This is a genomic window from Flavobacterium sp., assembly GCF_031409475.1.
Classification (GTDB): Bacteria; Bacteroidota; Bacteroidia; order Flavobacteriales; family Flavobacteriaceae; genus Flavobacterium.
Genome location: NZ_JANNXH010000066.1, coordinates 57,672 through 173,014, shown reverse-complemented (window position 1 = coordinate 173,014; position 115,343 = coordinate 57,672). Strand labels below are relative to the sequence as shown.

Below are 115,343 nucleotides of genomic sequence, written 5' to 3'. Positions count from 1 at the left end.
TATTTTTATTCTAATATAAAAAAAATCACCCGAAACATAAATTTAGGCAAAGCAATCAATCGCAAGGACAATTCCAAATCCAGATGGAAAAACATGGCAATGATTGCACTTGGACAATCTAAAATGATTAAAAGACCTATTGCTGGAGTACTTCACATTATAGTTTATGTAGGCTTTGTTATTATCAATATTGAGTTATTAGAAATTATAATCGACGGTTTATTTGGTACTCATAGGATTTTTGCTTTTCTCGGAACTACGTATAATGTATTAATCGCGTCCTTCGAAATTTTAGCATTACTAGTTTTAATCGCGGTTTTTGCCTTTTGGACAAGAAGAAATATCATAAAGCTAAAACGTTTTACAAGCAAAGATTTAAACGGTTCTCCAAAAAAAGATGCCAATTATATTCTATATTTCGAAGTGGTTTTAATGACGTTGTTTTTATTCATGAATGCATCGGATTTGCATTTACAAAATGTTCCTGGCGGTTTTTCTCATTTTATAAAAGCAGGTTCATTTCCCGTAAGCCAGTTTATTGAACCCTTATTTAATGGCGTTTCAAATGAACTAGTCATGCTGATTTCTGAATTGGTTTGGTGGTTGCACATCACAGGGATTTTGATTTTTATGAACTATTTGTATTTTTCAAAACACTTGCACATACTATTGGCTTTTCCAAACACCTATTTTGCTGATTTAAATCCAAAAGGACAATTTGATAACTTAGCATCGGTTACAAACGAAGTAAAACTCATGATGGATCCAAACGCTGATCCTTATGCAGCAACTCCAGCTTCGGATGTGCCGAGTAAATTTGGCGCAAGCGACATTCAAGATTTAAATTGGGTACAATTATTAAATGCATACACCTGTACTGAATGTGGTCGTTGTACATCAGCTTGCCCAGCAAATCAAACCGGTAAAAAACTATCTCCTCGAAAAATCATGATGGACACAAGAGATAGGATAGAAGAAGTAGGCAAAAATATCGATGCTAATAAAGGGGTTTTTGTTCCAGATAACAAAGCTTTATTGAATGATTACATTACACCCGAAGAGCTTTGGGCTTGTACATCGTGCAATGCTTGTGTCGAAGAATGTCCCGTAAATATTAGCCCGATTTCAATTATAATGGATATGCGACGCTATCTGGTAATGGAACAAAGTGCTGCGCCAATGCCGATAAATGCTATGATGACCAATATCGAAAATAATGGTGCACCATGGCAATACAATCAGCAAGATCGATTGAATTGGAAAAACGAGTAGATTGATTTTGGCGTGACCCTTCGTGAAAAACTTCGGGTCGAGCTATACGTTCCCGCTTTTTTTTTTCGGCAAAAAAGCCTCACAAAAAAGAGCTCCACTACTATCTCTCACGCAGAGAAGTATAAATTATTAAATTAATAATACAAAACGGTTTCAGATTTCAGTTTTTCAAAACTTTTAACCCTTAAACCTTTAAATTTTTTTATATGTCAGAAGTTTTAATAGTGCCCACAATGGCCGAAATGCTAGCTCAAGGAAAACAACCCGAAGTCTTATTTTGGGTAGGTTGCGCAGGAAGTTTTGACGATAGAGCAAAAAAAATTACAAAAGCATTTGTACGAATTCTAAATCGTGCCCATGTTCCTTTTGCAGTTCTTGGCACCGAAGAAAGTTGCACAGGTGATCCAGCTAAACGAGCTGGAAACGAGTTTTTGTTTCAAATGCAAGCCATGATGAACATTGAAGTTCTAAATGCCTACGAAGCAAAAAAAATTGTAACCGCTTGTCCGCATTGTTTCAATACTTTAAAAAATGAATATCCAGAATTAGGTGGAAAATACGAAGTGGTGCATCACACTGAATTTCTAAAATCATTGTTAGACGATGGAAGATTAACCATCGAAGGCGGACAATTCAAAGGCAAGCGAATCACATTTCACGATCCGTGTTATCTTGGAAGAGCCAATAATGTGTATGAAGCACCAAGAGATTTAATCCAAAAACTCGATGCTGAATTAGTCGAAATGAAACGTTCTCGAGCTAACGGATTATGTTGTGGCGCTGGTGGAGCACAAATGTTCAAAGATGCAGAACCAGGAAATAAAGAAATCAATATCGAAAGAACCGAAGATGCACTCGAAACTACACCAGATATTATTGCTGCAGGTTGTCCTTTTTGCAATACCATGATGACGGACGGAATCAAAAATAAAGAAAAAGAAGGTGAAGTAAAAGTAATGGATATCGCTGAACTAATTGCCAATGCTCAGGATTTGTAAAATTTTGTCAGATGAAAAAAGTTCAAATTAAATATTTAATTTTATTATCATTAGTTTACTCGTATTCATTTGGTCAGCATATAAACGACAGTATTATTAACAACTCAAATTTAATAATTCACAATCAGTTGTCTTTTAAATACAAACAATTAATAATCCCAACGATTCTTATTGGTTACGGAGTTTGGGCTACTGATAATGACCAATTAGAGTTTTTTAATCTTGAAATTAAAGAAGAAGTTTCAGAGCATATTGATGATAGAATTACAATGGATGATTTTACGCAATACGCACCGTTGGTAACAGTTTTCGCTTTAGATTTTGGAGGCATAAAAGGAAAAAATAATTTAAAAGATAAATCAATAATTGCTACAACTTCAGCATTAATAATGGGAACAACAGTTGCTGTAATAAAAAAAGTTTCCCATGTACAAAGACCAGACGAAACCGGTGTTAATTCATTTCCTTCCGGTCACACAGCAACAGCATTTATGGGTGCTGAACTTTTATTTCAAGAATATAAAGAGGTTTCGCTTTGGTATGGAATTTCAGGATATATTGTTGCCAGCGCAACAGGAATTTTTAGAATGCTTAACAATAGACATTGGTTATCGGATATAGTGACTGGTGCTGGAATTGGAATTTTGAGTGCTAAAGCTGGCTATTGGTTGTATCCAGCAATAAATAAACTATTTACAAATAATAAATCTACTACAAAGAAAACGGTATTCGTTCCTTATTATGATGGAAAAACTACAGGTTTTGGGTTAGTATCAATTTTTTAATAAAAAAAATATTATGTTAGTTCCTTTTGAAAATTTACCCGAAGAATCTAAAATCTGGATTTATCAATCGAATCGAAAATTTTCGGATGATGAATTCTCAGAAATCGAAACTGCTCTACAATCGTTTCTCGAAAGTTGGGCAGCTCATGGAACTAGTTTAGAATCATCTTATTTATTAAAATACAATAGGTTTATAATACTTGCGGTAAACCAAGATGTTCAAGCTGCAACGGGTTGTTCTATTGATGCATCGGTATTATTTATTCAAGGTTTGGAACAAAAATACAGTGTAGATCTTTTGGACAAAATGAACGTAACTTTCAAGAACGGAGAGCACATTGCTCACAAAAGTTTAATTGATTTCAAAAAAATGGCAAAAGAAAAAGCCGTTACAGAAAACACCATCGTTTTTAATAATCTAGTGAATACTATCGAAGAGTTTAATGAATCATGGGAAGTTCCAGCCTTGGACAGCTGGCACAGTAGGTTCTTTTGAATAAAATGAAAACTTACTTAAATATTGCTAATGATTAAAAAGTTCCTTTTATATTTTTTATTGTTTTTTGTGTCAAATTTGTTTTCGCAAAACTTTGATATAAATACGTTACGTTCGATAAATTTAAATCGAAATCAAAATTTAGACCCAACATTTAAAAACATTACTAATAGTTATGCGGTTATCAGCATTGGAACACCATTAACACTTTTTGCGATTGGAATTATAAATAAAGATCCTCAATTAAAAAAAGAAGCGCTATTCATTGGCGAAACTGTAGCTGCATCTGTTTTAATAACATTTGCATTAAAACGAATTATAAAAAGAGACCGTCCATTTGAAACTTATCCTGAAATCGAAAAATTGACCTCTGGTGGTGGTTATTCCTTGCCTTCGGGACATACCTCAATTACTTTTGCAACCGCAACTTCTTTGAGTATAGCTTATCCTAAATGGTATGTAATTGCTCCGTCATTTGTTTGGGCAACAGCTGTGGGTTATTCTCGAATACATTTAGGAGTGCATTATCCTTCTGATGTTTTAGCAGGAGCATTAGTTGGGAGTGGTTCAGCTTATCTTACCTACAAAATCAATAAATGGATGAACAAAAAAATTAAAAATGAGCATTTATAGTATATGTTTTAACCGCATTCATTTCATTAAAAAATGAATCAGCAAAAAAAATAACAGTAACTATTTTTCTTCGGATTGATAAATAAAATACTAAAATAAAACCAGCGTGTTTTTTTTAAACTTTCCTTAACTTTTGATTGCTCATTTTTGAGTAAATTTGTTTTCCTTATTTATATACATGAAAATAGCAATTGTTTGTTATCCAACCTTTGGTGGAAGTGGCGTTGTAGCAACAGAACTTGGTCTTGAATTGGCGCGTCGTGGTCACGAAATTCATTTTATAACCTACAGTCAACCTGTGAGACTAGCTCTTTTGAACCCTAATGTCCATTATCACGAAGTCAACGTTCCAGAATATCCATTGTTTCATTTTCAACCCTATGAATTGGCTTTATCGAGCAAATTGGTCGATATGGTCAAACTCTATAAAATTGAATTAATGCATGTTCATTATGCCATTCCGCATGCATATGCTGGTTATATGGCTCAACAAATGCTCAAAGACGAAGGTATTAATATTCCAATGATTACAACACTTCACGGAACAGATATTACCTTGGTGGGGAATCATCCGTTTTATAAACCGGCAGTAACATTTAGCATCAATAAATCTGATTATGTGACTTCGGTTTCCCAAAGTTTGAAAGACGAAACGCTTAAATTATTTAATATAAAAAACGAAATTGTAGTTATTCCAAATTTTATTGAATTGGATAAAAACATTAATGATATAAATATTCCTTGCCGTCGCTCTGTGATGGCAACAGAACAGGAACGCATTATTACACACATTAGTAATTTTAGAAAAGTAAAACGAATTCCTGATGTGATTAAAATATTTTATAATATCCAAAAGGAAATACCCGCAAAATTAATGATGGTAGGCGATGGTCCCGAAAAAGAAAAAGCAGAATATTTGTGTAGAGAATTAGGGATTCAAGACAAAGTAATTTTTTTTGGTAATAGCAACGAGATTGACAAAATATTGAGTTTAACCGATTTGTTTTTGTTACCATCAGAAACCGAAAGTTTTGGACTTGCAGCGCTCGAAGCTATGGCGTGGAGTGTTCCCGTGATTTCGAGTAATTCTGGGGGTTTACCCGAAGTTAATTTTGATGGAGTTTCAGGATATTTAAGCGAGGTGGGCAATACAGTTGAAATGGCTGAAAATGCTTTGAAAATATTAAAAAATACAGCAATTTTAAAACAATTTAAGGATAATGCACTATCAGTTGCAAAACAATTTGACATAAAAAATATTTTACCTCTTTATGAAGAATTGTATGAAACTGCACTAAAAAAAAATATCCCGTCTGTTTAACACACGGGATATTTTTATAAATTATTGATTGTAAATTAGAATTTGTAGCGAATACCTAACGCAATGTCAAATCCTAGATCATCGTTATAATCGCTAAACCCAAACTCTGGTCTTGCGTCTAATGAAAGCATGATTGGAGCTTCACTAAAATTGTACTCAATTCCAACATCTCCGGCAGCAAAAACAAAAGTACCATCATTATTGAGATCATTATTGCTCCAGCTTCCTATACCACCACCAACTCCAGCATACCAATTGAATCCACCGTCAATATTCCAAACCCATTGATAAATACCAGTAAGTTTAAAAGCATCAGTATTCTTGCTGTTTCTCCAACCTAAATCTAGTTCTAATCGATTGTTGTCTGACAAACCACGTTGGTAGGATAGTTCTCCTCCAAAACCGTCACTGTCACCTAATCGTAATCCTAATGCATTTTTCGAAATGTCTTGTGCCTGTGTGGTAAATGCTAATCCTGTTAGCAAAATAGCCGATAAAATGATTTTTTTCATAAGTTTTATTTTTTTTTACAAACATATAACTAAAAACGTGCCAAAAAATTATATAATAATTACAAAAAGTTACATAATTCGCTCTTTTTTTATCCTAAAATATTCGATTACTGGGATTAATCTAAAATATTTTGTTTTGAAAAAAGCAGGTGTGGCGTTAGTTGATTGCTCAAAATATCTTCCATTTCAAAGAGGTTTTCTTCTTCAGCGTAATTTGCTGCGGCATAATGAAATAATTTCCATCGTTTTTTATTGTATTCCAAAGCAGTTAAATTTTCGACCCAATCACCTGAATTTAAATATAATGTTTCTCCGTTTTTATTTACGGTATGAACTATTTTAGGCTCGTGAATGTGCCCACAAATAACATAATCATAATTGTTTTCTATGGCTAAATCTGTGGCCGTCAATTCAAAATCAGAAATATGTTTGACTGCTTTTTTTACACTTGCTTTTATTTTTTTAGAAAATGAGTACGGTTCTTTGCCAATTTTAGTCAAAAACCAATTTACAAAACGATTCAGTAGAATAAGATAATCATAACCCAAACCACCCAGTTTTGCAATCCATTTTGCATGATTTACAGAAGCATCGAAAACATCACCATGAAAAATCCAAGCCTTTTTATCGTCTAAAGTAAGTACTAGTTTATCAACAAGAGCAAAATTTCCCATGCTCATTTCGCTGAATTTGCGCAGCATTTCATCATGGTTTCCTGTAACATAATATACTTTTGTCCCTTTAGAAACAAAGCTAATAATTTTTTGAATTACTTTCAAATGCGACTTTGGGAAATACGATTTTCTAAATTGCCAAATGTCTATAATATCGCCATTGAGCACTAAAACCTTTGGTTTTATAGAGGATAGATAATTGTATAATTCTTTGGCATGACTTCCATAAGTTCCAAGATGTACATCCGAAATCACGACCAGTTCAACCTTTCTTTTTTTCAATTTTAATAAATTTGAAGTTTCACAAAATAAAGCCTCTACTATTAATTAAAACCAAATTCAATGTTAAGAAATTAGTTGCGATTTTTAAAGCTTTTAAAATTTTGAACTTTAAACTAAAACCTTATATTTGTTGAAAACTAACTACAATGGCAGGAAATAGCTACGGAACACTCTTTAGAATTACAACTTTTGGAGAATCTCATGGAGAAGCTTTAGGCGGAATAATAGATGGTTGCCCATCAGGAATTACATTAGATTTAGAAGCAATTCAACTCGAAATGTCTCGAAGAAAACCAGGTCAATCTGCTATAGTAACCCAACGAAAAGAGCCAGATGATGTGCAATTTCTTTCTGGAATTTTCGAAGGCAAAACTACTGGAACATCCATAGGATTTATTATACCCAATACGAATCAAAAATCAGACGACTATTCGCATATAAAAGACAATTATCGACCAAGTCATGCTGATTATGTTTACGAAAAAAAATACGGTTTCCGTGACTATCGCGGTGGCGGTCGAAGTTCTGCTCGTGAAACTGCCAGTAGAGTTGTGGCAGGAGCAATTGCAAAACAAATATTGCCCGAGATAAAAATAAATGCGTACGTTTCTTCTGTTGGCCCAATTTTTCTAGAAAAACCATACCAAGATTTAGACTTTTCGAAAACCGAGAACAATCCTGTTCGCTGTCCAGATGAAGCTTCGGCTGTGATTATGGAAGAATATATCAGGGAAATTCGTAAGCAAGGCGATACAGTAGGAGGAACGGTAACTTGTGTCATTCAGAATGTACCTATAGGTTTGGGCGAACCTGTTTTTGATAAATTGCATGCCGAATTAGGAAAAGCAATGCTTTCGATAAATGCGGTAAAAGGGTTTGAGTTTGGTAGCGGTTTTTGTGGCTCAAAAATGAAAGGAAGCGAACACAACGATTTATACAATTCAGATGGAACCACAAGAACCAATCTTTCGGGAGGAATTCAAGGCGGAATTAGCAACGGAATGGATATTTATTTTAGAGTAGCTTTTAAACCTGTGGCTACCATTATGCAAAAGCAAGAATCATTAGACAATAAAGGAAATATCACTGAAATGACAGGAAAAGGACGTCATGATCCTTGTGTTGTGCCACGTGCAGTTCCTATTGTTGAAGCCATGGCAGCAATTGTTCTCGCAGATTTTTATTTGATAAATAAAACCTATTTATAATTGAAAAGCATACTTACTATTTTGACGAGCTAAATAGTGAGTTTAACCAAAACCAATAACCAAATAAATGACTACCGTAACAACCAAAAAAACCTCTTTTTTTTCTAGTCTAACAGGACAAATCCTAATAGCGATGCTTCTTGGAGCAGTTTTAGGAATTATTATTCACAATACTATTTCAGCAGAGTCAGCACAAGAATTCAGCAAAAAAATAAAAATGCTGGCTACTATTTTTATTCGATTAGTTCAAATGATTATTTCACCATTAGTATTCACAACACTCGTTGTAGGAATTGCAAAATTAGGTGACATAAATGCAGTAGGAAGAATTGGTGGGAAAGCTTTGGGTTGGTTTTTTACAGCTTCATTTATATCATTGTTAATAGGTATGTTTTATGTAAACCTACTTGAACCTGGTGTAGGTCTTAATTTATCAAATATCGATATGACTACTGCATCTGAAGTTACTGCAAAAACGCAGAGTTTGTCTTTCGAGAATTTCATAGAACATATCGTTCCTAAAAGTATCGTCGAAGCAATGGCTACAAATGAAATTTTGCAAATAGTAATTTTCTCCATTTTCTTTGGTTTGGCTGCAGCTTCATTGGGAGATTATGTAAAACCGGTAATTAGTGCTTTAGATAAAACATCCCACATTGTACTAAAAATGGTGAATTATGTGATGAAGTTTGCACCAATAGGTGTTTTTGGCGCAATTGCAGGGGTTTTTGCAGTAAGGGATTTTCAAGAATTAGCATTGACTTATTTTAAATTCTTTGGATCTTTTTTAGTAGGTATTGGAACACTTTGGATTGTACTTATAATTGTTGGTTATATTTTTCTTCACAAAAAAATGAAATCATTACTAAGGCATATAGTTAGCCCGTTAATTATTGCTTTTGGGACAACGAGTTCCGAAGCCGTTTTCCCTAAACTTACTGAGGAGTTAGAACGTTTTGGAGTAAAAGACAAAATAGTTTCGTTTATGTTACCATTGGGTTATTCATTCAATTTAGATGGAAGCATGATGTACATGACATTTGCTAGTATTTTTATTGCTCAAGCATACGGAATTCATCTTGATTACCCTACACAATTCACAATGTTATTCGTGTTGATGCTTACCAGTAAAGGAATTGCTGGTGTGCCAAGAGCAAGTTTAGTAGTTGTTGCTGCTACTTGTGGCATGTTTGACATTCCTATTGAAGGAATCGCTTTGATTCTTCCTATAGATCACTTTTGTGATATGTTTCGCAGTGCAACAAATGTTTTAGGAAATGCATTGGCAACATCAGTTGTTGGAAAATGGGAAGATGGCAATGAAAATGGTATTGCCTAATAAATTTAGAAATCATAAATAAAACCTGTTTTAGATATAGAACAGGTTTTAATGTTTTTAAAAACGTTGAATAAACCGTGTTAACTTTAGTAATAAACTGTATATTTGAATATACTAGAATATTTTATGATCAAAATAAGATATAATTTCACATTACTTTTTTCGCTAATTATTTTTAGTGGTAATTGTCTAGCTCAAACTAAGACACCTACTAAAAAAGATATTTCAAAATTAGCCAAACAAGCAACGCAGTATATGCGTGATTCTAATTTTGAAAAATCTTTAATTCTATCAAGACAAGTGCTGCGTGAAGCCACAATTACGAATGACAACAGTCTTATTGCTGGGTCATACAATACAATTGGGGCAAATTATAATTATTTAGGAGAATTTGACAAAGCAATATCATTCTATAAAAAAGGAATATTCTACGCTGATAAAACGGATAATGATACCATAAAATTCAGACTAAATAATAATTTAGGTAATCTATATTGTTTTGAAAAGAAACAAAATAAAATTGGGATTAGTTACTTTAAAAAATCAATTGATTATAGTTTAAAAATAGGTGATATTTCTCAAATATTATTTACGAAAATAAATGTTGCCTGGGTTTATTTTGACATTGGACAATTTGACAAAGGTTTTCCCTATTTAGAATTTATCACTAAAAACAATTTAAAATACGGCGAACCATCAAATCTTATAGTCATAAACATGCTCAGCGGTATGTATTATAGCTATAAAAAGGAAAATGAAAAAGCGGAGTCCTATTTTAAAAACGCAATACTATTTGGAAATAAATTTAAAATAAAATCAGACTTATCTTTTTCACATCAAGAATATTCAAAATTTTTATTAAAAAATAAACGTTATGAAGAAGCCTATATTAATAGCGAACTTTTTCATGAGATTACAAACAAAATTTATAATTCGAATAAAATCAAAAATGCTAAAAAGGTAGGTATCAACCTGGAATTAGACGAATATAAACGTGAGATAGACAAAATAGAAATTGAGAACAGCTTGCAAGCACAAATTATAAAAAAATCTAAAATTATTGTGCTTTTACTTGTTATTGCTTTCGTGGTTTTATTATTATTACTGTATTCAACTTACAAAAATTATAATTTTAAAAAGAAAGCTAATAATCAACTCATTATTGCAAATGAAGAATTATTAATTGCAAAAGAAAAAGCCGAAGAAGCATCAAAACTCAAAACTCAATTTGTCTCAACTATAAGTCACGAGTTAAGAACTCCTTTATATGGAGTTATTGGCATAACAAATATGTTATTAGACGAACACAAAGAATTAGCGAATAGCCCACACTTAAATTCTCTAAAATTTTCGGCCCGATACTTATTGTCGCTTGTAAATGATGTTTTGCAGATAAATAAAATTGAAGAAAGTAGAATTGTGTTCGAAAGATTGGCTTTTAATATTCCTGATGAATTAAACTTGATCAAAAATTCATTATCCTTTATCGCGAAGAATAATAAAAATAATTTGATTTTAAATATCGATAAAAAAATACCAGAATATTTAATTGGAGATAAATTAAGGCTGTCTCAAATAATAATAAACCTGACTAGTAATGCATTAAAATTCACTAAAAACGGTGAGGTAAGTATTATAGCAAATTTATCTAAAATTGAAGGAAAATTACATTATGTTGCTTTTCAAATTAAAGATAATGGAGTAGGAATTGCAGAAGAAGATCAAGCAAAAATATTTGATAAATTTATCCAAATAGGGAGAAATGAAGAAGATTATCAAGGAACTGGACTTGGATTAACTATAGTGAAACAATTACTAGAATTATTTGGAAGTAAGATTGAAATTGATAGTAAAATAGGAGTGGGCACAACGTTTTCTTTCACCATCGCATTTGATTTTGATCCTGACAAAACAATTGAAATTATTAATAATATCGTCGTGGATTTATCTCCTAATCAGTCATTTAAAATTTTAATTGTTGAGGACAACAAAATTAACCAACTCGTTACATTGAAAATTCTTAAAAAAGCAAATTATCTATGTACCATCGTTGATGATGGTTTTCAGGCATTAAATATTCTAGAGAAAGAAAGTTTTGATGCTATTTTAATGGACATCAATATGCCTATTATGAATGGTTTCGAAACAACTAGAAAAATAAGATGGAGTGGTATTAATACACCAATTATTGCATTAACTGCTTTTTCAAAAACCGAAATCACAGAAGAAGCAATTTCGGCAGGAATGAATGATATAATAATCAAACCTTTTGAACCTCAAAAATTATTTCAAATTATCAACAGTCAGATTAGCAAATTTAATAAAACAGTTTAATACCAGCGTTTTTTATTTTGTTTTGAAACTTCAGATTTTCTAGATTTATGAGCGCCACCACTACGATTAGAGTTTTTTTGTGATGCAGAAGGTGCAGTTTCTGGGCTTCCAGAGTGCCACGGATAAGGATGATCGTTGACTGTTTTTACATCCACTTTTATTAGTTTTTGAATGTCTTTCCAATATTGATGTTCGTCTTTGCTACAAAAAGAAATCGCGATACCTTCGTTTCCGGCACGACCAGTTCTACCTATTCTATGAACATAAGTTTCGGGAATGTTAGGCAAATCAAAATTAATTACAAACGGTAATTGGTCGATATCTATACCACGAGCAGCTATATCTGTGGCTACAAGAACTCCAATTTCCTTATTTTTGAAAGCATCTAAAACGCGTTGTCTTGCATTTTGTGATTTGTCACCATGAATGGCTTCGGCTGCGATGCTGTTTTTCCTCAATGCTTTTACTACATTATCTGCACCGTGTTTTGTTCTAGAAAAAACCAATACATCTGATAAATTTTCATTTTTTATCAAATGATATAATAAATTTCTTTTTTCGGTTTTTTCAACAAAATAAATTCTTTGCTCTACATTTTCTGCTGTAGATGAAACTGGCGAAACTTCTACTTTTGCAGGATCTTTCAAAAACATTTCTGCCAATTCTCTGATTGCTATTGGCATTGTAGCCGAGAATAATAATGTCTGCCTGTTTTTTGGCGTAAGCTTTACAATTTTTTTGACATCATTAATAAATCCCATGTCCAGCATTTGATCTGCTTCGTCTAGAACTAATGTATGTAAATGATCTAAATCAATAAATCCTTGTTTGTGTAAATCTAGCAATCGTCCCGGAGTAGCAACAAGTATATCGACACCTTTGCGCAGTGTATCAACTTGTGGAACTTGTGATACGCCACCAAAAATGGTAAGCTGAGTTAGGTTTGTATATTTTCCGTAAGTGTCAAAACTTTGACCAATTTGTACTGCCAATTCTCGTGTTGGAGTTACAATAAGCGCACGAATTTCTTTTGCTTTTTTTGATGATCCAACAATTCTGTGCAATTGATGTATAATTGGTATAGCAAATGCAGCTGTTTTTCCTGTTCCAGTTTGTGCACAACCTATTAAATCCCGTCCTGATAAAACAAGTGGAATTGATTGTTCTTGAATGGGTGTTGGAGTTGTATAGCCTTGTTCATATACGGCTTTTTGAATACTTTTTGAAAGTGATAAATCTTCGAATAACATATTTTTTGTATTAATTATCTACCAATTTTCACAAGATAGTTGTGTAAAGATATGCTTATTATTTTTGACTGAAATTCAAGAAGTTGATTTAAGCCTCTAAATAAAGTATTTTAGATTTACAATTGTTCAATACAATTTTTAGCTTTTATAAAATCAGTTACCAGATATCCTATAAGTTTTCCTATAAGATGATTGTTTTTATCGTAACACAATTCTGGTGCACCTTCACAAATATGTATGTAGGAGGCGTTTTTGTTTTTTGCAAAAAAAGTTATAAATAAACGAAGTTGCTCTATTGAAAAACCACTTGGTGTCATTGCACTACTAGCAATATTAGGTATCGCATCGAGATCAATTTCAATTCCAAAAGGATCGGTTTCTATAAATTCCAAGGCCAAAGTCATTTCTTGATTGAACTCCTTTTCTTTTCTAATATTTATGCTTTCATAAGTATTATAGCGCACTCTATCGTCAGTTTTTTTAAGAATATCTAATACACTTTTTGATGTATAATTTTCGTGTAAACCAAAAATAAAATACTTTTTTAAGAATCCTTCTTCATATACGTACGAAAATCCATTACCGCTATGTCTTCCCTCTAGAATTCTAAAATCAGAATGTGCATCAAAGTTTATGGAATTAATAGATTTGCCTTTGGCAAGTGCAGTACCTTTAATATTCCCGTACGCATTATTGTGACCACCACCAATAATAATTGGAATCTTACCCGATTTAATTATATTAAAAATAATATGCGAAACTTCTTTGTCAATTTTTTCGACAAGCTGACTTAATTTAGTTCGATCATCTACCTTATTGAAATTTAAATGTGCCACTTTTTTCATATCCTGAATCACATCTAATTGTCCTAAAACGAGTATTTGACTTCCTTTGCAAAATCGATTGTGTTGAATGTTTGCAATACTTTTTATAGCACATTCCCATGCAGTTGCAGTTCCTGGACGACCATAATTTGCTCGAACACCTATGTCTTCTGGGATTCCAAATAATACATACTTTGCATCACAAGAGTTTAAAAACAAAATTGGATCTTCATCGATTGGCATAGTCAACATTTTTTCTCCAAATTTTATTTCACCACTTCTGTGGTTAGTAATTTTTGAAAGATCAGTGACAGTAAATGGTATCAGGTTTTCCATATAAATATAATAGCCAAATATAATATATTTGTTTAAATTACGTTTAAAGGCAGTATAAATTATTAAATTTGTAATTAAAAATATAAAAAATGGAAGAACAACAAAACAATTCTAGTTCAAGCCTAAAAGCCATCATAGCGGTTTTAGCAATTTTATTAGTAGGAAGTCTGGTGTATATTTATAAATTAACGACAGACGCAAAGGAAGTTAAAACGGAATTAGTAAAAACTGTAACCGAAAAAGAATTGGTTATGAAGGACTTAGAAAGTTTAAAAACTACTTATGATGCTGCAATTGCAGAAAACACTTCAATGTCTGAAGAATTAATTATTGAGCGAGACAAAGTTGTAGCGTTAATGGGTGATTTAAAAAAATCAAAAGGAGATAACGCATCGCTGGCAAAATATAAAACGCAATACATCAAGCTAGAGTCTGACATGAAAGGGTTATTAGCAGAAAACGAAGGCTTAAAAAAGCAAAATACTACTTTAACAACTCAACGAGATAGTACAGTAGTGGTGTTAGGAGAATCTAAAAAATTCAATGAAGTTCTTGTAGGTCAAAACGAAGAATTGACAAAAACTGTCGAAAAAGGCTCGAAATTAACAGTTTTAAATATGAAAACTTCGGCTTATAAATTAAGAAGTTCAGGCAAACAAATTGAAACTGACAAAGCTGGTAGAGCTGATGTTTTGAAAATTAGTTTTACGATTGCTGAAAATCAAATTGCAAAATCTGGAGATAAAACGTATTATGTTCAAGTAATTGATAGTAAAAGTAATGTGCTTGGAGACAAGAAAACAGAAACTTTTGGGGATAGATCGCTAACTTACAGTTTTACTTCTAATGTTAAATACGAAAATAAGACAGTAAATGTTTCAGAAGATTTGCCGGGTAAAAGTTTTGAAAAAGGAACTTATTTTGTAAATGTATTTGATAAGGACGAACTGGTTTCTAAAACAAGTTTTACTTTGAAATAAAATTTTGGCTTAGTCCCAAAATGCATAAATTATTTTACCACGAATAACACTAATTTACACTAATTTTTAATTTGTATAAACTTGTGTTATTCGTGGTTTCTTTTTTATCTAGGTTAAAATTTATTTTACACTATAATTTTACCTTCAATCATAACCGTATCAATTAAATTGCTACCAAACGCATACGGTAATTGATAATAGGAAGAAATAGGTTTTGTAATAATTAGGTTCGCTTTTTTACCAATAGTTATACTGCCGTGAGTATTTGCAATTTCCATAGCAAAAGCTCCATTTATTGTAGCTGCGTTTATAGCTTCTTCTGGAGTCATTTTCATTTTGATACAAGCTGTTGCCACCACAAAATTCATATTTCCAGAAGGTGATGAACCTGGATTAAAGTCAGTTGCAAGAGCTATTGGTAAACCTGCGCTAATCATTTCTCTTGCTGGTGTATATGGAATGCTCAAAAAATAGGAGCATGAAGGCAAAGCAACAGGCATTGTATCGGTGTTTTTCAAACTTTTAATATCTTGGGATGTCATTACCTCAAGATGATCCACAGAAAGTGCATTGTATTTTATTCCAGCCTGAATTCCGCCTATGGAGTTGAATTGATTCACGTGAATTTTTGGCTTTAAGCCAAAACGGATTCCAGCTTCTATAATTTCTTCGGTTTCAGCGACTGTGAAATAACCCGTTTCGCAGAATACATCGATAAAATGTGCTAGTTTGTTTTTTGCAATTTCAGGAAGCATTTCATCAATTATTAAATCAATATACCCTTTTCTATTGTCTTTAAATTCTGTTGGTAAAGCGTGAGCACCCAGAAAAGTAGCTTTTATCGTTATAGGATAATCATTTGACAAACGTTGAATCACCCGAAGCATTTTTAATTCTCCAGCGACAGTTAATCCATAACCTGATTTAATTTCGATTGCTCCAGTTCCTAATTGTATGACTTCTTCGAGACGGAGTTTAGATTGAGTATAGATTTCATCCTCTGTGGATTCATTCAGTTTTTTTACCGAATTTAAAATACCACCACCACGATTGGCAATTTCTTCATAACTCAAACCATTAATTCTATCTACGAATTCATGTTCCCGATTTCCAGCAAAAACAATATGAGAATGACTGTCACACCAAGTAGGAAGTATCATTTTGCCCTTAACATCAATACATTTTTCTGGATTTAAATCCTCTGCTAAATCTTCCATCGAGCCAAAATCGGCAATCAAATCATTTTCAATTATCAAATAAGCATTTTTGATGGTGGGAAGAACTGCCATTTCAGAACCAGAAACTTTCAAAATCGAGGCATCTCGAACTTGAAGTAATTCCTTGATGTTGATGATGAGTGTTTTCATTTATTGGTCGCAGTTATAGTTTAAATGTTTTACTTTAATACATTTACCTTTCAGGTTCTAAAAAATTTTACCGCAGATTTGCAGATTATTTATTCAGATTGTATTTTTAATCTGCGAATCTGCGGTTGATTTATTTTACTCTTACAACTTTGCAGACTTATAGACTGCTAAATTAAAACTTATTGACCTTCAGTCAATAGTGGTTTATTTTATATTACTCCGAAACTTTGATTTCGAACATTTTATCCCAGTTTTTACCCGTTACAAAAATGGTTTTTGTTTTTGGATTGTATGCAATTCCGTTTAAGACATTGGTATCTTCTAGTTTAGTGATTTTCTTTTCTAATTCAGCAAGATTAATAATTCCCTCTACAGCTCCAGTTTTAGGATTAATGATGGCAATAGCATTTTTTAGATATACATTTCCATAAATTTTTCCATCAATCCATTCTAATTCGTTGACTGCTTCTATTTTGTTTATTAAAGAGTACACATTTATATGGTCTAATTCTTTAAACGTTTCAGGATCCAATAGGTGTATGGTTTCAGAGCTATCGGTCATATATAGAACTTTTCCATCACTCGTTAATCCCCAGCCTTGCATTTGTTTAGGATATTGAAAAGTTTTTTCTTTTTTGAAAGTATCTGCATTATAAACATAACCTTCATTGTTTTTGTAGGTCAATTGATAAACTTTATTATTAAGAATGGTAATCCCTTCGCCAAAAAATTGCTCTGCTAATTCAACTTTTTTATATACATTTCCTGTTTTATAATCCGTTTTTCGTAGACTTGAAATCCCTCTTTTCCCCGATGGTCCTTCGCCATTTCCAGTTCCTTCATAAAGAGTGTCACGGTAAAATTCTAATCCTTGAGTATAGGCTTTAGTATCATGCGGAAACGTATTTACAATTTTATATTTTAATAATTTTGGAACTACACTTGAAACTAATTCTATTCTTGCAGTTGCTTGGGCATTTTCACCATTATAATAGACTATGGCTTTTAAGTTTTGATAGCCTAATTTTTGGTTTTTTAATTCAAAATTAATTTTTTCGGTTCCTTTAATTGTTCCAATTTTTTTGTCGTTGACTAAGTAAATAATACTATCAACTGTTTTTGAATTTGGATTTAAAACACTTAATTCAACTGCATCTTGAAACTGATATTGTGCTTTAAATTTTGATTCATCAAAGTTAAATAGTGTATTATCGTTAATTTTTTTATCACCACAACTGATAAATACTATTCCTAATAAAATGATAGATAGGAAGTTATAATTTTTCATAATTTAAATATTTAATAGGACAATATACAACGTTATTTTATAGCTACAAAGCTCTTGCAAAAATACAAAAAGATTGTATATTTGCACTGGCAAGTCCTACACGATCTGCTCCTGCAAAATCCCCCAGGATGGGAACATAGCAAGGGTAAGTGGTTGAGCGATGCGATGTAGGTCGCTTGCCTTTTTTTAAATCTGTCCCGAAGCGTCGGGATATTTCAGATTCTATTTCAAATTCATTCAAATAAGTAGTCTTCCATTGGGAAGATTTTTTTATTTTTACCTAAATCTAAAATTGAAAAATGAGCAAAGTAGTTCTAATCACAGGCGGTTCTTCGGGAATAGGAAAATCTATTGGCGAATTTTTGCATCAGAAAGGCTTTGTTGTTTATGGAACCAGCAGGAATCCTGAACGCGTTTTGAACTCGATTTTTCCATTGGTAACTCTTGATGTTCGTAATATCGAATCAATACATTTGGCTGTAGCCAAAATCATTGCCATTTCAGGAGGACTTGATATTGTGATTAACAACGCTGGTGTTGGGATTACCGGACCTTTGGAAGAAATTCCAATGGTAGAAATCAAGAATAATTTTGAAACCAATTTTTTTGGACCAATCGAAGTAATGAGAGCAGTTTTGCCACAAATGCGAAAACAAAATTCGGGTTTGATTATAAATATAACTTCGATTGCGGGATATATGGGTTTGCCATATCGTGGCGTTTACTCCGCTTCAAAAGGAGCTTTGGAACTCATAACCGAAGCCTTGAGAATGGAAGTAAAATCTTTTGGAATTAATATTACTAATGTTGCGCCGGGAGATTTTGCCACCAATATAGCTTCGGGACGTTTTCATGCACCATTAATAAAGGATTCAGCTTATGAAGTTCCTTATGGTAATACACTCAAGTTGATGGACGAACACGTGGATAGCGGCAGTAATCCTAATGAAATGGCGGAAGCTGTGTATAAAATAATCCAAAATCCAAACCCCAAAATTCATTATAAAGTGGGTGCTTTTATGCAGAAATTCTCTATTGTTTTAAAACGTATTTTGCCTGATAAAGTATACGAAAAAATGCTAATGAATCATTATAAATTGTAATTTTGCACTGGATTTTGCGTGAGGGATTGAAGCGACATCCTTTTTTTCTCTTTTTAGAGAAAAAAAGATATAGCGCAAAGCCCGACTCCCGTTGTAGTAAAATGAAGTGAGGCACGAGTAATATTATACACGAACGGGATGGCACGCCCAAAAATAATTATACACACAATTAAATATAAACTATGAAATTTTTTATTGATACTGCAAATTTAGCTCAAATTAAAGAAGCGCAAGCATTAGGCGTTCTTGATGGTGTTACCACAAATCCATCGTTGATGGCGAAGGAAGGAATTACCGGAAAAAACAGCATTTTAAAACACTATGTTGACATTTGCAATTTAGTTGACGGAGACGTAAGTGCCGAAGTGAATGCTCTTGATTTTGCAGGTATGGTGAAAGAAGGAGAAGAATTAGCCGATTTGCACGAACAAATTGTAGTGAAGTTGCCCATGACAAAAGAAGGTGTTATGGCTGCAAAATACTTTTCGGATAAAGGAATTAAAACCAATGTTACATTAGTGTTTTCGGCTGGTCAAGCTTTATTAGCTGCGAAAGCTGGTGCAACTTATGTATCTCCATTTATAGGACGATTGGACGATGTATCAACTGATGGATTGGCACTTATTGAAGAAATTCGTTTGATTTATGACAACTATGGTTATGAAACACAAATTCTTGCTGCATCAGTTCGTCACACGATGCACATCGTAAATTGCGCAAAAATTGGTGCCGATGTCATGACTGGACCACTTTCTGCAATCTACGGATTATTGAAACATCCATTGACTGATATAGGATTGGCACAGTTTGTAGCCGATTTCGAAAAAGGAAATAAGTAAATCTCAATTCCAATAAAAAAGTCCCATTTGCTCCTGCAAATGGGACTTTTTCGTTAAATGACTGTTGGGAATTAATGACCTCCGCCAACTTCTATTTCGTGTCCGATTCCTTGTTTTTGTAATATCCCAATGACTTTCCAACCATAGAATGCTATAAAAGCAAAACACAAAACAGGAATAAAATAAGAAGCATGAATACCTATAATATCAGCTAACTTTCCTTGTAATGGTGGGATAATTCCACCACCTAAAATCATCATTACCAAGAAAGCTGAACCTTGCGAAGTATATTTTCCTAAACCAGCAATTGCTAATGAGAAAATTGAAGGCCACATAATACTTAAGAATAATCCACCACTCATGAAAGCAAAAATTGCTATTGTTCCAGTTGTGAATAAACCTATTAGCATTGCAATCATTCCCATAAGTCCAAAAATCATAAGTGTTCTTGAAGGCTGATCTTTTCCTAAAAAGAATCCTGCAACTTGAAACACAACTACAAATGCATAAGCATATAACGGTGTAATATCTTGTCCAGAAATTGCATTAACTATTAAAACCACCGCAAATGCTATATAAGGTACAACAATGAGTAAAATTTTCTTTAATTGAGATGACGGATTAAAAACTGATATTGCTCCAGCCCAACGTCCAATCATTAAACTTCCCCAATACATAGACATATATGGTGCTAATCCTGGACCATCAATAGATCCAAAATCAGCAGTTTTTAATAATTCGCCCAAGTTACTGCCTATAGTTACTTCTACACCTACATAGGTGAACAGGGCTAACATTCCCAATACTAATTGAGGATATTTCATTGCTCCCCAACCTTCAGAATTTTTTTGTGCTGAGGTATTGGCAAACAATAATCCGACAACTACTACTATTAATGTTGAAACGGTCAATGATAATCCTAAATAATCTTTCTCTTTATTTTCTAAAAATCGAGTTATAAATTCTGGATCTTCATAGCGAGAAAATATATAAGCAAAAATGGCTACTAAAATTACTGTAATTGCGATTAAGGTTTTCATCGCTTTGCTTGCTGTTTCAAAAGTAGAGTCGCTTTTGCCTGCTGGTAATTTTTTAGAAAATTGAAATAAGGCTGCTGCCAATAAAAATAAGCCACCCACAAATACATATAGAATTTTCATGGCATCCAATGAATTTTCTTTTTGAGCAAATTCCTCGATACTCACTCCTGAAATAACGCCAAATAATGCTATCGATACTACTATTGGACCTATTGTTGTTCCAAACGAATTGATTCCGCCAGCAAGATTTAATCTACTCGAAGCACTGTGCGGCTCACCTAATGAAGCCGCAAACGGTTGTGCCGAGGTTTGTTGCAATGAAAAACCAAGAGCAACTATAAACAACGCTCCGAGTATAAATAAATAACTACCTTGAGTTACAGCTAATATCATTAATACAGCACCAAAAGTACTAATCAATAATCCATAAATAATTCCTTTTTTGAATCCCCAATCGTTAAGAATATCTTTTTTTGCAATACTGCTAAATATGAAAAGAAGTAAGGCTCCAATATAATAAGCACCGTAAAAAGCAAAATCGATAAGCTGGCTTTGAAATTGGTCTAATCCAAATTTTGCCTTACAGAAAGGAATAAAAACACCATTTGAGGCGCCAATAAATCCCCAAAAGAAAAAAACGGATATTAAGGTGTACAGCGCTGAATTATTAGACTTTGTTTGTTCTGTATTCATAATTTTTTATTTAGTTATGGTTTTAGGTTACTACTTTTACTGGTTTGTATTACAGTAAATATATTGTATTACCTAACAAAAAAAAATTTATTGGAATAAATAGCGTCAAATCAATAACGAAAACGTTATTTTTTTGAATTAAGCATAAATATTTTTATAGGATAACAGTTGATTCTTAAGTATATTCTAAATTTACTTAAATTTTATTTATTAAAAATACTTCAATTAGTAAATTTGTTTGAACAATTTTGGATACTTTTTCAATGTACAAATTTGACTTCATCAAAATTAATAAATAAGATAAATCTAGATATTGGTTGCTAGATTTTTTATAATGTATTATGAAGACTATTTAAGACCCGTTGGGTGCAATTAATAAAAACAAGTAAAAAATAATTTTACCACATAGAAACATAGAAAAAAAGAGTTAGATAGCCCACTTCATGAGTTCAGATAGCTATGATTTTCTTAAAATAAGTGAAACGCCTTTTAAAATTCACAAAATCTATGTTTCTATGTGGTAAAAAAAAACGAATTACACCCAACGGGTTATTTAAGGTATTTTTCAAAGTTTGCTTCAAATAAGTTAGTGAAGGCATTGTTTATTTTACCATTTTTATCTAGAATTATAGTCCTATGTATTTTTGTAATTGCCCATTTTGTTTTTAAGTCTTCAAAATCATCACACCGATATTCCTCGATACCATCAAATTTATATTTTGACAATAGTTCAAACCATTTAGATTGTTTTTCATCAAGATTTATTGCTATAAATTGATAATCAGGATGACGAGATTTAAACGCGATTGCTTTTTTGTGTGCAGAAGCCATGTGAGTTTCTGCGTTTTCAGTATAGAAAAATAAAATTGTTTTTTTAGCTAAAATGTTTTTTGATGAAATTTTTTGCCCTTTCAAATTAATTAAATTTACTTCTGGAATTGAATTACCAGGCTTTAATAATTGAATTGCTTTGCCTATTTTTATGATTTCATTTTCAGCACTTTTATCTGTTGAGTATTTATGATAAGTATCTAAAAAAGTTTGATTGTTTAGCATATTTTGATCTTCTAAAAAATAAGTGAAAGCAATATTATTTAGAATCATATTTTTTACTTTTTCATTTTTAATTAATGTATCAGCAATATTGAGTTTGTTCACATTAATTTTTAACGATAAGTCGACCTCTGAAAAATGATTATGATAATTAATAGATCCTAAATTATTAAGCAAATGGGAAAGGTACATCACAAACGGAAGATAGCCTGTTAATTCTACATTATTAAAATTTATATTTTTTCTAAAACTATAAAAATCTTTTGGCAGTTTTTTTCTAATGTCATTTCCCGTTCTCATTTTATGAATTACTGGATACAACTCTTTTTTTGAATAATTATGAAAATCCAAAGATGCTTTGGCAAACAAATCAAAGTCGTTACTCCATTTGATTTCACTTTTTCTAAAATCATAAAACTTTTTGTTAGAACTGTATGTTGAATCTATATTCTTTGAAAATTGAGAAACATCATAATCGTAAATATCGAATGACTGTTCTCTATTGGATTCATTACGAAGGTATAAATCCATCAAAAAATTATTTTTTTCATCCCCTTTTCCACAAAAAACGATAGACTCATCAAAATCATTTGAGTTGATATGAACCATTATACTGTCATTTTTATCAAAAAAAACATATTGATATTCAGGTTCATGCTTAAAATTATACAACCCTGAAGCTAAGGAATCAAATTTTATAAAAAAAGTATTATCCTCTTTCAGCGGAATGGTATCTAAAACTTGAGAATCTTTACAAAACAGCACATAACGGTGCGTAGGATTTACAATTTCTCCACCAAAATAAGCAGTATAATCGCTAGCCTTAAGTTCTTTATTACAAGAACATAATGATGTTAAGCAAACAATTAAAATTAAAAAACGATTAAATACTTTGGGGGTATTCATAATTACAGCAGATAAGTATACAAAAATATTCAGACCAATCTAATTTTACTGTTAATACATAGTTAAATGTAGCTAATTTAAATGTAAGAGTAAGGCAAATTAAATCCACTATTTTTTACTATTTTTGCAAAAATTTTATAAAGTACGCTCCATGTTATCAATAAATAATTTATCAGTTCAGTTCGGAAAAAGAATCTTGTTCGACGAAGTAAACACAGTCTTTTCACACGGCAATATTTACGGAGTTATTGGAGCAAATGGTGCTGGAAAATCTACTTTTTTGAAAATAATTGCTGGTGAAATGGATCCTACTTCAGGACATGTACACTTGGAACCTGGCAAACGAATGTCGGTTTTGAATCAAAATCACAATATGTTTGACGAATTTACGGTTCTAGAAACCGTGATGATGGGAAACAAGGTTTTGTATGCTGTAAAAAAAGAAATGGATGCACTCTATTTAGATTATAATGATAAAAATGCTGATAGAATAGGAGAGTTGCAAGTTCGATTTGAGGAAATGAATGGTTGGAATGCAGATTCTGATGCCGCAGCAATGCTTTCAAATCTAGGCATTACCGAAGAACACCATTATACCTTAATGGGAGATTTAGAAGGTAAAATTAAAGTTCGAGTACTTCTAGCCCAAGCACTTTTTGGAAATCCAGATTTATTAATTATGGATGAACCAACTAATGATTTGGATTTTGAAACCATTGCATGGCTCGAAAATTTCTTAGCTAATTATGAAAATACAGTTATTGTAGTCTCGCACGATCGTCACTTTCTTGATGCGGTTTGTACTCATATTTCTGATATTGATTTTAGTAAAATAAACCATTATTCTGGTAATTACACTTTCTGGTATGAATCCAGCCAATTAGCAGCAAAACAACGTGCACAACAAAACAAAAAAGCCGAAGAGAAGAAACAAGAATTAGAAGAATTTATTCGACGTTTTAGTGCCAATGTAGCCAAATCAAAACAGGCGACTTCTCGTAAAAAGATGATTTCAAAATTGAATATTTCCGAGATCAAACCATCAAGTCGGCGTTATCCCGCCATTATTTTTGATCAAGAACGTGAAGCTGGTGACCAAATTTTAAATGTGCAAAATTTGAGTGCTTCTGTAGATGGTGACGTTTTGTTTAAAGGAGTCGATTTGAATATGGCCAAAGGAGATAAAATTGTACTTTTTTCTAAAGATTCTCGAGCCACAACGGCATTCTATGAAATACTTAACGGAAATCAAAAAGCAGATTCAGGAAAATACGATTGGGGTGTTACTACAATTCAGGCGTATTTACCAGTCGAAAACCATTCCTTTTTTGAAAGCGATTATTCTCTAGTAGATTGGTTGCGTCAATGGGTAAAAACCGAAGAAGAGCGCGACGAAGTTAATATTCGTAGTTTTTTGGGGAAAATGATTTTTTCTGGTGAAGAAGCCTTGAAAACCTGTAGAGTTTTGTCTGGTGGCGAAAAAGTAAGATGCATGTTGTCGCGAATGATGATGCAACGTGCTAATGTTTTAATGCTTGATGAACCAACCAATCACTTGGATTTAGAGTCTATTACGGCATTTAATAATTCTCTAAAAAATTTCAAAGGTTCTGTGATTTTCACCACACACGATCACGAGTTTTCGCAAACTGTCGCCAATAGAGTAATTGAATTAACGCCAAAAGGTGCCATTGATCGTTACATGACATTCGACGATTATCTTGATGACGAGAAAGTTCAGGAATTAAGAACAAAGATGTATTCTCAAGAATAAAAACTAGTAAAAATTGATTTTTTTACTCCTATTTTAAAAAAAATTACCAAAAACTAATTGCTTCCTTGTGAGATTTTATAAATTTATTTAAAAAAGTTAAAACTGATTTATCATTTATATTTACTAAATTTCTTTTTTCAATGGTTTCTAATCCTTTTATTCTTCGCAGTTTTTCATAGGTAGAAGAGTGAAATCCCATAGTCCAATCCGGAAATTGTCTTTTTGAAATTTTCTGTTCAAAAATTGTAATTATTAATTGGTGTCTTGAATCTTTCTTAATTTTATCAAATAAAATAACTACATCAGCTTTTTTTCCCTCTAATACTTGTAAAAAATCACCTTCAAGATACAATAAAACTCCAGTAATGCCTTTTTCAAAATTATAATGATGTGCCTTAACTAAAAGGGAATTTATTTCAACTTCATCGAGCAATTTTGTAGCCGAACTAAAATAAATAATTTTGTACATGTGATTTTTTTTTAAATTTAGTAAATAGAAATAGAATAATATCATTTTTTAGGCCATTATTTAAGAATATGATAAAACTATTATTAGTTTTCAGGTTGCAATTTCAAAATTTGCAAGTCTAATAAAATTCAATTGGGTCTTTATATAAAAAATTATATCTTTGTAACCCAAACAAAATATAGTTATGAGTCAAAAAGTATTGCTCACTTCAAAAGAAGTCAATATCATTCTGCATCGTTTGGCTTGTCAGTTAATCGAAAAACACCTTGATTTTTCGGATACAATTTTAGTAGGAATCCAGCCTCGAGGTACTTTCTTGGCAGAGCGATTAAAAGATTTGCTGGAAAAAGAATATTCTATTTCAAAAATTTCACTTGGTTATCTTGATATCACTTTTTTTAGAGACGATTTTCGCAGAACTAATAAACCACTAGAAGCAAATAAAACCGAAATAGATTTTATTGTCGAAAATAAAAAAGTGGTTTTTATAGACGATGTTTTGTTTACTGGACGAAGTATTAGATCGGCATTAACTGCGATTCAATCCTTTGGAAGACCATCTGAAATAGAATTACTAGTTCTTATTGACCGTCGTTTTAGTCGTCATTTACCTATTCAACCTGATTATCGAGGTCGTCAAGTAGATGCCATAAACAATGAGAAAGTTAAGGTTTGCTGGAAAGATAATGACGGTGAAGATGCTGTATATTTAATTAATAATAATTAACAAAATGAGCGAATTAAGTGTAAATCATTTATTAGGAATAAAATATATCAACAAAAAAGATATTGACCTCATTTTTGAAACCGCAGATCATTTTAAAGAAGTCATCAATCGTCCCATAAAAAAAGTACCTTCATTACGAGATATTACCATTGCCAACATATTTTTTGAAAACAGCACACGAACTAAACTTTCCTTTGAATTAGCCCAGAAACGATTGTCTGCCGATGTAATTAGCTTTTCCGCAGCACAGTCTTCGGTAAAAAAAGGCGAGACTTTGATTGATACAGTCAACAATATACTTTCAATGAAAGTGGATATGGTCGTAATGCGACATGCAAATCCTGGTTCGGCTCATTTCTTGTCCCAAAATGTTAAAGCAAGTATCATAAATGCCGGTGATGGCGCACACGAGCATCCAACTCAAGCCTTACTAGACAGTTATTCAATTAGAGAAAAACTAGGCGATATAGCCGGAAAAAAAGTAGTAATTGTTGGTGATATTTTACACTCCAGAGTAGCACTTTCGAACCTATACGCACTTCAAATGCAAGGCGCCGAAGTCAAAGTTTGTGGACCAAAAACACTTATTCCAAAGTATATAGAATCACTTGGAGTTACGGTAGAACCCAATTTACGAAAAGCATTAGAATGGTGCGATGCAGCCAATATGTTGCGTGTTCAAAACGAACGAATGGATGTCAATTATTTTCCTTCAACTCGCGAATATGCTCAACAGTATGGTCTTGATAAAGTCTTATTGGATTCACTAAACAAGGAAATCATTATCATGCATCCCGGACCAATTAATCGTGGTGTCGAAATTACGAGCGATGTTGCAGATTCAAAACAATCGATAATTTTAAACCAAGTAGAAAACGGAGTTGCAATTCGAATGGCTGTAATTTATTTATTAGCATCGAAAATTCATTAAATATTCTATTGCAGTAATTTGAAATAACCCAAATTTTCTTTTTAAATTAGCATAACTATAATTTTATTAAAATGAAAGTTGAACAAAAAGGACATACGGTTTGTATAAAAGATACGCAAGGAGATTTAATGTCGTTCCTAATGAAGGTGACGCATGAGTATAAATCCTTTGAAAAGTATAATATTATAATTGATATAAGACTGCATAAAAACCTTCCTTTGGCAACCATTAATAGTTTTTTGCCGCTTTCCAAAATTCATGTTAATTCCAAAAAATCTTTTATAATAGTGACTTCTGATTTAGATTATAATGCCGTTTCTGATAGACTTGCAGTTGTTAGATCACTTCAAGAAGCCCATGATGTCATTGAGATGGAAGAAATTGAAAGAGATTTGGGCTTCTAGAAAAAAAAATAAAGTTATGAGTTAAGAGTTAGATGTTTAACCCATAATTCACAACCTTTAAATAAAAAATGAACCTAACCATACTCGGTTGTTATGCAGCCACACCGCGCACTTTTACCAATCCCACTTCGCAAGTTTTAGAAATCAGAAATAGACTTTTTCTAATTGATTGTGGCGAAGGTACTCAAGTGCAGTTGCGCAAAAACAAAATCAGGTTTTCAAAAATCAATCAAGTTTTTATCTCTCATTTGCATGGAGATCATTTTTTTGGGTTGATAGGTTTAATTTCCACTTTTGCATTGCTCAATCGTACTAAAGATTTACATGTTTATGGTCCAAAAGGAATTAAAGAAATTATAAATCTCCAATTGCGATTGTCTAATTCTTGGACAAATTTCGGTTTGTATTTTCATGAATTAGAATCTAATGAAAGTGAAATTATATTTGAAGATGAAAAAGTAATAGTTAGGACAATCCCTTTAAAACACAGGGTTTATACCAATGGATTTTTGTTTCAAGAAAAAGTTGGTGATAGAAAATTAGATTTAAATGCTGTACAAAACTACGAAATTGATACCTGTTATTATCAAAAAATAAAAAACGGAAAAGACATAACTTTAGACGACGGTCGCGTTATTGAAAACAGCAAATTAACATTTGATCCTATTGCAGTTAAGAGTTATGCATTTTGCTCTGATACCATTTATAATGAAAATATGATTCCTATAATTGAGCGTGTCGACGTTTTGTATCATGAATCTACCTTTCTAGATTCCGAGGAAAGTTTGGCAAAAAAAACGATGCATTCTACAGCAAAAGAAGCTGCAACTATCGCTTTAAAAGCGAATGTCAAGCAATTAGTTCTAGGACATTATTCCACTCGATATGAAAATATCAAACTTTTTAAGCAACAAGCAGAGACTATTTTTCCAAATATTTTATTAGCTGATGATGGAAAAAGCTTTGAATTTTAAATATTAATTAACTTACAAGCCATAATTTTACACCACTTTTAAGTAACTACAAATAAAATGAGTGATTTAAGCAACTACAGAAAATCTTATGATAAAAGTGAACTTTTGGAAACCACAATTCCTGAAGATCCAATCAATTTATTCGATAAATGGTTTCACGAAGTTGAGGATTTCGATAGCCCCGAAACTTCGGGAGTAGAGGTAAACGCTATGACAATTTCGACAATTGGATTGGATGGTTTTCCAAAATCACGAGTGGTACTTTTAAAACAATTCAATTTTGAAGGCTTTATATTTTACACCAATTACAATTCCGAAAAAGGGAAAGCTATTGCTAATAATCCAAATGTTTGCCTCTCATTCTTTTGGCATACACTTGAAAGACAAGTCATTATCAAAGGAATTGCCGAGAAAACTTCTTCAAATATTTCTGATGGATATTTCGCATCAAGACCAACAGGTAGTAAATTAGGAGCTATCGCTTCTAATCAAAGTGATGTCATTTCGTCTCGAACTGTTTTAGAAGAAAATTTGAAAGAACTCGAAAAAGATTTTGTAGGATTAGAAATTCCAAGACCCGATTATTGGGGAGGATATATTGTAAAACCTGTTGAGGTTGAGTTTTGGCAAGGCAGACCAAATAGGCTGCATGATAGGATAAGATACCAACTACAAAGTGACTTTTCTTGGAAAATAGAAAGATTATCGTCTTAAAATATAAGATTAAACTTATTTTTTAATAATTTTTGTGTATTTAATCGATTAAATTTGTATTTTAGTCGATTAAAATTATATATTTGACTCAAGAATTAATAAAGAAAATCTCGATAAAAAAAAATTTAAAAAGTTTGCCCCACAATCTACTTAAAAATATATAATTGAGATTTTTTGGTTTATTGATTAGTTAGAAAAACCATCATCCCTGAAATGATGGTTTTTTTGTACCACAAACTATTATTTTTTGATAATATCATTTAAAACCGCTTTGTCTTCATAATTTATGATTTTAAGCGTAATATCTTGGTTTTTTATTGTTTTCCCATCAATAACATAAAGTTTTCCACTACCAAATTTAATATTACTTAGATCAAAATCTACATCGCCTAATTTTAAAGTGTTTTTAATATCCGCAGTATCAATCCATTTTTCGGTTAATATTTTTGTTGCTTTTTCGGAATAATGAAAAGGTTTATTCCTTAAATCATTCAAAACTCGAGCATTTGGAAAATAATTACAACGAGTATCTTTGCCGCTAAAAACAGCAGCTACAAAGAAAGAACCCATTATTAGCCCAATTAAATAGTAGGCAAATCGATGTGTAAATTTCATAAATTTATTTTTTTTGCAAAGGTAGAAGAAAGTTTCCTTAAAATACGATTAAATTGATATCGTTATTTGGCAAATCAAACCAGTCACCAATAGATACGTTCGTTACAATTCCATGATATAGATAAACACCATTTTTGAGCCCTTTGTTGCATCTAATCGAGCTTTCAATTCCGCCATCTTCGGCTATTTGTAATAAATACGGAGTTATAATATTGCTTATAGAAAGTGAAGCTGTTTTAGAATATCTTGAGGGAATATTTGGGACGCAGTAATGCAATACATTATTTTTTACAAAAGTTGGTTTTTCGTGGGTTGTAACTTCCGAAGTTTCAAAACATCCACCAGTATCAATACTAATATCAACAATTACAGCACCATTTTTCATGTGCTCTACCATAGTTTCGGTAACAATTACTGGGCAACGCTCTTTTCCTCGCATTGCGCCAATAGCGACATCACATCTTCTGAGTGCTTTCAATAATGATTTGGGATGTATTGTTGAGGTAAATATGCGTTGGTTTAAATTGTTTTGTAACCTCCTTAATTTAGTAATCGAATTATCAAAAACTTTTACATTTGCTCCTAAACCAATGGCGGTTTTTGCTGCAAATTCGCCAGCAGTTCCGGCTCCGAGTATGACAACATCAGTGGGAGGAACTCCGGTTATGTTTCCAAATAAAAGTCCTTTGCCTAATTCATTAGTAATCATTAACTCAGCAGCGATAAGTATTGAGGCTGTTCCGGCAATTTCGCTCAGGGATTTAACTGCAGGATAAGTACCGTCTTCATCTTTGATATATTCAAAAGCGAGTGCAGTAATTTTTTTCTTTGTTAATGATTCGAAATACGATTTTTTTCTAGTTTTTAGTTGAATAGCCGATATTAGAATTGTTTCTGAATTCATCATACCAATTTCCGTAGTTGTAGGTGGTTCAACTTTAAGAATCATCGGGCAGCTAAAAACTTTTTTCGTATCATTAGTAATTTCTGCTCCAGCACTTGCATATTCTTTGTCAGAATAACTAGAACTTTCACCAGCTCCAGCTTCTATCATTACTCGATGTCCTTGATAAGTTAACGAATTCACAGCATCAGGAGTGAGACAAATACGTCGTTCCTGATAACTTGTCTCCTTTGGAATACCAATAAATAGTTCGCTTTTGTGTCTCGCTATTTCAAGTTTTTCTTCTTGTGGTAACAGCTGTTGTCTAGTAAAAGGAGTTAATGACATTTGTATAAAAAATTAGGGTACAATTTAGGAAAAAAAATAGATTTAAGCCAAAAAATAGTTCCTAAATCACTTTTTCCATTTTAATATCAGCTCTTTCATAGATTCCATCTTCGAGTGGGATTTCTATAAAACCAACTTTTTTATATAAATAAATTGCAGGCAATAATTTTTTGTTGGAATATAAAATAATTTTTTTGATTCCCTTTTGTTCGGCAATTAACAGACAATGTTCCATGAGTTTTTGACCAATTCCCAAACCTTGTACGCCATCTGTAACAGCCATTTTACTGAGTTCAAATGTAGTTTCGTCAATTTTTAATAACGACACCGTTCCTACAATTTTGTGGTCATATTTTGCATAAAAAATCATTCCTCCTTTGTCAATAATTTCCCCTTGAGGATCAGAAAGCATTATTTCATCTTTATCTTCTACTCTAAAATATTTTTTTAACCATTCGAAATTTAATGTTTTTATGGGCTCTTTTAAATCAGCAGAATAAGGTATAATTGTTACTTTATTATTTATTTCCATAATTTTTAAATTAGCTTAATTTTAAAAATCTTTTTCCATCAGAAAGCAATTTAATTGTGATACTAGAATGTTTTTCAGGTATAAGATTTGGGATTTTCTCTGCCCATTCTATAAAACACCAATTTCTAGAATATAAATATTCATCAACTCCCATGTCTAATGCTTCCGACTCTGTTTTAATTCTATAAAAATCAAAATGATAAACTAATTGATTATCAATAATTTGATATTCATTAACTAATGAAAAAGTTGGACTACTTGTATTTCCCTCAACACCAAGTTTTTTGGCTAAAGCATTTATTAATGTGGTCTTACCAACACCCATTTCGCCATGAAAAAGTATCACTTTATTTGGGTTTTGAGCTACTATTTTTTGTGCAACTTCATTTATCTCTTCTAAAGAAAAAGTAATTTCCATAAATGTTGTAATCTGAATTTATTTTGGATTAAAAATCAAAAAAGGTATAATCATTTCTTCAAGAGAAATACCTCCATGTTGATATGTATTTTTGTAATAACTTACGTAATGATTGTAGTTATTAACATAAGCCAAAAATAAATCATTTTTTGCAAAAATATAAGAACTACTCATATTAATTGATGGTAAACCTATATTTTTAGGGTCTTTGACGGCATAAACATCTTTGTATTCATAGGTCAAACTACGTCCTGTTTTATATCTCAAATTGAGGCTTGTGTTTTTATCCCCAACCACTTTTGATGGGTTTTTTACATTTATTGTTCCGTGATCTGTTGTCAAAATTAATTTAAAACCTAATTTTTGTGCTTGTTGAATAATATCTAATAAAGGTGAATTCTTGAACCAACTCAAAGTCAACGATCGATAAGCTTTATCGTCTGACGCGAGTTCTTTTACTACGTCCATTTCGGTTTTCGCATGGGAAAGCATGTCTACGAAATTATAGACTACGGTAACTAAATCATTGTTTTTTAATGATTTAAAATTTTCTACTAGTTTTTTTCCACCAGCAAGGTTGGTGATTTTAAAATAATCTTGTTTTATATTTAAGCCCAATTTTTTTAATTGCGCTGTTAAAAACTCGGCTTCAAATAAATTTTTTCCACCTTCTTCTGGATCGTTTTTCCAATATTGAGGAAATTGTTTTTCCATTTCAAGTGGGGTTAAACCCGAAAAAATAGCATTTCTAGCATATTGTGTTGCGGTGGGTAAAATGGCATAATACGGAACTTCTTTTTCTAGTTTATAGTGATTTGCAACCACATTTTCAAAAACTTTCCATTGGTCATATCTCAAATTATCTATGACAACAAATAATATTGGTTTATCCTTTTTAACAATTTCTGGTACTACTAATTCCTTAAATAAAGTATGAGATTGAATTGGTTTGTCTGCTTTTGGAATAAACCAATCTTCATAATTACGCTCTATAAATTTCCCGAATTGAGAATTAGCTTCTGTTTTTTGTGATTCAAGTATTTGAATCATGCCGTGATCATTGATGCCTTCGAGTTCTAATTCCCAAAAAATTAATTTCTTATACAATTCGATCCATTCCTCATAGGAATTAACCATAGCCATTTCCATCGAAATTTTACGAAATTCTTTCTGGTAATCTAATGTTGTTTTTTGCGAAACCAATCGGGAATGATCCAAGTTCTTCTTCAAACTCAACAAAATTTGGTTTGGATTCACAGGCTTAATCAAATAATCTGCAATTTTTGAGCCAATGGCTTCTTCCATAATATACTCTTCCTCACTTTTGGTAATCATAATCATTGGAACCGAAGATTTTTTTTCTTTCATTTCTGAAAGCGTTTCCAATCCACTCATTCCAGGCATGTTCTCGTCTAGAAAAACAATGTCAAAATTAGTAGAGTCAAAAATATCGATAGCGTCACGACCGTTGTTGCAAGTGGTAACACTATAGTTTTTCTTTTCAAGAAATATAATGTGTGGTTTTAAATAGTCAATTTCATCATCGACCCAAAGTATTTTTATTGTATCCATATTTTAAAGTAGTATTGGCGAATATTTAGGTTAGGAGCACAAATTACTATTTTTAATAACGGTTAATTGCTAATTTTATGCTAATTTATTTTTTAAATTTTTTATCTAAAAGTAAAACAATCTTCAAATAATATTTATTAACCTGAGTTATTAAGGTATTTTTTTTTAACTATAATAAATGAACTCTAATAAATACTGATTTTACCTATATTTGTTAACACAAACACCATATCAAAGTGACCGAAATCAATAAGCTAAAAATATTTAACGATCCTATTTATGGATTTATCACCATTCCGAATGCCCTTATTTATGATTTAATTCAGCATCCTTATTTTCAGCGTTTGCGCCGTATTTCTCAAATGGGTTTATCTTATTTAGTATATCCTGGCGCAAATCACACTCGTTTTCACCATGCTTTGGGCTGTATGCATATCATGCAAAAAGCCGTAGAAACACTTCGTTTTAAAGGTGTTACTATATCTACGGATGAAGAAAATGCCTTGTATATAGCTATTTTATTGCATGACATTGGACATGGACCATTTTCGCATGCTATGGAAAAAAGCATTGTTGAAGACGTACATCACGAAGCTATATCATTATTATTTATGAATCAATTGAATGTTGAATTTGAGGGTAAATTGAGTTTAGCAATACAAGTTTTTAAGGAAGATTATCCTAGAAAATTTATGCTTCAGCTCATTTCAAGTCAACTCGATATGGATCGAATGGATTACTTAAAACGAGATAGTTTTTATTCAGGAGTTGCCGAAGGAAACGTTAATTCTGAACGATTAATTCAAATGATGAATGTAGTTGATGATGTTTTGGTTATTGAAGAAAAAGGAATTTACTCTGTCGAAAAATTCTTGATGTCCAGACGACTCATGTACTGGCAAGTTTATTTACACAAAACAAGTTTAGTAGCAGAAATAATATTGACTAAAATATTAAAACGGGCAAAAATATTGACTCAAAACGGTATAGTTTTGCCCTGTAGCGAGCCTTTATTATTTTTTATGAAAAACAAAATTATTTTTGAAACCTTCAACAGTAAAAATTTAGAGTTGTTTTCACAACTTGATGATTTTGATATTATTAGCGCTTTAAAATCTTGGCAAAACCATGACGATTATATATTATCGACTTTGAGTAAAATGATAATAAATAGAGATTTATTAAAAATAAAAGTAAGTAACGAAAAAATATCAAAAGACGAATTGCAACTCTTAAAAGAGCGTTTTTCTCTTGAAAACAACATTACAATTCCAGAAACAAATTATTTTATATTTAAAGGTAAAATTAAAACACAAGCCTACAGTAAAGAGGCCGAACCTATTCGAATATTACGAAAAGACAAATCAATCGAGGACATTGTTGATGTTTCTGATCAATTGAATTTAAAGTCATTGTCCAGATTGGTTACCAAATATTATATTTGTTTCCCAAAACAACTTGTGTAAAATCAATATTTAAAAGTTAATTTTTTATATTTTTGTCGAGATGAAACCAACCACCACCTTTTTTTTGAATACAAGCAGCACCTTTTACAGCGCGTTCCATCTTATTTTTATGAAAAACATAATCCAATAAGATGAAATTTACGGCAGAGCAAATAGCAGGAATTTTAGAAGGCGAAGTAATTGGTAATCCCAATGCCGAAGTCTATAAATTATCTAAAATTGAAGAAGGTACAGAAGGTTCGCTTACTTTTTTGGCGAATCCAAAATATCAGAACTACATTTATACCACCCAAGCAACCATAACTATTGTAAATACCTCTTTCATACCCGAAGGAAAATTGTCAACTACATTAATAAAAGTAGAAGATGCTTATTTGTCATTTTCCAAGTTATTAGAATTTTACGATCAATCAAAAAAACAAGGCAAATCAGGAATAGAACAACCTTCGTATCTTTCGGAAACTGTTAAATATGGAGAAGGTTTATATCTAGGAAGTTTCAGTTACATTGGCGATAACACCATTTTAGGCACAAACGTAAAGATTTATCCAAACAGTTTTATCGGAGAGAATGCAATCATTGGTAATGATGTTACTATATTTGCAGGTGCCAAAATATATTCTGAATCAGAGATTGGCAATAATTGTACAATCCATTCTGGAGCTATTATTGGAGCAGATGGTTTTGGTTTTGCACCAAATACTGACGGAACATTCTCAAAAATACCTCAAATAGGAAATGTAATTATTGAAGATGATGTAGAAATAGGAGCAAACACAACAATCGATAGAGCAACAATGGGTTCAACTATTATTCGAAAAGGAGTGAAGCTAGACAATCAAATCCAGATTGCACATAATGTTGAGATTGATGAAAACACAGTAATTGCAGCTCAAACTGGAATCGCGGGATCAACCAAAATTGGAAAAAATTGCATGATTGGCGGTCAAGTAGGAATAGCAGGGCATTTAACAATAGGTAATAATGTTCGAATTCAAGCACAATCAGGTGTTGGAAAAAACATAAAAGACGGCGAAATTTTACAAGGAAGCCCAACATTTGGATATAATGATTTCTTTAAATCTTATGTTCATTTCAAGAGTTTGCCAAAAATTGTTGCAGAAATAGAAGATTTAAAAAAACAAGTATTAAACCAAAAAAACGAAAATAATGGTTAAACAAAAAACCATCCAATCCGAGATCTCACTAACTGGAGTTGGCTTACATACAGGAAAGGAAGTAAAAATGACTTTCAAACCTGCTCTTGTAAATTCTGGGTTTTCATTTGTCAGAGTAGATCTAGAAGGCGAACCCATAATAGAAGCGGATGCAAATTATGTTGTGAACACGCAAAGAGGAACAAATCTAGAAAAGCTGGGTGTAAAAATTCAAACACCAGAACATGTTTTGGCAGCTTTAATAGGGTGCGATTTAGATAATGTTATTATAGAATTAGACGCTTCGGAATTGCCTATTATGGATGGTTCATCCAAATATTTTGTAGAAGCAATTGAAAAAGCAGGAATCATCGAGCAAGATGCGATAAGAAAATTCTATGTAGTAAAAGAAGTGATCTCTTTCCTAGATGAAACTACCGGCAGCGAAATTATTGTTATGCCAAATGAAGATTATCAAATAACAACGATGGTTGATTTTGGAACTAAAGTTCTTGGTACTCAAAATGCAACTTTAAAAAACATTGCGGACTTTAAAACCGAAATAGCAGATTCTAGAACCTTTAGTTTCCTTCACGAACTAGAAAACTTACTAGACGAAGGTTTAATAAAAGGTGGCGACTTGAATAATGCAATCGTTTATGTTGATAAAGAAATTTCAGAAAAAACCATGAACAATCTTAAAATTGCTTTTGGTAAAGACGAAATTACAGTAAAACCAAATGGAATTTTAGACAATCTTACACTTCATTATCCTAACGAAGCGGCACGTCATAAATTACTCGATGTCATAGGCGATCTAGCTTTAATAGGAATGCGGATCAAAGGGAAAGTTATTGCAAATAAACCAGGCCACTTTGTAAACACTCAGTTTGCAAAAAAGATGGCTAAAATTATAAAAATAGAACAACGCAATCACATACCTGTTTTTGATTTGAATCAGGAACCATTAATGGACATTCACAAAATCATGTCAGTGCTTCCACACAGACCACCATTTTTGTTTATTGATAGAATTATTGAAATGTCCGAAAATCACATTGTAGGATTGAAAAACGTTACAATGAATGAAAATTTCTTTATAGGTCATTTTCCCGGAGCACCCGTAATGCCGGGCGTTATAATTGTTGAGGCAATGGCACAAACTGGTGGAATATTAGTTTTGAGTACGGTTCCAGATCCAGAAAATTACTTGACTTATTTCATGAAAATTGATAAAGTAAAATTTAAACATAAAGTACTTCCAGGAGATACATTGATTTTTAAATGTGATTTAATTACTTCAATTAGAAGAGGAATATGTCACATGCAGGCAAATGCTTACGCAAATGGTAAACTGGTTGCTGAAGCAGAATTAATGGCACAGATTTCTAGAAAACAATAATTTTTTTGTTGATTTGATTAATCATTCATTCAATTAATCGATTTAACAGTTAAACATTTAAATAAAAAATATGAATCAACCTTTAGCTTATGTTCATCCCGGTGCTAAAATCGCCAAAAACGTGGTTATTGAACCATTTACAACCATCCATAATAATGTTATCATTGGTGATGGAACATGGATTGGTTCAAATGTAACTATTATGGAAGGTGCAAGAATTGGCAAGAATTGCAATATTTTTCCAGGTGCTGTTATTGCTGCAATACCTCAAGATTTAAAGTTTGGTGGTGAAGATTCTCTAGCAATTATTGGTGATAATTGCACCATTCGAGAATGTGTGACCATAAATAGAGGTACGATCGCTTCGGGTCAAACAACTTTAGGAAACAATTGTTTAGTTATGGCAACGGCTCATATTGCCCACGATTGTCACATTGGAGATAATGCTATTATTGTTAACGGAGTTGCTTTGGCAGGTCATGTAACCATTGGTAAATTTGCAATTATTGGAGGATTAGCTGCCATACACCAATTTATTCATGTTGGAGATCATGCTATGGTTTCGGGCGGTTCACTGGTAAGAAAAGATGTTCCACCATTTACAAAAGCTGCAAAAGAACCATTATCGTATGTAGGAATTAATTCTGTTGGGTTAAGAAGAAGAGGTTTTACCACAGAAAAAATCAGAGAAATACAAGATATTTATAGAATTTTATACCAAAAAAATTACAATACCACTCAAGCTCTTGGAATAATCGAAGCCGAAATGGAAGCAACAACAGAGCGAGATGAAATAATAGATTTTATCAGAAACTCTTCACGAGGAGTGATGAAAGGTTATTCTGGAAATTACTAGATTTAAATATTAAAATTTTAGTATTAAGTATTAAAACTAGGAGTTTAGGTTTATACCCAACTCGATTTATGAGTCAAACTTTAAACAACCTCAAACAATTTTAAACAAAATTAAACAATAAACACATAAAATGGCATCTACATCAGATATTAAAAACGGATTGTGCATCAAATACAACAACGACATTTACAAAATTATTGAATTCCTACATGTAAAACCCGGAAAAGGTCCCGCTTTTGTTCGAACTAAATTACGAAGTTTGACAAACGGAAAAGTATTAGACAATACTTTTTCTGCTGGACATAAAATTGAAGAAGTTCGAGTTGAAAATCATAAATTTCAATATTTATATCCAGAAGGAGATTTATTTCATTTTATGAATACCGAAACTTTTGAACAAATTTCTTTAAATAAAAATATATTAGATTCCCCAGATTTATTAAAAGAAGGTGAAAATGTAATGGTAAGTATCAATACCGAAACTGATTTGCCACTTTCAGTAGACATGCCAGCATCGGTGGTTCTTGAAGTAACTTATGCAGAACCTGGAATTAAAGGAAACACAGCTACAAATGCTACAAAATCAGCTACTGTAGAAACTGGAGCTACAGTAAATGTACCTTTGTTCATTAACGAAGGCGACAAAATCAAAATTGATACCACTTCCGGAAACTATATGGAACGAGTAAAAGAATAGTATTCAGTACTCAGGAATTGACCACTGACCACTGATTACTGACCACTGAATACTAATTTATGAAATTCAATAAAATACAAACATTACAAGAAATTGCCACAATATTGAATTGTGAGTTTGTTGGCGATGTAAACTTTCCTGTTACAGGAATGAATGAAATTCATGTGGTCGAAAGGGGTGATATTGTTTTTGTAGATCATCCTAAATATTATGACAAAGCATTAAACTCAGCAGCAACAACCATTTTGATAAACAAAAATGTTGATTGCCCTCAAGGGAAATCCTTGTTGATTTCTGATGATCCGTTTAGGGATTTCAATACCTTGACGAATCATTTCAAGCCTTTTCAATTTTCTAATGTTGCTATTTCGGCTTCCGCCAAAATTGGAGCTGGGACAATAATTCAACCCAATTCTTTCATTGGCAACCATGTAGTCATCGGAAATAATTGCTTGATACATTCTAATGTTTCTATTTATGATTACACCACAATTGGCGATAATGTGATTATTCACGCGGGAACCATTCTTGGAGCAGATGCTTTTTATTATAAAAAACGTCCCGAAGGGTATGATCAATTAATTTCTGGAGGAAGAGTGGTTATAAAAAATAATGTTGGTATTGGAGCGCTTTGTACTATTGACAAAGGTGTTACAGGAGACACAACCATTGGCGAAGGCACAAAAATTGACAATCAAGTCCATGTAGGGCATGATACTGTTATTGGTAAAAAATGCTTGATTGCTTCCCAAACGGGTATTGCAGGTTGTGTAATTATCGAAGATGAAGTTACGATTTGGGGACAAGTAGGAACCACAAGCGGAATAACCATTGGTGAAAAAGCGGTCATTTTAGGACAAACCGGAGTTACAAAATCTATAGAAGGTGGTAAAACTTATTTTGGTACTCCAATAGAAGAATCTCGTGAAAAATTAAAACAGCTAGCAAATATTAAAAAAATACCTGAAATACTTCAAAAATTAAAATAATTAATCATGAGATCAAAAGATATAGTTCTTGAGTTCTATAAAGCTGATGCTTTATTAGACAAGAAAATAGTAAGTGAGTTATTGCATCCTGAAGTTAGTATTGATTGGAATAGTAGCAAAGGTTTTATACAAATGAATTATGATGGTGTATTAGCCTTTACTGATGAATTAAGCAAGTCATACATACGATCAAAAATCAGAATTAGTCATATTCTTCAAGAAAACAATCTAGTTTCACTGCGTTATTCCCACTTTGTAAAAACAATCGAAAACCCTCGCGAAGACATGTTGCTAGGTACTTTTTTCGTGATTTGGGAACTAAAAGACGATAAATTATATAGAGGTTTTCAGATGAGCCAAATATCCTAAGTATTTAGATTAGAAAAAGCTTTAAAATAATTTTCAAAATTGTATTTTTGCACCACAATAAAAAAAATAATATAAAAAATAGATCATGAGTGTTTTAGTCAATAAAGATTCCAAAATAATTGTTCAAGGATTTACAGGTAGCGAAGGTACGTTTCACGCCTCACAAATGATTGAATATGGTACAAATGTTGTTGGTGGTGTTACTCCTGGAAAAGGAGGAACAAATCATTTAGATCGTCCTGTTTTTAATACCGTAAAAGATGCCGTTGAACAGGCAGGAGCAGATACAACGATAATTTTTGTGCCACCAGCTTTTGCTGCGGATGCTATAATGGAAGCTGCAGATGCAGGAATAAAAGTCATTATCGCCATCACCGAAGGAATTCCAGTTGCTGATATGATAAAAGCAAATAATTATATAAAAAGCAGAAATTGTAGATTAATAGGTCCAAATTGCCCAGGTGTAATTACTCCGGGAGAAGCAAAAGTAGGTATTATGCCCGGTTTTGTTTTCAAAAAAGGAACCGTAGGAATAGTTTCAAAATCTGGAACTTTGACTTATGAAGCAGCTGACCAAGTTGTAAAACAAGGATTAGGAATCACGACAGCAATTGGTATTGGTGGTGATCCAATCATTGGAACTACTACAAAAGAAGCAGTTGAATTATTTATGAATGACCCAGAAACCGAGTGCATCGTAATGATTGGTGAAATTGGTGGTCAATTAGAAGCTGATGCAGCCAAATGGATTAAAGCAGATGGAAACCGTAAACCCGTAATTGGCTTTATTGCTGGCGAAACTGCTCCAAAAGGGAGAACAATGGGTCATGCAGGAGCAATTGTTGGTGGAGATGATGATACAGCCGAAGCAAAAAAACGCATCATGAGAGAATGTGGAATTCACGTTGTAGATTCTCCTGCTGAAATTGGAAAAAAAGTAAAAGAAGTTTTAGGATAAACTAAAACAGAAGATAATATATGATACCTCACGGTTTTCGTGGGGTATTTTATTTAATAATATTAAAAAAAATGTACAAAGAATTAAAGAAATTCAAAATCAAAAATCAGTTTAGTTTTTCAACTGATGATAGTTTAGACGAAGTTTGTAACGCAACAGAAAATGGAAGTGGAATTTTCCTAGTCTATGCGGTTGATGGAGAAGAGAAAGAATTGATTATGGTTAGTTCTACAGGAACAATTCAAAATGATGGGACTTTAAAAAGCAAAAATGGCGGATTGTTTGACAAAATCGTAAACGGCCACCAATTTGCAAAAACGGGCAGAAAATATTCTTGGCCGGCACAAATGAAACTCGAAAAAATAGAAAGATTGGAAGTGTATTGGTACGAAACTTTCAACGAAAAAAATAAAGTAATTCCAACTTTCATCGAAGGTCAAATTTTACAAAATTTCTTGGATGAAAATGCGAAGTTGCCAAGATGGAATGTGGCTTTTTAAACTTTAAAATAACGAAAACAATATTGCCCACGTAATTCGTTGGGCATTTTTTTTGGCACGACCCACATTATTCCTATATTTGAATCTCAATTAAATATTAAACTTATACCAGAAATATGAAATTACTCGAAGGAAAGGTTGCCATCATCACAGGCGCAAGTCGCGGAATAGGGAAAGGAATTGCCGAAGTTTTTGCAAAACATGGAGCAAATGTTGCGTTTACCTATAGTTCGTCTGTAGAATCTGCAATGGTTCTGGAAAATGAATTGAATGCTTTAGGAATTAAAGCCAAAGGATATCAGTCAAATGCTGCTGATTTCAATGAAGCCCAAACTTTTGTTGATGCTGTTTTAGCCGAATTTGGAACAGTTGACATATTAATAAACAATGCTGGAATTACCAAAGATAATTTATTAATGCGAATGTCCGAAGCTGATTTTGATCAAGTAATCGATGTCAACTTAAAATCTGTTTTTAATATGACCAAAGCGATTCAAAGAACTTTTTTGAAACAACGATCGGGTTCTATAATCAATATGAGTTCCGTAGTAGGTGTGAAGGGCAATGCGGGTCAAACTAATTATGCCGCCTCGAAAGCTGGTGTTATTGGGTTTACAAAATCGGTAGCGCTTGAATTAGGTTCTCGTAATATTCGTTGCAACGCGATTGCTCCGGGGTTTATTGAAACTGAAATGACAGCAAAATTAAGCGACGAAGTAGTTCAAGGGTGGAGAGACGGAATTCCGTTAAAACGTGGCGGAACTACCGATGATGTTGCTAATGCATGCCTTTTCTTGGCCTCAGATATGAGTGCATATGTTACTGGACAAGTTTTGAATGTTTGCGGAGGAATGCTAACTTAAAGAATATTCAGTGTTCAGTCCTGAAGCTTCGGGATTAGTATTCAGTCAATACTGAAAAAGGAATGCTAACTAATCTGACCACTAAAAAACTGACGACTGATTATTATATATAAATGACAACAAACACGATTCTATTATTACTACTTTCTATATTAATAGCCGGTGGTTTGTCCTATTTTCAATATTATTATAAAGCCAAAACCAAGTCTAGAGTGAACTTGGTTTTGGTTTTTTTGCGGTTTTTATCCATTTTCGGGATTTTGTTATTGATGATTAATCCAATAATGAGTCGTAAAATACTAGAAACCATTAAAACGCCTTTGCCAATCGTGGTTGATAATTCGAGTTCTATTATTGATTTGAATGCCAAAGAAACTGCGTTAGAATTGTTTAAAAAACTTTATCAAAACAAGGATTTACAGGAAAAGTTTGATTTGCAATCCTATCAATTCGATAGTGATTTTCAACAATCAGAGCTATTTGATTTCAAAGGAACTCAAACTAATTTGGATGAAGTTGCCAAAAACCTCAAAAGTACTTATAAAAACAGCACCTTTCCAACGGTTTTGATTACGGACGGTAACCAAACTTCTGGGAATGATTATGTGTACTCATTTGATCCTAATAATAAAGTTTATCCATTAATTGTTGGTGACACAACAAAATTTTTAGATTTAAAAATAAGTCAATTGAACGCCAATAAATACGCTTTTCACAAGAATAAATTTCCTGTGGAAGTGTTTTTAAGTTACTCGGGCAACAAAAACGTAAATGCTGATTTAAGTATTTCGCAAGGAAATTCGATTTTGAGTAAGCAAACTGTTTCGTTTTCTCCGTCAAAAAAATCAGAAATTATCAGCGTTCTACTTCCTGCTGATAAAGTAGGATTGCAAGTTTTTAAAGCGAAAATTACTTCTAACCAAAAAGAGAAAAACACCTATAATAATTCCAAAAATTTTGCCGTTGAAGTGATAGACCAAAAAACGAATATAGGGATTGTTTCGACTTTAAATCATCCCGATATTGGAGCCTTAAAACGAGCAATTGAAGCTAATGCACAACGAAAAGTAACAATAGTTAAACCAAATTCAATCAATTTGTTACAAGATTATAACGTTCTAATTTTATATCAACCGACAACTGAATTCAAGTCGATTTTTGAGAAAAATAAATTGGCTGGAATCAACACTTTTATTGTCACTGGAAATAGCACTGATTTTAATTTTTTAAACCAACAGCAAAGCGGTTTAACATTCAAAATGAGCAGTCAAAAAGAAGATTATTTAGCTGAATTCAATTCTCAGTTTAATCTCTTTGCAATTGACAATTTAGGTTTCGAAAATTTTCCGCCTTTGCAAAATGCTTTTGGAACCATAACCACAAACGGAACCGTTTCGACATTGCTATCCTCCAAAATTAGAAACATTGAAACCAATGCTCCTTTATTGACTTTTGTTGAAAATCAGGGCAAGCGTTCTGCTTTTCTTTTGGGAGAAAACCTCTGGAAATGGCGTATGCAAAGTCATATCGACAAACAATCTTTCGAGAATTTTGATGTTTTTGTAGATAAAATAATTCAATTTCTAGCTTCGAATAACTCGAAAAAATCGTTAGTAGTCAACCACGAAAATTTTTATAATTCAGGCGAGTCTATCGAGATTTCTGCTCAGTTTTTCAATAAAAACTACGAATTCGATGAGAAAGCTCGTTTGACAATTTCTGTTACCAATGTTAAATCGAAACAAAACAAAAATTACGATTTATTAAAAGGCAATAATTCCTTTAAGGCAAATCTTGATGGTCTTTTGGCTGGAGCATATAATTTTTCGGTTCAAGAATTAAATTCAAAAACACGTTATTCTGGTCAATTTGAAATTTTAGATTTTGACATTGAAAAGCAATTTGTAAATCCAGATTTGGAGAAATTGAATCAATTGGCAACTCAAACTCAAGGAAAAGTTCATTATCCAAACCAAGTTGATGCTTTGATCAAAACACTTTTGGATGACGAAAATTACAAAGTAGTCCAGAAAGAAATTATTGCCAAAACTCCATTGATTGATTGGGTTTTGTTATTGATTTTAATTCTTATTTTACTAGCTTCGGAGTGGTTTTTGAGGAAATATAACGGAATGCTTTAATAAACGTTTTCAATCTAATAATTCAAAAAATAATTAAAATTAAAAAAAAATGAACGACGCACATTTACACCTTTTGGTGAATCATTTTCCAATTATTGGAACAATTGTAGGACTGGGAATTTTAATTTCAGGAATGATTTTAAAAAATAATTCCCTTAAAAACACGGCTTATGTTTTGTTTATTGTAGCAGCAATTTTTGCATTTTTCAGCATGGCAACTGGAGAAGGAGCAGAGAAATTGGTGGAAGACATGCCAAATATTGGCAAAAAAATTATCCACGAACACGAAGAAATTGCCGAAAAATTTATTTTAGTAATGTATGCAACGGCACTTTTTTCTTTATTATCATTAATCGCGGTTTTCAAAAAACACAAATTTACTAAAACACTAGAGATTGTAACACTAATTTTGGCTTTAGGAGCAGTGTTTTTAGCTGCAAATGTTGGAACATCTGGCGGTGAAATTCGCCATACCGAGATTAGAGAAGCCAGCAACAATGCTGTAGAAAGAACAGATTAAACACTTTAACTTTATTAATACATATTTACAAATAAAAAACCCGTCGAAATCAGTTTAATCTTTGGCAAAAAAACAAATTGAAACAGCACTTCGAGGAATTGAACCAAAGAGATTAAAAAGTGATATTTAACAAAAAATAAAAAGTAAGTTATATAAAAAATTGTTTTCTAAATATTTTATCACTTATATTTGCAATCAAATTACAATAGTATAATTATGTTATCAAATCAATTGCATCACCATCATTTTCATTATTGCTCTCAAGCGATGTGTTAATGATATGTGTGTAAAAATCATATTCTAAAACCCGTTTGAGTACTTCAAACGGGTTTTTTATTTAAAATCTATCTGTACTCAAACAAATAATAATCAACAAAACAACAAACTAACCTATGAGTACTCTAAAAATTGCAATTCAAAAATCAGGTCGTTTAAACGAAGACAGCATTCAAATTCTAAAAGATTGTGGCATCTCGATAGACAATGGTAACGACCAACTCAAAGCCGAAGCGTCAAATTTTCCTTTGGAAGTTTTATTCTTGAGAAATTCGGATATTCCACAATATTTAATCGATGGTGTTGTAGATGCAGCCATTGTTGGAGATAATCTTCTAATCGAAAAAGGGAAAGGAATCAAAATTGCCCAAAAATTAGGGTTTTCTAAATGCAAAGTATCGGTTGCAGTACCCAAAACTTTCGAGTACAATTCGATAAAAGATTTAGACGGTTTGCGAATCGCGACATCCTATCCAAACACGGTAACAGACTATTTTAATTCTTTTGGTTTAACCGTTGACATACACCAAATCTCAGGTTCTGTAGAAATTGCGCCAAATATTGGTCTTGCTGATGCAATTGTAGATATCGTTTCCAGCGGAAGTACTTTATTCAAAAACAACCTCAAAGAAGTTGAAGTAATTCTAAAAAGCGAAGCTGTTTTAGCGGTTTCTCCAAAAATTAATTCAGAAAATCAAAAACTAATTGACACCTTACAATTTAGAATTGAATCGGTTTTAAGAGCCAGAAAATCAAAATATATTTTAATGAACGTTCCTAATAATAAAATAGACGAAATAGGCAAAATATTACCTGTTTTAAGAAGTTTAACCGTATTACCTTTGGCAGAAGAAGGTTGGAGTAGTGTACATTCGGTTATCGACAAAGACACTTTTTGGGATGTAATTGACCAACTCAAAGAAGCTGGCGCCGAAGGAATTCTAGTTTGCCCAATCGAAAAAATGGTGCTTTAATTAAGAAAGCACATTTAAAAAAATTAAACACATAGATACAAAGGAAAAAAGAGTTAGATAGCCGATTTATCGGTACACATAGCTATGATTTCTTTAATAAAGTAAAACGACTTTAAAGTTAATAAAAACTATCTTTCTATGTGTTTAAAAAAAAATAAGTTGAATTACGCCTAACGGTTTAATAATAAAATAATGAAAAAAATATACAATCCAAAACCCGAAACTTGGTCTGAAATTCTAAAACGACCAACTCAAACCATAGAAGATATTGAACTTACCGTAAAAGAAATTTTTAAAGAAGTTCAGAAGAAAGGTGATGCTGCGGTTGCAAAATATACTTCTATTTTTGATGGAATTGCTCCAGAAAATTTAGAAGTTTCTAAAGTAGAAATTAACCAAGCAATTGCATCTATTTCTGCGGAATTAAAAAGCGCTATTCAACTGGCAAAATCGAATATAGAGAAATTTCACACCGCCCAAAAAACAGATAAAGTTTTTGTCGAAACCACAGAAGGTGTGAATTGTTGGCAAGAAAAAAGACCAATCCAAAAAGTGGGTTTATACATTCCTGGAGGAACTGCACCATTATTTTCAACGGTTTTGATGCTTGCAGTTCCTGCAAATATTGCTGGTTGCAACGAAATTGTTTTGTGTTCACCACCAGATAAAAGCGGAAACATCAATCCAGCGATTTTATATGCTGCTAATTTATGTGGAGTAACCAAAATCTTAAAAGTGGGCGGAATTCAGGCCATTGCAGGAATGACTTTTGGAACAAAATCAATTCCAAAAGTGTATAAAATCTTTGGACCAGGAAACCAGTTTGTGACTGTAGCCAAACAACTCGCAACCCAATTTGGCGTAGCAATCGATATGCCAGCTGGACCAAGCGAATTGCTAATAGTTGCTGATGATTCTGCCATTCCAGCCTTTGTAGCTTCCGATTTATTATCACAAGCGGAACACGGAACCGACAGTCAAGTGATTTTAGTTTCAACTTCAAAAACATTGATTGACGAAGTGGAAGCAGCAATTCAATCTCAAATTAAAGCGTTACCAAGAAAAGCCATTGCCGAAAAAGCCATTGCCAATTCCAAATTGATTTTTGTCGAAAATGACAAAATCGCTTTGAAACTAATCGACGAATATGGACCAGAACATTTTATTATTTGCACCAAAGATGAAGATTTTTATGTACAAAATATCCAGAATGCAGGTTCGGTTTTCATTGGCAATTATACACCAGAAAGTGCTGGAGATTATGCTTCGGGAACTAATCATACCTTGCCAACCAATGGATATGCCAAGAATTACAGTGGCGTAAATTTGGATAGTTTTTTGAAATCTATGACCTTTCAAAAAATATCCGAAAAAGGAATTCAAAATATTGGCAACGCTATAGAAATTATGGCAGAAGCCGAAGGATTGCAAGCCCACAAAAATGCAGTTACTTTGCGATTAGCATCCTGCAAGGTTTCTAAAACCTTGTAGGTATTTATAATAATCACACCTACAAGGTTTTAGAAACCTTGCAGGTGTAAAATTGAATAAAAATGAATTTCGATATAAATAATTTAGTTCGAGAAAACGTAAAGTCAATGAAACCTTATTCGTCAGCACGGGACGAATTTGAGGATTTTGATACAGCAGATATGATTTTCTTGGATGCCAATGAAAATCCATTCCAAAATGGCGTGAATCGTTATCCAGATCCGCAACAAAGCAGTGTAAAAGTAGTTTTGGCAAAACAAAGAAATGTAAACCCTAACCAAATTTTACTCGGAAACGGAAGCGACGAAGTATTGGATTTAATTTTCAGGGCTTTTTGCGAACCAAAGATAGACAATGTAATTACGTTACCACCAACCTACGGAATGTATGGCGTTTTGGCAAATATTAATGCTGTAGAAAATAGAGAAGTGTTGCTTTCGGAAAATTTTCAACCACAAGTCGAAAAGATTCTTAATGCTGTTGACGAGAATACCAAAATAATCTTTTTGTGTTCGCCAAATAATCCAACAGGGAATTCTTTTTCGGATGAAAGTGTGGTAAAATTACTGGAGAATTTTAAAGGTTTGGTAGTAATTGACGAAGCCTATATCGACTTTTCTGACAAGCAAAGTTGGTTGGCTAAAATGGACGAATATCCCAATTTGGTTATCACGCAAACGCTTTCAAAAGCATACGGTTTGGCAGGAATTCGTTTGGGAATTTGTTATGGTTCAGCGGCAGTAATTTCGGTTTTAAACAAAATAAAACCGCCTTACAACGTCAATGAATTAACACAATTGAGAGCTTTAGAAAGATTGGCAAATCCAGAAAAAATTAAGTCAGAAATAATATCGATTATAGCGCAAAGAGAGAAATTACTTAAAGTATTGGTTGATGTAAAATTTGTTGAAAAAATCTATCCAACAGAAGCCAATTTTATTTTGATAAAAGTGGATGATGTCAACAAAAGATACAATGAATTGATTGCCAAAGGAATTGTAATTCGAAACAGAACAACCCAACCTTTATGTGAAAACACCTTGCGTTTGACGATTGGAACGGAAGAGGAGAATAAAAAATTAATAGAATCACTAGCCCTGTTAGAGTTTTAAACCCTAACAGGGTTAAATACTTAAATGAAAATGAAAAAAATACTTTTTATAGATCGCGACGGAACAATGGTTTTAGAACCAAATGATTATCAATTAGACAGTTTCGAAAAATTGGAATTCTATCCAAAAGCCTTTCAATATCTAGGAAAAATTGCTTCCGAGTTGGATTTCGAATTGGTGATGGTGACCAATCAAGACGGTTTGGGAACGGATTCACATCCAGAAGCTAACTTTTGGCCTGTACATAATTTGGTGATGAAAGCTTTCGAAAATGAAGGAGTTGTTTTCAGCGAAGTGTTGATTGACAAATCTTTTCCTTACGAAAATTTACTAACCCGTAAGCCCGGAACTGCAATGTTGACGAAATACATTAATAATCCAGCTTATGATTTAGAAAATTCATTCGTGATTGGAGACAGAATAACCGATGTGGAATTGGCAAAAAATCTAGGTTCAAAAGCTATTTTCATCAGCACGAATGAAGAATTGGGAAGTGATGAGATTTCTTCAAAAAGACACGAATTGGATACTGTTATTGCTTTGCAAACCACAGAATGGAAAACCATTTATGAGTTTTTGAAATTGGAGGAACGTTCGGCTTCGATAATCAGAAAAACGAATGAAACTGATATTTATATCAACCTAAATTTGGACGGAACAGGAAAAAGCAAAATCGAAACCGGAATTGCTTTTTTCGATCACATGCTAGACCAAATCGCGCGTCACGGACAAATGGATTTAGAAATCATCGTAAAAGGCGATTTAGAAGTGGATGAACACCACACAATTGAAGACACAGCAATTGCCTTGGGAGAAGTTTTTGCCAAAGCATTAGGAAATAAATTAGGAATAGAAAGATATGGTTTTTGTTTGCCAATGGATGATTGTTTGTCTCAAGTGGCGATTGATTTTGGAGGTAGAAACTGGTTGGTTTGGGAAACCGAATTCAAACGCGAAATGGTGGGCAAAATGCCAACGGAAATGTTCTATCATTTCTTCAAATCTTTTTCAGACGGAGCCAAAGCCAACATCAACATCAAAGCCGAAGGAACCAACGAACACCACAAAATCGAAGCCATTTTCAAGGCTTTCGCCAAAGCGATAAAAGTAGCTGTAAAACGCGATACGGAAAAAATGATTTTGCCAAGTACGAAAGGGATGCTTTAGGTTTAGAATTTCCTGCAAGGTTTTTTCAAACCTTGTAGGTATTCAAAATACTTTATAATTACACCTACAAGGTTTGAAAAAACCTTGCAGGAGAAACACAAGAATAAATGAAAATAGTAATCATAAATTACGGAGCAGGAAATATTCAAAGCATTCTATTTGCTATCGAAAGATTGGGATTTAAAGCCGTTTTGAGTAACAATCGGAACGAAATAAAGTCGGCAGACAAAGTGATTTTTCCAGGAGTAGGAGAAGCGAGTTATGCTATGAAAATGCTTCAAGAAAGCGGATTGGATACTTTGATTCCTACATTGAAACAACCCGTTTTAGGAATTTGTTTGGGAATGCAATTGATGTGCAATTCATCTGAAGAAGGTAATACCAAAGGTTTGGGAGTTTTTGATGTGGATGTTATAAAATTTTCTTCCAAAGTTAAAGTGCCACAAATGGGATGGAACAACATTTACGATTTGAAATCGGATTTATTCAGCGGCATTGCCGAAAATGAATATATGTATTTAGTTCACAGTTTTTATGCTCCAATTTGTGCTGAAACGATTGCTACAACGAATTACGAAATGGAGTATTCATCTGCATTAGAAAATGATAATTTCTATGGAACTCAATTTCATCCCGAAAAAAGTGGCGATGTAGGAGAGCAAATCCTTGGAAACTTTTTGAAGCTATAAATTTCAATGGCAAAAATCAATATTTAAAAATTAATGGAATGAGATTGCTTCGTTCCTCGCAATGACAAATAAAATGAGAATAATACCTGCAATAGACATCATCGAAGGAAAATGTGTTCGCTTATCGAAAGGCGATTACAATACTAAAATCATATACAACGAAAATCCGCTTGAAGTAGCCAAATCATTCGAAGCGCACGGAATCGAATATTTGCATTTGGTAGATTTGGATGGCGCAAAATCGAGCAAAATTGTTAATTATAAAATATTGGAGCAAATCGCTTCGCAAACTAAATTGAAAATTGATTTTGGTGGAGGATTAAAGTCAGATGCCGATTTAAAAATTGCATTCGAAAGTGGTGCAAACCAAATCACGGGAGGAAGCATCGCAGTGAAAAACAGAGCTATTTTCGAAAAGTGGATTTCAGAATACGGTTCTGATAAAATCATTTTGGGTGCAGATGCCAATAACGAAAAAGTGGCTGTTTCTGGATGGTTAGAAGATTCAAATGAAGACTTGGTTCCGTTTATTCAAGAGTATCAAAAGAAAGGAATTGAGTATGTAATTTGCACTGATATTGCCAAAGACGGTATGCTTGAAGGACCAAGTTTTGATTTGTATGCTAAAATTTTGGCTGAAGCCAAAGGAATCAAATTAATTGCTTCGGGAGGAATTTCTACTTTTGACGAATTACCAAAATTAGCCGAATTGGGTTGCGAAGGAACGATAATTGGCAAAGCGATTTACGAAGGAAGAATTTCTTTGAAACAATTAGAAAATTATATAATGTAAAGACGCGATTAATCGCGTCTCTACCGTAACAACAAAAATAATGTTAACAAAAAGAATAATCCCTTGCCTCGACATCAAAAACGGAAGAACCGTGAAAGGCGTTAATTTCGTAGATTTGCGAGATGCCGGTGATCCTGTGGAACTGGCGAAAATCTATTCGGATGAAGGTGCGGACGAATTGGTTTTCCTGGATATTTCGGCAACGGAAGAACGCAGAAGAACATTGGTTGATTTGGTACGAAAAGTAGCAGCAACCATTAATATTCCGTTTACTGTTGGTGGTGGAATTTCTGCAGTTTCAGATGTGGAAGTATTGTTGCAAAACGGTGCTGATAAGGTTTCTATCAATTCATCGGCAGTAAAAAATCCGCAATTGATTAATGATTTGGCGCAGAAATTTGGTAGCCAATGTATTGTTGTGGCAATTGATGCCAAGCAAATTGATGGAGAATGGATTGTGCATTTGGTAGGAGGAAAGATTCCAACTGAAATTAGACTATTTGATTGGGCACAAGAAGTAGAACAGCGTGGAGCGGGAGAAATCCTTTTCACTTCGATGAATCACGATGGAACCAAAGCTGGTTTTGCTAACGAAGCTTTGGCAAAATTGTCCGAATTAGTAAATATTCCGATAATTGCTTCTGGTGGAGCTGGAACTATCCAACATTTTGTGGATACCTTTGTTGAAGGAAAAGCAGATGCAGCCTTGGCGGCAAGCGTGTTTCATTTTAAGGAAATTGAAATCAAAACATTGAAAAGAGAACTTAAAAATAATAATATTGAGGTTAGAATTTAGTCCGTGGTATAATTCCGACCGACTATAACTAAGTAAAAACAATACGATTTATGAATATCCGAATAGCAGACGAGCAAAAAGATTACGACAAAATTTGGAAAATATTCTCAAATGTTATTTTGACAGCCGATACCTATGTTTTTGACCCAAAAACACCAAAAGAAGCATTGCATAAAAATTGGTTTGCCAATTATATGGACACTTTTGTTGCAGTAGACGACAATGACGAGATATTAGGAACTTACATTATCAAGCCTAATCAAATTGACTTAGGCAACCACATTGCTAATTGCAGTTATATGGTAAACCCAAAATATCAAGGACAAGGAATAGGAAGAAAATTATGTGAACATTCCATAAAATTTGCAAAGGACAAAGGGTATTTAGGAATACAGTTTAATATTGTAGTAAGCACAAATACTAATGCTGTAGCGCTTTGGAAAAAATATGGATTTAAAATTATAGGAACAACACCAAAAGGTTTTAGACATAAAAACATAGGATTTGTAGACACTTATATAATGTTTAAAGACTTACAGGACAACTAATAGAATTAAAAAATATTAAATTAGATAATTTTAAAATAAAAAAATGAATATAGATTTTTCAAAAAACGCTGACGGATTAATTCCTGTAATCATCCAAGACTGTGAAACAAAAACCGTTTTGATGCTCGGTTATATGAATGTTGAAGCTTATCAAAAAACAATCGAAACTCAAAAAGTAACTTTTTACAGCCGTTCCAAACAAAGACTTTGGACAAAAGGAGAGGAAAGTGGTAACTTTTTAAATTTGGTTTCCATCAAAAATGATTGTGATAATGACACGTTTTTGGTACAAGTAAAACCAGAAGGACCAACTTGTCATACAGGTTTAGATACGTGCTGGCAAGAAGCTAACAATCAGGAATATGGTTTTATTTCTAAACTTGAAGAAACGATAAAAGCTAGACGAGAAGATTCTGATTCAGGGAAAAGTTATGTAGCATCGTTATTCAAATTAGGGATTAATAAAATTGCTCAAAAAGTAGGAGAGGAAGCGATTGAAGTTGTCATTGAAGCCAAAGATGATAACAAGGATTTGTTTTTGAGCGAAAGCGCCGATTTGCTTTTTCATTTCCTGATTTTATTGCAAGCCAAAGGATTTCTATTGAATGATGTTGTTGATGTTTTAAAAGGACGCCAAAAATAAGTCATCCTTTTCAGTTAATTTTCACACACAAAAACCCAATAGTTTATTCATTTACTATTGGGTTTTATTTTTTTCTTTTATATCCAATAGCAATCCACTATATTTACTTTTTATTAGAAATTACAACACATTTAATGCAAGAGATGAATTCAGAGAATACTACAATTACGCAAGAATTAAATAATCCAAAAACAAAAAACGGGCTCCAAATCCTTTTGAAAACAGATGAAGATGATGCCAGACCAGTATATATTTCAGGTAATTTTAATAATTGGAGAACACAGGACAAGGATTTTATGATGCAAAAAATTGGGACTGATTCCTATCGTTTTGAATTTGCGCCGAATTTTGATTATCCAAAAGAGCTTTTATATAAATTTACAAAAGGGGATTGGAGTGAAGTTGAAATAGACACACTTGGAAACCGAACTGAGAATCGTACAACCACAAAAAATTCGGGAATTTTAAACGAATACGTGGCGCGATGGAGAAAAAATTGGTTGCCTTTCAAACAATCTTTTTTACCTCAAGTGTTACTAATTTCAGACGAATTTGAAATTCCGCAACTCAATAAAACCAGAAAAATTTGGGCGTTACTTCCGCACGATTATGATTCGTCTAGCGAAAGTTATCCTGTAATGTATTTGCAGGATGCACAAAATTTATTCAATGAAAAAGCGCCTTACGGCAATTGGGAAATTGATAAAAAACTCGCAGTTATGGCTGAGTATAAAATTGGAAAAATCATCATTATTGCCATAGAACATGCTGAAAAAGACCGTATCAAGGAATACAATGTTGGCAAAACAGTACTCGGAAAAGGGCAAGGCAAACAATATATAAAATTTGTTACCGAAACTTTGAAACCTTTTGTTGATAGCAATTTCAGAACTAAAAAAGAACGAGAATTTACAGGAATTGGTGGAAGTTCTATGGGTGGTTTAATCAGTGTTTTTAGTGGATTAATGTATCCTGAAATCTACGGGAAATTGATGATTTTTTCGCCTTCACTTTGGGTTGTTCCAAAATTAACGATTGATTCCGAAAAAACTGAAGACACCAAGATATATTTGTACGCTGGTGGTCACGAAAGTGAAACGATGATTGAACACGTGAAAACTTTTAGAAAAAATATAATTGCAAGCGAATTTGTCAAAGACAAAATGAAAATCAATTTGAGTATCAATTTAGAAGGAAAGCACAACGAAACCTATTGGAGCGACGAATTTCCAAAGGCAATTGAATGGCTATTTTTTAATTCAAAAGCATAAACGCATGAAAACAAATACAATTCAAAACCTTGAAGGATTTTCAGGAACTATCTTAATTCCTGTATTCGAAACATATGCAAAAAGTTTGGTTCCCATTGAATTCCATGGAATTTCAGTTCATTCAAAAGTTTTCTACGGAAAAAAAGACACTCATTATGTGGTCGAAAAATACGATTGTACTCATATATTTATTGGTTTAGGTGCAGCCATAGATTATAAATCACTGAAAACTACTTTCCGAAGAATTTCCGCCAAACAAAAAGATTTATTAGGAACAACAGTGGCTTTGGTTCTACCAGAACAATTCACGGTTGAACAGGTTGAAGCTACTATTTCTGGACTATTGTTAGGAACCTATGATTTAGGACATTTCAAAAAAACAGATAAACATCCGTTTTTAAATGACGATTTTGAATTGTCAATTCTGTCCAAAAATGATTTTATTGAAACAACAAACAAAGCATTAAAAATTGCTAAAGCACAACTCGAAATTCTAAATCTGGTGGATTTGCCTCCCAATGTTGTTACGCCAAAATACCTGTCTAATTGGGCAAACGAAACTGGAAAAAAGTTCGGTTTTGAGGTGGAGACTTTAGGTTTCGAAGCATCAAAAAAAGCAGGGTTAGGCGCATTTTTATCCGTTGGAAAAGGAAGCGAAAACGAGCCACAATTTGTTATTATGAATTATTATCCCAAAAATGCAAATGCTAAAACAAAGCATGTAGGTTTAGTAGGAAAAGGAATCACTTTTGACACCGGTGGATTGAATATTAAAACTGCAGGAATGGTACACATGAAATGCGATATGGCTGGCGGTGCAGCAGTTTTTGGAGCAATGCAATTAATTTCGGATTTAAAATTACCTGTAAAAGTTACGGCAATTGTGCCTTGTGCCGAAAACTCGGTGGATTCTAAATCGTTTTTACCAAGTGATGTCATTCATTCTTATGCAGGTCATTCGATAGAAATTATTGATACGGATGCCGAAGGTCGATTGATTTTAGCTGATGGATTGTCGTATTTAATCAAAAATTTTAAACCCGAGTATATTGTTGATATTGCCACCTTAACAGGAAGTGCAGTTGGAACTTTTGGTTACGAATGTGCCGCTTTGTTTACTAATAATGAAGCTATTTCAAAGAAATTGCAAGAATCTGGAGACGCTATCGGGGAAAGACTTTGGCAATTGCCACTTTGGGATTCTTACAAATCAGATATCGAAAGTGACATTGCCGATGTGAAAAATTACAGCGGAAAACCTTTTGCTGGAGCTATTTCGGCAGCAAAATTTTTGGAATATTTTACTGAAGAACACAAAGCCTGGGCGCATCTTGACATAGCAGGAGTTGCTTTTGGCGATGATGAATTTGCAAAAAGCAAACACGCAACAGCTTATGGTGTTCATTTATTAACTAAATTCATTGAAAATTTATAACTATGGAAAACTCTAAAACTTTCATCTGCATTTCGAATTATTTTAAAGGGTCTGATTTTTTAATTCATTTAAAAAGTCTTGGCAACAAAGTCTATTTAATCACCAGCGAAAAATTACGAGATAAACCTTGGCCTTTTGATCACATTGACGAAGTTTTCTATATGGCTGGACAAGATACGGATTGGAATTTAGAGCATTTGTTACTTGGAGTTGGCAATTTGATGAAAACCAATAAAATTGATGCCATTGTAGCCTTGGATGACTTCGATGTTGAGAAAGCAACTTATCTGCGTGAAAACATAAGAATTGAAGGAATGGGACAAACCACAGGTCGCTATTTTAGAGATAAATTGGCGATGCGAATGAGAGCCAAAAGTTGCGGAATTTCGAATCCCAATTTTTGTTCCTTATTTAATGATCACGACATCAATACATTCGCAGACACAATTTTGCCACCGTGGGTTCTGAAACCACGTTCCGAAGCATCCGCATCTGGGATAATCAAAGTTTATGACAAGGAAAGTTTGTGGATTCACATTAACGAAATGGGGAATAATCGCTTCAAATATTTGCTGGAACAATTTCGTCCTGGCGATGTGTATCATTGTGATAGTTTGGTTTTGAATGGCAAAGTCCTGTTCAGTATTACATCAAAATACTTGACAACGCCAATGGAGATTTCGCAAGGTGGAGGAATTTTTCGTTCTGCTAATATTCTCTATGATTCTGAGGATGATGTTGCTATAAAAGCTGTAAATGAGCAGGTTATCAAAGGTTTTGGATTAAAACACGGAGCCGCACATTCAGAATATATTAAATGCAACGATAACGGGAAAATCTATTTTCTGGAAACATCTTCCCGAGTTGGTGGCGCACATCTTGCCGAAATGGTTGCCGAAGCTTCGAATATCAACCTTTGGGCAGCATGGGCAGCTATTGAAGATTCTTTGGCAAAAGGAACTAAATATACTTTGCCAAAAGTAAAAAAAGGTTATGCCGGAATTGTGTTGACTTTGTCGAAATTTCAACATCCAGATTTGTCTTCGTTTTCGGATCCTGAAGTTTGTTTCAGAGTACCTTTAGATTATCACGCTGGTTTAATCGTAAAATCCGATTCGAGTGAACGTGTTTTAGAATTATTGGACGATTATGCCAAACGTTTAACCTCTGATTTTGCTACTGTAGTGGAGCAAAAGAAAGTAGATAAGTTGCATTAATAGGCTGTGTTTTGTCATTCTGACGAAGGAAGAATCTCTACAAACGTGAGCATCAAGATGAGATTCTTCCTTCGTCAGTGTTGCAAATTGCCTACTATTATTTTGTCGATAAATTAAAAAATATTTCATGAACAAATATCTAAGCATTGTTTTTATTGCATTTCTTATTTCCAATAGCTCGAATGCACAAGGACTTCTTGGAGATAAACAAGAAGTTTTCACCAGACAAGACACTCTTCGCGGAAGTATTACCAAGGAAAGAGCTTGGTGGGACGTGAAATATTACCATCTTGAAATCAAGGTAAATCCTGCCGACAGCACGATTACGGGTTCAAATACCATTCGTTATCAAGTTTTGACTAAATCTAATCGAATGCAAATTGATCTTCAAGAACCCTTGAAAATCTCCAAAGTAATTCAGGACGGAAAGGAACTAAAATATCAAAGAGACGCTAGTGTGTTTTATATTGATTTAGTTGTACCACAAAATCCGGGAGAAATAAAAGAACTCATCGTTTTTTATGGTGGAAAACCTAAAATTGCAGTGAATCCGCCTTGGGACGGAGGAATTACTTGGAAAAAAGACGCCAATGGAAAACCTTTTATTGCTTCGAGTTGTCAAGGATTAGGCGCCAGTGTTTGGTGGCCAAACAAAGATCATATGTACGATGAAGTAGACGATATGCTCATCAGTGTGAATGTTCCCAAGAATTTAACGGATGTATCCAACGGTCGTTTGCAAAGCGTAATTGATTTAAAGGATGGAACTAGAACGTTCAATTGGTACATATCAAATCCTATCAATAATTATGGTGTAAACATTAACATAGGCGATTATGTTTCCTTTTCCGAAGTTTATAAAGGCGAAAATGGCGATTTGGATTGCGATTATTATGTATTGAGAGACAATTTGGAAAAAGCAAAAATACAATTTAAAGAAGTTCCACGAATGTTGAAAGCTTTCGAAAATTGGTTTGGACCCTATCCTTTTTATGATGACGGTTACAAATTAGTCGAAGCTCCGTATTTAGGAATGGAACACCAAAGCAGTGTTACGTATGGTAACGGCTATCAAAACGGCTATTTAGGAAAAGATAGAAGCGGTTCTGGTTGGGGATCAAAATTCGATTATATTATTATTCACGAATCAGGACACGAATGGTTTGCGAATAATATTACCTACAAAGACATCGCTGATATGTGGATTCACGAGAGTTTCACTACCTATTCCGAAAATCTTTTTGTGGAATATTATTTTGGAAAAGAAGCTGGAGCTGAATATGTACGTGGACAGCGAAAGGGAATCCAGAATAAAAAACAGATGATTGGAAAATATGATGTCAATAGGGAAGGTGCGGATTTGTATAATAAAGGTGCCAATATGCTGCATACATTACGCCAAATCGTGAATGATGACGAGAAATGGAGAACGATTTTAAGAGGTTTGAACAGCACTTTTTACCACCAAACCGTTACCACTAAACAAATTGAAGATTATATAAGTCAAAAGGTTGGACTTGATTTAGCCCCGTTTTTTGGACAATATTTAAGAGACATTAGAATTCCAACTTTCGAATATAAATTCAAGGGCAATACGCTTTGGTATCGCTGGACAAATTGTGTTCCTGGTTTTACGATTCCTGTAAAAGTTACGCTGAACGGAAAAGAACAATGGCTGAAACCTCAAGCAGAATGGACTAATTTACCACAATCTGCAAAAGATTTAAAAGTAGAAGTAGACAATAATTTTTATGTTAATGTGATTAATAACAACTAAACATTGAATTAAAACTACTTTTTCTTAAACTGAATCGGGTTTTTGCCCACCACTTTTTTGAAAACTCTATTAAAGTAGGACAAACTTTCAAAACCACAATCGTAGCAAGTTTCGGTTACATTTTTATCACTTTTCAAAAGTCTTTTAGCTTGCTCAATACGGTATTGATTCAAGAATTCCGTAAAAGTTAATCGTGTCATTTTCTTGAAATAGCGACAAAAAGCAGCCATGGATAAATTTGTTAGTTTTGAAATTTCCTCAATAGAAATCGCTCTTTGATAGTTGTTTTCGATAAATTTATAAACCACTTTTAATCGCAATTGCTCTTTGTTATTGTATAAGTTTTCAAATGGTTCATCGTGCAAAAGTGTCATTTCTGCTGTGGTTGCCAAAATCTGGAATAAAGACAATACTTCTATAAATTGCTCAAAGTGAGTTAACAAATGTATTGCTTGAAGTCTTTTTCCAACTTTTTCTTTAATCTCACCCTGAAAACAAACTACCCTTTTTGAGTTTTCAAATAGTTCATAAATTGAAGCTAATTCTGGTGTTGCAATAAAATCATTTTTGAAAAAATCTTCCTTTATCTGCAAAACTACTTTTTCATACTCGGTTTTAATACCATAATCAAAATTCAAATGTGGAATATTGGAACCTATAAAAACCAAATCACTTCCTTCAAAATTGCCAACATAATTTCCTATTCTCAATGTTCCGATTGGTGCAACTATAAAAGTCAATTCAAATTCAGGATGAAAATGCCAATAATAAAAATCATTCAGTTTTGGATTTACCAATATTCTAAAGGAACTTCCCGCTAATCGTTTTATATCTTCAAAAACTATTTTCACATCAATATTAATTTTGGAATTGTTCAAAAATGTACATAAACATATTTAAAAGTACTAAAAAAATCAATATTGTACAAATTATAGTAATTTTTGTGGAAGTTTAGCATTTTACCTTTTTCTAATTTTGAATTATTAATAACACTAAATATTTAAATAATGGAAATGAATAAATCTATGACACCTACAATGACTCCAACAATGGTTGCAAATAATGTCCATAAGGATATTCCTGGAAATCCATCAACATCAACATCGAGCATCTCAAAATTAAACGATCGTTCTAACGGAAAACCGTTGCGTTTGCTTACCGAGGAAGACTGGAAATTTTGGATTGAGAATGGATATATTGTAATAAAAAATGCGGTACCAAAAGCAAATGCTAAAAAAATGGCTGACTTTTTATGGGAATTTGAAGAAAAAGATCAAGATGATTCGGCAACTTGGTATGCACCACCAAGAGCCGAAATGCAAATGAAAGAGCTAACTAACAGCGGCATGGTTGAAGTTTACAACCATCAATACCAGTGGGATAATCGCCAAATGCAAAAAGTATATGATGCGTTTGTAGATATTTGGGGAACCGAAAAATTATGGGTAACCATTGACAGAGCCAACCTCAATTTACCCATTAGACCTGATTATGATTTCAAAGGATTCATTCATTGGGATTATGACCCAGAAACGAAACCACAAAACGTGCAAGGTGTTCTTGCTCTCGCTGACCAAACAGATCCAAATATGGGTGGTTTTCAATGTATTCCTGATTTGTATCGTAATTATGATACTTGGAAAATAACACAACCCGAAGACAGAAACCGCTTTAAACCTGATGTAACTGGTCTTGAAGATAAATTTGTAAAAGTAAAAATGAACGCTGGTGATTTATTGATTTTCAATAGTACGCAACCGCACGGCATTCGCCCCAATATTACAAAAGACAAAGTAAGAATGGCGCAATACATATCAATGATGCCTGCGGAAGAAGATAACGAAGCACTACGCCAATGGCGAGTAAATTCATGGAGAAACCGCATCGCGCCCGAAGGTTATGCATTTCCTGGTGACCCAAGAAATTGGGAACAAACTAAATATAAAACAGCTGAGTTGACCACACTTGGAGAAAAATTATTAGGACTTACTCATTGGTAATGAAAAAGGGGATGTTTAGGATTCCTTTTTTTATATAACCCAATTTCCTAGAATATTATAGCAAGTTATTTTTGATGTACTTGTAACTTAGCGCTGCAGATTCAATTGGATTGGGTTTGTAATTAGATTCATGTTCTAAAAAGAAACGTTTCATTCCAGAAAGTTTAGCTTGATTAAAAATAGTTTTAAAATCAATCGAACCAGTTCCAATTTCAGCATTAAAATCTGGATTTAATTTATCCATATCTTTCACATGCCACATAGTGAAACGTCCAGGATGTTCCTTAAATAATTGTAATGGATTATATCCCGCACGAACTACCCAATATAAATCCATTTCAAAATCCACTACGTTTTTATCGGTTTCATTTAATAAAATCTCGTATCCATTTGTTGATCCAAACTTGGTGAATTCAAAAGCATGATTGTGATACGCTAATTTTAAACCTTGAGCTTTACAGAGTTCACCCATTTTATTTATTTGTAGCGCTAGTTTTTTGTAATCATCTCCACTTGTTCCTCTTAATTCTGAAACTATATAAGGTATTGTTACATATTCGCTTTCGAGATGCTTCGCTGTTTCTATGTATGATTTTATAAGATCTGTATTGCCATCTTTGATTATAGAATTAAAATCGAAATGATTACTCGTAGCTTTTAAACCATTGTCGTCAAGCATTGATTTAAAATCATGAACCGAAGTACCAAAAAATCCATTCTTTAGAGAAAACCCAAAAGTTTCTACTTCTGAAAATCCAGCTTTACTAATCTGTTCCAAAACTCCTTTGACATCTTTTGGTAAAGTTTCACGTAGTGTCCACAATTGAATTCCGATAGCATTCTTTTTTGAGTTAAAAGCAAAGGAAGGAGCAATGGTTAGTGCACCTAATGCTAAACCAGTATTAATTAAAAAATCTCTTCTTTTTATCATGGTTTATTTTTTAATTAGTTAAATATCACAAATTGCAATTGCTTGTTTCAATGAAGTTAGTTTGTCTGGATTTTTTGGAATAAATTCTTGCCCAACAAAACCTTTGAAACCAGTTTTTGCAATTGATTTCATTATTGCTACATAATTTAATTCCTGTGTACTATCAATTTCATTACGTCCTGGAACACCTGCCGTATGAAAATGTGCAATATATTGATGGTTATCTCTAATATTTCTAATTACATCTCCTTCGTCAATTTGCATGTGATAAATATCATAAAGAAGTTTAAAATTTTCGGAGTTCAAACGTTTTGCTAATTCTACTCCCCAAGATGTTCTGTCACATTGATAATCTTTATGGTCTATTTTACTGTTTAGCAATTCCATCACTAATATTACATTGTGTTTTTCAGCCAAAGGAATTAGTTTTTGTAAACCAATGACACAATTATCCCAACCTTCTTCATCTGTTTTTCCTCTTCGGCTGCCGCTAAAACAAATTAGATTTTTGTAACCAGCTTCGGCCACCATTGGAATCATTTCAGTATACTTATTTAGCAGTGTTTCATGAAATTTAATATCATTGAAACCATCGACTAGATTTATTTCTGCACCGTTACACATTGTAGAAACTAAATCATATTTTTTCAATGTAGGCCAAGATTCTGGGCCTACTAAATCTATACCAGTAATCCCCATTTTTTTTGCTTCAATGCACAGTGTTTCTATATCAATACTACTAAAACACCAGCGTGAAACGGAGTGATTTATGTTCCCTTTTAATTTACCCAATTGTGTTTCTGTTTCATTTTTTGGCATAGCCAAAGCAGAAAATCCAGAAGGAATTCCTATCGCTGCTGTTCCAGCTAGTATTCCTTTTATTGCAGATCTTCTATTTAGATTAATACTCATTTTTTATAGTTTTATACAGCAGAAGATGTTTCTTCTGATTTGTTTTTTTCATTGAATAAAAGTGCAAAAATCAGTAGTACTGACAAGGCAATTCCGGCTGGAATTCCCCAAACCATTTCCCAATTTATAGTGCCATCTAATAATTTATAATTATCCGTTATCCAACCTGCAACAGCAAAACCTATCAACATACCAACTCCATAAGTAGCTAATGTGATTAGACCTTGAGCAGCACTTTTATATTTTTCTCCTGCTTTTGAGTTGGTATAAATTTGACCCGAAACAAAAAAGAAATCATAACAAATACCGTGTAATGCAATCCCTAGAATAAGCATAAAACTTAAATCATCTCCATTACCATAAGCAAATAAAACATAACGAATTACCCATGCAAACATTCCAACCAAGATTGTTTTCTTGAAACCAAAACAGGTAAAAAATACAGGAATCAATAATAAAAATAAGGCTTCGGATATTTGACCAATTGCCATTTTTCCTGTAGGATTTTCTACTCCGGCTTCTGTTAAAAATGGATGTGCGTTTTGATAATAAAAAGCAAGAGGAATACAAATAAGAATAGAGGATATAAAAAATATAGCAAAGTTTTTATCTTTCAAAAGCATTAAAGCATCAAGACCTAAAATATCTCCAATTTTAATTTTTTCGTCAGTTACTTTTGGTAGTGTTTTAGGCAATGTAAAACTAAATATTCCTAAAATCAAAGCTCCTGTTCCTGCTAAAAGGAAGGTGTTTTTAAGCAATCCTTCGGAAACAGCCTCGGCAGCATCCCAATGGAAAATGAAACTAATAGACAATCCTGCTAAAATCCAGCCAATTGTGCCCCAAACTCTAATTTTGGCAAACTCTTTTTCGGGATTTTTCATTTGATTAAAAGAAACTGAATTTACTAATGCTAATGTTGGCATATATAAAATCATATAACTTAAAGCATAGGTGTAGAATATTCCAACCTCTTCCGACTGGTACATTTGGTACATTAAAAAGGCGCCAATTAAATGTAACATTCCTAAAATTTTTTCCGCATTAAAATAACGATCTGCAATCAAACCAACTATAAAAGGTGCAATAATAGCACCCCAAGATTGAGTCGAAAAAATAGCTGCAGTTTCCGAGCCAGAAGCTTTGAGGTTATTTCCCAGAAAAGTTCCGAGGGTGACAAACCAAGCACCCCAAATAAAAAACTCCAGGAACATCATTATGGATAATTTAATTCGGATAGTTGTATTCATATTTATATTTGGTTTATTATTTTTTTGGTTAATTGTTATTTCTATAATTACATCCCGGCTTCACAACCTGTTGTAATTTTCATAGTATTCCATTCTTTTATCATAATGTTTCTGTACGAAACTTTATCTCCATGATCTTGTAGAGCTATTTTCCCTTTTTTGAATGCTGCGAAACCTGACCAAGTTGCAAATTTACTTCCTGCCACCAAATTTTTAAAATTTGCATCCCAAAGTGTTGTTTCTACAACTTTCACCCCGTTGAGTAACATTGTAAGTTTTCCGAATTTACATACTAAATCTACTGAATTCCATTCTCCAACTGGCTTGACAGGTTCAGATGTGCTTTTTATTAAATCATATAAATCACCTGCTCTGTGTTTTTCAATTTTTCCATCTGGGTGACCATCATTGTCTAATACTTGCATTTCCAATCCAGTTTCATAGGTGTTTTTGAATTTTGTCAAATCCTCATTTATATAAAAAATAATACCACTGTTTGAATTTGGTGCTACTTTCCATTCCAATTTTAAATGAAAATTCTGATATTCAACATCAGTTACAAGATCTCCGCCCTGACCGTTTTGAGCAGCAACAGGATCAAAATGCAATACACCATCTTCTACTTTCCAACCAGAACCGGCAGTTGTTTTTCCGTAAGTATGCCATCCAGATGTACTTTTTCCATCAAATATTGATTTAAACCCTTTGGGTATCGTTTGGGAATGTACGAATTGAATCATTGATATTATTAGAATTAATGAGGTAAAAATATTTTTAATCATCTTTAGTGTTTTTATTATTTATATTTTTTATTTTACAAAGTCAATGCTCTCCAACCTTGACGATACTCTCTCTTTACAAACTGATTTACTTCATCAAAATTTGTAATTTTCATTGTGTTGTTATCCCACAATAATTTCACAGAACGTCCAGGATAGACTTCTTCTCCAAGTTCTTCCTTTTTTATATCATACCCTCTAATGGCGAGATTAGCGATTAATAAAGCTTCGGTTAAAGGACCCGCTATTTCGAAAGAGGAACTTAATTGTTTTTTTCCATAACCTGCAATTGCAGCCTCAATCCATTGTTTGTAATGACCTTCTGAACCGTCGATTACTCTTTCATATTTTTGAGCAATATTGATATTTTCATTTTTGCTAAGGGGAAGCAAGCGAGGATTTAAACCATAGGTGTCACACATCATTTTCCCTTTTGTCCCAGTAAATAATGTACCGTTTCCGCCATCTCCAAAGATTTCATTCGGACCTAATTCTGTTGGTCTTTCAGGTTGAATTCCTCCATCCATCCAATGTACTTTGACATCTCCGTTTGTTTTTTCCGTTTTAGGAAATGTTAAAGTCACATGACTTGAAGGAGGACAACTCTCAGGGAAATAACCTCTTTGAAATTCATCTACATAAACAGAACCAACACTACATTGTACATCTTTGGCATATTGTAAGTTTAATACACTAAAGGGAGTCTCAAGTAAATGACAACCCATATCACCTAGAGCACCTGTTCCAAAATCCCACCATCCGCGCCAGTTAAAGGGCACTAGTTTATTTACATAGTCTTTATGAGGCGCAGTTCCTAACCATAAATCCCAATCTAATTCTTTTGGAATTTCGGCTTTATTGGTATACCAAGGAATCCCTTGAGGCCAAACTGGACGATCTGTCCAAGCGTGAATAGTATGAACGTCTCCAATTAAACCCGCTTCATACCATTCTTTCATTATTCGGGTACCATCATTTGAGGCACCTTGATTTCCCATTTGGGTTACTACTTTATATTTTTTGGCGGCTTCGGTCAAAATTCGAGCTTCATAAATATCATGAGCAATTGGTTTTTGAACATACACATGTTTTCCTAATTGCATTGCAGAAAGTGCTTGAATAGCGTGATTATGATCTGGTGTAGAAACTGAAACGGCATCGAAGTTTTTATGTTCTTTTTCCAACATTTCTCGCCAATCCTTATAAAATTTTGCTTTTGGAAATGCATTTACACTTGTGGCTGCTCTTCTAGTGTCAACATCGCATAAAAATGAAATATCGGCTTTTCCGCTTTTAGCAAACATTGCAATATCAGATTTTCCTTTTCCGCCAATGCCTATGCTGGCAATTGACAAGCGATCACTGGGTGCAACAAAACCTCTGCCCAAAACATGGCGAGGAATAATCATAAATGCCGCTGCAGCAGCAGTTGTTGTTTTTATAAAATCACGACGGTTATTCGTAATTTTATCAACTTCTTCTTTTTTCATTTAAGGTTAATTGAATTAATAAATTAAAACTATAAATAAATAAGCATCTTTAACTATTTGATAAATATATACTTTTTTATCATTTTTTTAATGATAAGATATATTTTGCAATAGATTTAGCATCATCTTTTTTTAACGAAGCATGCGCTGCCATAGGAATATTACCCCAAACACCGGAACCACCTTTCATTATTTTATTAGTTAGATAATTAATGTTTTTTTCATTCAATGGATATTTTTTTGCAATATCTAAATAAGATGGACCAATTAATTTTTTGTCTAATTTATGGCAGCCAACACAATCCATTTTTGAAATTAATTTTTCTCCATCCGAAGTTTGTTCGGTTGGAGTCATTTTTTTTTCGTAATTTACATTAAAGTTTTCTCTAGTAAAAGAAGTTAAAGCAATCAACGTAACGCCTAAAATTAAGTATGTAATTTTCATTTTTTTTATATTTATAATCCTAAATTTTTTCTGTTAAATTCTGTATTTGTTGCTACAGCTGCAAAATCATCAAAAGCTTTATCGGTCACTTTAATGATGTGTTTTTTAATAAATTCTGAACCTTCACGGGCTCCATCTTCTTGATTTTTAAGACAACATTCCCATTCCATAACCGCCCAGCCGTTAAAATCATATTGTGCCAATTTGCTGAAAATCGTTTTAAAATCAATTTGACCATCTCCAAGAGAGCGATAGCGTCCCGCACGGTTTATCCAACTTTGATATCCTCCAAAAGTTCCTTGCTTTCCCGTTGGATTAAACTCGGCATCCTTTACATGAAAGGCTTTGATTCGTTCGTGATAAAAATCAATATATTGTATGTAGTCTAATTGTTGCAATACAAAATGGGATGGATCATATAAAATACAGGCTCTAGAATGATTATTTACAGCTTTCAAGAACATTTCATAAGTTTCTCCGTCAAATAAATCTTCTCCTGGGTGAATTTCATAGCAAAGATTGATTCCATTTTGATCAAACTCATTTAAAATAGGAAGCCAACGTTTAGCCAATTCTGCAAAACCGTCTTCTACTAAACCCGCTGGTCTTTGAGGCCAAGGATGAAAATATTGCCAAAGTAAAGAACCACTAAATGTTGCATGTGCATTTAATCCTAAATTTTGAGAGGCTTTTGCAGCATATTTCAATTGTTGCACAGCCCATTCCTGTCTTGCTTTTGAATTTCCATGAACGTTAACAGGAGCAAATGCATCAAAAAAATCATCATAGGCTGGATGAACCGCAACCAACTGACCTTGTAAATGTGTTGATAATTCCGTTATTTCTAAACCGTATGAAGCAATTTTACCTTTCAGTTCATCTGTATATGTTTTACTTTCTGCAGCTTTTTGTAAATCGATGAATCGAGTATCTAATGTCGGCATTTGAATACCTTTAAAACCTAAATCTGCAGCCCATTTACAAATACCTTCTAAGGAATTAAAAGGGGCTTTATCGCTAATAAACTGTGCTAAAAATACTGCAGGTCCTTGTATTGTTGTCATATTATATTTTGTCTAAAAAATTTTATGAAATCCTAGTTTTGTTACAAAACATAAGGAGTCCATTTTTTATCAGATTGGGATGATGCAACTACGTTATCAATAAATGCCATTCCACGAATTCCATCTTCGACGGTTGGGAAATCTAACATTTCTGGAGTGGGTACTGTACCATCTAATTTACATCCTAGTGTTAGGGCAAAATTGCGGTAAATATTAGCAAATGCTTCTAAATAGCCTTCTGGATGTCCGCCAGGAGTTCTGCAATTGTGTGTTGCAAAAGTAGATAAATTTGCATAATTAGTTCCTGCTCTTAAAATCTGAGTGGGTTCATCTAACCATCTAACCATTAATGTGTTTGGATCATGTTGTAACCATTCGATTCCGCCTTTTTCGCCATAAACTCTTAATTTTAATGCATTTTCTTCGCCAGCAGCTACTTGAGAAGCCATTAAAACCCCTTTCGAACCATTATCAAATTTCAATAATACCGCTCCATCATCATCCATGATTCTACCTTCGACTAAGGTGTTTAATTCGGCACAAACATCCGTAATTTTAGCTCCAGTAATATACTCGGCTAAATGTGCTGCATGGGTACCAATGTCACCCATAACAGAACTCTTTCCTGATTTTTTAGGGTCAGTTCTCCAAGCTGCTTGTGCATTACCTTCTCTTTCGGAGAGTTTACTCAGCCATCCTTGAGGATATTCAACCCAAACTTTTTTAATTTTTCCCAATCTTCCATCTCTAACCATTGCTTTGGCTTGTTTGACCATTGGATAACCAGAGTAGGTATACGTTAAACAAAGGATTAATCCTTTTTCGGCTACTTTTTGTTGCAAAAGTTTTGCTTCTTCCAATGAAAAAGTCATCGGTTTTTCGATCACAACGTTAAAACCATAATCCAAAGCCATCATGGCAGGTGCAAAATGTGCAAAATTTGGTGTAACAATAGTAACAAAATCGATTCTTTCGTCAGCAGGCAATGCAGCTTCAGCTTTAATCATTTCCTGATAAGTCAAATAAGTTCTTGATTCTGAAAGGAACAAGGCTTTACCTGATGCAATAGCTATTTCAGGTTTTATGCTTAATGCACCACAACTTATTTCAATCAGTCCATCCATATTGGCAGCTAAGCGGTGAATTGCGCCTATAAAAGCATCTTGGCCACCGCCTACCATTCCCATTCTTAATTTTCTCATAATGATGAACCTAAATATTTCCTTTTTTTAATTCTTTTACTGCATAATCACAGGCTCTAGCCGTCAAAGCCATAAATGTTAATGATGGATTTTGACAAGCTACAGAAGGCATACAGGAACCATCAGTAACAAATACATTATTCACTTCGTGCATTTGATTCCATTTATTTAATACAGAATCTTTGGGGTCGTTACCCATTCTCGCTGTACCCATTTCGTGAATTGCCATACCTGGATAACAGTCATTATCATAGGTTTTTACATTTTTTATTCCTGAAGCTTCGAGCATTTCTGCTGCATCATTCATCATGTCCTCCCTCATTTTTGCTTCATTCTCTTTGTACTCACAATCAATAGCCAATACAGGTTGTCCCCATTTGTCTTTTTTATTATGATCAATGTAAACCTTGTTTTCATAATAAGGCAACATTTCTCCAAAACCACCTAATCCCATATTCCAGGAATCAGCGGGTAACGACATGGTATCTTTAAAATCACCACCAAAAGCCAATTCCGCAACTTCTTTGTGCCATAATCCTCGGCTTGCTCCGCCTTGATAACCAAAACCTCTTAAGTAATCCCTTTTGTCATTACCTACATTCTGATATCTTGGAATATAAATTCCGTTGGCTCGTCTTCCGTATGTATATTTATCCTCAAATCCTTCAGCGGTTCCTTCTGCACCACAACGAAAATGGTGGTCCATCAAATTATGTCCTAATTGCCCGCTGGCATTTCCCATTCCATTTGGATGTGCATCTGAAGTTGAATTTAACAAAATAAAAGTTGATCCTAAAGTGGACCCATTTACAAAGACAATTTTGGCATAAAACTCCATAGTTTCATTTGTTTCGGCATCAATAACCATTACTCCTTTTGCTTTTTTAGTGTCTTTGTCATAAATGATATGATTTACAATTGAGTAGGGTCGTACTGTCAATCTATTGGTTGCCATTGCAGCAGGCAGTGTAGAAGATTGGGTGCTGAAATATGCTCCAAACGGACAACCACGACTGCATGAATTTCTATATTGACAACTGCCACGACCATTATGAGGTACGGTTAAGTTTGCTGTACGACCAATTGTTAGAATACGGGTTTTGTTATAATGTTTTTCTAATCTTTCTTTGACTGATTTTTCTACACAATTTAAATCCATAGGTGGTAAAAACTTACCATCTGGTAAAAGAGGCCATTTTTCGGCTTGCCCACTGATTCCTGCAAATTTTTCTACATAATCGTACCATTTTGTAATATCTTTATAGCGAATAGGCCAATCATTTCCATACCCATCTTTTAAATTATCTTCAAAATTAGGATCGCTGAAACGGTAACTTTGACGACCCCACATTAAAGATTTACCACCAACATGAAATCCTCTATACCAGTCAAAACGTTTGTCTTCGGTATATGGGCATTCCAGATCATTAACCCACCATTTTTCAGTAGCTTCATTGTATGGATAATCTCTTGTTTGAATTGGATGCGTGGCAATTTGCGCTTGTGTCAGTTTTCCTGCGTGTTCAAATTCCCATGGTGCTTTCATCGCCGATTCATAGTCTTTAACGTGCTCAATGTTCATCCCTCTCTCTAGCATCAAAACTTTTAATCCTTTTTCGGTAAGTTCTTTTGCAGCCCAACCGCCACTAATTCCTGATCCTATTACAATAGCATCATAGGTGTTTTCCTCTTTTAAATTGGTATTTATATTCACTTGTAGTTTTTTTTATAAATAGGTTTAACAAAAGATTCCAAAATCAATTAGTTGGTAGCCCAAGCTTTTTGTCCGGGTTTGTATTCTGCACTTCCATCATATCGTCCAGGAACAGGAAGGTATTCACGAGCTTGTGTACAACCTATTTCTGAAGAATAATATCCCAAAAGAGTTAAATCTCTTGCAATCAAAAAGAAAGAAGGTTCTTTATTTGTGGCGATTGCCTCATCTCTTAAATTAGACATTAGTTTTTGACGTTCCGCAACAGACATATTTAAGAAATCTTTATTGAAATCTTTAACACATTTATCTTGCATCGCTTTTAGCCCAGTTGCAAAAATTTCTTGCATATTTTCAGGATAACAATCTCGAATCATCATTGGGATAAAAGGACCAAGACCCGCAGCTTTTGCTCCTGGTGATGAAGCTGTTGTAGGTATAATAATATCGGCGAATTCAGCTAAAATATCTTCATCAGAACCCGAAAACGAGACTTTATTTTTTTCATTGTCAGGCAAAGTAAAACTTTCAAACAAAACGCCCATTGTAGTTGCTGATATTGCGCTTCCAATCAAAAACGCAACGCTTTTAAGTGCTTCTCTTCTATCCATTTGTCAAATTGTTAGATATGTCTATTGTTTTAAATTAAATGTGTAATTATTAAAACAACTCAATATTACTAAATTTACTATTATAATCGCAATTTTTATATCGAAGCATATGAAAATTATCATATTATTATTATAATTTAATATTTTAATATTTTTATATATGATTTTTGATAATAAACAATTTTATATTGCTATAAAATCAATAAAAAAAAATATTAAATTTTTTAATGTAATAAAAAACGACCTCGAAGCTAAAATATAATAAATTTTTTCTTGTTAATTAATTTGTAAATAGACGAAACACAAACTCATTGCTTAAATATGAAACAATAAGAATTGTATTTTTATGAAAATGGAGTAATGCTGCTATAAGTATTTATTAAAATAGTTCCGGATAAAAAAGCATAAGAAATAGAGTCTTAATTTATTAGAATGTTTAGAAAGTATTGAAATGGAATATTCTAATTAAAGCATTTGTGATTGTATTAAACCAGCGCCTTTATCTCTCAAACAAACCAACAGTTCCACCAACCCAATCCTTGTCTTTATTGAATTTTACACCTACCATTTCGCCGCGACTCAAACGAACTAAATTGGTAACTAGAGTAGGAGCTGAGGCGTTTTTTTTCCAAACGGCTAGAATACGAACTTCGGCTTTTACTTTTCCGTCTGGTGATTGAACAACAGGAAGGTAATTTACTTTTTTTTGCAAAATGTACAAATCTTTTTCTTTGACGGCTTCGATGTCTCCTTTTTGGATATTAAAAATTACTCCAATTCCTGAAAACGAAAACAGCGGTTTGAGTACATAATTTTCTAAATCCTTTGGAATATCAACTAAATCACTCACTAAAGTTGTTTCTATAAAATATTTTCCTTTTAGATAAGGCAAAATAAATTTACTAATTCTAAAAAACCAGGTGGGATGTCCTGCCCATTCTACATCTAAATCCGAAGAAAAATCAAAATTCAGTTTCAAATCTGTTCGCAAATCTAATTCGTCAAAAATAACCCGATTGTAAATGCGTTTTACTAGAATTTCTTCTCCTTTTTTGTTTGTGTAAAATAATTGATTCCCTTTTTGGTGCAATTCGGTTACACAAACAATTGGAATTCCTATGTCGCGATTGCAGTAGTAAAAATCAATTTTTGTGTTTTGTTTTTCGGGCTCAATTTCTAGTAAAATTACATTTTCTTTTGGATAATCATTACAGATCACTTCCTCAATAAGTTGGAGGTATTCTTGGGGAGTTAATCCGTTTAGAAAAGGAGTTAACTCTGATAAAAACGGATATTGATTCTGGAATTTTTCGAATAAATTATTCTGAAAATTATACAAAGAAGGAAATCCTTGTACTTCGATAAGCTTTGGGACTACCTTACCATCTTCTTCGCAAATTCCAAAATCTATTGCTAAAAAAGTAGTATGATTATCTTCGTTAGGTACTTTCCTGTTTAATTCTAAAGCTTTGTTTGTGAGTTTTTTAAAATCATCTTTCTGAATAAAAGATATAACATCTTGACAACCTTCGAGCAATTGTACTTTTAGACTATTTGGAATAAAAAAAGGGGTTTCTCCAATTCTAAAAGTAGGTTTATAATCAAAATCTGAAGCAATAGCATCCAATAGATTGTTATATTTTTCTACCGTGAATTCTTGGTTAAAAAGTTGTCTGTGTTTGTCAATCATTTCAAAAGTATTAAGATGAATGTATTAAGTATTAAGATAAATGAATTTGTCTAATATGAGCTAGTCTTAATACTTAATACTTAATACTTAATACTCAATACTTAATACTAATTTAATTCGAAAGTGTTTTCTTAGTTTTCAACAAATCATTAATGGCCAATCTGATAAAATTAGGAATCAATGTTTCGTTAGTTCGGTATATTTTATCATCGTCTAACAAATCTTCGAGCATGTTTCTGAACTTTCTTTTTCCTTTCATGTTCCTGATTTTTTCTTTAGACTCTTTATTTCTCAAGTGCGAGACAAAGCTTATTGGATCCGCTTCGGGGTGAAATTGTGTGCCAACAAAATACTCATTAAAACGCACTGCCATTATTGCTCGTTCGTACTGAACGTGGTCTCTTATTTTTTCTAAGGAAATAATTTTGGCTCCTTTTTTGGCAAAAACACTTAATTTGGGTTGTACCACTTGGTAATCTCTTGAATCGATGGCATAAAACGGATCTGCTAACCCTTCGAAAATGGGATCATTGCTTCCTTCTTTGGTTTTATGAATAGTCATCACACCAAAAGAAGTGTCGTTTCGTTTAGTGATTTCGGCTAAGCCAAAGTGTTTGCAAGCCATTTGAAACGAATGACAGATAAACAAAACATGTTTTTTTACTGCATTTTCATTGTTCCACAAAATAAGATTATTTATAAAATCATAGTATTTCAAATCCCAATTTCCGTCACCTTCTAGTGGATTTCCGGGACCACCAGTCGATATATAGATGTCAAATTTTTTAATATCCGGCAATTCTGATTTTCCTCTTACATCAAAAACTTGAAAACTAACGATTTGATTGAATCTATTTATAATTTCGATAATGCAACGCATTCCCTGATTGGGTTCGCCATTGTACATATCTAAGACGGCAATTTTTATTTGGTTACTCATTATTTTAATTTTGACAATTTAATGATGCAAAGATAACTTTTTCAATGTCAATGTCAATGGCAATGGCAATATCAATGGCAATATCAATGACAAAATCAATTTCAAATACAATTTCAATTTCAAACTGAACGCTAATCCCGAAGCTTCGGGACTGATTACTGAACACTTTATCAAAGCCCTTTAGTAAATTCGCCTGTAATAAAATCTACTACTTTTGATAAATCGTTTGTTTTTTCAAATACTGCTAATTGTTTGTCTGCTCCAGTTCCTTCTCGCATGATGGTGTGCACGTAGTTTATTTGTTCGCGACTGCCTAATTCATCAACAACATCGTCAACAAAATCGAGTAATTCGCCAATAAGCATTTTAGTTTCTACTTCTTTTTGGAGACCAAAATCGATCATATTTCCTTCGATTCCGTAACGTGCAGCCCGAAATTTATTTTCTTTAATCAATGCCAATCTATAGATGTTAAAACTTGTATTGTATAAGGTTAGTTTATATAATTTAGCCACAATGGCTTGAATTATAGCTACAATACACATGGTTTCGTCAACTGTTAAACTCATGTCACAAATTCGAAATTCGATGGTATCATAAAACGGATGCAAACGTAAATCCCACCAAATTTTCTTTGGATTATCGATACAATTGGTTTTTACCAAAGTATCTAAATAATTGTCATAGGAAGCAACACTATCAAAATATTCTGGCAAACCAGTTCTTGGAAATTTATCAAAAACTTTGGTTCTAAAGGATTTATAACCCGTTTGTCTTCCTTCCCAAAAAGGAGAATTGGTAGAAAGCGCAAAAATATGGGGTAAAAAATAGGTGGCTTGATTCATTAATTGCAATCCAATTTCACGATTTTCAATTCCTACATGACAATGCATTCCAAAAATTAAATTAGAACGCGCTGCATCTTGCAATTCATTTACAATTGTGTGATAACGTGGGTCATCTGTGATAGGTTGGTCTTGCCATTTTGAAAACGGATGTGTTCCAGCACCACCTACTATTAGCCCTTGCTTATGAGCTAAATCGACAATATGTCCTCTTAAGGAACTAATTTCGGCTTTTGCTTCTTGAACATTTTGACAAATATTTGTACCCACTTCAACCACAGATTGATGCATTTCGGCTTTTACCTGTTCGTTCAAAATCATTTTTGCACCATCAACAATTTTAGACAAATGCGAGCGTAAATCTCTTGTTTCAGGATCAATAATTTGGTATTCTTCTTCAACTCCAAGAGTAAAAACAGGTAGTTTTTTCATTTTATTTTATTTGAAGCTAATCCAGCTATTTGTTTCAATCTTTTGTTTATTCTACTTCGACAAGCTCAGTATGAAAAACAAAAGGATTTTCACTACTATCTGGGCTAGGGTATTTCGTTTATAATTGACTTTATTTTGCAGTAGCAGCATCTTTTATAAAAGTGCCCCAAGTCAAATTCATTTTTCCTGGTTTTTGTTTTTTGGCGGCAGTAATTGCCATTTTTGCGGCAGCTTCGACTACCCATTCAAAATTTTCAGCACCTACAGAAGTTAGTTCTGCATCTGGTGCAGGATTTCCAAAATCAATTGCATACGGAATACCATCACGTACAGCGAATTCTACGGTATTAAAATCATAGCCCAAACCTTTGCAAAGCCTTAGAGTATAATCTTTTACAGTGGCTAATAGTTTTTTATCTGTTGGTGGTCCATCAATAACATATCTTAAATGATGTGGATTTCTTGGTTCGTATTGCATGATTTTCACGTCTTTGCAACCAAGGCAATACACTCTGAAATATTCTGTGAAAACAATTTCTTCTTGCAACATCATGACAAGTTGCCCAGTTTCTTGGTGTTTTTCCCAAAATTCTTCTTTATTTTCTAATCGGTACACACTTTTCCAACCTCCACCTGCGTAGGGTTTCATAAAGGCTGGAAATCCAATGTAATCGAAAATTCCTTCCCAATCCATTGGATATTTCAAATTTCTAAAAGATTTACCTGTTGTATCTGTAGGATGTTCTGCCGAGGGAAGAATTACTGTGTTAGGTAAAGGAACGCCTAAAGTATCTGCCAATGCATTATTGAAAAACTTATCATCTGCACTCCACCAAAAAGGGTTGTTGATGACATTCGTTCCTGTTAATGCAGCGTTTTTGAGATAGGCTCTGTAAAAGGGAACGTCTTGCGAAATTCTGTCGATAATTACAGCATAATCGCCGTCTTTATTTTGAACTACTTTGTCGATAGAAACGGCTTCGGCTATAATTCCCGGCTCGTTTTTAGAGTTTACTCTGTCAATAAATGCTTGTGGAAAAGTATCTTCCATCCCGAATAATATTCCAATTTTTTTCATTTTATTTTTAGTTTTTAAACTATGTCAAAGTTTAGAACTTTGACATAGTTATAATGATTATTAAAAAAACTTAATTCTTGATAAATAGTGCGAAAACATTTCTTTCCAAACGGGCCAATCGTGTTCTCGGTCTTGCCTCACATCGAACCAATGGGGAATTTCGCGATCGTTTAACACTTTATGCAATTTTAAATTTGCATCATAACAAATGTCCCAATTTGAAGTTCCCAAACAAATATCCATATTCCAAAGTTCATGGTCATTTAGTCCGTACAGATAATCTTCGGGACTGTTATAAAAAACATTTTCATCGTGGTAGCCGTCCATAAAACTTTTAATGTTAAATGCGCCACCCATCGAAAAAATATGGCTTACATATCCTGGATGTCGAAAAGCAAAATTAGCAGCATGATAACCACCAAAACTGCAACCTGCAAGGGCAACTTTTCCTGAACCAGTATTGTTTTTTATTTTTTCTACAAGTTCATGGCAAATCATTTTATCGTACCAAGTATGATTTTCAATACGGTGATACGGATGAATATTTTTATTATAAAAACTATCTTTATCTATACTCGAAGGACAAAAAATTTGAATTAACCCTTGTTCTATAAACCATTTTGCAGAGTCTATCAATCCCATATCTTTGTTTTCATGAAAGCTACCCATAGAAGTTGGAAATAGAATTACAGGATATCCTGAATGTCCAAAAACTAACATTTCGACATCTCTGTTTAAATTTGGTGAATACCATTTGAAATACTCTTCTTTCATTGTATTAATTTTTCTAACAATTATAATTAAAATATTCAATATTTATATCAATTCAATACTGTTTTTATAAACTATTACTGTAATGCTTATAATAAGTGTTGTTTATTAACAAAACGATAAAATAAACGATAAAAGCGAGCTGAGATTTGATTTATTGTGATAAACACTAAAAATAAATAATCAGAAAAAAGTTCTAATCTACTCTTTCAAAAAGTTGTACTTGACTTTTTAATCTTTCTATTAGCATACCCATCATTCTTTTGTTAAGACTAGAGGAATTTTTTATATAAAGCTCATATTCTTCGACGGTGAATAATCCAATAATCATTCCTTTTAAAGAGTTTCTGAACTTGATATCTTTTTGAATCGAGTTTTCGATAATATTTAATTTTTTTTCGACCGAATGGGAGTAAAAATCAGCTTTATTTTTACTCAAATAATTTATAAATGAGGATACAAATAAGTCGTTTTGTAATTTTAAAATGGGTCTAAGTATTTCATTTTGAAATAGTTCATCTGTAGAGGATTGATTTGAAATTGTCCCTATTGTTTCTCCTCTAAATTCTTTTAAAAAAACATCTCGTTGGCTCATCTTTTTTTTCTTTAAAAATAAAAAAAAATACAATAAGAATAACTTAATTTTACTTTATTAAATTAAAAATTATGCGATTTCATACTAGAAAATGGGTAAAACCCGAAGATTTGAATCCTAACGGTACATTATTTGGCGGAAAATTATTAGCTTGGATTGATGAAGAATTGGCCTTGTATACTATTATTCAACTTGAAAATTCTAAAATAGTAACCAAGCACATGTCTGAAATTAATTTTAGAAGTTCTGCCAAACAAGGTGATATTATTGAAATAGGTATTGATGTGGTAAAATTTGGTAACTCGTCAATCGTTTTAAAATGTGAAGCACGCAACATGATGACCCAAGAAACTATACTCACGATAGACTCCGTCACTATGGTAAGTTTAGGTGCAGATGGGAAACCAAAAGCGCATGGAAAAACTAAAATAGAATTTATTAGCGATCGATTAGATACTTTTTAATCCTCAACAAATACACCTTTTCCTTGAGATGGTAACTCAAAAAGTTCTAAATCAAAATAAGAAATTGAGGCAATAATATGATCAAAAATATCTGACATGATATACTCATAATTTTCCCATTGCTTGTCCTTTGAAAAAACATAAATTTCTAAAGGAATTCCTTGAGAAGTAGGCTGTAATTGCCTACAAACTAATAGCATGTCCTTATTTAAGCCTGCGTGATTTTCAAGATATTTAGTAATATACTTTCTAAACAGTCCAAGATTTGTTAAATGCCGCCCGTTGAGAGATAAATTTTTATCTATATTATTTTGCAAATTATATTTCTCGATTTCAGTTTTCTTTTTAATAATATAATCGGTGATGAGTTGTATTTTCATTAAATCTTCTAACTCTTCATTTTTTATAAAACGAACACTACTAGATTTTATTAACACATGACGTTTTATTCGTCGTCCATCGGATATTTGCATCCCGCGCCAGTTTTTGAATGAATCTGAGATTAAGCTATAAGTTGGAATTGTAGTTGTTGTGTAGTCAAAATTTCGAACTTTAACTGTGGCTAAATTTATTTCAATTACATCACCATCTGCTCCAAACTTGTCCATTGTGATCCAATCACCAATTCGAACCATATCATTTACAGATACTTGAATACTTGCAACAAACCCAAGTATTGTATCTCTAAAAATTAATAGTATAATGGCAGATATTGCTCCTAAAGTAGCAAATAGTTTTTCTATTTTTATTTCAAAAACTTCCGAAAATATGACCGTAACGCCAACCATCCAGAGAATTATCATTATAACCTGAATGTAGCTGTCGATGGGCTTGTCACTATATTCTGGCATACATTTTAAATGATCACGCAGTGCATTAAAAATGGTTCTTACGATCCACAATAATAACAAGATGATGTATATACCAATTAATTTTCCAAAAACACCTTCCCAATAATTGTATTCTTTTAATATTATAGGTACTGATTTATAAATAAATAACAAAGGTATAAGATGCGAAATATACATTACCGTTTTATTCGAAATCAATAAATCGTCAAACTTAGTGTGTGTTCTTTTAGCCACTATTTCCATGATTCTGGATAATAAAAATCTAAAAAAAAGAAAAATAAAATAGACTAATACACTTAAAATGAGAATGTTAATAATCAAACTAAGATAAGCAGAAATCGTATCTCCAAAACCCCATTTTCTAAATAAAGGATAGCACCAACTGAATATTTTTTCGATTAATTTAAACATCCTTCAAATATTTTTTTTCGACATAAAAAGTCCCACAAGGAATTATAGAACAAATAAAAACAATAAATCCTTTTTTAAAATCCCATTTTTCCTTTAATGCAAAATATAATGCAATTATTATAAAAAATGTGAATAATACGCCATGTGCCATCCCTATGGGACGCATATACTCCTTATTATTGAATAAATATTTTAATGGCATTGCTACAAAGAACAATAATATAGAAGATATTCCTTCCAAGACAGCAATAATTCGAAACAATTTGAGCATTATTTATTTTATAAATTTAAGATTACAAAATTAAGTATTATCATTGATTATTAAAGTAAATATTCAAAAGTAATTTACTTTTGCACTAATAATTGAAAATAATGAGTAAACGAGATTTAAAAAAATATTTATCAGAACTTGATAAAAATCAACTTGAAGAACAGGTTATTGATTTATATGAAAAATTTAGTGTTGTAAAAACTTTCTATGATTTTGTTTTTAATCCAAAAGAAGAATCGCTCTTGAAGGAATGTAAAATTAAAATTTCGAATGAATATTTTCCTCAAAAAACATCTGGCAGAAATAGTAAACCAAAAATGCGGCGTTCGGTTGCCCAAAAATACATCAAGCATTTTATACTTTTAGGCGTGGATCCTTTTATAATTGCTGATGTAATGCTTTATAATATTGAGATTGCCCAAACGTTTTCAGCCGATCGAATCGTAAAACAACAATTGTTTTATAAAAGCATTTTCAATTCATTTGAACAAGCCGTAGTTTTCTTGATAAGTAATGGAATAGTAAATGAATTTAAGGAAAGGATAATAAAAATACACCAGCAAACACTGATACAAAACTGGGAAAATGAACCCGAATTTAACGGAATCATAGAAAGATTTGAGTACTGAGAAATTAACTAGCATTTTTTTATTTAAGTAGTACTGATTAATAGTAACAAAATTTGATGAATTAACTGTTTTTTAGACGTATTTTTGCAAAAACCTATCAAAAAGCAATGTCGCAAAATACTTTAGAAATAGAAATCGAAGAAAAAAAAGAACTTTATGCCTACCAAAAAGGGGATATAGATACCATTTTCGAGAGATTAGATAATGCACCTTCAAAACATCATTTACTTTATCAATTGCCTACTGGCGGTGGTAAAACTGTCGTGTTTTCAGAAATCGTAAGACGCTATTTATCTAAACACGATAAAAAAGTAGTCGTTTTAACCCATAGAATAGAACTTTGCAAGCAAACTTCAAAAATGCTAAAAGGTTTTGACGTTAGTAATAAAATCATCAATAGTAAAGTAAAAGAACTCCCAGATCAAAACGAATATTCTTGTTTTGTAGCCATGGTCGAAACTTTAAAAAATAGAATCAATGACGAAAAATTACATCTTGACAATATAGGTTTAGTAATTATTGATGAAGCACATTATAATTCGTTCCGTAAATTATTGAGTTCTTTTAAAAGTGCTTTTATTCTTGGAGTTACAGCAACACCTTTGAGTTCGAATATTAAATTACCAATGCACGAAAACTATGACGAACTCGTTGTTGGAGATAATATAAGTTCACTTATTGATAAAGGATTTTTAGCAAAGGCAATTACATACAGTTACGATGTAGGTTTAACTTCATTAAAAGTAGGTATAAATGGAGATTACACCGTAAAATCATCCGATGATTTATATACCAATATGGCCATGCAAGAAAAATTATTGCATGCTTATACAGAAAAATCATTAGGCAAAAAAACCCTTATTTTTAATAACGGTATCAACACTTCCTTATATGTTTATGAAACTTTTAAGGAAGCCGGATTTCCTATTCGACACTTAGACAATACAAGCAGCAACCAGGAACGAAAAGATATTTTGCACTGGTTCAAGAAAACTCCAGATGCCATTCTAACATCCGTTGGGATTCTTACAACTGGATTTGATGAACCTACGGTTGAGACCATTATTTTAAATAGAGCTACTAAATCTTTGACTTTATATTTTCAAATGATAGGTCGTGGTTCTAGAAAATTACCCAATAAAAATACTTTTAATGTAATCGATTTAGGAAACAACGCAGCTCGTTTTGGGCTTTGGAGCGAACCCGTAAATTGGCAACATATATTTAAATCACCTGAATTTTATCTCGAAAATTTACGAGACGATACTGAAATTGAATTGTATTTTAAATACACAATGCCACCAGAATTACGTGAAAAATTTATCAAAACCCAAGTCGTTACGATGGATATTGATGAGGAACACAAGTTGGCAATTGCACAAAATTTACGCTCAAAAGTCGTATTAGACAAATCAATTGACCAGCATGCAGCCATGTGTGTCGATAATACCCAAGAACTCCAGCAAGCAAAATCATTATCTCGTGAACTAGAACCAGACATTGAATGTCGGGTAAAACGCTATTCAAAATGTTTAAGTCAATGCAGTAAAAACTACCGAGAATGGCTTATGGACGATTATAAATTAAAATTAACGTTGTTAATAGGGAAGAAGTACCGTGAAAAAATAATGAATGAAGAGGATTAGTACTCGATGATTTAAAACCATTAATACAGCTTTTTTAGTAGCAATTTCCCGCTATTCGCTTTATCTTTTTATTGCTTTTAAGCTCAGTTCAATCTAACAAAATTTTAGTAAAGCAATAAAAAGGATACCGCTACTATCGGGGCTAAAAATTGTGATTTCCAAACACCTCTTTATAAAATATAAATCCAATAAATGACTAAACAATTCTCCGATTTAGGAATTTCAGCACCAATTCTTAGAGCTTTAACAGAGTTAAAGTTTGTTAAACCCACCGAAATTCAACAAGAAATAATTCCGTTATTTCTATCAAATACTCATGACATTGTTGGGCTTGCAAAAACGGGAACTGGAAAAACTGCTGCTTTTGGATTACCATTATTGCAATTAATAGACACCACAAATACAACAATACAAGCCGTAATACTCGTTCCAACACGTGAATTAGGACATCAAATTTTTAGTAATTTAGAATCCTTTGCAAAATACCTTCCCGAAGTTTCCATCGCTGCAACCTGCGGGGGAATTCCAATAAAACCACAAATTGAACGATTAAGTTCACCAACACATATTGTTGTGGCAACTCCGGGACGATTAATTGATTTGATACAACGCAAAGCCATTAGATTAAACGAAACTAAATTTCTAGTTTTGGATGAAGCGGACGAAATGGTGACAATTTTGAAAGAAGGTTTAGACGAAATCATCGCCGAATTGCCAAAAAATCGCAAGACTTTTTTGTTTTCGGCAACCATGCCTGGAACCATAAAGCAACTGATTCAGAATTACTTAAACAAAAATGTAGTTCAAGTCAGTGCCAACATGGAAACTATAGGTAATCAAGAAATAGATCATCAGTATATTGTAGTCGATCCTATTGAAAAACTGAATGTATTGATGCATTTTCTAACATCTAAAGAAGGAGAGCGAGGAATTATTTTTTGTAAAACCAAAGCCGCAGTCAATAAATTAGCTAAAAATTTAGCCATAAATCGATTTTCGTCTGGAGCATTGCATGGTAGTTTGTCGCAAGGTATTCGAGATCGAATTATGGAGCAATTCCGTGAAGGACACATCAATATATTGGTTGCAACCGATTTAGCAGCAAGAGGAATCGATGTGGCAGTCATTTCTTATGTGGTAAATTATCACTTACCCGATGTTTATGAAGTGTATGTTCATCGCAGCGGTAGAACTGCTCGAGCTGGAGCCAAAGGACTTTCGCTAACTGTTTTACAGCAAGAAGAAGTTGCAGAAATTGCAGATTTCGAGCGAGAACTTGGAATCAAATTCAGCAAGTTTCAAAAACCATCATCTGAAAATATTGAAGAAAACAATATTTTATTGTGGGCAAAACAAATTTTTAAGACAAAACCCAATCACGATATTTCATTGGACTTAAAAACCAAAATCAAAACTGTTTTTCATCATCTTACCAAAGACGAATTGATAGATAAACTATTGGCAAATTATTTACAACAAATTAAAACCGAAAAATCATCAAAAACGGAACTCGTTCAAACGAATCAAAAAAGATAATAGTCGTAATACTTATGACTTATTTAAACGTCATATTTATGCACTATAATTTATATTATGTAAAATAGAATATTTGATTAATACAACTTAAAGCCTTTATTATTAAAGAAAAAACATTACCTATTGCTAAGTAATGTTGATAATGAATTTATTAAATACTATTCTACATTGAAAGCGATATTCCATTTTTCCCAACTCAAAACGATGTCTTTATTATTGATAGAATAAATCAATTTTTCAATACTTGAATCAGAAGCTTTTTGTTTTACGGATACACGAATTTGATCATTGGATTCTTTGTACTTATACGAACCCCATTGTTTTGCATCTTTATTAAAAATCAATACACATTCAGTAGCACTCGGAATAACAAAGAACGAATATTTACCCGCAGGTAATTTTGAACCTTGTATGGTAAGATCTTTATCTGTTTCAAATGTTGTAGCATCGTTTGCACCTGCGCGCCAAACTTGATTGAAAGCCACTAATCCACCCCAAATTTCTCTTCCTCTAACAGATGGACTACCGTATTTAATTGTAATATTAGCGCCATTTATCTTCCCAGATACTGATTCTGCTGAACTTGTGGGCTTTTCTTGTGCATTAGAATAAAATGTGATGAATAAAGTCATCAAAAGTAAACTCAATTTTTTTTGAAATCTCATGATATAAAATGTTTTAGTTATACATCATAAAAGTAAATAATCGAAATTAATTATATAAAAAAGGCTCTAATTTTATGAAAAAATTAGGAATTACATAAATAATTAGCTTTCGTCTTAGAATGAGCACAATATAATTTATTAATTTATTATTTTTACAAAACTATACCTATTTAAACCTATTTATGAATACAATTGCAGAACACATAGCCGATTTTTTAAAGGAATATCCGCCATTTGACAACTTGACATTTCAGGAATTATCGGAGATTGCTACAAATATTCGGGTAGTTAATTTAGAAAAGCACAAAACGTTGTTTCAAATTAACGATGTTTTGCACGATAGTTTTTATGTAGTTGCATCTGGAGTTATTAATTTATCCGTAATTGCTGACGCGGAAGAGGCTTTATTGAATAAATGTGTCGAAGGTGATGTTTTTGGTTTACGCCCGTTTTTTGCTAAAAATAATTATATGATGACGGCAAAAGCACGCGAAGAAAGCATAATTTATGCCATTCCTATTGCGACTTTCAGACCTTTTGTTGCAAATAATTCAGAAGTTTTAGACTTTCTTTTGCATAGTTTCGCTTTAAATACGAGCAATCCTAATGATAAAGAAAACAGGAGAGGAAAATTAATTTCTGACAATGTGTTTTACTCGGATCAAAAATCTGAAATGCAATACTTTCAGTCATTAACTTACAGTAATTCTCCATTAATAACTCAAGCAACAAGTATAATCAAAGATGTTGCTCAACTTATGACCGAAGCAAGTTCAAATAGTGTTCTTGTTTGTGAAAACAAAATCCCTATTGGTATTGTTACCAATACCGATATGTGTTCTAAAATTGCAACTGGACGTTTTCCAATTTCTGAGAGTATTGATAAAATTATGGCTTCACCTGTGATTACAGTTGTCGAAAATGTCTCCTTAGCCGAAGCTCAGCTGCTTATTTTAAAACATAACGTCACTCATTTATGCGTTACTCAAGATGGAACAGATAAATCAGCAGTAAAAGGAATTATTTCTGAACACGATTTAATAGTAGCTCAAGCTAGTAACCCTGGTGTTTTAATAAAAGAAATTAAACGGTCACAGTCTCCAAAAGATTTAAAATTAATTAGAGAGCGATTGTCGGATCTAATTCAAAAATCATTGCACAAAAACATCCCTCTTTCTCATGTAAGCAATATTGCTAGCGAAATTAATTTAGCCATAATAAAGCGATCCGTTGAATTATCAATTTTAGATTTAGGCTCACCTCCTGCTCGTTTTGCTTGGTTAAGTATTGGTAGTCAAGGTCGAAAAGAACAATTATTGCAAACCGATCAAGACAGTATTTTAATTTTTGAAGATGTTACAGTAGAAAAATATAGAGAAGTCAAGGATTATTTTCTAAAGTTAGCCAAAAGAACCACTGCTATATTAGAAAAAGTGGGTTACACTTTATGCGAAAATGGTCATATGGCGAGTAATATGTTGTGGTGTAAATCATTGACTGATTGGACAAAACAATACAATAGCTGGATGAATACTCCAGGTGAAAACAGCAATGACATAAGCAGCGTTTTCTTTGATTTTGAAATTGCATTTGGCGAGCAAAAGATAGAAGAAGCCATTGAAAATATCATTTATAATAACTCTAAAAACAATACTTTATTTTTTGATTTTCTAGGTAATGATGCCCTTAGAAATAATGCACCTTTAAGCTTCTTTAAAAATTTTAATGTTGTAGAAACTGGACCAAACAAAGATAAATTTGATATAAAAACGCTTGCTATATTGCCACTTGTCGATGGTGCACGGCTTTTTTCGTTAAGTAATAATCTAAAAGGAATTAACAATACTTACTTAAGATTCAAACAATTAGCGATTGTTGATTCTAGAAATAAGGAAGTTTATTTAAATTGCGCCGAAGCATTTATAATTTTATCAAAATTTAGAGTAACCGAAGGTTTAAAGAATGACAATTCAGGTCAATACATTAGCTTAAACGAATTATCAAAAATCGATAAAGAAAATCTAAAAAATGCTTTAGCACCAATGAAAGAATTGGAAGAACTAATTAAAAACAAGTTTAAACTTACCCAATTTTCATAAATTATGATAGACTGGCTAAAAAATATAAATAGAGAATATCCCGAATTTTGGAATAACTACCTTAAAAAATTTGAAAATAAGTCAAAAAGATTTGTTGTTTTAAGCACCGAAACTTCAGGATTAAATATCGATAAAGATGTTATTTTATCAATTGGCTCCTTTTCTATCATAGATAATAGTATTATTATTGGTGATAGCTTTGAAGTTGTTTTATTGCAATATAAGTTTTTGTATGAAAATGGTCTTTCAAACGAATTTATTGTTGAAAGCAAAATTAAAAAAATGGGAGAACCAGATGCAATTCAATTTTTAATTGAATATATTGGAAACTCAGTATTAGTAGGCCATCGAATTCATTTTGATGTTGAAATGATAAATGCAGCATTAGATAAATTAAACTGCGGCAAATTAAAAAACGAGGCTTTAGATATTGATGTAATGCATCGAAAACTTAATGATATCAACGATAAACAATTCTCTCTAGACGAATTAAGCACCATTTATAAAATACCTATGAGTGATAGAAATTCTTCTTCAGAAGATGCCTATAAAATTGGATTACTGTTTTTAAAATTAAAATCAAGATTGGGAATAAAGTAATTTTTAAATAGTAATAATTTCACTAAATCTTCCGTGATGACTTATAGAAACGGGTCTTAAAATCGATTTTTGACTGTTAAACCTATTCGGAATACCATCAATTTTTATAAATTCATTTGTGTTTTTAATCGATTGAATAGCCTCAAAATCTTCCCTATTTACTGCAGCAACAGAATATATAAATTCGCTTGAAAAAATTGTTTTTGTATAATAAATATTTTTATTACAGAGTACTTTTCCAAAAATTATTCCATCTAAAATTTCCAAATCATAACATTCTAATTGCAAAGAAATAAAGGCTCTAGTTCCGGTCTGTCGATTATAAATTTTATAAGCAGCTTCCTTCCTACTCCATAAATTCCATACCATAATTTCAGAATTTATAGCCGTATTAATAAGTATTTGTTCCCTTTTCGTAAAAATTTTATCCAAAAAACCTTTGCGTTTCCAATTGCTTTCTTTTTGGGCTAAATCCAAATCTACAATATCGTTTCCTATCATTTTTGGGATAATTTAGTTTCAATAATTTCCAAAGTTGATTTTACATCAAGCATTCGTTCCATAGATTGATTGTCTATTACAATATCAAAAACCTCCTCTATATCTAAAATCACATCCACTAAGTTAGCTGAATTTATTTGTAAATCTGTAATAAAATCGGTGCTTTCAGTTAGGTTGTCATAAGCTTCTTGATTCTTGACATAAGGTTTTACTATAGTTTTTAACTGACTTATTATTTCTTGCTTATTCATATTTATATTTGATATTTTTTAAAAATAACACAGCCGTTTACATCGCCAAAACCAAAACTTGCTTTTGCAATAATATGCAATTCTTTTTCAATTAATTTTTGCGTTATTCTAGTTTCATCAATTATAGCAGTTATTTCAGGATTTAAATCTTCACAATTTATATTCGGGAAAATAAATCCATGATGCAATTGCAAAACCGAAGCCACACTTTCGATACTTCCCGCTGCAGACAAACAATGTCCAACCATTGATTTTAGAGAATTTATGTAAGGAAAATCAATTCCTTTTCTGTTCAATGCTACACTCCAATTCTGAATTTCCAAACTATCTTTTGAAGTTGCCGTTAAATGCCCATTAATAGTGTCAATATCTTTTGCATTTATTCCTGCGTTATCAAGTGCATTTCTAATACATTTTTGTACCGCAGTTGGATTTGGTGCGGTCATTGTTCCCAAACCGCGTTGTCCACCTGAATTTATATTTCCGCCTAAAACTTCGCAATAAATTTTGGCTCCACGTTCTAATGCAGTTTCTAAATCTTCTAACAATAATGCTCCAGCACCACTTCCTGGCACAAATCCAGAAGCACTTGCTGACATTGGTCTTGAACCTTTTTCTGGTGCTGCATTATGTTTAAAAGTACAGACTTTCATAGCGTCAAATCCACCCCAAATATAAGGTCCAGAATCACTCGTACTTCCTGCCAAAATACGTTTTGCTTGTCCTGATTTGATGCGCTCAAATGCCATCAAAATACTTTCAGTTCCTGTTGTACAAGCAGAGGAATTAGTTGTTACTTGATTACCTAATCCTAATTTTCCGCCTAAGTAAGCACTAACGCCACTATTCATAGTTTGCGCCACAGCGGTACTTCCTAATTTTCGGGTTTGAAAATCATCTATTTTATAAATACTTTCTCTAAATTTATCAATTCCAGAAGTTCCAGTTCCAAAAATGGTTCCGCTATCCCAATCGGGTTCATCGTTGATTTCTATTGACAATCCTGCATCTTTCCAGGCATCAATTCCCGCAATAACCCCGTATAATATTCCCGTAGAATTAAAATTTCGCAATTCTAATTCCGTAAAATAGTGCAATGACAAATCAGTTGAAACTTCCGGTTTTCCAGCAATTTGACAAGAGAATTGCAATCGTTCTAATTCTGGATCGTGTTTTATTCCTGAAATTCCGTTTTTTATGGCAGTTGTAAACGCATTAAGTCCTACTCCATTTGGAGCAACTACACCAAGACCCGTTATTACAACACGTTTACTCATTTTGTCATTGCGAGGAACGAAGACACCCGAGCACAGCGAACTGAGCGCAGCTAATCTCATCCTCCTAATTAAATTATCATTCCAGAAATAAATCCGCTACACACTACTTCACCTTGTTCATTTTTCATCATGACGTTGCACTTTAATTTTCCAAATCTAAAATAGATTTTTTCTGAAATTACAGTTACTTTTTCATTTGGAAAAACAACTTTTAAAAATTCTATTTCATTTGATGTTAAAGCTATTAAAGTATTTTTATTAAATGTATCATTCATCAAAAATATTCCCAGACACACGACGCCAATTTGCGCCATTACTTCGATTAAAATGACTCCTGGCGTTACAGGATTATCTTTGAAATGACCTTTGTAGAAATCTAAAGTTGGTTCAAAAGTATAGGTTCCTTCTACTCCATTTTCGTTTATTGAAATGATTTCATCTACAAACAAAAAGGGTTTGGAGTACGGTAATTTCGATAAAATATTTTCGTTAGCCATATTTTTTTAAAACTCTAATAAAACCCGTTGCGCCGAAAATCCTGGACCAAAACTCAACATCAAACCAATAAAGCCTTTCTCTGGTTTCTTGTCCATAATTCGTTCTAAAACATACAAAACAGTAGCACTTGACATGTTTCCGTACAAACGCAAAACTTCTTTGGTTTCATCTATATTTTTTCCTAAAGGAGAAAATAAATCTTCAACTGTTTGTACAATTTTCTTGCCTCCAGGATGAAAGATTAAATAATCAATTGCTTCAATATTTAAATTATTTTTTGCTAAAAAAGGGTGAATAATAGCTGGAAAATGGGTTGATATTGTTTCTGGAACTTCAATATCTAAAACCATTTGCAACCCTGAATTCGTGAGTTTAAAACCCATCATGTGAATGTTGTCATAAAAATGATACATGTCTTCGGCTAGAATTTTTGGTCCTTCATCATCATCGTGAGACGATAGCAAAACACAAGCTGCACCATCACCAAAAATAGCTGCACTAACAATGTTTGCCATAGAAAAATCATCAAGCTGAAATGTAGCTGTTGGGCTTTCAATAGCAATTACTGCTGCTCGCTTTCCAGGATTGGCTTGCAAGAAATTTTTGGCATAAATTATTCCTGAAATTCCTGCAGCACAACCCATTTCGGTTACAGGCAAACGAACAATATCCTGCCGCAATTGCAATTTGTTGATCAAATACGCATCTACAGACGGAATCATAATCCCGGTGCAACTTACGGTGATGATGTAATCTAAATCCTGCGGTTTCCAATTGGCTTTTAGCAGCGCTTTTTCAATGACTTTTTCGCCTAAATCAATTACTTCTCGTATATAAATATCATTTCTTTCTTCGAAAGAAGTTTTGGTAAAAACTTCGATTGGATCCATGATAGAATAGCGTTTATCAACCGCTGCGCCTTCAAATATTTTTTTTACTTTTCTAATAAAACGAGGTTCTTGTCCCAAAAGCCATGCATCAAGAAAAGGCAAAATTTCTTGAGTAGTTCTAGAATATTTAGGCAATTGCTTGGAAACACATTTAATTTTTACACTCATATTTAATTCTAATAACAATGTCAATTTCAATGACAATTTTAAAAATTTAATTCTATTTTCTTTTGCTTAATGCTATTTTCTAATAATCCATTGATAGCGAAATGCCCATTTCCATTGAATGCTATATTTTTTTAACTTTAATTTTTCTGAAAACTGTTTCAATTCGGCTTTTTTAAAACCTCGTAAAATAGAAGTCAAACCATCTTCACGCGACATTGCATTTAATCTAAAAACGAAACAGACTACTTGAAACAAACGATAAGAAACGGAACTTCGATGCAAATCATTTATTACAATTCCTATAGCTGCATTTGCATTAAAAACGGATACTATTTTCATAATTTCGTTGTCTTTAAAATGATGTAAAGTCAACGTACACAAAACTATATCATATTTTAATTTTGCAAAAGTTTCATCAAAAACATCTATACAACGGTAACTAATATTAGGATATTGAATTGATAATTCACAAGCTACATTTACGGTAAATTTGTTAGCGTCAATCCCAATTAATTGCAAATTATAATTATTTTTAATTCCAAAATCAGCTAGATTTCTAAGCATATCCCCATTGCCACAACCCACATCAACAATCGTAATTTGTTGTTTTTTAGCACTATTTGAAAGTAAAAATTGAACGCCTTGTAAAGTTAGTTTGTTTCCTCCTAAAAGCTGATTTATTTTGGCAATTTTAACTAAAGCATCACGCAAAAGATCTCCTTCCATAGAAAAATCATCCATGATTTCTGGTTTGTTCGTTCTATATTTTGTGCTTACAAACATCTATAATTTATTGCGGTTAAAATTGTAATTAAATAGTTTTTCCGTGTGTGTTTTTTATAATTAATTGCAGCAAAAATGGAACTCTGACTAATATGCGCAGCAATGCTTCAGAGCGTTTTGGTTTTTGCAAAATACATGACAGAAATCGTCCGGTTTGCAATCTTTTTTTGAAATTAAAATTCCATTCCTTTTCAAACTGTTTTTCTAAATCGGCTCTAGATTTGATTTCATTAGTATAAAATTTAGCTATTAATTCACTTGCAATTTTAGCACTATGGATTGCCATAGCCATTCCGTTGCCGCAAAGAGGATGTATTAATCCCGCTGAATCGCCAATCATCAATAGGTGATTTTCTATCGCTTTTTTTTTCTCAAAAGAGATTTGGCTAATGGTTAATGGATTTTCAAAAAGCAAAGTACAATTTTCGAAAATTGCTTTTAAATGAGGGTTTTTAGAGACTATTTCTTTTTGATATTCGTCTATATTTTTAAACTGCTTGAAAGTTTTATAATCTGCTAAATAGCAAATATTAATTGCATTATTCTCCACTTTGGAAACACCACAATAACCTCCCTTGAAATTATGCAACCCTACCAAGTCATTGGGGAAATCTCCAGAGTAATGTGCTTTTACAGCTAGCCAAGGGGATTTATTTTGAATAAAATCTCTATTCATTTTTTGATCAATGTTAGAACGTTTCCCAAAAGCTCCAATTACGATTTTTGAATTTACAATCAAATTATCAGAGGTTGTAATTGCAAAATTATCGGCTGTGAAATTAATATTTTCAACTGTTTCATGTATGATTTCACAACCATTCTCCAATGCTTTTTTATATAAAAATTCATCTAAAACATAACGACTAATTCCAAATCCACCAAGCGGAAGATTGCAATTTATGTTTGTACCAGTTAAAGTTGAGAATTGAAGCTTTGTTATATTAGTTGGTTCTAATTGATTTATATTTAAACCCAACCAATTCAAATATGGAAGCACTTCATTAGAAATATATTCGCCGCAGACTTTGTGTTTAGGGAAACTATTTTTTTCTATTAATACAACCTGAATTCCAATTTTTGACAAATGTATTGCTGCAGTTAATCCTGCTAAACCACCACCAAGTATTGCAACAGCAGAGTTTGTTTCCATATTGAGACAAATTTAGGTAATTTCTCTCAAAAAATATTCATTTGAACTTAATTGAATATTAAAAAATAAAGGCAAGATAGTGAACTACCTCGCCTTTTTAATAATATATCCAAACAATAATAGTATAGGAAATCCAATAATTCATTGTTGAAATTATAAATAAAAAATATTAGGGATTACTTCACTTAACCTTAACTTCGTCGAACGTTAAGTGAATGTAATATGCATTTATTCATTTTATTTTTGCAATAAGTTTTAACTAATTCAAATATTATGAAACCAAATGATATTATGCAAATTACAGCACACTCTCGCCGTGTGGTAATTCCTAATTTTTAAACTTATCCTATTTTTTTCATTGCCGTCATTGATTCTCTCAACCAAGCTCCAACTTCTTCTATTGGATGTTGACGAATACTACTATTTACTGCAATAAGAACTGCATTATCAACTCCGTTTGAAGTAGAAAAAGGTTTTCCAATTACGTTTGTATCAACAGTTTTCATGAAATCTGCTAACAAAGGTTTGCAGGCATGATCAAATAAATAACAACCGTATTCTGCAGTGTCAGAAATGATTCTGTTCATTTCATATAATTTTTTTCTTGCTACAGTATTGGCAATCAAAGGCAACTCGTGTAATGATTCGTAGTACGCAGATTCTTCGATAATTCCAGATTCAGTCATGGTTTCAAAAGCTAACTCTACACCTGCTTTTACCATTGCAATCATCAAAACACCGTTGTCAAAATATTCTTGCTCTGAAATATGTGCAGCAGTTGGCGCTGTTTTTTCGAAATTAGTTTCAGCAGTTGCTGCTCTCCAAGTCAACAAATTAATATCATCATTTGCCCAATCAATCATCATGTTTTTAGAGAATTCTCCAGAAATAATATCATCCATGTGTTTTTGAAACAACGGACGCATAATATCTTTCAACTCGTCTGCTAATTCATACGCTTCGATTTTTGCAGGATTCGAAAGTCTATCCATCATATTGGTAATTCCGCCATGTTTCAAGGCTTCGGTTACTGTTTCCCAACCGTATTGAATTAATTTAGAAGCATAAGCGGGTTCGATTCCTTTTTCGACCATTTTATCAAAACACAGGATAGAACCGGTTTGCAACATGCCACAAAGTATGGTTTGTTCTCCCATTAAATCAGATTTTACTTCGGCTACAAACGATGAGTTTAAAACTCCTGCTTTATGTCCTCCAGTTGCAACAGCATACGCTTTTGCTTGAGCAAAACCTTCTCCATTTGGATTATTTTCTGGGTGAACAGCAATTAGTGTTGGTACGCCAAAACCTCTTTTGTATTCTTCACGAACTTCTGATCCTGGACATTTTGGAGCACACATAATAACGGTAATGTCTTTACGAATTTGCATTCCTTCTTCAACAATATTAAAACCGTGAGAATAGGCCAAAGTAGATCCATTTTTCATCAAAGGCATGATTGCTGTTACGACTGAAGTGTGCTGTTTGTCTGGTGTAAGGTTACAAACTAAATCAGCTGTTGGGATTAATTCCTCATAAGTTCCAACTTTGAAACCATTGTCAGCAGCATTCATAAATGATGCTCTTTTTTGAGCAATCGCATCGGCACGCAACGCATACGAAATATCTAAACCTGAATCTCTCATGTTCAAACCTTGGTTTAAACCTTGTGCTCCACAACCTACGATAACTACTTTTTTTCCTGCAAGTGCTGCTATTCCGTCAGCAAATTCAGATTGATCCATGAATTCGCAAACGCCTAATTGTTCTAATTGTAATCTTAAAGGTAATGTGTTGAAATAATTTGCCATTTTTTTATGTTTAATGAATGTAAAATTTAATAATTTGTGTTTAAAACTAGCTTAAATCCTCTAGTAATGTTGAGATTTCCATTTTTTCTTTGGAAACCGATATTCTTCCTGAACGCACAAACTGCATGATTCCGAAGGGTTTTAATTTTGCATGCAATTCGTCTATTTCAGCACGTTTTCCTGATTTTGAAATCACAAAAAAATCTCTCGAAACCGTTACCATATCTGAATTGCTATCTTTAATAATATTCTGAATTTGACGTTCGTCAAACAACAAGTTGGATTGTATTTTAAATAATGCGCTTTCCAGAAAAATTGTCTCTTCGTCTACGTGATAAAATGCCTTGATGACTTCGATTTGTTTTTCGATTTGACCTACAATATTTTGTACCCATTTTTCGGTTGTATCAACGACAATGATGAATCTTGAAACGTGTTCTATTTCGGATTCGGATACATTTAAACTCAATATATTGATGTGGCGTTTCAAGAATATTCCTGATATTCTGTTGAGTAAACCCACGTTGTTTTCTGAATAAACAGAAATGGTGAATGTTTTATTTTCCATAATATTAACTTAATCTAATATCTGCAACAGATGCACCTGTTGGAATCATAGGGAATACATTGTTTTCTTTTTCTACCATTACTTCAAGAAAATAAGAATCTTTTGAAGCCATCATTTCGGCAACAGCTGCATCTAAATCTTCTCGTTTGGTTACTTTTTTTGCTTTTATATAATAGCCTTCGGCAATAGCTACAAAATTTGGATTGATCATTTCGGTAGAAGCATATCTATTATCGAAAAATAATTCTTGCCATTGACGCACCATTCCTAGAAATTCATTATTCAAAACCACAATTTTCACTGGAACTTTGGTCTGAAAAATAGTTCCTAATTCTTGTATTGTCATTTGAAAACCACCATCACCAATAATAGCAACTACTTCACGATTTGGCATTCCCATTTTAGCACCAATTGCGGCTGGTAAAGCAAATCCCATAGTTCCTAAACCGCCTGAATTAATCATGCTCTTGGTTGAATTGAATTTGGCATAACGGCAAGCAAACATTTGGTGTTGCCCAACATCAGGTACAATTATCGCATCTCCTTTAGAATATTTGTTAATCATTTCGATAGTTTCACCCATTGAGATTCCTTTGTTGTTTGTTGGGTTTAACTCTTCGATGATTACTTTATCGAGTTCAATTTGGTATTTTTCTTTGAATTCGTTGTGCCAAGATTCGTGAGTTTTATTTTCGATAAACGGAAGTAATGCGGTCAGAGATTCTTTGACATCTGCGAGAACAGCAACGGTTGTTTTTACATTTTTATCGACTTCGGCAGGATCAATTTCAAAGTGAATTACCTTGGCTTGTTTTGCGTAAGTTGCTAAATTTCCGGTAACGCGATCGTCAAAACGCATTCCGAGTGCAATGAGAACATCACATTCGTTTGTTAAAACATTTGGTCCGTAATTTCCGTGCATTCCTAACATTCCCACATTTAGTGGATGGTCTGTTGGTAAAGCCGAAAGTCCTAAAATGGTCCAAGCTGCAGGAATTCCTGATTTTTCTACCAAGGCTTTTAGCTCGGCTTCGGCTTGACCAAGAATAATTCCTTGTCCAAAAATGATATATGGTTTTTTGGCATTATTAATTAATTCCGCCGCTTCCTTTACTTTTTCAAGGTTTAAAGTTGGTTTTGGATTATAACTTCTAATTGAAGTACATTTTTTATAACTGAATTCGAATTCATCAAATTGTGCATTTTTTGTAATATCAATTAATACTGGACCAGGACGACCAGATTTAGCAATATAAAATGCTTTGGCGATGATTTCTGGAATTTCGGCAGCATCGGTAATTTGATAATTCCACTTCGTTACTGGAGTTGAAATTCCGATAATATCCGTTTCCTGAAAAGCATCTGAGCCTAGCAAATGTTTACCAACTTGACCCGTGATGCAAACCATTGGAGTAGAATCGATTTGAGCATCGGCAATTCCGGTAACAAGATTTGTTGCTCCTGGACCAGAAGTAGCAATTGCCACACCTACTTTTCCTGTTGCTCTAGCAAAACCTTGTGCTGCATGAGTTGCGCCTTGCTCGTGTCGTACTAAAACGTGTTGTAATTGGTCTTTATACTTGTATAATTCGTCGTAAACTGGCATAATAGCTCCACCAGGATAACCATAAACCAAGTCAACTCCTTCTTCTAATAAGCATCTAATAACGGCTTCAGCGCCTGATATTTTGTTGTTTTTCATTATATTTATTTTTATTACAATTGATTTTTTATAGCAATTGTAATTGATTTTTTAAACTTATTTATCCGTTACGCATCCTGTTGAAGCACTCGAAACGGATCGTATGTATTTAAGCAAAACGCCTTTATTTACTTTTAAAGCAGGTTGTACCCAATTTGATTTTCGTTCTGCGTATTCCGCATCCGAAATTTTTAAATTTATCGTGTTTTTTACAGCATCAATTGTGATAACATCTCCATTTTTGACAAGTGCAATTCCACCACCATCAAAAGCTTCGGGAGTGATATGCCCAACTACAAATCCGTGAGAGCCACCAGAAAAACGACCGTCGGTAATCAAAGCGACACTTTTTCCTAATCCTGCACCCATTATGGCTGAGGTTGGTTTTAGCATTTCTGGCATTCCAGGTCCGCCTTTTGGTCCACAATATCGAATGACGACGACATTTCCTGGTCTGACTTCACCGCCGCGAACTCCTGTGATTACATCATGTTCATTTTCATAAACAATAGCTGTTCCTTCAAAATACTCGCCTTCGTTACCACTAATTTTTGCAACACAACCTTCTGAAGCTAGATTTCCATATAAAATTTGAATATTTCCTGTTGCTTTTAGTGCTTTTTGAATTTCATGAATCACTTCCTGTCCATCATTTAAATCAGGAACATTAGCTAAATTTTCGGCTAAAGTTTTTCCGGTTACGGTCAAACAATTTCCGTGTAATAATCCTTCTTTTAATAAATATTTCATGACCGCTGGAACACCACCAACTTCGTGTAAATCTTCCATTAAGTATTTACCGCTTGGTTTCAAGTCAGCAAGAAGTGGAGTTTTATCGCTTATAGCTTGAAAATCTTCTAATGTAATTTCGATATCAACTGCATGTGCCATTGCAATTAAATGCATAACCGCATTCGTAGAACCTCCTAAAACAGCAACAATTGTAATTGCATTTTCAAAAGCTTCTCTGGTCATGATATCTTTTGGTTTTATATCTTTTTCCAATAGTATTCTGATGGCTTTACCAGCATCGATACATTCTTGTTTTTTTTCTTCGCTCAAAGCAGGATTTGATGAACTGTATGGCAAACTCATTCCTAATGCTTCGATTGCCGATGACATGGTGTTTGCTGTATACATTCCGCCACATGCACCAGCGCCAGGGCAAGCATTTTTTATAACGCCTTTAAAATCTTCAGGGCTAATTGTGTTACTAAATTTTTTTCCTAATGCTTCAAAAGCCGAAACAATATTCAAAGATTCTCCTTTCCATTTACCAGAATGAATCGAACCTCCATAAACCATAATTGCAGGACGATTTAATCTACCCATTGCCATTACGGAACCTGGCATATTTTTGTCGCAACCTGGAATGGCAATCAAGGCGTCATACCATTGTGCTCCCATTACAGTCTCGATAGAATCGGCAATTACATCACGAGAAACTAGCGAATAACGCATACCGTCCGTTCCGTTCGAAATTCCGTCGCTTACACCTATTGTATTGAAAATTAATCCTACTAAATCTTCCTTCCAAACGCCTTTTTTAACCTCTTTGGCCAAATCATTCAAATGCATATTGCAAGTGTTCCCTTCGTAACCCATGCTAACAATTCCGACTTGTGCTTTTTTTAAATCTTCTTCAGTTAAACCAATTCCGTACAACATGGCTTGTGCTGCAGGTTGCGTTTCGTCTTGCGTGATGGTTTTGCTGTATTTATTTAATTCCATTATTTTAATTTAATTTTTTATCAAAATTATTTAGACGTACTGTATTACGTCTCTACACTATTGTTGATTGTCCTATTTGAACAAAATCTTTTTTGAAATAGGAATCACCTTCGTTTAATATATAATTTGCCACAAAATCTCCTACTTCATTAGTCCCAAATTGCGAATCTACTTTCAAATCTAAAGTAACAACATTACTGACGATTGCTTTTTCTACTGCCGCAATGACTTTTTTAGATTCTGTTGAAAGTCCAAAATGTTCTAATAATAAGGCTGCAGAAAGTATAGAAGCGATTGGATTGGCAATGTTTTTATCTTTTGCTTCGGTATAACAACCGTGAATGGGTTCAAAAAGCGAATGTTTTTCGCCCAAAGATGCCGAAGACATTAATCCTTTAGAACCTGAAATAACACTGGCTTCATCTGATAAAATATCACCAAATAGATTATCAGTTAGCAAAATATCAAACTGTCTTGGATTCAATATAATTTGCATGGCCGCATTGTCTACATACAAACATTCCAAAGTTACCTCTGGGTATTCATTAGCAATTTTCGAAACTACTTTTCTCCATAATCTGGAGGTTTCCATAACATTTGCTTTGTCTACCAAAGTTACTTTGTTGCGTCTGGTTTGTGCAGCTTTGAATGCTAAATGGGTTATTTTTGAAATTTCCTCTTTATTATATTCACACAAATCAGAAGCATAAGTTCCAGATTCATTTAATGTTTTTTCTCCAAAATACATTCCACCGTTCAATTCTCTATACACTATAAAATCGGTTCCTTTTAATACTTCCTTTTTTATAGGAGAAGAATCCATCAATTTTGGATAAGCTTTTATAGGTCTTATGTTTGCGAACAAACCCAATTCTTTTCGGAGTTTGAGCAATCCTTGTTCGGGACGTATTTTTGAATATGGGTCGTTATCATATTTTGGATCTCCAATTGCTCCAAACAAAATAGAATCTGTATTTCTACATAAATTCAAGGTTTGGTCTGGAAGTGGTTTTCCCGTTTTTTCGATTGCAATTGCTCCAATGTATGCGTCTTCAAAAACAAATTCGTGATTATAAACCACACCAATAGCGTACAAAGCTTTTTTTGCTTGAAGTGTTACCTCTGGACCAATTCCATCTCCTGAAAGTACGGCTATTTTTAAATTCATTATTTTAATACTTATTAATTTCTAACCAACTCGCTTTCAATTTTACAAGCTTCAATTATTTGATGAATATCTCCGTCTAAAACTTCTTTTTTGATGTCGGCAAATTTTAGAAACTCAACATATACAATGTCTAATTGTACTTTGGTCAATTCGTAACCCACTTTTTTTGCTCTGTAAGCCAGTGCTGCTCTACCGCTTCTGGCAGTTAATATAATTGAAGATTCATTGACACCAACATCTAAAGGATCCATGATTTCATAAGTAGCACGGTTTTTTATCACACCATCTTGATGAATTCCAGAACTGTGCGCGAAAGCATTTGCGCCAACAATGGCTTTGTTGGGTTGCACCATCATTCCCATACTTTCAGAAACCAAACGACTCATTTCGTTTAGTTGTCGTGTATTTATATTCGTGTCTAAATTCAAATATGGATGTTGTTTGAATATCATCACCACTTCTTCGAGTGCTGTGTTTCCTGCTCTTTCTCCTATTCCATTTATGGTACATTCTATTTGTCTTGCACCGTTTATTGCTCCTGCAATGGAGTTTGCGGTTGCCATTCCTAAATCGTTATGACAATGACAAGAAAGAATTACACCTTCGATACCTTTTACGTTTTCTTTTAAATATTTTATTTTTGCACCGTATTCTTCGGGCAAACAATATCCTGTTGTGTCTGGAATATTAAGCACTGTAGCACCTGATTTTATTACTTCTTCGCATACTTTGGCAAGAAAAGCATTATCAGTTCTACCAGCATCTTCGGCATAAAACTCTACATCTTCGACATACGATTTAGCATGTGAAACTGCCTGTTTTGCTCTTGCAATAATATCTTCTCGGGTTGTTTGTAATTTGTGGATGATGTGGGAATCCGAAGTTCCAATTCCGGTATGAATTCTAGGTTTTTTGGCATATTTCAAAGCTGCAGCTGCAACATCAATATCATTTTTAACGGCTCTTGTAAGTCCACAAACAGTCGCATTTTTTACAATTTTACAAATTTCCGAAACGGATAAAAAATCTCCTGGACTAGAAACAGGAAAACCTGCTTCGATAATATCAACACCCATTTCATCGAGTCGATTAGCAATAACAAGTTTTTGGTTGGTGTCTAATTTACATCCTGGGACTTGTTCGCCATCTCGCAATGTGGTGTCAAAAATTTGGACTTTTTCTCTATTCATTTTTTAATATATTTAATGTAATTTCACATCTTGTAACAAAAATAGATTTCATTACTTTAATATAAAACCAATTTCGGTAGAATATACTATTTATAAAGCAACTAAAATCTTTGTAAGTAATTACAAATCAAAATATTACATCACTATATATTACAATGGCTAACCATCAAAAAGATTTCTTATTTGTACTAATAAAATCCCTTTCAAAATCCGAAAAAAGGCAGTTTAAGATTTTTGCAAGTAGATTAGAAACGAGCTCAAATACAAAATTTATCGAGTTATTTAATATTTTGGATAAATCCGAAGGCTATGACGAGAAAATTATTCTAAAGAACGGGAACATCAAGAAAGTGCAATTATCGAATCTAAAATCGTATTTGTACAAACAAATTCTGGTGAGTATTCGGTTGAATATTCCAAATCAAAACATTCGTTATCAGCTTCGGGAACAAATAGATTTTGCCACTATTTTATACAATAAAGGGTTGTACAAACAAAGTCTTAAAATATTGGATAAAACCAAGCAACAAGCATTAGAAAATGACGAAAAATACATGGCTTATGAAATTGTAGAATTCGAAAAACTAATAGAATCACAATACATAACACGCAGTATTCAAGGTCGCGCCGATGAATTAGTAATTCAAGCCAAAGAATTAAATTACAAAAATACTATTTCGAGTAAATTATCAAATTTATCCTTGCAATTGTATGGAATTATGCTCAAAACGGGCTATGTAAAAACGGATGAAGAATACAAATACATTAACGATTATTTCAAAAAACATATTACAAAAATAGACGAGAGAAAATTTGGATTTCGAGAACGATACTGGTTTTATAACGCCAAACTTTGGCGTAGTTTTTTAGTTCAAGATTTTCTATCTTGTTATAAATATTCGCACAAATGGGTTACGCTCTTTTATGATAATGAAAACATGATTTTCCAAAATCCTGTGTTTTTCTTGAAAGGAAATCATTATTTGTTGGAATCTTTATTTATGCTTAAATACAAATCAAATTTCAAAAAATATTTAGCATTATTAGAAGAAACTACTCTTGATTCTCGATTTCCGGTCAATGATAATGTGGCTTCGTTGTCCTTCTTGTATATTTATAATAACAAATTGAATTATCACATACTCGAAGGTACTTTTGCCGAAAGCGAATACTTAATTCCAATAGTTTTAGACAAAATGACACTTCATAGTGAACATCTTGACGAGCATCACGAGATGTTGTTTTACTATAAAATTGCTTGTATTTATTTTGGAAACGAAAAACACAATGAGTGTATTTTTTATTTAGAAAAAATCATCAATAACAAAAACTTATATGTTCGAGAAGATTTAGCCTGTTTTGCTCGAATTTTGTGTTTGATTGCGCATTATGAATCTGGAAAGGATTTTAACTTGGAAAATCAGTTAAAAAGCACCTATAAATTTTTGATAAAAATGAATGATTTGCACGAAGTGCAAAAAGAAATGATTCGTTTCTTGAAAAACCTGAATTCTATTTATCCGAGTGATATCAAGAAAGAGTTTGTAAAAATGAAAGAACGCTTCATCGAATTAGATAAAAACACCTACGAAAAACGTGCTTTCCTCTATCTTGACATCATTTCTTGGCTCGAAAGCAAAATCGAAAATCGAAAAATCAGCGATATCATTCGAGAAAAAGCTAGGTTGAATAATCGATAGTATTTTAATAATTCAACAATTTTAATAACTCGTTTTCAAACCTTCCTTTGGGTAAATACTGATCTTCTAAGGCTTTTGTAAACGGAATTGGACTGTCTAAACTCGCCACCCGTTTTACGGGCGCATCGAGATATTCAAAACATTCTTCCATAATCATTGCCGAAATATCGCTAGCAATTCCTCCAAAAAGAGAATCTTCTTGGTAAATAATAACCCTTCCTGTTTTTTTAACCGAAGCAAAAATAGCTTCTGTGTCCAAAGGTTGTAAGGTTCTCAAATCCAATAAATCTGCTGCGATTGTTGGATTTTTTTCTAAAGTTTCTAATGCCCAATGCACAGCTGCTCCAAAAGCAATAATGGTTACCTGACTTCCTTCTTTCAACAAAGCTGCTTTTCCTAGTGGAATCGTGTAATAATCTTTAGGAACTTCTTGATAGACGCTTCGGTATAATTGTTTGTGTTCAAAAAATAACACCGGATTGGGATCGTTTATGGATTCATTCAACAACCCTTTAGCATCATAAGGAAAAGCAGGATAAACTACTTTTAAACCAGGCGTTTTGGTAAACCAAGCTTCATTGGTTTGAGAGTGAAAAGGTCCAGCTTGTGTTCCTCCGCCACAAGGCATTCTAACCACAACATCGGCATTTTCTAACCAACGGTAATGAGATTTTGCTAATAAATTTACAATTGGATTAAATCCTGTGGAAACAAAATCGGCAAACTGCATTTCGATAATCGCTTTATATCCGTTGATTGATAATCCCATTGCTGCCGAAACTACTGCACTCTCGCAAATAGGTGTATTAATCACTCGTTCTTTCCCAAATTGCGCTACAAATCCATCAGTGATTTTGAAAGCGCCACCATATTCGGCAATATCTTGTCCCATGATAATCGAATTTTCATGACGTTCCATAGATTGACGCAAACTGCTAGAAATCGCGTCTATAAAACGAATATTTTCTACTTCTTTAGAATAATTAACTTTTTGATATTCAAATGATTTGTACACGTCATTTAATTCTTCATCGTAAGTAGCTTCGATTTCAAGTTCTGCATTGGCAAGAGCCAAACTTTCGTCGATTTCTTTTTTGATTTCACTTTTTAAAACCGAATCATATTCTTCTGAAAGAATACCTTTTTCTACTAAATATTTTTTATAATTATCAACAGGATCTTTTAATGCCCACATATCCATCAACTCTTGCGGAACATATTTGGTGCCACTCGCCTCTTCGTGACCACGCATTCTGAAGGTTTTGAATTCTAACAAAACGGGACGCGGATTTTCAATCATCGAAATTTTTAATTCCGACAATAAATTATAAACTTCGAGGATATTATTCCCGTCAATAATATGACTTTCGATTCCGTAACCTATTCCTTTATCGGCAAGATTTTCGCAACGATACTGCTCGTTTGTGGGTGTCGAAAGTCCGTAACCATTGTTTTCAATGACAAACATAACTGGTAATTCCCAAACCGATGCAATATTCAATGCTTCATGAAAATCACCTTCGCTAGTTGCTCCTTCACCAGTAAAAACAGCGGTTATTTTTCCGTTTCTTTTGAGTTTATTGGCCAAAGCGATTCCGTCTGCAACACCAAGTTGTGGTCCAAGATGCGAAATCATTCCTATGATTTTGTATTGTTGTGTTCCAAAGTGAAAACTTCTATCCCGACCTTTGGTAAAACCATTGGCTTTGCCTTGCCATTGCGAAAAAAGGCGGTACAACGGAATATCTCTTCCTGTAAAAACACCTAAATTGCGATGCATCGGCAAGATATATTCATCCGTATCTAAAACAGCTGTAACACCTACCGCTATTGCTTCTTGACCAATTCCAGAAAACCATTTAGACACTTTTCCTTGACGAATAAGGATCAACATTTTTTCTTCGATTAATCTCGGTTTTAATATTCTTTTATATAAATATAATAATTTCTCGTCAGTTAAACTTTTTCTATCAAAATTCATTTTTCTTGTCTTTTTATATAACAGCTCAAAAGTATAAAAAAATAACAAATTTAAGTATTTTTGTTATATTTTTATAAATTGCATTTTAGTAATTCAAATTAGACATAAAAATATTCTTTACATTTGTAATAAGAATACTTGACACGATTTAAGTTATTAACAATAATACTAAATGGATTTACAAGATCAATTAAAAAACCTCTTTCCAGATCATGAAATGATGCCTGAAGCTGTTACAGAAAAAGAAGTTCATGAATTATACATTCAAAAAGATCCATTGGTTTGTAAATATGAACGTCGGAAAGGAAAACCCACCACGATTATTGAAGGCTACGAAGGTTCAGATGAAGATTTTAAAATTCTTGCCAAAGAAATTAAAACAAAATTGAGTGTTGGCGGAACTTTTAAAGAAGAGTCTATTATTATTCAAGGAGATTTTCGAATAAAAATAATGGAATTTCTCAAAGATAAAGGGTTTAAAGTAAAACGTGTTGGAGGTTAATTTAATTACGAATTGTAAATTACGAATTACCAAATAAACAAATTACCAAATGATAAAATCATCAGAATTAATACTCAATCCCGACGGAAGTGTTTATCACTTAAATCTAAAACCGGAACACATTGCCGAAGATATTATTTTTGTAGGTGATCAAAATCGTGTAGAAAAAATCACACAGTTTTTTGACAGTATTGAATTTTCGACCCAAAAAAGAGAATTCAAAACTCAAACTGGGACTTTCAGAGGCAAACGGATTACCGTAATGTCAACTGGGATTGGCCCAGACAATATTGATATTGTAATGAATGAGTTAGATGCTTTGGTCAATATTGATTTAGAAACCAAAACTCCAAAAGCAAATCTTACTTCGCTTAACATTATTAGAATTGGCACTTCGGGTTCGCTTCAAGCAGATATTCCTGTGGATAGTTTTGTGATGGCAAAACTTGGATTGGGTTTAGACAACATGCTTCGCTCCTATTTAATTGATGAAATCACGCTTCCTGAAATGGAAGATGCTTTTATAAATCACACCAATTGGGATTTAAAAAAAGGGCGTCCTTATATAATTCCATGTTCTTCAACATTAGAAAAACGACTTGAAAGCGACAAAATTCATAAAGGAATTACGGCAACTGCTGGCGGATTTTACGGACCACAAGGTCGTGTTTTGCGTCTAGATATTCAAGATTCAACTTTGAATTCCAAAATGGATAATTTCAATTTTGAAGGAACTAGAATTACCAATCTCGAAATGGAAACAGGTGCAATTTATGGACTTGGTAAACTTCTCGGACACAATTGTTTGTCATTAAATGCTATTATTGCCAATCGCGCCAACGGCACTTTTAGCGAAGATCCATACAAGGCTGTTGACGCATTGATTACTTATGCTTTGGATAAATTGGCGGAATAATTATGGATTTAATTTTAAAAACCGAGCGATTAATTCTTCGTGAGCTAAAACTTTCTGATGCCGAAGCTTTATTTGAAATGGATAACAACCCCAACGTACATTTGTATTTAGGAAACGAACCGGTTCAATTTATTGACGAAGTTCATGATTATATAAAAAGTATTCAAAACCAATATATCAAAAATGGAATTGGAAGATTTGCAGTTGTTCTAAAAGAAACAAATGAAGTTATGGGTTGGGCTGGAATCAAATTTGTCACGGAATCTGAAAACAATCATGTTAATTTTTACGACATTGGTTTTCGTTTTCAAGAAAAACATTGGCGAAAAGGTTACGGTTTAGAATCTACCAAAGCTTGGTTGGATTTCGGTTTCAATAAAATGAAAATTCAAGTTATGAATGCCTCTGCTCATGTTGATAATGATGGTTCTAATGCCATTCTTCAAAAAATTGGAATGATTCAAAAAGGACACTATTTCTATGATGATTTACCTTGCTATTGGTATGAACTTAAAAATCCCAACTAAAATTTTTCGCTTTTTATGACTACAATAAAAATAGCTGGTGTTCCTGAACATTTTAATCTTCCATGGCATTTGTGTATAGAAAATGATGCTTTTAGAAATGCTACTATCGATTTGCAATGGACAAATGTACCCGAAGGAACAGGTAAAATGTGTCAAATGCTCCGAAATGGCGAAACCGATATTGCGGTAATTTTAACCGAAGGTATACTAAAAGATATTACAGCAGGAAACCCCAGTAAAATAATTCAGGTTTATGTAAAAAGCCCACTGATTTGGGGAATTCATGTTGCAGGAAAATCTAATTTTAAAACTTTAAAAGATTTAGAAAACACCAAAATTGCCATTTCTAGATTAGGTTCAGGTTCTCAATTAATGGCGTTTGTAAATGCTAAAAATCAAGGCTGGAACACTACTAATTTGCAATTCGAAATCGTAAATACCATTGATGGCGCAGTAGATGCTTTGACAAACAAAACAGCCGATTATTTTATGTGGGAACGATTCATGACAAAACCATTTGTAGATTCAGGAGTTTTTAGAAAAATTGCTGATTGCCCAACACCTTGGCCCTGTTTTGTGATTGCAGTTCGAAATGAAATTCTAGAAAAACACCCAAAAGCGATTGATAAAATTCTTGAAATCATCAATCACAATACCTCTAAATTTAAAGAAATTCTAAGTATTGATAAAACAGTAGCTTCAAGATACAATCTAAAAATTGAAGATATTCAGGACTGGTTATCATTTACGGAATGGTCACAAGATCAATTAACTGAAAAAGAGTTTGCAAACATTCAAAATCAACTTTTTAAATTGGGTATTATAGAACAAAAAGTAAATTATACAAGTGCCGTGAAATCAATCTAGAGAAAATAGTTTAAATCTAGGTTAGTGCTTCACTTTTAAATTTTTGAGGTATAATATTCGTCCTAACTCTGCTAAAAAAGGAAGTCCTACAGTTTCGTATTCGTATTTGTCATCATTAAAAATACCATCTTTATTGACTAAAATTGTTGCAGAAAGCATAAACTCAACTTTGTTTTCAGCATCAACAATATAAGCACAATCTGTCAATGTGCCATACGCATCTCCTACTTTATTATAAATTTTAATCGTTTTTGGAATGGCTTCTTTCGTATCTCCAAACATAAAAAATTTGCAATACCCATCATAATATTCAATAGGATCATAACCCGCATTTTTAGGCGAATTTTGCATAGAAAACAAGATGAATTCTCTATCAGTTTTAGTCAAATTAAACCGTTCACTTTCTTTGAAATTCTCTGGAAAAATTATTCTTTTAAGTGTGTTGTGCAAAGTTTCTAAAGGGTAATAATTTTTTTCAGAAAAATCAAAAGCTGCATTTATTACTACATCATCTTTTAAATATCCAATCCCTTTTTTGAGATTATTGATAGTTAAAGGCACACTTGATTTATCCGTTTTTGACGGAAAATGTACAACCGAATTATCGTCTTTGTAAAGTGTAATTGATTTTAAAATAGGTTCATCAGCATTAGGAGTTGAAATTCGATGCGAAATTCTAAACGGTTTCAATCCCTTAGTATGCATACTTTGATTTAAATAATCGAATCCTATAAATTCAAACAAATTATTACTTGCCTCGTTATCACTGACCGCAAAAACTTTTGAAATCTCTTCTGAAAATCGGAGTTTGTCTGTTCCATTATCAATTGAATATAAAGTATTTATTGAAGTATTAGAAATTATATTTAGTTTTTCTAGAACTAAAACAGCAATGGGAAATTTTACAGTACTAGCAGGATAAAAATAATTATTGGCATCTAAATTATAAGTAAAGTCTTTTAAAATAGCTTTGTTATCCTTGTCCCGTTTGATTTGAGTATAAATAATTTGAAGTTCAAATTCGGCTGGATTTGCCATTAAATTTTTTATGTTTTTGTTATCAGATGCCAGAGTTTCCTTCAATATATCTTTAGAAGTAGCACAACTAAAAATTAGGGTATTCATAAATAGTAGTGTAGCTTTTTTAATTAATTTCATATTCTCTATACTTAAATGAGTAATCAAAATTTAAATCCAATGTATTGTGTTCCTATTTTTTTCTTTCAAAAAAACATTTACTTGACTAAAATGTTTATTTCCAAACCATTTTCCTTGATTAGCACTCATTGGCGATGGATGACCTGACTCTAAAACGAGGTGTTTCGCTCGGTCAATTTTAGCACCTTTTTTTTGAGCAAAATTACCCCAAAGTAGGAAAACAATATTTTCTTTTTCGTCGGAAATTTTCTGAATAACAGCATCGGTAAAAATATTCCAATCTAAATGTTTATGGCTATTAGGTTTGTCCTTTTGAACCGAAAGTGACGCATTTAAAAGCAAAATGCCTTGCTTTGCCCAAGGTTCTAAATTGCCCGAAGTGGGTAAAAAAATAGTCTCTAAATCGTCATTCAATTCCCTAAAAATATTGCGCAACGAAGGTGGAATTCGAACTCCATCATTTACCGAAAAGCACAATCCGTTTGCTTCTCCATCACCGTGATACGGATCTTGACCAATAATAACCACTTTTAAATCATCAAAAGAACAATGATCAAAAGCGGCAAAAAGCAATTCCTTTGGTGGAAAACAAGTATGGTTTTGATATTCTGAATCAACAGCTTGCATCAAATCTATGAAATATAATTTCTGAATTTCTTCATCTAAAATCGTTTGCCAAGAAGGATTAAAGTTGGGTTGCATTTAATTTAATTTAATTTGTATAGTGAATTGAAGTGTTTAACGTTCTCGCGCTACAAGAAGTTGGCGATTTTCATCACAAATGTTGTTGCGGAGAATCAAACTTTGATTAACCACAATTGTGTCTGCGGAGTACTGAACTGCCACTTTTGCCAAACTCTTGTTATGCGTTCGTGCTACTGCTCGTTCGGAGTTAGTCACACCGAAGTTCGCACAAACGTTTATTAGATGTTCTTTACTCATAATCATGCTACTAAACATAATTATTGAACACGCTTAATAAGAATCCATAAACTATTTTTGATATTGAACGCCACGAATTACTATCAAACAAAAGAATTTCAATTATATTTTCAACGATAATTAACAAGCCAAAATAAATTAGCACGGGATGTACTTTATCGTTTTTCATTTTATCCCATATCCACGCATACACAATAAAGCTATCAGCTAAAATACATGCAAACCAAATGTCAGGTCTTGGTACTGAAGGAAAGTAGTGACGAAAACGAAACCATGCAGGGAAAAGAACAACAATAATTGCAAGTAGCATAAACCGTTTATGCCGTTCAGGTTTTTTACGATTGATTATTGCACCGAAAACAAGAGCAAGGAAAATAATTGCTGCTGTGCAGATTCCTAAAATTGAAGAAATTGCAGTGTCTCCTAATCCTTCCTTCAAATCTCTTTTTACTTGGAAAACTCCAGCTGGAAGCATTGTTATTGCAACACCCAACGCAAGGAAAATACCTAAATAGCCAAGTGTCATATGAATGCGATAGCTTTTAAAGTGAATCAGATTCGTTTGTGTTAAGTAGAGAATTATCCAACTGAAAGCAAAAGTGACATGTAAGTAAATTACAAAAGGTGCTTTAAAAGTCCCTGCTGACACAGGCATTATAAATGTTGTCGCAAAACCAACTAATACAGCAAATAATCCAATCCATCCCATGATGAGAAAGAATGATGGCTTGTATCTTCTATTAGTTACTATAGGCATAATTCTCTTGTAGTAAGTTATGTTTTCTTGATGTGTTTTTAATTTTTTCACCAATTGCTTGAAGTCTGGTAACGATTGAATCTAGAAGTATCTTACCGGAATCAGTTGAAATAAAATCAGTTGGTCTTTGGATTTCAGAAAACCTTTTGTTACAAATATAGACATGTTCTAAAATTGTTTCCAGCGAATATTTATAAGTTTCATCAAACATAAATCAAATCATTTTTGATATTGTTTATAAATCTATCCGACAAATGAGGTCCTTTTCGAACAATTTCAATTTTTGTGTTCAATTTATTTTCTAAAAAAGAATACAACCCCATCAAAAAACTATAAGAAGGTTTTTCAAATTCGACGTAGATATCAACATCACTTTTGGCATTTTCGGATCATTTTGCGTAAGAACCAAACAAAGCAATGGCTTCAACCCCAAAATTATCTTTCAGGAATTGCTTGTTTGTTTTTAAAATGCGGATTATTTCTTCTTTTTTCATACAACAAATATAAAAAATAATTTATTAGCATAGGAAACTTTGTAACTTTGAACCTTAGACATTAGACTTTCGACACAAACAATGATATCCATTACCGAAAAAACACTACTAGATTTACAATTTCCAACCGTTCTCGAAACCGTTTCTACGATTTGTAACACGGATCTAGGCAAACAAAAAGCATTAGAAATAACACCTTTTAAAGACAAAGTTACTTTGATGCAGGCGTTAATGCAAACTACTGAATATCTTTCTTCTTTTCAGAACAACAATGCTATTCCCAATCATGGTTTTGATGCTATAACGCATGAAATCAAGTTTCTAGCCATTGAAGACAGCTTTCTAGAAGTAGGCAGTTTTAGAAAAATTGCTTCTATTTCTGGAACCGTAAATTTTTTATTGAATTACTTCAAAAAATTTCATGACTATTATCCCAATCTCCATGCCAGAGCGTTGCTGGTGGAACTCACCAAAGAAATTATTGATTCAGTCGATGAAGTTGTGGATAAATATGGCGAAATAAAAAACAATGCTTCCCCAGATCTACTAAATATTCGTCGCGGTATGAACACGGTACGTGGCAAAGTAAATCAAAGTTTTGGAACAGCTTTAACACAATACAATTCACTAGGTTATCTCGACGATATCAAAGAAAGTTTTGTGCAAAACCGTAGAGTTTTGGCAGTTTTGGCGATGTATCGTCGCAAAGTGAAAGGTTCTATTTTGGGCAGTTCAAAAACAGGAAGTATTGCGTACATTGAACCAGAAGCTACCTTGCATTATTCCAGAGAATTAAGCAATTTAGAATACGAAGAAAAAGAAGAAATTACTCGAATTCTCAAACAATTGTCGAATGTAATTCGTCCCTATTTGCCTTTGCTAATTCAATACCAAGATTTTTTGAGTGATATTGATGTCATTGCAGCTAAAGCAAAATATGCCAATAAAATCAACGGAATTTTACCCGAAATCACTGAAAATCGAAGACTCTATTTTCGAGATGCCTTCCATCCTATTTTGTATTTGACTAATAAACTTAAAAACGAAATTACGCATCCGCAAACCATAGAATTAAATCAAGAAAATAGAATTATTGTAATATCTGGTCCTAATGCTGGCGGAAAAACCATATCATTAAAAACCGTTGGATTACTCCAATTGATGTTGCAATCAGGAATGTTGATTCCTGTTCACGAACGGAGTGAAACTTTTTTGTTTGATCGAATTTTGACTGATATTGGAGACAATCAATCTATTGAAAATCATTTGAGTACCTACAGTTACCGTCTTAAGAACATGAATTACTTTTTGAAAAAATGCAATACCAAAACGATGTTCTTAATTGATGAATTTGGCACTGGTTCCGATCCTGATTTGGGCGGAGCTTTAGCCGAAATTTTCTTGGAAGAATTCTACCATCGCGAAGCTTTTGGTATTATTACAACACATTATTCGAACCTTAAAATATTAGCGAACGAATTGCCTTTTGCACAAAATGCCAACATGCTTTTTGATGAAAAATCATTAGAACCTATGTATAAATTAGCGCTAGGACAAGCCGGAAGTTCGTTTACTTTTGAAGTAGCCCAGAAAAACGGCATCCCTTTTAGTTTAATTAATCGAGCCAAAAAGAAAATCGAAACGGGTAAAGTACGTTTTGATAAAACCATAGCCACATTGCAAAAAGAGCGTTCCAAGATGGAAAAAACATCGCAAACACTCAAAGAAGAAGAATCAAAAGCGCGAGATGAAAGTAAAAAGATGGAAATTACGAATGTCAAAATCAAGCAAAAACTAGAAAGCTATCAAGAATTGTATGATAGCAATCAAAAAACGATTTACATTGGTCAAAAAATAGAAACCATTGCCGAAAATTATTTCAATAATAAAAACAAGAAAAACTTAATTGGAGATTTTTTGAAAATCATAGAAATCGAAAATTCAAAACGTATAAAAGCCACACCGAAAGAAACAAAAGCAATTGTCGAAAAGAAAAAGGCTATCACTGAGGAAGTTTCGGTTCATGTAGAAGAAATTCGAGCTGCCAAAAAAGAGAAAAAAATAAAACTCATAATCGAAAAACCAAAACCGATTTTGAAAGTGGGTGACAGAGTGAGAATGTTTGACGGAAAAGCGGTGGGAAGTATCGATTCTATTGAAAAAAATAAAGCAACCGTAAATTATGGGGTTTTTACTTCTAAGGTAAGTTTGGATCTTTTGGAATTGGTGGAAGCAATTAAAAAATAGTAATCAGTATGTCATTGCGAGGAACGAAGCAATCCTACTAACACAAGTAAACTAACTAAAATGATGAAACCTGCTTTTATTTATATCATCACTAATAAATATCAAACCACAGTTTATACAGATGTAACTTCAAATCTACCTCAAAGAATAATGGAGCATAAAGAAAAAAGGTATCCAAATTCATTTTCTGCCCGCTATAGTTTAAATATACTAGTATATTATGAACAATTTGCTTCGCCAGTTCGCTATGCTCGGGTCAATGGATTGGAGATGCGATTGCTAGAGAAAAACAAATTAAAGCAGGTTCAAGAACAGCTAAAAACGAGTTGATTCGTTCTTTGAACCCGACTTGGAAAGATTTATTTGAAGAAATCAAAGATATAATGACTGAATAAAAATAATACCAACACAAGGAATAAAGTTGAGCAACAAATGCGATTGCTTCGTTCCTCGCAATGACAAAAATAATATGCTAAACCTTCCACCCAATAAAAAAATAATTCTCTTTGATGGCGTTTGCAATTTGTGCCATGCGTCAGTGCAATTTGTTATAAAACATGACAAAAATGATTTATTTCGTTTTGTGGCATTACAATCTGATTTAGGACAAGAAATTCTAAAACATATAGGAATCAATCCATCGAATATTGATAGTATTATTCTTTATGAACCCGGAATTGCTTATTATTACAAGTCAGAAGCTGCTTTGCAAATTGCCAAAAACTTGGGTGGCTTTTTTCATTTTGGAACTATTTTCAAAATTATTCCAACTACAATTGCAAATCAATTATACGACTATATCGCCAAAAACCGCTATAAATGGTATGGCAAAAAAGAAAGCTGTATGATTCCGACTGCAGAACTTAAAGCTAAGTTTTTGTAGCTTTTCAATACAAAATTAGCAATTTCTTAAATGAACTTAAATGCCTTATATAGTAAAAAATTAAACCATATAAAGCATTTAAGTTTAAAAAAAGTGGTTTTGAATTATGAATTTAAACTTCTTAATTCTATAATTTACTAATATAACTACCGTATAAATCTTTAAATTGATATCCTTCGGAAACGCGGTCTTTACTTAATTTATCATAAGCAACCAATCCCCAAAGTATAAATTCCTTCATAAAATAATAGTCTTCTTTAGGCAGTTGAGGTTGGTATTTTTTTATTAAAACTTCCAATGGTTTGATGTCATCCAAAATATTTTGGTATTCTTCATCAGAACAATCATCTGAAAGTTCAAAACCACTTTCGGCAAAAAACCATTCTAAAATATCTGAATAGGCGTTTTTTTGATCTTGCTTTTCTAATTTTTCGATTTTTGGAAAATAAGCGGGTAAAAAAGTATGTATGGCATCTTCAATCAAATGTTGTGCTACAATTGCAGCTCCTTCCTGCTCTCCTTCGTAAACTAATTCTACTTTTCCTGTAATAGAAGGAATAATTCCCATAAAATCGGACAGACGTAAAGTTGTTTTATCGGTGCCAGATTTTAGAGCTCTACGCTCGGCAGTGCTAATTAAATTTTCGAAAGCGGTGATACTCAATCGCGCACTTACACCACTCTTGTTATCAATAAATTCGCTTTCTCGGGCTTCAAAACTAATTTGCTCTAATAAATCCATAGCTAATGAAGGTACAT

The 115,343-nt window shown here is 32.9% G+C and carries 111 protein-coding genes and 1 other RNA gene (2 of these 112 cut by a window edge); 59 read left to right on the top strand and 53 right to left on the bottom strand.

Annotated features, from left to right (window positions below):
* The 6 genes from RMO53_RS12520 to bshA all read left to right on the top strand — a co-directional run.
* Window positions 1-1,272: the 3' portion of a (Fe-S)-binding protein gene (locus RMO53_RS12520; RefSeq protein ID WP_310381327.1), read on the top strand. 54 nt of this gene lie to the left of the window's left edge; the window shows 1,272 of its 1,326 coding nt (coding positions 55-1,326); the start codon falls outside the window, past its left edge; it ends in the stop codon at window positions 1,270-1,272.
* A 206-nt stretch (window positions 1,273-1,478) separates the two neighbouring features.
* On the top strand, window positions 1,479-2,270 hold the full coding sequence (locus RMO53_RS12515) for a (Fe-S)-binding protein (RefSeq protein ID WP_310381325.1): 792 nt from the start codon (window positions 1,479-1,481) through the stop codon (window positions 2,268-2,270).
* Window positions 2,271-2,281: 11 nt separating this feature from the next.
* Window positions 2,282-3,055, top strand: coding sequence for a phosphatase PAP2 family protein (locus RMO53_RS12510; protein WP_310381323.1), 774 nt, complete (start codon window positions 2,282-2,284; stop codon window positions 3,053-3,055).
* Window positions 3,056-3,068: 13 nt separating this feature from the next.
* On the top strand, window positions 3,069-3,551 hold the full coding sequence (locus RMO53_RS12505; protein WP_310381320.1) for an ABC transporter ATPase: 483 nt from the start codon (window positions 3,069-3,071) through the stop codon (window positions 3,549-3,551).
* A 30-nt stretch (window positions 3,552-3,581) separates the two neighbouring features.
* Window positions 3,582-4,184, top strand: coding sequence for a phosphatase PAP2 family protein (locus RMO53_RS12500; RefSeq protein ID WP_310381318.1), 603 nt, complete (start codon window positions 3,582-3,584; stop codon window positions 4,182-4,184).
* Between the two features lie 178 nt (window positions 4,185-4,362).
* Complete coding sequence (gene bshA, locus RMO53_RS12495; RefSeq protein ID WP_310381315.1) at window positions 4,363-5,505, top strand: N-acetyl-alpha-D-glucosaminyl L-malate synthase BshA; 1,143 nt, start codon at window positions 4,363-4,365, stop codon at window positions 5,503-5,505.
* A 35-nt stretch (window positions 5,506-5,540) separates the two neighbouring features.
* On the opposite strand, the gene RMO53_RS12490 is transcribed toward bshA, so the two are convergent.
* Together RMO53_RS12490 and RMO53_RS12485 are read right to left on the bottom strand one after the other, a co-directional pair.
* On the bottom strand, window positions 5,541-6,017 hold the full coding sequence (locus tag RMO53_RS12490; RefSeq protein WP_310381312.1) for a hypothetical protein: 477 nt from the start codon (window positions 6,015-6,017) through the stop codon (window positions 5,541-5,543).
* A 116-nt stretch (window positions 6,018-6,133) separates the two neighbouring features.
* Window positions 6,134-6,973 carry a UDP-2,3-diacylglucosamine diphosphatase gene (locus tag RMO53_RS12485; RefSeq protein WP_310381309.1) on the bottom strand — a complete coding sequence of 280 codons (840 nt, stop codon included), beginning with the start codon at window positions 6,971-6,973 and terminating at the stop codon, window positions 6,134-6,136.
* A gap of 146 nt (window positions 6,974-7,119) precedes the next feature.
* Here RMO53_RS12485 and aroC point away from each other — a divergent pair, with 146 nt between their 5' ends.
* The 3 genes from aroC to RMO53_RS12470 all read left to right on the top strand — a co-directional run bounded on the left by aroC (window position 7,120) and on the right by RMO53_RS12470 (window position 11,854).
* The gene (gene aroC / locus RMO53_RS12480) at window positions 7,120-8,181 is read left to right on the top strand and encodes a chorismate synthase (RefSeq protein WP_310381306.1); all 1,062 of its coding nucleotides are present in this window, start codon (window positions 7,120-7,122) and stop codon (window positions 8,179-8,181) included.
* A 67-nt stretch (window positions 8,182-8,248) separates the two neighbouring features.
* The gene (locus tag RMO53_RS12475; RefSeq protein ID WP_310381303.1) at window positions 8,249-9,520 is read left to right on the top strand and encodes a cation:dicarboxylate symporter family transporter; all 1,272 of its coding nucleotides are present in this window, start codon (window positions 8,249-8,251) and stop codon (window positions 9,518-9,520) included.
* Between the two features lie 126 nt (window positions 9,521-9,646).
* The gene (locus RMO53_RS12470) at window positions 9,647-11,854 is read left to right on the top strand and encodes a response regulator (protein ID WP_310381302.1); all 2,208 of its coding nucleotides are present in this window, start codon (window positions 9,647-9,649) and stop codon (window positions 11,852-11,854) included.
* Here the strand turns inward: RMO53_RS12470 and RMO53_RS12465 are convergent.
* Both RMO53_RS12465 and RMO53_RS12460 read right to left on the bottom strand, forming a co-directional pair.
* The gene (locus tag RMO53_RS12465) at window positions 11,851-13,104 is read right to left on the bottom strand and encodes a DEAD/DEAH box helicase (RefSeq protein WP_310381299.1); all 1,254 of its coding nucleotides are present in this window, start codon (window positions 13,102-13,104) and stop codon (window positions 11,851-11,853) included. The genes RMO53_RS12470 and RMO53_RS12465 overlap by 4 nt on opposite strands.
* A 116-nt stretch (window positions 13,105-13,220) precedes the next feature.
* On the bottom strand, window positions 13,221-14,264 hold the full coding sequence (locus RMO53_RS12460) for a formimidoylglutamase (protein WP_310381297.1): 1,044 nt from the start codon (window positions 14,262-14,264) through the stop codon (window positions 13,221-13,223).
* Between the two features lie 89 nt (window positions 14,265-14,353).
* Between RMO53_RS12460 and RMO53_RS12455 the strand changes: the two genes are divergently transcribed.
* Entirely contained in the window at window positions 14,354-15,244 is an 891-nt protein-coding gene (locus RMO53_RS12455) for a hypothetical protein (RefSeq protein WP_310381294.1), read from the top strand.
* Window positions 15,245-15,369: 125 nt separating this feature from the next.
* Here RMO53_RS12455 and hutI read toward each other — a convergent pair whose 3' ends face one another.
* A complete protein-coding gene (gene hutI, locus RMO53_RS12450; RefSeq protein WP_310381292.1) occupies window positions 15,370-16,611 on the bottom strand; it encodes an imidazolonepropionase in 1,242 nt (413 codons plus the stop codon).
* Window positions 16,612-16,825: 214 nt separating this feature from the next.
* A complete protein-coding gene (locus RMO53_RS12445; protein ID WP_310381285.1) occupies window positions 16,826-17,899 on the bottom strand; it encodes a glutaminyl-peptide cyclotransferase in 1,074 nt (357 codons plus the stop codon).
* An 87-nt stretch (window positions 17,900-17,986) separates the two neighbouring features.
* On the opposite strand from RMO53_RS12445, the gene ffs reads away from it, so the two are divergent.
* From ffs to fsa, 3 genes are all read left to right on the top strand, one after another.
* Window positions 17,987-18,084: signal recognition particle sRNA small type (gene ffs / locus RMO53_RS12440), an RNA gene on the top strand.
* A gap of 114 nt (window positions 18,085-18,198) precedes the next feature.
* Window positions 18,199-19,002, top strand: coding sequence for an SDR family oxidoreductase (locus tag RMO53_RS12435; RefSeq protein WP_310381282.1), 804 nt, complete (start codon window positions 18,199-18,201; stop codon window positions 19,000-19,002).
* 182 nt (window positions 19,003-19,184) lie between these two features.
* On the top strand, window positions 19,185-19,841 hold the full coding sequence (fsa, locus tag RMO53_RS12430) for a fructose-6-phosphate aldolase (protein WP_310381277.1): 657 nt from the start codon (window positions 19,185-19,187) through the stop codon (window positions 19,839-19,841).
* A gap of 71 nt (window positions 19,842-19,912) precedes the next feature.
* Here the strand turns inward: fsa and RMO53_RS12425 are convergent, their stop codons facing one another.
* Both RMO53_RS12425 and RMO53_RS12420 read right to left on the bottom strand, forming a co-directional pair.
* On the bottom strand, window positions 19,913-21,574 hold the full coding sequence (locus RMO53_RS12425; protein WP_310381275.1) for an MFS transporter: 1,662 nt from the start codon (window positions 21,572-21,574) through the stop codon (window positions 19,913-19,915).
* A 549-nt stretch (window positions 21,575-22,123) separates the two neighbouring features.
* Complete coding sequence (locus RMO53_RS12420) at window positions 22,124-23,533, bottom strand: thioredoxin-like domain-containing protein (protein ID WP_310381273.1); 1,410 nt, start codon at window positions 23,531-23,533, stop codon at window positions 22,124-22,126.
* Between the two features lie 151 nt (window positions 23,534-23,684).
* Here RMO53_RS12420 and RMO53_RS12415 point away from each other — a divergent pair, with 151 nt between their 5' ends.
* Entirely contained in the window at window positions 23,685-25,307 is a 1,623-nt protein-coding gene (locus tag RMO53_RS12415; RefSeq protein ID WP_310381271.1) for an ABC-F family ATP-binding cassette domain-containing protein, read from the top strand.
* Between the two features lie 43 nt (window positions 25,308-25,350).
* Here RMO53_RS12415 and RMO53_RS12410 read toward each other — a convergent pair whose 3' ends face one another.
* Window positions 25,351-25,776, bottom strand: a complete 426-nt coding sequence (locus tag RMO53_RS12410) for a BLUF domain-containing protein (protein ID WP_310381268.1) — start codon at window positions 25,774-25,776, stop codon at window positions 25,351-25,353.
* Window positions 25,777-25,960: 184 nt separating this feature from the next.
* On the opposite strand from RMO53_RS12410, the gene pyrR reads away from it, so the two are divergent.
* The 5 genes from pyrR (at window position 25,961) to pdxH (ending at window position 29,526) form a co-directional block, all read left to right on the top strand.
* Window positions 25,961-26,503 (top strand): bifunctional pyr operon transcriptional regulator/uracil phosphoribosyltransferase PyrR, encoded by a 543-nt coding sequence (gene pyrR, locus RMO53_RS12405; protein ID WP_310381265.1) that lies wholly within the window; start codon window positions 25,961-25,963, stop codon window positions 26,501-26,503.
* Between the two features lie 4 nt (window positions 26,504-26,507).
* Window positions 26,508-27,434: an aspartate carbamoyltransferase catalytic subunit gene (locus RMO53_RS12400; RefSeq protein ID WP_310381264.1), complete on the top strand. Its 927-nt coding sequence runs from the start codon at window positions 26,508-26,510 to the stop codon at window positions 27,432-27,434.
* A gap of 71 nt (window positions 27,435-27,505) precedes the next feature.
* Window positions 27,506-27,838, top strand: a complete 333-nt coding sequence (locus tag RMO53_RS12395) for a ribonuclease Z (RefSeq protein WP_310381261.1) — start codon at window positions 27,506-27,508, stop codon at window positions 27,836-27,838.
* Between the two features lie 68 nt (window positions 27,839-27,906).
* The gene (locus RMO53_RS12390; RefSeq protein WP_310381259.1) at window positions 27,907-28,812 is read left to right on the top strand and encodes a ribonuclease Z; all 906 of its coding nucleotides are present in this window, start codon (window positions 27,907-27,909) and stop codon (window positions 28,810-28,812) included.
* Between the two features lie 57 nt (window positions 28,813-28,869).
* A complete protein-coding gene (gene pdxH / locus RMO53_RS12385; RefSeq protein WP_310381258.1) occupies window positions 28,870-29,526 on the top strand; it encodes a pyridoxamine 5'-phosphate oxidase in 657 nt (218 codons plus the stop codon).
* 240 nt (window positions 29,527-29,766) lie between these two features.
* Here pdxH and RMO53_RS12380 read toward each other — a convergent pair whose 3' ends face one another.
* From RMO53_RS12380 to RMO53_RS12360, 5 genes are read right to left on the bottom strand one after another with little or no spacing between them, the layout of a single operon-like run.
* Window positions 29,767-30,141, bottom strand: a complete 375-nt coding sequence (locus RMO53_RS12380; protein WP_310381255.1) for a DUF4258 domain-containing protein — start codon at window positions 30,139-30,141, stop codon at window positions 29,767-29,769.
* A 37-nt stretch (window positions 30,142-30,178) separates the two neighbouring features.
* Window positions 30,179-31,378, bottom strand: a complete 1,200-nt coding sequence (locus tag RMO53_RS12375) for an alanine dehydrogenase (RefSeq protein WP_310381464.1) — start codon at window positions 31,376-31,378, stop codon at window positions 30,179-30,181.
* Window positions 31,379-31,433: 55 nt separating this feature from the next.
* Entirely contained in the window at window positions 31,434-31,904 is a 471-nt protein-coding gene (locus RMO53_RS12370; protein ID WP_310381253.1) for a GNAT family N-acetyltransferase, read from the bottom strand.
* Window positions 31,905-31,914: 10 nt separating this feature from the next.
* Window positions 31,915-32,322, bottom strand: coding sequence for a tRNA (adenosine(37)-N6)-threonylcarbamoyltransferase complex ATPase subunit type 1 TsaE (gene tsaE, locus RMO53_RS12365; RefSeq protein WP_310381251.1), 408 nt, complete (start codon window positions 32,320-32,322; stop codon window positions 31,915-31,917).
* A gap of 18 nt (window positions 32,323-32,340) precedes the next feature.
* Window positions 32,341-33,894 (bottom strand): PglZ domain-containing protein, encoded by a 1,554-nt coding sequence (locus tag RMO53_RS12360; RefSeq protein ID WP_310381248.1) that lies wholly within the window; start codon window positions 33,892-33,894, stop codon window positions 32,341-32,343.
* Window positions 33,895-34,130: 236 nt separating this feature from the next.
* Here RMO53_RS12360 and RMO53_RS12355 point away from each other — a divergent pair, with 236 nt between their 5' ends.
* From RMO53_RS12355 to RMO53_RS12235, 25 genes are all read left to right on the top strand, one after another.
* Window positions 34,131-35,360, top strand: coding sequence for an HD domain-containing protein (locus RMO53_RS12355; protein ID WP_310381245.1), 1,230 nt, complete (start codon window positions 34,131-34,133; stop codon window positions 35,358-35,360).
* A 131-nt stretch (window positions 35,361-35,491) separates the two neighbouring features.
* Window positions 35,492-36,538, top strand: a complete 1,047-nt coding sequence (lpxD, locus tag RMO53_RS12350) for a UDP-3-O-(3-hydroxymyristoyl)glucosamine N-acyltransferase (protein WP_310381242.1) — start codon at window positions 35,492-35,494, stop codon at window positions 36,536-36,538.
* The gene (locus RMO53_RS12345; protein ID WP_310381238.1) at window positions 36,531-37,919 is read left to right on the top strand and encodes a bifunctional UDP-3-O-[3-hydroxymyristoyl] N-acetylglucosamine deacetylase/3-hydroxyacyl-ACP dehydratase; all 1,389 of its coding nucleotides are present in this window, start codon (window positions 36,531-36,533) and stop codon (window positions 37,917-37,919) included. The genes lpxD and RMO53_RS12345 overlap by 8 nt, the downstream gene beginning before the upstream one ends.
* A 70-nt stretch (window positions 37,920-37,989) precedes the next feature.
* Complete coding sequence (lpxA, locus tag RMO53_RS12340) at window positions 37,990-38,775, top strand: acyl-ACP--UDP-N-acetylglucosamine O-acyltransferase (RefSeq protein ID WP_310381236.1); 786 nt, start codon at window positions 37,990-37,992, stop codon at window positions 38,773-38,775.
* A gap of 130 nt (window positions 38,776-38,905) precedes the next feature.
* Window positions 38,906-39,472: an elongation factor P gene (gene efp / locus RMO53_RS12335; RefSeq protein ID WP_310381233.1), complete on the top strand. Its 567-nt coding sequence runs from the start codon at window positions 38,906-38,908 to the stop codon at window positions 39,470-39,472.
* 59 nt (window positions 39,473-39,531) lie between these two features.
* Complete coding sequence (locus RMO53_RS12330; RefSeq protein ID WP_310381230.1) at window positions 39,532-40,461, top strand: UDP-3-O-(3-hydroxymyristoyl)glucosamine N-acyltransferase; 930 nt, start codon at window positions 39,532-39,534, stop codon at window positions 40,459-40,461.
* 6 nt (window positions 40,462-40,467) lie between these two features.
* A complete protein-coding gene (locus RMO53_RS12325) occupies window positions 40,468-40,830 on the top strand; it encodes a nuclear transport factor 2 family protein (protein ID WP_310381228.1) in 363 nt (120 codons plus the stop codon).
* An 85-nt stretch (window positions 40,831-40,915) separates the two neighbouring features.
* Window positions 40,916-41,788 (top strand): succinate--CoA ligase subunit alpha, encoded by an 873-nt coding sequence (gene sucD, locus RMO53_RS12320; protein WP_310381225.1) that lies wholly within the window; start codon window positions 40,916-40,918, stop codon window positions 41,786-41,788.
* 71 nt (window positions 41,789-41,859) lie between these two features.
* Window positions 41,860-42,288 carry a hypothetical protein gene (locus tag RMO53_RS12315; protein WP_310381223.1) on the top strand — a complete coding sequence of 143 codons (429 nt, stop codon included), beginning with the start codon at window positions 41,860-41,862 and terminating at the stop codon, window positions 42,286-42,288.
* A 116-nt stretch (window positions 42,289-42,404) separates the two neighbouring features.
* Window positions 42,405-43,151, top strand: coding sequence for a 3-oxoacyl-[acyl-carrier-protein] reductase (fabG, locus tag RMO53_RS12310; RefSeq protein WP_310381220.1), 747 nt, complete (start codon window positions 42,405-42,407; stop codon window positions 43,149-43,151).
* A gap of 113 nt (window positions 43,152-43,264) precedes the next feature.
* Window positions 43,265-45,292 (top strand): hypothetical protein, encoded by a 2,028-nt coding sequence (locus tag RMO53_RS12305; protein ID WP_310381217.1) that lies wholly within the window; start codon window positions 43,265-43,267, stop codon window positions 45,290-45,292.
* Window positions 45,293-45,341: 49 nt separating this feature from the next.
* Window positions 45,342-45,812, top strand: coding sequence for a DUF2231 domain-containing protein (locus tag RMO53_RS12300; RefSeq protein ID WP_310381215.1), 471 nt, complete (start codon window positions 45,342-45,344; stop codon window positions 45,810-45,812).
* A 392-nt stretch (window positions 45,813-46,204) separates the two neighbouring features.
* Window positions 46,205-47,062: an ATP phosphoribosyltransferase gene (gene hisG / locus RMO53_RS12295; RefSeq protein ID WP_310381212.1), complete on the top strand. Its 858-nt coding sequence runs from the start codon at window positions 46,205-46,207 to the stop codon at window positions 47,060-47,062.
* Window positions 47,063-47,254: 192 nt separating this feature from the next.
* Complete coding sequence (hisD, locus tag RMO53_RS12290) at window positions 47,255-48,553, top strand: histidinol dehydrogenase (protein WP_310381208.1); 1,299 nt, start codon at window positions 47,255-47,257, stop codon at window positions 48,551-48,553.
* 62 nt (window positions 48,554-48,615) lie between these two features.
* Window positions 48,616-49,665: a histidinol-phosphate transaminase gene (hisC, locus tag RMO53_RS12285; RefSeq protein ID WP_310381205.1), complete on the top strand. Its 1,050-nt coding sequence runs from the start codon at window positions 48,616-48,618 to the stop codon at window positions 49,663-49,665.
* Window positions 49,666-49,695: 30 nt separating this feature from the next.
* Window positions 49,696-50,832 (top strand): bifunctional histidinol-phosphatase/imidazoleglycerol-phosphate dehydratase HisB, encoded by a 1,137-nt coding sequence (gene hisB, locus RMO53_RS12280; protein ID WP_310381202.1) that lies wholly within the window; start codon window positions 49,696-49,698, stop codon window positions 50,830-50,832.
* A gap of 107 nt (window positions 50,833-50,939) precedes the next feature.
* A complete protein-coding gene (gene hisH / locus RMO53_RS12275; RefSeq protein WP_310381199.1) occupies window positions 50,940-51,521 on the top strand; it encodes an imidazole glycerol phosphate synthase subunit HisH in 582 nt (193 codons plus the stop codon).
* A 73-nt stretch (window positions 51,522-51,594) separates the two neighbouring features.
* Window positions 51,595-52,314, top strand: coding sequence for a 1-(5-phosphoribosyl)-5-[(5-phosphoribosylamino)methylideneamino]imidazole-4-carboxamide isomerase (hisA, locus tag RMO53_RS12270; protein ID WP_310381194.1), 720 nt, complete (start codon window positions 51,595-51,597; stop codon window positions 52,312-52,314).
* A gap of 40 nt (window positions 52,315-52,354) precedes the next feature.
* On the top strand, window positions 52,355-53,110 hold the full coding sequence (gene hisF, locus RMO53_RS12265) for an imidazole glycerol phosphate synthase subunit HisF (protein WP_310381193.1): 756 nt from the start codon (window positions 52,355-52,357) through the stop codon (window positions 53,108-53,110).
* 50 nt (window positions 53,111-53,160) lie between these two features.
* Window positions 53,161-53,658 (top strand): GNAT family N-acetyltransferase, encoded by a 498-nt coding sequence (locus RMO53_RS12260; protein WP_310381189.1) that lies wholly within the window; start codon window positions 53,161-53,163, stop codon window positions 53,656-53,658.
* A gap of 43 nt (window positions 53,659-53,701) precedes the next feature.
* On the top strand, window positions 53,702-54,301 hold the full coding sequence (gene hisIE / locus RMO53_RS12255; RefSeq protein WP_310381188.1) for a bifunctional phosphoribosyl-AMP cyclohydrolase/phosphoribosyl-ATP diphosphatase HisIE: 600 nt from the start codon (window positions 53,702-53,704) through the stop codon (window positions 54,299-54,301).
* 143 nt (window positions 54,302-54,444) lie between these two features.
* Window positions 54,445-55,572 carry an alpha/beta hydrolase-fold protein gene (locus RMO53_RS12250; protein WP_310381185.1) on the top strand — a complete coding sequence of 376 codons (1,128 nt, stop codon included), beginning with the start codon at window positions 54,445-54,447 and terminating at the stop codon, window positions 55,570-55,572.
* Window positions 55,573-55,576: 4 nt separating this feature from the next.
* Window positions 55,577-57,007, top strand: a complete 1,431-nt coding sequence (locus tag RMO53_RS12245) for a leucyl aminopeptidase family protein (protein WP_310381183.1) — start codon at window positions 55,577-55,579, stop codon at window positions 57,005-57,007.
* Between the two features lie 2 nt (window positions 57,008-57,009).
* Window positions 57,010-58,224: an ATPase gene (locus tag RMO53_RS12240; protein WP_310381181.1), complete on the top strand. Its 1,215-nt coding sequence runs from the start codon at window positions 57,010-57,012 to the stop codon at window positions 58,222-58,224.
* A 127-nt stretch (window positions 58,225-58,351) separates the two neighbouring features.
* Window positions 58,352-60,001, top strand: coding sequence for a M1 family metallopeptidase (locus RMO53_RS12235; protein WP_310381178.1), 1,650 nt, complete (start codon window positions 58,352-58,354; stop codon window positions 59,999-60,001).
* A gap of 14 nt (window positions 60,002-60,015) precedes the next feature.
* Here RMO53_RS12235 and RMO53_RS12230 read toward each other — a convergent pair whose 3' ends face one another.
* Window positions 60,016-60,852 (bottom strand): AraC family transcriptional regulator, encoded by an 837-nt coding sequence (locus RMO53_RS12230; protein ID WP_310381175.1) that lies wholly within the window; start codon window positions 60,850-60,852, stop codon window positions 60,016-60,018.
* A 156-nt stretch (window positions 60,853-61,008) separates the two neighbouring features.
* On the opposite strand from RMO53_RS12230, the gene RMO53_RS12225 reads away from it, so the two are divergent.
* Window positions 61,009-62,001, top strand: a complete 993-nt coding sequence (locus RMO53_RS12225; protein WP_310381171.1) for a phytanoyl-CoA dioxygenase family protein — start codon at window positions 61,009-61,011, stop codon at window positions 61,999-62,001.
* Window positions 62,002-62,056: 55 nt separating this feature from the next.
* On the opposite strand, the gene RMO53_RS12220 is transcribed toward RMO53_RS12225, so the two are convergent.
* The 17 genes from RMO53_RS12220 to RMO53_RS12140 form a co-directional block, all read right to left on the bottom strand.
* Complete coding sequence (locus RMO53_RS12220; protein ID WP_310381169.1) at window positions 62,057-62,932, bottom strand: sugar phosphate isomerase/epimerase; 876 nt, start codon at window positions 62,930-62,932, stop codon at window positions 62,057-62,059.
* 18 nt (window positions 62,933-62,950) lie between these two features.
* Window positions 62,951-63,844: a TIM barrel protein gene (locus tag RMO53_RS12215; protein ID WP_310381166.1), complete on the bottom strand. Its 894-nt coding sequence runs from the start codon at window positions 63,842-63,844 to the stop codon at window positions 62,951-62,953.
* Between the two features lie 11 nt (window positions 63,845-63,855).
* Window positions 63,856-65,094, bottom strand: coding sequence for a nucleoside permease (locus tag RMO53_RS12210; RefSeq protein ID WP_310381163.1), 1,239 nt, complete (start codon window positions 65,092-65,094; stop codon window positions 63,856-63,858).
* 47 nt (window positions 65,095-65,141) lie between these two features.
* A complete protein-coding gene (locus tag RMO53_RS12205) occupies window positions 65,142-65,876 on the bottom strand; it encodes a DUF1080 domain-containing protein (protein WP_310381159.1) in 735 nt (244 codons plus the stop codon).
* Window positions 65,877-65,908: 32 nt separating this feature from the next.
* Complete coding sequence (locus RMO53_RS12200; protein ID WP_310381156.1) at window positions 65,909-67,363, bottom strand: Gfo/Idh/MocA family oxidoreductase; 1,455 nt, start codon at window positions 67,361-67,363, stop codon at window positions 65,909-65,911.
* A 79-nt stretch (window positions 67,364-67,442) separates the two neighbouring features.
* Window positions 67,443-67,808 (bottom strand): c-type cytochrome, encoded by a 366-nt coding sequence (locus tag RMO53_RS12195; protein ID WP_310381153.1) that lies wholly within the window; start codon window positions 67,806-67,808, stop codon window positions 67,443-67,445.
* Between the two features lie 11 nt (window positions 67,809-67,819).
* On the bottom strand, window positions 67,820-68,872 hold the full coding sequence (locus RMO53_RS12190) for a sugar phosphate isomerase/epimerase (protein WP_310381151.1): 1,053 nt from the start codon (window positions 68,870-68,872) through the stop codon (window positions 67,820-67,822).
* A gap of 41 nt (window positions 68,873-68,913) precedes the next feature.
* Entirely contained in the window at window positions 68,914-70,074 is a 1,161-nt protein-coding gene (locus RMO53_RS12185; RefSeq protein ID WP_310381148.1) for a Gfo/Idh/MocA family oxidoreductase, read from the bottom strand.
* 10 nt (window positions 70,075-70,084) lie between these two features.
* Window positions 70,085-71,788 (bottom strand): GMC family oxidoreductase, encoded by a 1,704-nt coding sequence (locus RMO53_RS12180; protein WP_310381145.1) that lies wholly within the window; start codon window positions 71,786-71,788, stop codon window positions 70,085-70,087.
* A 47-nt stretch (window positions 71,789-71,835) separates the two neighbouring features.
* On the bottom strand, window positions 71,836-72,399 hold the full coding sequence (locus tag RMO53_RS12175; RefSeq protein ID WP_310381142.1) for a gluconate 2-dehydrogenase subunit 3 family protein: 564 nt from the start codon (window positions 72,397-72,399) through the stop codon (window positions 71,836-71,838).
* A gap of 499 nt (window positions 72,400-72,898) precedes the next feature.
* The gene (locus tag RMO53_RS12170) at window positions 72,899-74,089 is read right to left on the bottom strand and encodes a hypothetical protein (RefSeq protein ID WP_310381139.1); all 1,191 of its coding nucleotides are present in this window, start codon (window positions 74,087-74,089) and stop codon (window positions 72,899-72,901) included.
* Between the two features lie 112 nt (window positions 74,090-74,201).
* On the bottom strand, window positions 74,202-75,029 hold the full coding sequence (locus RMO53_RS12165) for a glutamine amidotransferase-related protein (RefSeq protein WP_310381136.1): 828 nt from the start codon (window positions 75,027-75,029) through the stop codon (window positions 74,202-74,204).
* Between the two features lie 4 nt (window positions 75,030-75,033).
* The gene (locus RMO53_RS12160; protein WP_310381134.1) at window positions 75,034-75,195 is read right to left on the bottom strand and encodes a hypothetical protein; all 162 of its coding nucleotides are present in this window, start codon (window positions 75,193-75,195) and stop codon (window positions 75,034-75,036) included.
* 4 nt (window positions 75,196-75,199) lie between these two features.
* Window positions 75,200-76,306, bottom strand: coding sequence for a carboxylate-amine ligase (locus tag RMO53_RS12155; RefSeq protein ID WP_310381133.1), 1,107 nt, complete (start codon window positions 76,304-76,306; stop codon window positions 75,200-75,202).
* A 130-nt stretch (window positions 76,307-76,436) separates the two neighbouring features.
* Window positions 76,437-77,384, bottom strand: a complete 948-nt coding sequence (locus tag RMO53_RS12150) for a hypothetical protein (protein WP_310381132.1) — start codon at window positions 77,382-77,384, stop codon at window positions 76,437-76,439.
* Between the two features lie 60 nt (window positions 77,385-77,444).
* Window positions 77,445-78,158, bottom strand: a complete 714-nt coding sequence (locus tag RMO53_RS12145; protein WP_310381130.1) for an alpha/beta fold hydrolase — start codon at window positions 78,156-78,158, stop codon at window positions 77,445-77,447.
* A gap of 193 nt (window positions 78,159-78,351) precedes the next feature.
* On the bottom strand, window positions 78,352-78,750 hold the full coding sequence (locus tag RMO53_RS12140; RefSeq protein WP_310381128.1) for a glyoxalase: 399 nt from the start codon (window positions 78,748-78,750) through the stop codon (window positions 78,352-78,354).
* A 71-nt stretch (window positions 78,751-78,821) separates the two neighbouring features.
* Between RMO53_RS12140 and RMO53_RS12135 the strand changes: the two genes are divergently transcribed.
* Window positions 78,822-79,214: a hotdog domain-containing protein gene (locus RMO53_RS12135; protein ID WP_310381125.1), complete on the top strand. Its 393-nt coding sequence runs from the start codon at window positions 78,822-78,824 to the stop codon at window positions 79,212-79,214.
* Here RMO53_RS12135 and RMO53_RS12130 read toward each other — a convergent pair.
* Together RMO53_RS12130 and RMO53_RS12125 are read right to left on the bottom strand one after the other, a co-directional pair.
* Complete coding sequence (locus RMO53_RS12130) at window positions 79,211-80,476, bottom strand: mechanosensitive ion channel domain-containing protein (protein ID WP_310381122.1); 1,266 nt, start codon at window positions 80,474-80,476, stop codon at window positions 79,211-79,213. The two genes, RMO53_RS12135 and RMO53_RS12130, sit on opposite strands and share 4 nt — an antisense overlap.
* Entirely contained in the window at window positions 80,469-80,747 is a 279-nt protein-coding gene (locus RMO53_RS12125) for a DUF3817 domain-containing protein (protein WP_310381119.1), read from the bottom strand. Before RMO53_RS12125 ends, RMO53_RS12130 begins: the two co-directional genes overlap by 8 nt.
* A gap of 101 nt (window positions 80,748-80,848) precedes the next feature.
* Between RMO53_RS12125 and RMO53_RS12120 the strand changes: the two genes are divergently transcribed.
* From RMO53_RS12120 to RMO53_RS12110, 3 genes are all read left to right on the top strand, one after another.
* A complete protein-coding gene (locus RMO53_RS12120) occupies window positions 80,849-81,376 on the top strand; it encodes a DUF6155 family protein (protein WP_310381117.1) in 528 nt (175 codons plus the stop codon).
* 107 nt (window positions 81,377-81,483) lie between these two features.
* The gene (locus RMO53_RS12115; RefSeq protein WP_310381114.1) at window positions 81,484-83,022 is read left to right on the top strand and encodes a DEAD/DEAH box helicase; all 1,539 of its coding nucleotides are present in this window, start codon (window positions 81,484-81,486) and stop codon (window positions 83,020-83,022) included.
* A 192-nt stretch (window positions 83,023-83,214) separates the two neighbouring features.
* Window positions 83,215-84,558: a DEAD/DEAH box helicase gene (locus tag RMO53_RS12110; RefSeq protein ID WP_310381111.1), complete on the top strand. Its 1,344-nt coding sequence runs from the start codon at window positions 83,215-83,217 to the stop codon at window positions 84,556-84,558.
* Window positions 84,559-84,716: 158 nt separating this feature from the next.
* Here RMO53_RS12110 and RMO53_RS12105 read toward each other — a convergent pair whose 3' ends face one another.
* A complete protein-coding gene (locus tag RMO53_RS12105; RefSeq protein WP_310381108.1) occupies window positions 84,717-85,223 on the bottom strand; it encodes a DUF2911 domain-containing protein in 507 nt (168 codons plus the stop codon).
* 182 nt (window positions 85,224-85,405) lie between these two features.
* Here RMO53_RS12105 and RMO53_RS12100 point away from each other — a divergent pair, with 182 nt between their 5' ends.
* Both RMO53_RS12100 and RMO53_RS12095 read left to right on the top strand, forming a co-directional pair.
* Entirely contained in the window at window positions 85,406-87,322 is a 1,917-nt protein-coding gene (locus RMO53_RS12100; RefSeq protein WP_310381106.1) for a DUF294 nucleotidyltransferase-like domain-containing protein, read from the top strand.
* Window positions 87,323-87,325: 3 nt separating this feature from the next.
* Window positions 87,326-87,922: a 3'-5' exonuclease gene (locus RMO53_RS12095; protein ID WP_310381104.1), complete on the top strand. Its 597-nt coding sequence runs from the start codon at window positions 87,326-87,328 to the stop codon at window positions 87,920-87,922.
* Window positions 87,923-87,925: 3 nt separating this feature from the next.
* On the opposite strand, the gene RMO53_RS12090 is transcribed toward RMO53_RS12095, so the two are convergent.
* The 13 genes from RMO53_RS12090 to RMO53_RS12030 form a co-directional block, all read right to left on the bottom strand.
* Window positions 87,926-88,423, bottom strand: coding sequence for a 4'-phosphopantetheinyl transferase superfamily protein (locus tag RMO53_RS12090; protein ID WP_310381101.1), 498 nt, complete (start codon window positions 88,421-88,423; stop codon window positions 87,926-87,928).
* The gene (locus RMO53_RS12085; RefSeq protein ID WP_310381099.1) at window positions 88,420-88,674 is read right to left on the bottom strand and encodes an acyl carrier protein; all 255 of its coding nucleotides are present in this window, start codon (window positions 88,672-88,674) and stop codon (window positions 88,420-88,422) included. The genes RMO53_RS12090 and RMO53_RS12085 overlap by 4 nt, the downstream gene beginning before the upstream one ends.
* Window positions 88,675-88,676: 2 nt before the next feature.
* Window positions 88,677-89,951: a beta-ketoacyl-[acyl-carrier-protein] synthase family protein gene (locus RMO53_RS12080; protein WP_310381096.1), complete on the bottom strand. Its 1,275-nt coding sequence runs from the start codon at window positions 89,949-89,951 to the stop codon at window positions 88,677-88,679.
* A 68-nt stretch (window positions 89,952-90,019) separates the two neighbouring features.
* On the bottom strand, window positions 90,020-90,448 hold the full coding sequence (locus RMO53_RS12075; RefSeq protein ID WP_310381094.1) for a FabA/FabZ family ACP-dehydratase: 429 nt from the start codon (window positions 90,446-90,448) through the stop codon (window positions 90,020-90,022).
* A gap of 6 nt (window positions 90,449-90,454) precedes the next feature.
* Complete coding sequence (locus tag RMO53_RS12070; protein ID WP_310381091.1) at window positions 90,455-91,507, bottom strand: type III polyketide synthase; 1,053 nt, start codon at window positions 91,505-91,507, stop codon at window positions 90,455-90,457.
* Window positions 91,508-91,579: 72 nt separating this feature from the next.
* Window positions 91,580-92,290, bottom strand: a complete 711-nt coding sequence (locus RMO53_RS12065; RefSeq protein ID WP_310381088.1) for a methyltransferase domain-containing protein — start codon at window positions 92,288-92,290, stop codon at window positions 91,580-91,582.
* Window positions 92,291-92,318: 28 nt separating this feature from the next.
* A complete protein-coding gene (locus tag RMO53_RS12060) occupies window positions 92,319-93,440 on the bottom strand; it encodes an NAD(P)/FAD-dependent oxidoreductase (RefSeq protein ID WP_310381087.1) in 1,122 nt (373 codons plus the stop codon).
* Between the two features lie 341 nt (window positions 93,441-93,781).
* Complete coding sequence (ilvC, locus tag RMO53_RS12055) at window positions 93,782-95,251, bottom strand: ketol-acid reductoisomerase (RefSeq protein ID WP_310381086.1); 1,470 nt, start codon at window positions 95,249-95,251, stop codon at window positions 93,782-93,784.
* Window positions 95,252-95,297: 46 nt separating this feature from the next.
* A complete protein-coding gene (gene ilvN, locus RMO53_RS12050; protein ID WP_310381085.1) occupies window positions 95,298-95,819 on the bottom strand; it encodes an acetolactate synthase small subunit in 522 nt (173 codons plus the stop codon).
* A 4-nt stretch (window positions 95,820-95,823) separates the two neighbouring features.
* Window positions 95,824-97,521: a biosynthetic-type acetolactate synthase large subunit gene (gene ilvB, locus RMO53_RS12045; RefSeq protein WP_310381083.1), complete on the bottom strand. Its 1,698-nt coding sequence runs from the start codon at window positions 97,519-97,521 to the stop codon at window positions 95,824-95,826.
* Window positions 97,522-97,578: 57 nt separating this feature from the next.
* Complete coding sequence (ilvD, locus tag RMO53_RS12040; protein WP_310381081.1) at window positions 97,579-99,252, bottom strand: dihydroxy-acid dehydratase; 1,674 nt, start codon at window positions 99,250-99,252, stop codon at window positions 97,579-97,581.
* Between the two features lie 52 nt (window positions 99,253-99,304).
* A complete protein-coding gene (gene leuB, locus RMO53_RS12035; protein ID WP_310381078.1) occupies window positions 99,305-100,420 on the bottom strand; it encodes a 3-isopropylmalate dehydrogenase in 1,116 nt (371 codons plus the stop codon).
* Window positions 100,421-100,434: 14 nt separating this feature from the next.
* Complete coding sequence (locus RMO53_RS12030) at window positions 100,435-101,610, bottom strand: 2-isopropylmalate synthase (protein ID WP_310381076.1); 1,176 nt, start codon at window positions 101,608-101,610, stop codon at window positions 100,435-100,437.
* Between the two features lie 155 nt (window positions 101,611-101,765).
* On the opposite strand from RMO53_RS12030, the gene RMO53_RS12025 reads away from it, so the two are divergent.
* Entirely contained in the window at window positions 101,766-103,310 is a 1,545-nt protein-coding gene (locus RMO53_RS12025; protein ID WP_310381075.1) for a hypothetical protein, read from the top strand.
* Between the two features lie 4 nt (window positions 103,311-103,314).
* Here RMO53_RS12025 and RMO53_RS12020 read toward each other — a convergent pair whose 3' ends face one another.
* Window positions 103,315-105,291, bottom strand: coding sequence for a dehydrogenase E1 component subunit alpha/beta (locus tag RMO53_RS12020; RefSeq protein ID WP_310381072.1), 1,977 nt, complete (start codon window positions 105,289-105,291; stop codon window positions 103,315-103,317).
* Window positions 105,292-105,463: 172 nt separating this feature from the next.
* On the opposite strand from RMO53_RS12020, the gene RMO53_RS12015 reads away from it, so the two are divergent.
* Genes RMO53_RS12015 through RMO53_RS12000 form a run of 4 tightly spaced genes read left to right on the top strand, consistent with a single transcriptional unit; the run spans window position 105,464 to window position 108,103 of the window.
* Entirely contained in the window at window positions 105,464-105,793 is a 330-nt protein-coding gene (locus tag RMO53_RS12015; RefSeq protein ID WP_310381070.1) for a translation initiation factor, read from the top strand.
* A gap of 49 nt (window positions 105,794-105,842) precedes the next feature.
* Window positions 105,843-106,709, top strand: a complete 867-nt coding sequence (locus RMO53_RS12010) for a nucleoside phosphorylase (protein WP_310381068.1) — start codon at window positions 105,843-105,845, stop codon at window positions 106,707-106,709.
* A gap of 2 nt (window positions 106,710-106,711) precedes the next feature.
* Entirely contained in the window at window positions 106,712-107,236 is a 525-nt protein-coding gene (locus RMO53_RS12005) for a GNAT family N-acetyltransferase (RefSeq protein ID WP_310381066.1), read from the top strand.
* 15 nt (window positions 107,237-107,251) lie between these two features.
* Complete coding sequence (locus tag RMO53_RS12000; protein ID WP_310381064.1) at window positions 107,252-108,103, top strand: substrate-binding domain-containing protein; 852 nt, start codon at window positions 107,252-107,254, stop codon at window positions 108,101-108,103.
* Between the two features lie 21 nt (window positions 108,104-108,124).
* Here the strand turns inward: RMO53_RS12000 and RMO53_RS11995 are convergent, their stop codons facing one another.
* The 3 genes from RMO53_RS11995 to RMO53_RS11985 form a co-directional block, all read right to left on the bottom strand.
* Window positions 108,125-109,228 carry a serine hydrolase gene (locus RMO53_RS11995; protein ID WP_310381062.1) on the bottom strand — a complete coding sequence of 368 codons (1,104 nt, stop codon included), beginning with the start codon at window positions 109,226-109,228 and terminating at the stop codon, window positions 108,125-108,127.
* A 63-nt stretch (window positions 109,229-109,291) separates the two neighbouring features.
* Window positions 109,292-109,963 carry a uracil-DNA glycosylase gene (gene ung / locus RMO53_RS11990; RefSeq protein WP_310381060.1) on the bottom strand — a complete coding sequence of 224 codons (672 nt, stop codon included), beginning with the start codon at window positions 109,961-109,963 and terminating at the stop codon, window positions 109,292-109,294.
* A 250-nt stretch (window positions 109,964-110,213) separates the two neighbouring features.
* Window positions 110,214-111,011: a hypothetical protein gene (locus RMO53_RS11985; RefSeq protein WP_310381058.1), complete on the bottom strand. Its 798-nt coding sequence runs from the start codon at window positions 111,009-111,011 to the stop codon at window positions 110,214-110,216.
* Window positions 111,012-111,535: 524 nt separating this feature from the next.
* Here RMO53_RS11985 and RMO53_RS11980 point away from each other — a divergent pair.
* The 3 genes from RMO53_RS11980 to RMO53_RS11970 all read left to right on the top strand — a co-directional run bounded on the left by RMO53_RS11980 (window position 111,536) and on the right by RMO53_RS11970 (window position 114,584).
* Window positions 111,536-113,701, top strand: a complete 2,166-nt coding sequence (locus RMO53_RS11980) for an endonuclease MutS2 (RefSeq protein WP_310381057.1) — start codon at window positions 111,536-111,538, stop codon at window positions 113,699-113,701.
* A 60-nt stretch (window positions 113,702-113,761) separates the two neighbouring features.
* A complete protein-coding gene (locus RMO53_RS11975; protein ID WP_310381054.1) occupies window positions 113,762-114,031 on the top strand; it encodes a GIY-YIG nuclease family protein in 270 nt (89 codons plus the stop codon).
* Window positions 114,032-114,170: 139 nt separating this feature from the next.
* A complete protein-coding gene (locus RMO53_RS11970) occupies window positions 114,171-114,584 on the top strand; it encodes a DUF393 domain-containing protein (RefSeq protein WP_310381051.1) in 414 nt (137 codons plus the stop codon).
* A gap of 127 nt (window positions 114,585-114,711) precedes the next feature.
* Here the strand turns inward: RMO53_RS11970 and RMO53_RS11965 are convergent, their stop codons facing one another.
* Window positions 114,712-115,343: the 3' end of a magnesium chelatase gene (locus RMO53_RS11965; protein ID WP_310381047.1), read on the bottom strand. Its footprint extends 826 nt past the window's final position; only the last 632 of its 1,458 coding nucleotides appear in the window; its start codon lies beyond the right edge, outside the window — the gene reads right to left on this strand; the stop codon is at window positions 114,712-114,714.

Excerpts from the sequence above, each read along its gene's own strand:
- RMO53_RS12515 (WP_310381325.1), top strand. The coding sequence starts at position 1,479 with ATGTCAGAAGTTTTAATAGTGCCCACAATGGCCGAAATGCTAGCTCAA.
- RMO53_RS12510 (WP_310381323.1), top strand. The coding sequence starts at position 2,282 with ATGAAAAAAGTTCAAATTAAATATTTAATTTTATTATCATTAGTTTAC.
- RMO53_RS12505 (WP_310381320.1), top strand. The coding sequence starts at position 3,069 with ATGTTAGTTCCTTTTGAAAATTTACCCGAAGAATCTAAAATCTGGATT.
- RMO53_RS12500 (WP_310381318.1), top strand. The coding sequence starts at position 3,582 with ATGATTAAAAAGTTCCTTTTATATTTTTTATTGTTTTTTGTGTCAAAT.
- bshA (WP_310381315.1), top strand. The coding sequence starts at position 4,363 with ATGAAAATAGCAATTGTTTGTTATCCAACCTTTGGTGGAAGTGGCGTT.
- RMO53_RS12490 (WP_310381312.1), bottom strand. The coding sequence starts at position 6,017 with ATGAAAAAAATCATTTTATCGGCTATTTTGCTAACAGGATTAGCATTT.
- aroC (WP_310381306.1), top strand. The coding sequence starts at position 7,120 with ATGGCAGGAAATAGCTACGGAACACTCTTTAGAATTACAACTTTTGGA.
- RMO53_RS12475 (WP_310381303.1), top strand. The coding sequence starts at position 8,249 with ATGACTACCGTAACAACCAAAAAAACCTCTTTTTTTTCTAGTCTAACA.
- RMO53_RS12470 (WP_310381302.1), top strand. The coding sequence starts at position 9,647 with ATGATCAAAATAAGATATAATTTCACATTACTTTTTTCGCTAATTATT.
- RMO53_RS12465 (WP_310381299.1), bottom strand. The coding sequence starts at position 13,104 with ATGTTATTCGAAGATTTATCACTTTCAAAAAGTATTCAAAAAGCCGTA.
- RMO53_RS12460 (WP_310381297.1), bottom strand. The coding sequence starts at position 14,264 with ATGGAAAACCTGATACCATTTACTGTCACTGATCTTTCAAAAATTACT.
- RMO53_RS12455 (WP_310381294.1), top strand. The coding sequence starts at position 14,354 with ATGGAAGAACAACAAAACAATTCTAGTTCAAGCCTAAAAGCCATCATA.
- hutI (WP_310381292.1), bottom strand. The coding sequence starts at position 16,611 with ATGAAAACACTCATCATCAACATCAAGGAATTACTTCAAGTTCGAGAT.
- RMO53_RS12445 (WP_310381285.1), bottom strand. The coding sequence starts at position 17,899 with ATGAAAAATTATAACTTCCTATCTATCATTTTATTAGGAATAGTATTT.
- RMO53_RS12435 (WP_310381282.1), top strand. The coding sequence starts at position 18,199 with ATGAGCAAAGTAGTTCTAATCACAGGCGGTTCTTCGGGAATAGGAAAA.
- fsa (WP_310381277.1), top strand. The coding sequence starts at position 19,185 with ATGAAATTTTTTATTGATACTGCAAATTTAGCTCAAATTAAAGAAGCG.
- RMO53_RS12425 (WP_310381275.1), bottom strand. The coding sequence starts at position 21,574 with ATGAATACAGAACAAACAAAGTCTAATAATTCAGCGCTGTACACCTTA.
- RMO53_RS12420 (WP_310381273.1), bottom strand. The coding sequence starts at position 23,533 with ATGAATACCCCCAAAGTATTTAATCGTTTTTTAATTTTAATTGTTTGC.
- RMO53_RS12415 (WP_310381271.1), top strand. The coding sequence starts at position 23,685 with ATGTTATCAATAAATAATTTATCAGTTCAGTTCGGAAAAAGAATCTTG.
- RMO53_RS12410 (WP_310381268.1), bottom strand. The coding sequence starts at position 25,776 with ATGTACAAAATTATTTATTTTAGTTCGGCTACAAAATTGCTCGATGAA.
- pyrR (WP_310381265.1), top strand. The coding sequence starts at position 25,961 with ATGAGTCAAAAAGTATTGCTCACTTCAAAAGAAGTCAATATCATTCTG.
- RMO53_RS12400 (WP_310381264.1), top strand. The coding sequence starts at position 26,508 with ATGAGCGAATTAAGTGTAAATCATTTATTAGGAATAAAATATATCAAC.
- RMO53_RS12395 (WP_310381261.1), top strand. The coding sequence starts at position 27,506 with ATGAAAGTTGAACAAAAAGGACATACGGTTTGTATAAAAGATACGCAA.
- RMO53_RS12390 (WP_310381259.1), top strand. The coding sequence starts at position 27,907 with ATGAACCTAACCATACTCGGTTGTTATGCAGCCACACCGCGCACTTTT.
- pdxH (WP_310381258.1), top strand. The coding sequence starts at position 28,870 with ATGAGTGATTTAAGCAACTACAGAAAATCTTATGATAAAAGTGAACTT.
- RMO53_RS12380 (WP_310381255.1), bottom strand. The coding sequence starts at position 30,141 with ATGAAATTTACACATCGATTTGCCTACTATTTAATTGGGCTAATAATG.
- RMO53_RS12370 (WP_310381253.1), bottom strand. The coding sequence starts at position 31,904 with ATGGAAATAAATAATAAAGTAACAATTATACCTTATTCTGCTGATTTA.
- tsaE (WP_310381251.1), bottom strand. The coding sequence starts at position 32,322 with ATGGAAATTACTTTTTCTTTAGAAGAGATAAATGAAGTTGCACAAAAA.
- RMO53_RS12360 (WP_310381248.1), bottom strand. The coding sequence starts at position 33,894 with ATGGATACAATAAAAATACTTTGGGTCGATGATGAAATTGACTATTTA.
- lpxD (WP_310381242.1), top strand. The coding sequence starts at position 35,492 with ATGAAATTTACGGCAGAGCAAATAGCAGGAATTTTAGAAGGCGAAGTA.
- RMO53_RS12345 (WP_310381238.1), top strand. The coding sequence starts at position 36,531 with ATGGTTAAACAAAAAACCATCCAATCCGAGATCTCACTAACTGGAGTT.
- lpxA (WP_310381236.1), top strand. The coding sequence starts at position 37,990 with ATGAATCAACCTTTAGCTTATGTTCATCCCGGTGCTAAAATCGCCAAA.
- efp (WP_310381233.1), top strand. The coding sequence starts at position 38,906 with ATGGCATCTACATCAGATATTAAAAACGGATTGTGCATCAAATACAAC.
- RMO53_RS12330 (WP_310381230.1), top strand. The coding sequence starts at position 39,532 with ATGAAATTCAATAAAATACAAACATTACAAGAAATTGCCACAATATTG.
- RMO53_RS12325 (WP_310381228.1), top strand. The coding sequence starts at position 40,468 with ATGAGATCAAAAGATATAGTTCTTGAGTTCTATAAAGCTGATGCTTTA.
- sucD (WP_310381225.1), top strand. The coding sequence starts at position 40,916 with ATGAGTGTTTTAGTCAATAAAGATTCCAAAATAATTGTTCAAGGATTT.
- RMO53_RS12315 (WP_310381223.1), top strand. The coding sequence starts at position 41,860 with ATGTACAAAGAATTAAAGAAATTCAAAATCAAAAATCAGTTTAGTTTT.
- fabG (WP_310381220.1), top strand. The coding sequence starts at position 42,405 with ATGAAATTACTCGAAGGAAAGGTTGCCATCATCACAGGCGCAAGTCGC.
- RMO53_RS12305 (WP_310381217.1), top strand. The coding sequence starts at position 43,265 with ATGACAACAAACACGATTCTATTATTACTACTTTCTATATTAATAGCC.
- RMO53_RS12300 (WP_310381215.1), top strand. The coding sequence starts at position 45,342 with ATGAACGACGCACATTTACACCTTTTGGTGAATCATTTTCCAATTATT.
- hisG (WP_310381212.1), top strand. The coding sequence starts at position 46,205 with ATGAGTACTCTAAAAATTGCAATTCAAAAATCAGGTCGTTTAAACGAA.
- hisD (WP_310381208.1), top strand. The coding sequence starts at position 47,255 with ATGAAAAAAATATACAATCCAAAACCCGAAACTTGGTCTGAAATTCTA.
- hisC (WP_310381205.1), top strand. The coding sequence starts at position 48,616 with ATGAATTTCGATATAAATAATTTAGTTCGAGAAAACGTAAAGTCAATG.
- hisB (WP_310381202.1), top strand. The coding sequence starts at position 49,696 with ATGAAAAAAATACTTTTTATAGATCGCGACGGAACAATGGTTTTAGAA.
- hisH (WP_310381199.1), top strand. The coding sequence starts at position 50,940 with ATGAAAATAGTAATCATAAATTACGGAGCAGGAAATATTCAAAGCATT.
- hisA (WP_310381194.1), top strand. The coding sequence starts at position 51,595 with ATGAGAATAATACCTGCAATAGACATCATCGAAGGAAAATGTGTTCGC.
- hisF (WP_310381193.1), top strand. The coding sequence starts at position 52,355 with ATGTTAACAAAAAGAATAATCCCTTGCCTCGACATCAAAAACGGAAGA.
- RMO53_RS12260 (WP_310381189.1), top strand. The coding sequence starts at position 53,161 with ATGAATATCCGAATAGCAGACGAGCAAAAAGATTACGACAAAATTTGG.
- hisIE (WP_310381188.1), top strand. The coding sequence starts at position 53,702 with ATGAATATAGATTTTTCAAAAAACGCTGACGGATTAATTCCTGTAATC.
- RMO53_RS12250 (WP_310381185.1), top strand. The coding sequence starts at position 54,445 with ATGAATTCAGAGAATACTACAATTACGCAAGAATTAAATAATCCAAAA.
- RMO53_RS12245 (WP_310381183.1), top strand. The coding sequence starts at position 55,577 with ATGAAAACAAATACAATTCAAAACCTTGAAGGATTTTCAGGAACTATC.
- RMO53_RS12240 (WP_310381181.1), top strand. The coding sequence starts at position 57,010 with ATGGAAAACTCTAAAACTTTCATCTGCATTTCGAATTATTTTAAAGGG.
- RMO53_RS12235 (WP_310381178.1), top strand. The coding sequence starts at position 58,352 with ATGAACAAATATCTAAGCATTGTTTTTATTGCATTTCTTATTTCCAAT.
- RMO53_RS12225 (WP_310381171.1), top strand. The coding sequence starts at position 61,009 with ATGGAAATGAATAAATCTATGACACCTACAATGACTCCAACAATGGTT.
- RMO53_RS12220 (WP_310381169.1), bottom strand. The coding sequence starts at position 62,932 with ATGATAAAAAGAAGAGATTTTTTAATTAATACTGGTTTAGCATTAGGT.
- RMO53_RS12215 (WP_310381166.1), bottom strand. The coding sequence starts at position 63,844 with ATGAGTATTAATCTAAATAGAAGATCTGCAATAAAAGGAATACTAGCT.
- RMO53_RS12210 (WP_310381163.1), bottom strand. The coding sequence starts at position 65,094 with ATGAATACAACTATCCGAATTAAATTATCCATAATGATGTTCCTGGAG.
- RMO53_RS12205 (WP_310381159.1), bottom strand. The coding sequence starts at position 65,876 with ATGATTAAAAATATTTTTACCTCATTAATTCTAATAATATCAATGATT.
- RMO53_RS12200 (WP_310381156.1), bottom strand. The coding sequence starts at position 67,363 with ATGAAAAAAGAAGAAGTTGATAAAATTACGAATAACCGTCGTGATTTT.
- RMO53_RS12195 (WP_310381153.1), bottom strand. The coding sequence starts at position 67,808 with ATGAAAATTACATACTTAATTTTAGGCGTTACGTTGATTGCTTTAACT.
- RMO53_RS12190 (WP_310381151.1), bottom strand. The coding sequence starts at position 68,872 with ATGACAACAATACAAGGACCTGCAGTATTTTTAGCACAGTTTATTAGC.
- RMO53_RS12185 (WP_310381148.1), bottom strand. The coding sequence starts at position 70,074 with ATGAGAAAATTAAGAATGGGAATGGTAGGCGGTGGCCAAGATGCTTTT.
- RMO53_RS12175 (WP_310381142.1), bottom strand. The coding sequence starts at position 72,399 with ATGGATAGAAGAGAAGCACTTAAAAGCGTTGCGTTTTTGATTGGAAGC.
- RMO53_RS12170 (WP_310381139.1), bottom strand. The coding sequence starts at position 74,089 with ATGATTGACAAACACAGACAACTTTTTAACCAAGAATTCACGGTAGAA.
- RMO53_RS12165 (WP_310381136.1), bottom strand. The coding sequence starts at position 75,029 with ATGAGTAACCAAATAAAAATTGCCGTCTTAGATATGTACAATGGCGAA.
- RMO53_RS12155 (WP_310381133.1), bottom strand. The coding sequence starts at position 76,306 with ATGAAAAAACTACCTGTTTTTACTCTTGGAGTTGAAGAAGAATACCAA.
- RMO53_RS12150 (WP_310381132.1), bottom strand. The coding sequence starts at position 77,384 with ATGAAAAAAATTGGAATATTATTCGGGATGGAAGATACTTTTCCACAA.
- RMO53_RS12145 (WP_310381130.1), bottom strand. The coding sequence starts at position 78,158 with ATGAAAGAAGAGTATTTCAAATGGTATTCACCAAATTTAAACAGAGAT.
- RMO53_RS12140 (WP_310381128.1), bottom strand. The coding sequence starts at position 78,750 with ATGAGCCAACGAGATGTTTTTTTAAAAGAATTTAGAGGAGAAACAATA.
- RMO53_RS12135 (WP_310381125.1), top strand. The coding sequence starts at position 78,822 with ATGCGATTTCATACTAGAAAATGGGTAAAACCCGAAGATTTGAATCCT.
- RMO53_RS12130 (WP_310381122.1), bottom strand. The coding sequence starts at position 80,476 with ATGTTTAAATTAATCGAAAAAATATTCAGTTGGTGCTATCCTTTATTT.
- RMO53_RS12125 (WP_310381119.1), bottom strand. The coding sequence starts at position 80,747 with ATGCTCAAATTGTTTCGAATTATTGCTGTCTTGGAAGGAATATCTTCT.
- RMO53_RS12120 (WP_310381117.1), top strand. The coding sequence starts at position 80,849 with ATGAGTAAACGAGATTTAAAAAAATATTTATCAGAACTTGATAAAAAT.
- RMO53_RS12115 (WP_310381114.1), top strand. The coding sequence starts at position 81,484 with ATGTCGCAAAATACTTTAGAAATAGAAATCGAAGAAAAAAAAGAACTT.
- RMO53_RS12110 (WP_310381111.1), top strand. The coding sequence starts at position 83,215 with ATGACTAAACAATTCTCCGATTTAGGAATTTCAGCACCAATTCTTAGA.
- RMO53_RS12105 (WP_310381108.1), bottom strand. The coding sequence starts at position 85,223 with ATGAGATTTCAAAAAAAATTGAGTTTACTTTTGATGACTTTATTCATC.
- RMO53_RS12100 (WP_310381106.1), top strand. The coding sequence starts at position 85,406 with ATGAATACAATTGCAGAACACATAGCCGATTTTTTAAAGGAATATCCG.
- RMO53_RS12095 (WP_310381104.1), top strand. The coding sequence starts at position 87,326 with ATGATAGACTGGCTAAAAAATATAAATAGAGAATATCCCGAATTTTGG.
- RMO53_RS12090 (WP_310381101.1), bottom strand. The coding sequence starts at position 88,423 with ATGATAGGAAACGATATTGTAGATTTGGATTTAGCCCAAAAAGAAAGC.
- RMO53_RS12085 (WP_310381099.1), bottom strand. The coding sequence starts at position 88,674 with ATGAATAAGCAAGAAATAATAAGTCAGTTAAAAACTATAGTAAAACCT.
- RMO53_RS12080 (WP_310381096.1), bottom strand. The coding sequence starts at position 89,951 with ATGAGTAAACGTGTTGTAATAACGGGTCTTGGTGTAGTTGCTCCAAAT.
- RMO53_RS12075 (WP_310381094.1), bottom strand. The coding sequence starts at position 90,448 with ATGGCTAACGAAAATATTTTATCGAAATTACCGTACTCCAAACCCTTT.
- RMO53_RS12070 (WP_310381091.1), bottom strand. The coding sequence starts at position 91,507 with ATGAGTGTAAAAATTAAATGTGTTTCCAAGCAATTGCCTAAATATTCT.
- RMO53_RS12065 (WP_310381088.1), bottom strand. The coding sequence starts at position 92,290 with ATGTTTGTAAGCACAAAATATAGAACGAACAAACCAGAAATCATGGAT.
- RMO53_RS12060 (WP_310381087.1), bottom strand. The coding sequence starts at position 93,440 with ATGGAAACAAACTCTGCTGTTGCAATACTTGGTGGTGGTTTAGCAGGA.
- ilvC (WP_310381086.1), bottom strand. The coding sequence starts at position 95,251 with ATGGCAAATTATTTCAACACATTACCTTTAAGATTACAATTAGAACAA.
- ilvN (WP_310381085.1), bottom strand. The coding sequence starts at position 95,819 with ATGGAAAATAAAACATTCACCATTTCTGTTTATTCAGAAAACAACGTG.
- ilvB (WP_310381083.1), bottom strand. The coding sequence starts at position 97,521 with ATGAAAAACAACAAAATATCAGGCGCTGAAGCCGTTATTAGATGCTTA.
- ilvD (WP_310381081.1), bottom strand. The coding sequence starts at position 99,252 with ATGGAATTAAATAAATACAGCAAAACCATCACGCAAGACGAAACGCAA.
- leuB (WP_310381078.1), bottom strand. The coding sequence starts at position 100,420 with ATGAATTTAAAAATAGCCGTACTTTCAGGAGATGGAATTGGTCCAGAG.
- RMO53_RS12030 (WP_310381076.1), bottom strand. The coding sequence starts at position 101,610 with ATGAATAGAGAAAAAGTCCAAATTTTTGACACCACATTGCGAGATGGC.
- RMO53_RS12025 (WP_310381075.1), top strand. The coding sequence starts at position 101,766 with ATGGCTAACCATCAAAAAGATTTCTTATTTGTACTAATAAAATCCCTT.
- RMO53_RS12020 (WP_310381072.1), bottom strand. The coding sequence starts at position 105,291 with ATGAATTTTGATAGAAAAAGTTTAACTGACGAGAAATTATTATATTTA.
- RMO53_RS12015 (WP_310381070.1), top strand. The coding sequence starts at position 105,464 with ATGGATTTACAAGATCAATTAAAAAACCTCTTTCCAGATCATGAAATG.
- RMO53_RS12010 (WP_310381068.1), top strand. The coding sequence starts at position 105,843 with ATGATAAAATCATCAGAATTAATACTCAATCCCGACGGAAGTGTTTAT.
- RMO53_RS12005 (WP_310381066.1), top strand. The coding sequence starts at position 106,712 with ATGGATTTAATTTTAAAAACCGAGCGATTAATTCTTCGTGAGCTAAAA.
- RMO53_RS12000 (WP_310381064.1), top strand. The coding sequence starts at position 107,252 with ATGACTACAATAAAAATAGCTGGTGTTCCTGAACATTTTAATCTTCCA.
- RMO53_RS11995 (WP_310381062.1), bottom strand. The coding sequence starts at position 109,228 with ATGAATACCCTAATTTTTAGTTGTGCTACTTCTAAAGATATATTGAAG.
- ung (WP_310381060.1), bottom strand. The coding sequence starts at position 109,963 with ATGCAACCCAACTTTAATCCTTCTTGGCAAACGATTTTAGATGAAGAA.
- RMO53_RS11980 (WP_310381057.1), top strand. The coding sequence starts at position 111,536 with ATGATATCCATTACCGAAAAAACACTACTAGATTTACAATTTCCAACC.
- RMO53_RS11975 (WP_310381054.1), top strand. The coding sequence starts at position 113,762 with ATGATGAAACCTGCTTTTATTTATATCATCACTAATAAATATCAAACC.
- RMO53_RS11970 (WP_310381051.1), top strand. The coding sequence starts at position 114,171 with ATGCTAAACCTTCCACCCAATAAAAAAATAATTCTCTTTGATGGCGTT.